Source organism: Photorhabdus stackebrandtii, assembly GCF_011189495.1.
GTDB classification, from domain to species: domain Bacteria; phylum Pseudomonadota; class Gammaproteobacteria; order Enterobacterales; family Enterobacteriaceae; genus Photorhabdus; species Photorhabdus khanii.
Genome location: NZ_PUJV01000014.1, coordinates 1 through 103,646, shown reverse-complemented (window position 1 = coordinate 103,646; position 103,646 = coordinate 1). Strand labels below are relative to the sequence as shown.

The 103,646-nt window shown below is 42.8% G+C and carries 76 protein-coding genes, 6 tRNA genes, 2 rRNA genes and 6 pseudogenes; 59 read left to right on the top strand and 31 right to left on the bottom strand.

Translation table 11 applies throughout. The annotated features are described in order from the left end of the window. From C5470_RS13450 to rtxH, 11 genes and pseudogenes are all read right to left on the bottom strand, one after another. On the bottom strand, positions 1-5,663 hold a 5,663-nt coding region (locus tag C5470_RS13450; RefSeq protein WP_166289868.1), incomplete at its 3' end, for a non-ribosomal peptide synthetase. A 1,730-nt stretch (positions 5,664-7,393) separates the two neighbouring features. Further along, positions 7,394-7,612: a PAAR domain-containing protein gene (locus C5470_RS13445; protein ID WP_422631075.1), complete on the bottom strand. Its 219-nt coding sequence runs from the start codon at positions 7,610-7,612 to the stop codon at positions 7,394-7,396. Continuing rightward, entirely contained in the window at positions 7,551-7,886 is a 336-nt protein-coding gene (locus C5470_RS23705; protein WP_422631076.1) for a hypothetical protein, read from the bottom strand. Before C5470_RS23705 ends, C5470_RS13445 begins: the two co-directional genes overlap by 62 nt. A 32-nt stretch (positions 7,887-7,918) precedes the next feature. After that, positions 7,919-8,173 (bottom strand): annotated as a pseudogene (locus C5470_RS23700) (contractile injection system protein, VgrG/Pvc8 family); the annotation flags it as partial. A 774-nt stretch (positions 8,174-8,947) separates the two neighbouring features. Next, positions 8,948-9,133: a hypothetical protein gene (locus tag C5470_RS13430; protein ID WP_036850553.1), complete on the bottom strand. Its 186-nt coding sequence runs from the start codon at positions 9,131-9,133 to the stop codon at positions 8,948-8,950. Next, positions 9,133-9,276: a hypothetical protein gene (locus C5470_RS13425; RefSeq protein WP_166289865.1), complete on the bottom strand. Its 144-nt coding sequence runs from the start codon at positions 9,274-9,276 to the stop codon at positions 9,133-9,135. Before C5470_RS13425 ends, C5470_RS13430 begins: the two co-directional genes overlap by 1 nt. Before the next feature lie 178 nt (positions 9,277-9,454). Further along, complete coding sequence (rtxA, locus tag C5470_RS13420) at positions 9,455-21,241, bottom strand: MARTX multifunctional-autoprocessing repeats-in-toxin holotoxin RtxA (protein ID WP_166289861.1); 11,787 nt, start codon at positions 21,239-21,241, stop codon at positions 9,455-9,457. A gap of 559 nt (positions 21,242-21,800) precedes the next feature. Further along, entirely contained in the window at positions 21,801-22,016 is a 216-nt protein-coding gene (locus tag C5470_RS22490; RefSeq protein WP_207626991.1) for a hypothetical protein, read from the bottom strand. Continuing rightward, positions 21,967-22,125: a hypothetical protein gene (locus C5470_RS13410; protein WP_166289858.1), complete on the bottom strand. Its 159-nt coding sequence runs from the start codon at positions 22,123-22,125 to the stop codon at positions 21,967-21,969. Before C5470_RS13410 ends, C5470_RS22490 begins: the two co-directional genes overlap by 50 nt. Positions 22,126-22,171: 46 nt before the next feature. Then, positions 22,172-22,633, bottom strand: a complete 462-nt coding sequence (gene rtxC / locus C5470_RS13405; RefSeq protein ID WP_166289855.1) for an RTX toxin-activating lysine-acyltransferase RtxC — start codon at positions 22,631-22,633, stop codon at positions 22,172-22,174. A gap of 21 nt (positions 22,634-22,654) precedes the next feature. Next, entirely contained in the window at positions 22,655-23,005 is a 351-nt protein-coding gene (rtxH, locus tag C5470_RS13400) for a protein RtxH (RefSeq protein ID WP_166289852.1), read from the bottom strand. Between the two features lie 343 nt (positions 23,006-23,348). On the opposite strand from rtxH, the gene C5470_RS13395 reads away from it, so the two are divergent. The 7 genes from C5470_RS13395 to fur all read left to right on the top strand — a co-directional run bounded on the left by C5470_RS13395 (position 23,349) and on the right by fur (position 32,055). After that, positions 23,349-25,454: a peptidase domain-containing ABC transporter gene (locus C5470_RS13395; protein WP_166289849.1), complete on the top strand. Its 2,106-nt coding sequence runs from the start codon at positions 23,349-23,351 to the stop codon at positions 25,452-25,454. Further along, on the top strand, positions 25,447-26,802 hold the full coding sequence (locus C5470_RS13390) for an HlyD family type I secretion periplasmic adaptor subunit (protein WP_166289846.1): 1,356 nt from the start codon (positions 25,447-25,449) through the stop codon (positions 26,800-26,802). Before C5470_RS13395 ends, C5470_RS13390 begins: the two co-directional genes overlap by 8 nt. Before the next feature lie 2 nt (positions 26,803-26,804). After that, the gene (locus C5470_RS13385) at positions 26,805-28,955 is read left to right on the top strand and encodes a type I secretion system permease/ATPase (RefSeq protein ID WP_166289843.1); all 2,151 of its coding nucleotides are present in this window, start codon (positions 26,805-26,807) and stop codon (positions 28,953-28,955) included. A 185-nt stretch (positions 28,956-29,140) separates the two neighbouring features. Beyond that, complete coding sequence (locus tag C5470_RS13380) at positions 29,141-30,109, top strand: GlxA family transcriptional regulator (RefSeq protein ID WP_166289839.1); 969 nt, start codon at positions 29,141-29,143, stop codon at positions 30,107-30,109. A gap of 139 nt (positions 30,110-30,248) precedes the next feature. After that, on the top strand, positions 30,249-30,536 hold the full coding sequence (gene ybfE / locus C5470_RS13375; RefSeq protein ID WP_036836823.1) for a LexA regulated protein: 288 nt from the start codon (positions 30,249-30,251) through the stop codon (positions 30,534-30,536). Between the two features lie 173 nt (positions 30,537-30,709). Next, on the top strand, positions 30,710-31,240 hold the full coding sequence (fldA, locus tag C5470_RS13370) for a flavodoxin FldA (RefSeq protein WP_166289836.1): 531 nt from the start codon (positions 30,710-30,712) through the stop codon (positions 31,238-31,240). Between the two features lie 368 nt (positions 31,241-31,608). After that, complete coding sequence (fur, locus tag C5470_RS13365) at positions 31,609-32,055, top strand: ferric iron uptake transcriptional regulator (RefSeq protein ID WP_166289833.1); 447 nt, start codon at positions 31,609-31,611, stop codon at positions 32,053-32,055. Between the two features lie 73 nt (positions 32,056-32,128). Here fur and C5470_RS13360 read toward each other — a convergent pair whose 3' ends face one another. Continuing rightward, complete coding sequence (locus C5470_RS13360; protein WP_166289830.1) at positions 32,129-34,804, bottom strand: beta-N-acetylhexosaminidase; 2,676 nt, start codon at positions 34,802-34,804, stop codon at positions 32,129-32,131. A gap of 986 nt (positions 34,805-35,790) precedes the next feature. Between C5470_RS13360 and C5470_RS13355 the strand changes: the two genes are divergently transcribed. Further along, the gene (locus tag C5470_RS13355; RefSeq protein ID WP_166289827.1) at positions 35,791-36,795 is read left to right on the top strand and encodes a TauD/TfdA family dioxygenase; all 1,005 of its coding nucleotides are present in this window, start codon (positions 35,791-35,793) and stop codon (positions 36,793-36,795) included. Between the two features lie 12 nt (positions 36,796-36,807). Beyond that, positions 36,808-37,725, top strand: coding sequence for an AEC family transporter (locus tag C5470_RS13350; RefSeq protein WP_166289824.1), 918 nt, complete (start codon positions 36,808-36,810; stop codon positions 37,723-37,725). Positions 37,726-37,863: 138 nt separating this feature from the next. Here C5470_RS13350 and C5470_RS13345 read toward each other — a convergent pair whose 3' ends face one another. The 12 genes and pseudogenes from C5470_RS13345 to nagE all read right to left on the bottom strand — a co-directional run. After that, positions 37,864-38,313 (bottom strand): cupin domain-containing protein, encoded by a 450-nt coding sequence (locus C5470_RS13345; protein WP_166289821.1) that lies wholly within the window; start codon positions 38,311-38,313, stop codon positions 37,864-37,866. Between the two features lie 76 nt (positions 38,314-38,389). Next, positions 38,390-38,578, bottom strand: a complete 189-nt coding sequence (locus C5470_RS13340; protein WP_166289818.1) for an aromatic-ring hydroxylase C-terminal domain-containing protein — start codon at positions 38,576-38,578, stop codon at positions 38,390-38,392. A gap of 134 nt (positions 38,579-38,712) precedes the next feature. Beyond that, positions 38,713-39,519: an iron-containing redox enzyme family protein gene (locus C5470_RS13335; RefSeq protein WP_166289815.1), complete on the bottom strand. Its 807-nt coding sequence runs from the start codon at positions 39,517-39,519 to the stop codon at positions 38,713-38,715. Positions 39,520-39,708: 189 nt separating this feature from the next. After that, positions 39,709-40,488: a 3-dehydroquinate synthase II domain-containing protein gene (locus tag C5470_RS13330; protein WP_166289812.1), complete on the bottom strand. Its 780-nt coding sequence runs from the start codon at positions 40,486-40,488 to the stop codon at positions 39,709-39,711. Positions 40,489-41,041: 553 nt separating this feature from the next. Beyond that, positions 41,042-42,709, bottom strand: a complete 1,668-nt coding sequence (gene glnS, locus C5470_RS13325) for a glutamine--tRNA ligase (protein WP_166289809.1) — start codon at positions 42,707-42,709, stop codon at positions 41,042-41,044. Between the two features lie 288 nt (positions 42,710-42,997). After that, positions 42,998-44,227 carry a DegT/DnrJ/EryC1/StrS family aminotransferase gene (locus C5470_RS13320; RefSeq protein WP_166289804.1) on the bottom strand — a complete coding sequence of 410 codons (1,230 nt, stop codon included), beginning with the start codon at positions 44,225-44,227 and terminating at the stop codon, positions 42,998-43,000. Positions 44,228-44,421: 194 nt separating this feature from the next. Then, complete coding sequence (locus C5470_RS13315; protein WP_207626990.1) at positions 44,422-45,549, bottom strand: MFS transporter; 1,128 nt, start codon at positions 45,547-45,549, stop codon at positions 44,422-44,424. An 81-nt stretch (positions 45,550-45,630) separates the two neighbouring features. Then, positions 45,631-46,284 (bottom strand): HAD-IA family hydrolase, encoded by a 654-nt coding sequence (locus tag C5470_RS13310; RefSeq protein WP_166289798.1) that lies wholly within the window; start codon positions 46,282-46,284, stop codon positions 45,631-45,633. Between the two features lie 204 nt (positions 46,285-46,488). After that, positions 46,489-47,244 carry a glycosyltransferase gene (locus C5470_RS13305; RefSeq protein ID WP_166289795.1) on the bottom strand — a complete coding sequence of 252 codons (756 nt, stop codon included), beginning with the start codon at positions 47,242-47,244 and terminating at the stop codon, positions 46,489-46,491. Positions 47,245-47,258: 14 nt separating this feature from the next. After that, positions 47,259-48,131, bottom strand: a complete 873-nt coding sequence (locus C5470_RS13300; protein ID WP_166289792.1) for a phytanoyl-CoA dioxygenase family protein — start codon at positions 48,129-48,131, stop codon at positions 47,259-47,261. Positions 48,132-48,701: 570 nt separating this feature from the next. Continuing rightward, a pseudogene (locus C5470_RS23695) lies at positions 48,702-49,151 on the bottom strand (glucose PTS transporter subunit IIA); the annotation flags it as partial. A 65-nt stretch (positions 49,152-49,216) separates the two neighbouring features. Further along, positions 49,217-50,726: pseudogene (gene nagE / locus C5470_RS13295) on the bottom strand (N-acetylglucosamine-specific PTS transporter subunit IIBC); the annotation flags it as partial. A gap of 348 nt (positions 50,727-51,074) precedes the next feature. Here nagE and nagB point away from each other — a divergent pair. The 9 genes from nagB (at position 51,075) to C5470_RS13250 (ending at position 55,126) form a co-directional block, all read left to right on the top strand. Next, positions 51,075-51,887: a glucosamine-6-phosphate deaminase gene (gene nagB / locus C5470_RS13290; protein ID WP_036850511.1), complete on the top strand. Its 813-nt coding sequence runs from the start codon at positions 51,075-51,077 to the stop codon at positions 51,885-51,887. An 83-nt stretch (positions 51,888-51,970) separates the two neighbouring features. After that, positions 51,971-53,131, top strand: a complete 1,161-nt coding sequence (gene nagA / locus C5470_RS13285) for an N-acetylglucosamine-6-phosphate deacetylase (protein WP_166289786.1) — start codon at positions 51,971-51,973, stop codon at positions 53,129-53,131. Between the two features lie 15 nt (positions 53,132-53,146). Next, entirely contained in the window at positions 53,147-54,370 is a 1,224-nt protein-coding gene (nagC, locus tag C5470_RS13280) for a DNA-binding transcriptional regulator NagC (RefSeq protein ID WP_036850506.1), read from the top strand. Between the two features lie 150 nt (positions 54,371-54,520). Then, positions 54,521-54,597, top strand: a tRNA-Met gene (locus C5470_RS13275). Between the two features lie 5 nt (positions 54,598-54,602). Then, positions 54,603-54,687, top strand: a tRNA-Leu gene (locus tag C5470_RS13270). 29 nt (positions 54,688-54,716) lie between these two features. Beyond that, a tRNA-Gln gene (locus tag C5470_RS13265) sits at positions 54,717-54,791 on the top strand. A 43-nt stretch (positions 54,792-54,834) separates the two neighbouring features. Continuing rightward, positions 54,835-54,909, top strand: a tRNA-Gln gene (locus C5470_RS13260). Positions 54,910-54,968: 59 nt separating this feature from the next. Further along, a tRNA-Met gene (locus C5470_RS13255) sits at positions 54,969-55,045 on the top strand. A 6-nt stretch (positions 55,046-55,051) separates the two neighbouring features. Further along, positions 55,052-55,126, top strand: a tRNA-Gln gene (locus C5470_RS13250). Between the two features lie 147 nt (positions 55,127-55,273). On the opposite strand, the gene ubiF is transcribed toward C5470_RS13250, so the two are convergent. Continuing rightward, positions 55,274-56,464 carry a 3-demethoxyubiquinol 3-hydroxylase gene (gene ubiF, locus C5470_RS13245; RefSeq protein ID WP_036850503.1) on the bottom strand — a complete coding sequence of 397 codons (1,191 nt, stop codon included), beginning with the start codon at positions 56,462-56,464 and terminating at the stop codon, positions 55,274-55,276. Positions 56,465-56,653: 189 nt separating this feature from the next. Here ubiF and miaB point away from each other — a divergent pair, with 189 nt between their 5' ends. The 24 genes from miaB (at position 56,654) to crcB (ending at position 80,329) form a co-directional block, all read left to right on the top strand. After that, a complete protein-coding gene (miaB, locus tag C5470_RS13240; RefSeq protein WP_166289783.1) occupies positions 56,654-58,084 on the top strand; it encodes a tRNA (N6-isopentenyl adenosine(37)-C2)-methylthiotransferase MiaB in 1,431 nt (476 codons plus the stop codon). An 87-nt stretch (positions 58,085-58,171) separates the two neighbouring features. Further along, positions 58,172-59,149 (top strand): PhoH family protein, encoded by a 978-nt coding sequence (locus C5470_RS13235; RefSeq protein WP_152964173.1) that lies wholly within the window; start codon positions 58,172-58,174, stop codon positions 59,147-59,149. Beyond that, positions 59,146-59,613 (top strand): rRNA maturation RNase YbeY, encoded by a 468-nt coding sequence (ybeY, locus tag C5470_RS13230; protein WP_036850498.1) that lies wholly within the window; start codon positions 59,146-59,148, stop codon positions 59,611-59,613. The genes C5470_RS13235 and ybeY overlap by 4 nt, the downstream gene beginning before the upstream one ends. Positions 59,614-59,685: 72 nt before the next feature. Then, positions 59,686-60,567, top strand: coding sequence for a CNNM family magnesium/cobalt transport protein CorC (corC, locus tag C5470_RS13225; protein WP_166289780.1), 882 nt, complete (start codon positions 59,686-59,688; stop codon positions 60,565-60,567). Between the two features lie 7 nt (positions 60,568-60,574). Then, entirely contained in the window at positions 60,575-62,104 is a 1,530-nt protein-coding gene (gene lnt / locus C5470_RS13220; protein WP_166289777.1) for an apolipoprotein N-acyltransferase, read from the top strand. A gap of 124 nt (positions 62,105-62,228) precedes the next feature. Further along, a complete protein-coding gene (locus tag C5470_RS13215) occupies positions 62,229-62,690 on the top strand; it encodes a carboxymuconolactone decarboxylase family protein (RefSeq protein ID WP_166289774.1) in 462 nt (153 codons plus the stop codon). Between the two features lie 451 nt (positions 62,691-63,141). Beyond that, positions 63,142-64,035: a glutamate/aspartate ABC transporter substrate-binding protein gene (locus C5470_RS13210; RefSeq protein ID WP_166289771.1), complete on the top strand. Its 894-nt coding sequence runs from the start codon at positions 63,142-63,144 to the stop codon at positions 64,033-64,035. A 133-nt stretch (positions 64,036-64,168) separates the two neighbouring features. Then, entirely contained in the window at positions 64,169-64,909 is a 741-nt protein-coding gene (locus C5470_RS13205; RefSeq protein ID WP_036850483.1) for an amino acid ABC transporter permease, read from the top strand. Next, positions 64,910-65,584 carry a glutamate/aspartate ABC transporter permease GltK gene (gltK, locus tag C5470_RS13200; protein ID WP_036850481.1) on the top strand — a complete coding sequence of 225 codons (675 nt, stop codon included), beginning with the start codon at positions 64,910-64,912 and terminating at the stop codon, positions 65,582-65,584. It begins immediately after the preceding gene. Then, entirely contained in the window at positions 65,584-66,309 is a 726-nt protein-coding gene (locus C5470_RS13195) for an amino acid ABC transporter ATP-binding protein (RefSeq protein ID WP_166289768.1), read from the top strand. Before gltK ends, C5470_RS13195 begins: the two co-directional genes overlap by 1 nt. Positions 66,310-66,471: 162 nt before the next feature. After that, positions 66,472-69,054, top strand: coding sequence for a leucine--tRNA ligase (leuS, locus tag C5470_RS13190; RefSeq protein ID WP_166289765.1), 2,583 nt, complete (start codon positions 66,472-66,474; stop codon positions 69,052-69,054). A gap of 14 nt (positions 69,055-69,068) precedes the next feature. Then, positions 69,069-69,617, top strand: a complete 549-nt coding sequence (lptE, locus tag C5470_RS13185; RefSeq protein WP_051477504.1) for an LPS assembly lipoprotein LptE — start codon at positions 69,069-69,071, stop codon at positions 69,615-69,617. Continuing rightward, positions 69,614-70,654: a DNA polymerase III subunit delta gene (gene holA / locus C5470_RS13180; protein ID WP_166289762.1), complete on the top strand. Its 1,041-nt coding sequence runs from the start codon at positions 69,614-69,616 to the stop codon at positions 70,652-70,654. Before lptE ends, holA begins: the two co-directional genes overlap by 4 nt. Beyond that, positions 70,638-71,315, top strand: coding sequence for a nicotinate-nucleotide adenylyltransferase (gene nadD, locus C5470_RS13175; protein WP_166289759.1), 678 nt, complete (start codon positions 70,638-70,640; stop codon positions 71,313-71,315). The genes holA and nadD overlap by 17 nt, the downstream gene beginning before the upstream one ends. A 99-nt stretch (positions 71,316-71,414) precedes the next feature. Then, entirely contained in the window at positions 71,415-71,741 is a 327-nt protein-coding gene (gene rsfS, locus C5470_RS13170; protein ID WP_081738292.1) for a ribosome silencing factor, read from the top strand. A 2-nt stretch (positions 71,742-71,743) separates the two neighbouring features. Continuing rightward, positions 71,744-72,214 carry a 23S rRNA (pseudouridine(1915)-N(3))-methyltransferase RlmH gene (gene rlmH, locus C5470_RS13165; protein ID WP_152964157.1) on the top strand — a complete coding sequence of 157 codons (471 nt, stop codon included), beginning with the start codon at positions 71,744-71,746 and terminating at the stop codon, positions 72,212-72,214. 38 nt (positions 72,215-72,252) lie between these two features. Continuing rightward, positions 72,253-74,148 carry a peptidoglycan DD-transpeptidase MrdA gene (gene mrdA, locus C5470_RS13160; RefSeq protein WP_166289755.1) on the top strand — a complete coding sequence of 632 codons (1,896 nt, stop codon included), beginning with the start codon at positions 72,253-72,255 and terminating at the stop codon, positions 74,146-74,148. 8 nt (positions 74,149-74,156) lie between these two features. Further along, positions 74,157-75,269 (top strand): peptidoglycan glycosyltransferase MrdB, encoded by a 1,113-nt coding sequence (gene mrdB, locus C5470_RS13155; protein ID WP_036850461.1) that lies wholly within the window; start codon positions 74,157-74,159, stop codon positions 75,267-75,269. A gap of 13 nt (positions 75,270-75,282) precedes the next feature. Continuing rightward, complete coding sequence (rlpA, locus tag C5470_RS13150) at positions 75,283-76,290, top strand: endolytic peptidoglycan transglycosylase RlpA (protein ID WP_036850458.1); 1,008 nt, start codon at positions 75,283-75,285, stop codon at positions 76,288-76,290. Positions 76,291-76,452: 162 nt separating this feature from the next. Beyond that, the gene (dacA, locus tag C5470_RS13145; RefSeq protein ID WP_166289752.1) at positions 76,453-77,664 is read left to right on the top strand and encodes a D-alanyl-D-alanine carboxypeptidase DacA; all 1,212 of its coding nucleotides are present in this window, start codon (positions 76,453-76,455) and stop codon (positions 77,662-77,664) included. A 162-nt stretch (positions 77,665-77,826) separates the two neighbouring features. Beyond that, on the top strand, positions 77,827-78,090 hold the full coding sequence (gene ybeD / locus C5470_RS13140) for a DUF493 family protein YbeD (RefSeq protein ID WP_011145617.1): 264 nt from the start codon (positions 77,827-77,829) through the stop codon (positions 78,088-78,090). A 131-nt stretch (positions 78,091-78,221) separates the two neighbouring features. After that, on the top strand, positions 78,222-78,863 hold the full coding sequence (lipB, locus tag C5470_RS13135; protein WP_166289749.1) for a lipoyl(octanoyl) transferase LipB: 642 nt from the start codon (positions 78,222-78,224) through the stop codon (positions 78,861-78,863). Between the two features lie 111 nt (positions 78,864-78,974). Then, entirely contained in the window at positions 78,975-79,940 is a 966-nt protein-coding gene (gene lipA / locus C5470_RS13130; RefSeq protein ID WP_036850452.1) for a lipoyl synthase, read from the top strand. Between the two features lie 14 nt (positions 79,941-79,954). Next, complete coding sequence (gene crcB, locus C5470_RS13125; protein WP_036850451.1) at positions 79,955-80,329, top strand: fluoride efflux transporter CrcB; 375 nt, start codon at positions 79,955-79,957, stop codon at positions 80,327-80,329. A gap of 78 nt (positions 80,330-80,407) precedes the next feature. On the opposite strand, the gene cspE is transcribed toward crcB, so the two are convergent. Both cspE and C5470_RS13115 read right to left on the bottom strand, forming a co-directional pair. Further along, positions 80,408-80,617, bottom strand: coding sequence for a transcription antiterminator/RNA stability regulator CspE (cspE, locus tag C5470_RS13120; RefSeq protein ID WP_021323071.1), 210 nt, complete (start codon positions 80,615-80,617; stop codon positions 80,408-80,410). Positions 80,618-80,836: 219 nt separating this feature from the next. Then, the gene (locus tag C5470_RS13115; RefSeq protein WP_036850449.1) at positions 80,837-81,298 is read right to left on the bottom strand and encodes a methylated-DNA--[protein]-cysteine S-methyltransferase; all 462 of its coding nucleotides are present in this window, start codon (positions 81,296-81,298) and stop codon (positions 80,837-80,839) included. A 334-nt stretch (positions 81,299-81,632) separates the two neighbouring features. On the opposite strand from C5470_RS13115, the gene nrdH reads away from it, so the two are divergent. The 13 genes from nrdH to emrB all read left to right on the top strand — a co-directional run bounded on the left by nrdH (position 81,633) and on the right by emrB (position 95,596). Beyond that, positions 81,633-81,863 carry a glutaredoxin-like protein NrdH gene (nrdH, locus tag C5470_RS13110; RefSeq protein ID WP_036850447.1) on the top strand — a complete coding sequence of 77 codons (231 nt, stop codon included), beginning with the start codon at positions 81,633-81,635 and terminating at the stop codon, positions 81,861-81,863. 13 nt (positions 81,864-81,876) lie between these two features. Next, on the top strand, positions 81,877-82,299 hold the full coding sequence (nrdI, locus tag C5470_RS13105; RefSeq protein WP_036850987.1) for a class Ib ribonucleoside-diphosphate reductase assembly flavoprotein NrdI: 423 nt from the start codon (positions 81,877-81,879) through the stop codon (positions 82,297-82,299). Further along, a complete protein-coding gene (gene nrdE, locus C5470_RS13100) occupies positions 82,296-84,425 on the top strand; it encodes a class 1b ribonucleoside-diphosphate reductase subunit alpha (protein WP_166289746.1) in 2,130 nt (709 codons plus the stop codon). The genes nrdI and nrdE overlap by 4 nt, the downstream gene beginning before the upstream one ends. 21 nt (positions 84,426-84,446) lie before the next feature. Beyond that, entirely contained in the window at positions 84,447-85,406 is a 960-nt protein-coding gene (nrdF, locus tag C5470_RS13095; protein ID WP_166289743.1) for a class 1b ribonucleoside-diphosphate reductase subunit beta, read from the top strand. A 597-nt stretch (positions 85,407-86,003) separates the two neighbouring features. Next, entirely contained in the window at positions 86,004-87,203 is a 1,200-nt protein-coding gene (gene proV / locus C5470_RS13090; protein ID WP_166289740.1) for a glycine betaine/L-proline ABC transporter ATP-binding protein ProV, read from the top strand. Next, positions 87,196-88,281: a glycine betaine/L-proline ABC transporter permease ProW gene (proW, locus tag C5470_RS13085; protein ID WP_166289737.1), complete on the top strand. Its 1,086-nt coding sequence runs from the start codon at positions 87,196-87,198 to the stop codon at positions 88,279-88,281. The genes proV and proW overlap by 8 nt, the downstream gene beginning before the upstream one ends. A gap of 72 nt (positions 88,282-88,353) precedes the next feature. After that, positions 88,354-89,352, top strand: a complete 999-nt coding sequence (gene proX / locus C5470_RS13080; protein ID WP_166289734.1) for a glycine betaine/L-proline ABC transporter substrate-binding protein ProX — start codon at positions 88,354-88,356, stop codon at positions 89,350-89,352. Positions 89,353-89,555: 203 nt separating this feature from the next. Continuing rightward, positions 89,556-90,746, top strand: a complete 1,191-nt coding sequence (locus tag C5470_RS13075; RefSeq protein WP_166289731.1) for an MFS transporter — start codon at positions 89,556-89,558, stop codon at positions 90,744-90,746. 125 nt (positions 90,747-90,871) lie between these two features. Next, positions 90,872-91,630, top strand: a complete 759-nt coding sequence (locus tag C5470_RS13070) for an AzlC family ABC transporter permease (RefSeq protein ID WP_166289728.1) — start codon at positions 90,872-90,874, stop codon at positions 91,628-91,630. Next, positions 91,630-91,965, top strand: coding sequence for an L-valine transporter subunit YgaH (gene ygaH / locus C5470_RS13065; protein WP_339916622.1), 336 nt, complete (start codon positions 91,630-91,632; stop codon positions 91,963-91,965). Before C5470_RS13070 ends, ygaH begins: the two co-directional genes overlap by 1 nt. A 129-nt stretch (positions 91,966-92,094) precedes the next feature. After that, a complete protein-coding gene (gene mprA / locus C5470_RS13060; RefSeq protein ID WP_021323081.1) occupies positions 92,095-92,622 on the top strand; it encodes a transcriptional repressor MprA in 528 nt (175 codons plus the stop codon). Positions 92,623-92,855: 233 nt separating this feature from the next. Then, positions 92,856-94,034, top strand: coding sequence for a multidrug efflux MFS transporter periplasmic adaptor subunit EmrA (gene emrA / locus C5470_RS13055; protein ID WP_166289722.1), 1,179 nt, complete (start codon positions 92,856-92,858; stop codon positions 94,032-94,034). 20 nt (positions 94,035-94,054) lie between these two features. Beyond that, positions 94,055-95,596 carry a multidrug efflux MFS transporter permease subunit EmrB gene (emrB, locus tag C5470_RS13050; RefSeq protein WP_166289719.1) on the top strand — a complete coding sequence of 514 codons (1,542 nt, stop codon included), beginning with the start codon at positions 94,055-94,057 and terminating at the stop codon, positions 95,594-95,596. A 46-nt stretch (positions 95,597-95,642) separates the two neighbouring features. On the opposite strand, the gene C5470_RS13045 is transcribed toward emrB, so the two are convergent. Beyond that, positions 95,643-96,659: a tRNA/rRNA methyltransferase gene (locus tag C5470_RS13045; protein ID WP_166289716.1), complete on the bottom strand. Its 1,017-nt coding sequence runs from the start codon at positions 96,657-96,659 to the stop codon at positions 95,643-95,645. 137 nt (positions 96,660-96,796) lie between these two features. On the opposite strand from C5470_RS13045, the pseudogene C5470_RS13040 reads away from it, so the two are divergent. The 4 genes and pseudogenes from C5470_RS13040 to C5470_RS13025 form a co-directional block, all read left to right on the top strand. Then, a pseudogene (locus tag C5470_RS13040) lies at positions 96,797-97,472 on the top strand (tRNA-uridine aminocarboxypropyltransferase). Positions 97,473-97,537: 65 nt separating this feature from the next. After that, positions 97,538-100,180, top strand: coding sequence for a bifunctional acetate--CoA ligase family protein/GNAT family N-acetyltransferase (locus C5470_RS13035; RefSeq protein WP_166289713.1), 2,643 nt, complete (start codon positions 97,538-97,540; stop codon positions 100,178-100,180). A 165-nt stretch (positions 100,181-100,345) separates the two neighbouring features. Then, the gene (gene pssA, locus C5470_RS13030; protein WP_166289710.1) at positions 100,346-101,701 is read left to right on the top strand and encodes a CDP-diacylglycerol--serine O-phosphatidyltransferase; all 1,356 of its coding nucleotides are present in this window, start codon (positions 100,346-100,348) and stop codon (positions 101,699-101,701) included. Between the two features lie 418 nt (positions 101,702-102,119). Beyond that, positions 102,120-102,404: pseudogene (locus C5470_RS13025) on the top strand (Exc2 family lipoprotein); the annotation flags it as partial. A 418-nt stretch (positions 102,405-102,822) separates the two neighbouring features. On the opposite strand, the pseudogene C5470_RS23690 reads toward C5470_RS13025, so the two are convergent. From C5470_RS23690 to C5470_RS13015, 3 genes and pseudogenes are all read right to left on the bottom strand, one after another. Then, positions 102,823-102,916 (bottom strand): annotated as a pseudogene (locus C5470_RS23690) (IS982 family transposase); the annotation flags it as partial. A 408-nt stretch (positions 102,917-103,324) separates the two neighbouring features. Continuing rightward, positions 103,325-103,440 (bottom strand): 5S ribosomal RNA (gene rrf, locus C5470_RS13020). A gap of 115 nt (positions 103,441-103,555) precedes the next feature. Beyond that, positions 103,556-103,646: ribosomal RNA gene (locus tag C5470_RS13015) — 23S ribosomal RNA — on the bottom strand; the annotation flags it as partial.

Genomic DNA, 103,646 nt, shown 5'->3' with positions numbered 1-103,646 from the left:
GGCTGTTCATTTAAGCAGGCAGAATAAAGTACGCCCAGTTCTGATTTCAAGATCTCTACAGACCAACCATCGGACACAATGTGATGCTGAGTCAGCAAGAAGACGTAATCCTCGTCGGCTCGTTGTACCAGAGCGCAACGAATTAAGGGACCACGGGCAAGATCAAACGGCGTTTCCGCCTCCTGTACGCACAGAAGCTTAAGTTGCTCATCGACTTCAAGCGCGTTACGCAGATCGTATTGTTTCACCGGCAGACCAAACTCCGCCGGTAACAGTTCAACCTGAGGCTGACCGTCAACCATGATAAAGACTGAACGCAGCGCTTCGTGGCGGGCAAACAGACGATTCAGCGCCTGTTGCCAGGCGGTAATATCAAGCTGACCACGCAAGTACAGTGCCAGCGGAATATGATAGGTATCACTGACGCCATCAAACTGCGCCAGAAACCACAGACGCTGTTGAGCGAATGACAGCGGTAAAGCACTCTCACGGGAGACGGGAATAATTTCAGACAATCTCCCCCCTTCCACATTGCGCTGGGCGCAGATCCTCTCCGCAAAGGCCGCAAGTGACGGTGACGTAAATAAGGCAACCAGCGGCAGTTCAACACCGAAAGCAGCGATACGATTCATGACCCGTACCGCCAACAGTGAATGCCCCCCCAGCGCAAAGAAGTTGTCATGCCGGCTGATCTGCTCAATGCCTAATAATTCACGCCAGATAGCCGCCAGTGCAGTTTCTGTCTCTCCTTGTGGTGCTTCGTAAACCTGACGGGCAAAAGCATCTTCACCCGGAGCCGGTAATGCCTGACGATCCCGCTTGCCATTCGGGGTCAGCGGGAAGGCGTCCAGACGCACAAAAGTCGCCGGCACCATATAATCAGGCAAAATAGCACTCAGATGTTCACGCAAACGGGCAGCTAATCCGTTAGCTTCTTCCGCCACGACATAAGCGACCAGACGTTTGTCCTGCCCGTCACCCAGCGCCAGCACCCACGCTTCGCGCACCGCAGGATATTCTGTCAACCGGGCTTCGATTTCACCCGGTTCAATCCGGAATCCACGGATTTTAACCTGCTGGTCATTACGGCCAACAAACACCAGATTGCCGTCCGGCAAATAACGAGCCAAATCCCCGCTGCGATACATCCGCGCATCAACGTCATCACTAAACGGATCAGTGAGAAAACGTTCGGCGGTCAGTTCAGGGCGATTGAGATAACCACGCGCCACACCGACACCGCTAATATACAACTCACCTACCGCTCCCCATGGCACTGGTTGACCATGTTTGTCCAGCAGATAAAGACGCTTATTGGCCGTCGGACTGCCGATGGGAACTAATCCCCCGGTATAGTCTGACGGGCAATTCCAGGTGGTGGCACAAACAGTGATTTCCGTCGGGCCATAGGCGTTGAATAGATTGGCTCGACCGCACAATGTCTGAAACAAAGCAGTCGCTGGCGCTTCTCCTGCGAATATTAGTGTGGGCTTTATCGTTATCGCCGGTAAACCGGCACCATCGTGGAACATGGCTGGTGTCAGGCAGGCGTGCGTTACCCGCCATTCTTCCAGGTGATGCCAGAGACGATACGGGTCTTGCCGGATTGTTTCAGTCGGAATAACCAACATAGCCCCACTGCTCAACGCCATCATGATTTCCCAGACGCTGGCATCAAAACCAAATGAGGCAAATTGCAACATCCGGCTGGTTATACCAACATCAAACTGGGCAATTTGTTCCAGCGTCAGGTTAACCACACTCTGATGTTCGATCATCACCCCTTTCGGTCTGCCGGTGGAGCCGGAAGTGTAGATCACATACGCCAGATGCCGTGAGGTGAGCTCAGGGACCTGCGGGTTGCCGTCCGGTTGATCCGGCAGGGTCTTTGGATCGAGTACGGTTAGCGTCGCCAGTGTTTCTTCACCCAATGCTGCCCGTCCAATATCATCTGCTAGTAAAATAGTTGGCGCGGCATCAGTGAGCAGATAAGTCAGACGTTCACCCGGATAAGCCGGATCTAATGGCACATAAGCCCCGCCTGCTTTCAACACCGCCAGTAATCCCACGACTCTTTCCAGTGATCGTGTTACACAAATGGCTACCGGTTGATCCGGTATTACACCTAATGCAATAAGCTGATGCGCCAGCCGGTTGGCTCGGGCATTCAGTTCAGCATAACTAAGCGTCTGATTTTCATAATTTACCGCTATGGCGTCCGGGGTCTTCTCCACCTGCTGTTCAACCAACTGATGAACACACAACTGTCCAGGATATGGCGCAGCGGTGGCATTCCAGGTTTCCAGCAATAACGCGCGTTCCGTTTCAGGTAGAATGTTCAGTGCCCGTACCGGCGTTTCTGGTGCCCGCTCCAGCGCTTCTGCCAGACTTACCAGCGCCTGTTGCATATAACCGCATACCCGGTCCGGCTCAAACGGCGCTACCACCTGGGCAGTCAGCCCCAGAGTTGTGCCACCATCCTCCACCGACAGCGCAAACGGATAGTTGGTCTGCTCCTGTTCGCCCAGGAATTCGATACCCGGTACAGCCTCATGAGAGATCAGCGGCTGCTCATTATGCCGGTAGTTCAACAGGGCACTAAACAGTGGCGTGCCGCCCGCTACCCCACTGCAACGCTGGGCCAGCGCCAGTGACGCATGTTCAAAATCCAGCAATCCGGCCAGCCGGGACTGTGCCAGCCGTACACTCTCGTGCACCGGCGTGTCATCCATATTCAACCGCAGCGGCAAGGTATTGATAAACAGCCCCATGCCGCTGTCAGCCCCTTCCCCCGCCGCCATGCGCCCAAACAGCACAGTGCCGAACACCACTTTCTTCTGCCCGCTGGTCCGTGACAGTACCTGCGCCCAGGCCAGATGACACAATGTTGCCACACTGACACCCAGACGTTTTGCCTGCTGACGAAGGCGATCATTTAGCTCCGACGGTAACATCCGGTGCGATTGTGTGACCTGCGAACCGTCACGATGCACCTCAATCAGGCCAAACGGCAACGTCGGCTCATCCACGTCAGCCAGCATGTCGGTAAAGAAGCGGGTATGCTCTGCCTGATTGACATCCAGCCGAACCTGCGCCACCAGATTGCGGAAAGGTGCCGGTACCGGCAAGTTGTCGCCCTGCCCGGCAAGACAGACCTGCACTTCGTGGTGCATCACTTCCATTGTTGTATGGTCGCCAATCAGGTGATGCTGCAATTGCAGCACATGCCAGCGGCCATCGGTTTCCTGCGCCACCACAAAGCACAACAATGGGGCCTGACTCAGATCAAAACGATACTGATGCGGGTTAAAACGGTGAGCCAATTGCTCGCCAACCGGCCCGTCAGCCGGGTCCAGGATCAGTTCAGTAACCGATAAAGACGCCTGACGCCTGACCACCTGCGCCGGTGCAGATAATCCCTGCCAGATAAATGCGGTCCGCAGGATATCATGGCGATCAACCACCTGTTGCATCGCCACCAGATAGCGGTCCAGCAGCGCCCGGTCAGCAAAAATCATCGGATAGGCCAGCAGATAGGGATCACCTTCCTCCGCCAGTAGATGATGGAACAAGATACCGTCCTGCAACGGTGATAGGGCGTAGATATCCTGAATATTGGCAATCCCGCCCGGCACCTGTTCAACAATGTAGTCAATCTCAGGCTGGGTCAGATCAATCAGTGGCAACATCTCTGGCGTCAACGCCGTGGTCGCTAATGTGATGATATTGGGCGGCACCACGACAACCTGATGTTGCTCCAATGTCTGGGCCAATTCTGACAGCACCGGGCACTGGAACAGGTTACGGGCGGCCAGTGTCAATCCCAGGCTGCGCAGGCGTTCAATCATCCTTACGCCGAGCAGAGAATGACCACCCAGTGCAAAAAAGCTGTCATGCCGGCTAATTCGCTCAATACCCAGTAATTCGCGCCAAAGGGTCGCCAGAACAATCTCCATCTCTCCTAGCGGCGCTGCATAGACCTGACAGGCGAAGGCGTCCTCCCCCGGTGCCGGCAACGCTCGGCGATCCAGTTTGCCATTTGGCGTCAATGGGAATTCATCCAGACGCACAAAAGCCACCGGTACCATATAATCTGGCAACCGTGCACTCAGGTGTTCACGCAAGCGGGTAGCCAATCCGTCATTCTCTTGGGTCAGCACATAGGCAACCAGTTGTTTGTCCTGCCCCTCTCCTAACGCCTGCACCACAGCTTCACGTATCGCCGGATATTCCACCAGCCGGGCCTCAATTTCCCCCGGTTCAATCCGGAAACCGCGGATTTTCACCTGCTGGTCGTTACGGCCCAGGAATTCCAGATTACCGTCCGGCAGATAGCGGGCCAAATCTCCGGTTCGGTACATCCGCGCATTCGGTTTATCGCTAAATGGATCTGTGAGAAAGCGTTCAGTGGTCAGTTCAGGGCGATTGAGATAACCGCAGGCCACTCCGTCGCCCCCAACATAAATCTCACCGGTCATCCCCAATGGTACCGGCTGGCCGTCGGCATCCAGCAAATAAATCCGGGTGTTGGCAATGGGTCGACCAATAGGAATAGAAGTCGTCCCCGACGTTAACACGTCAATACGGTAGGTCGTGGTCAACGTAGTTCCTTCACTCGGACCGTAGGCATTTAACAACTGTTGTGGCGGGTTCTTACGCAGCACTTGAGCAATAACATGCGGATCGAGGACATCTCCCCCAACCAGCAGCATTTTAAGTTGCGGCAACACCGGGGACAGCTCCGCCACCAGCCGGTTAAACAGCCCGACACTCAGCAACAGAACCGTAATACGATGCGCCTGTAACGCCCGGATAAAATCCAGCGGCGTCAGCAACGTAGTATGATCAATAACCACCAGCGCAGCACCGTTGAGCAACGGTGCCCAAACTTCGAAGGTGCTGGCATCGAAAGCCGGGTTAGCGGCGAAGGCAATCCGGTCATTGGGTTTGATGTCAGCATAGCCATTATTGATGACCATCCGGACAACAGCCCGATGAGGCACGATGACCCCTTTGGGTGTCCCCGTCGAACCGGAGGTGTACATGATATACGCCGGCCCGGTACTGGAACCCAATAAATCAAGATTGCAACGCTCTTCTTCCCGGATCGGTTCTGTCTCGGGGGTAAGACGGAGCCGCGGAACAACTAAGTCAGCCGGGGTTTCCGTCTGCATATCAGTAAGCAGTAATTTGGCAGCACAATCGTTTATCAGCCAGCTTTTCCGCTCATTCGGTACGTTGGGATCGACAGGGACATAAACCGCACCGGCCTTAAGGATAGCCAACTGAGCCACTACCAGTTCAACCGAACGTTCTAACAGAATCGCCACGTGGTCATCCGGGTACACACCCTGTTCAATCAGTTGACAGGCCAGCCGGTTAGCGCGGGCATTCAGTTCCGCATAACTCAGGATCTGATCCTTGGAGATTAACGCCGTGGCTGCTGGGGTTTTCTCTGCCTGTTGTTCAAACAACTGATGAATACATAAATGGTCAGGATACGGGGTTTCTGTGGCGTTCCAGGTTTCCAGCAACAATGTGCGTTCAGCCTCAGATAACCCATTAAACTTTCGCGCAAATATGCCATCACTCACCTTTTCTGACGACACACTCACTAACCCCGCTTGAAGGGTATTTTCCTTTCTGGTAATACTGTCTTTCATCTGCTTACTACCTCAACGAATCTATTGGATATTTGAAAACTGTTATTTCCAACAACCATCAAAAATGTTTTTCTTTTACTTTTCGGAAAAATAACAACGAGCACATCAGGCATCAAAAGATACTCCAGCAATACTTTCTCTCAGCTGTTGGATGTAATAGCCCGGTTAACATCCGCATAATTAACAATTTTGCGACGATAATTTTCCTGACAACGGAATAAATGGTTCATCAGATGAACCGAAATAAGGCATTCCATTTTTTCCTGTTTTTTAGATAAGCGCCTTTGATTTACGTCAATTTTTTATTGGCCGACGCTGAATTCCATAACTAAATAAAAATAGATCTATTGAATATATCTACTGGCACGAGCGCTAAGTCCTTGCTGTATTTTGTCCGTTTAGTATTAATATCTGATTGAAATTATTTCAGATAAAATTAGGTGTTTATAAATATCAATAGCCTCCAATAACCAAGAAACAAGAAACAAGAAACAAGAAACAAGAAACAAGAAACAAGATAAACCCAACAAAAATACTATTTATCATAATGTTACAATAAAGTTATGTATATTTTCCCATATAAAACATAAACCGGCTTTACTACATATTATTTTATAATAATCAAATTACACAACTAATGTAAAGTATAATTATATTTAACACCGATGGTAAATAATTTAAAATTAATACTAATTTTTTACATATATTGCTTCGTAATAATACGAAAATGTAATCAATATAAAAATCAATTACATATTAAAATTAAATTAGTTGATTATTATTTCAGAAAATAAAATCATATGATTAATTACTTATTCAAATGTATTTTTAAATTCTATATAGCATAAAAATGGATGGCGGTAATTTCGGTTTCCAACCAAAACGGTAAATGAATAACAAAGCGCTGGTCATAAGCGGGGGTAAAATGAGAATACCAATGGGAAAATCAAGCAGTTTATTCTCAAAGGAATAGACTTGAGGATCGGGAAAGGAGGAAGATACAGACGATAGTTAACTTTGTCACCTTATTAATCAATTTAAAACCTGTTTTTCATGATATTTTCTCTTCCTGTGTCAGTATAATATTGAATTTTTTACCCGCTTTAAAAAATCCTTAATCACTGCTTTTTATCTTTGTTGATTAAAGTTTTTATATCAAAGGAGGATTTAAATTAATAAAATTTCCAACAGGAGAGTTAACTACATTTAATCGAAAATCATTAACCATTAAAAGCGAGTTGAAAAGAAATCCGCATGGAGAAGAATATTACCCGAATAACCGGGGATTAAAACGCTTTCTCGCCGGTTATTTTATGAATAAAACCCTAAAAATAATGCAATGAAAAAGGGATAAAACGGTTAATCTGGCAGGATTTAAGCCCTGAAAAAGGAGGTGATTATCGGAAAAATAGAAAGGGGTATTTTTATATTATCAGGTTATTTATTTGCTGATTTATGAAGACAAAATAAAGGGGGGTGACTTATTAAAACTGCGGATAAAACAGCGTCAGTAAAGATAAAAAGTGGATATGATTAGCATTTGTTAAACGTAAAACACGATAGCTAATGATGATTAAACTTCACAAAAAGCAGGTGTTAAAAGCGGTAAAAACAACGGTGAAAATGTTATAGAGATTAAAACTATAAATTAAAACAATAGCTTTTAATCACAGTTTGAAACCTGCTCTGGTTTTATGGGTATTTCAATTAAGGGCCTTGGAATGTGATATTTATGACCGTACCTTTAATCGACAGGCTCCAGTCGAACAACCACAATTAACCCGGTGTCCCTCCAGTGCAACAGGTATTCCCTGTATATTGAATAAGCTGGAGCCTTCCGCAATCGCCCCGGTTTGTTTACAGGCGGGACAAAATACCGGGTCGCCTTTACAAGCAACCGATACACACCCACTTGCCGGTTTCACTGAACCAGCCCCCAAACTGAGCAAGGAGTTCACGGGTACTGTCGCGGATGTAATCTAACCCCTGCTCTGTCAGGCCAGCCACTTCCTGTCCGAGAATAACCCAGTCTTCATAGCTGGGTAAGAAAGACCACGGAGAGGTACTGACAAGCGGGGGATTTTTGGTCAGAAGTTGTGGAATAGTCCCCGGTACGCCCTCTTCGGGAGGAGGGGGAGCGGGTAAGGCATCATCAGGAGGTGAACCGGACGGCAAGGGGGCCAGCATGGGTAAAGGTACCGCCTCTTCTCTGATAGCAAACACCACTTCTGCTTTATAGGGCCATAAAAAGTTTGACGGCCATCAGTATTACCCTGTTCGACACCGGCTATCAAACCATTAATGGTACGTTCAGTAACGCCATTACGGATAATAGTCAGTGATGCACTGTTCCCCAGCTGGTCATTCAAGGGAATATCATCACGCGGACTCACTACGGTTAATGTCAGGTTATAAAGCTGTGACAGCTCTTCCTGCAAGGTAAATTGCGATACCTGAAAGGTTGTTTGGGACAGTGCGCCAATTTGGCAGGTGAAAACTAATCCATCCATATTTGAAACCTTACATAATTGAACCATCATTCTGAAACGGGGTAATGACGACAGCGGCCATTAAGCGAATAATCACGTTCTGTTTTTTTAATCGCGCAGCAAAACGCTTCTTCATATTACCGAGCCGGTGTTTCAATCTGATGGCGCTGAATACAAAGACAGTGCCAGCCTATTCCGTAGTAAAAAATGCAAGCGGAAAACACAAGTCACTTAATACGTGGCGTTTGGGAGAACAATAAACAACTTCCCGTTGAGTCGAGTGGGAATGAATAACAGAACATTTCGCCCTTTGTATTTTATGACCATAAGATCACGATATTTATCATATTAACATGATAAAAATGTGATACTCATCACATAAAATAGCTAATTAATCGCTATCAATGCATGGAATTAATAAAAATCTTCGTAAGTTTTTGCCTAATACGGGGGAAATCTAAAACCCCAGAAGTGTCAGGATATCAATCAGGTGTATTTGGGCTGACAATATATGCTTTGCGTGTTTCTATTTGAATTCGGTGACCGTCTTGACGTAATCTGCGTAAATTTTATTAACACTTTATTTAGTTATTCACAATAGATGATTTCTGTAATTTCAGCACGTAGACTGACTGGCTCAATAACGGAAAAAGCCGTATTCATTACTTCCTCACTGAGTCATCAATATCAACTCTTTGTTAATTACCCAGTGAAGAAAAATAGACAACCCATTGCAAAAGACAATTATTCATTCTATTTTGGAAGAAACATTTAGCAATATTATCTTTCACATCATCACCAGTTGCCGCTAATACTGTTAGTTCCACCAGTTCCGGCGCTCTTTGAACAATAACACCGTTTTTTTAGATACAAAACAGCATCAACTCGACCAATATCCACAACACCATGCAGGCCACCGTATCGATCAATTAACTCCTCTCTGATATAGCAAATCTCATCAAGAGAAATATGGAAAATCATCAGTCGCTCAATTCCCTAAGTTCAGCATCAAATTCGTCAAATATTGCCGTTACGTCCTGCTTTAATTTATTGGCCGCAAACTCACGATATTCAGCCTCCGAAATGAGTACCGCCTTACCAAATGACTTATGGCGAATGATCACTGGCTCACCGGCAAAAATAAACTGAATGCACTCAATGCAGACACGACAGTGACCAAGAACGGGAAATTCAATAGCATACTCAATAACAACTTATTTCTGTTGTTTCAACAAGATGATTGTTCCTTAAGTATGCTATTTACTTTTACAACAACTTTTTACTTACTTATTAGCAAATCAATCAGGCAAATTTTCCTTTTCCCATTGTGGTATCTGTCCACGCCGTTGTAATAGCCGCTTTCGCTTTACTGTCCAGGTTTTCAATAAAACCATTATCACCGACTGTCGGGGAAAAACTGCTCATGGCCTGGATCAAGGAATCAACCGCGTTGTCTGAAAGCGCAGTAAATTCACGCTCTCCTGATCCGTCTTTACGCCCCATCTGAGTCACCAATTTGGCACGATTGCCATTAAAGTAATCATTAAAGGTGACGGAACCCACTGACTCAAATATGCCCTGCTCAGTTCCATCCTGAGTATGACGATTCACTGATAACACCAAATCATATCCACTGCGCTGGAACCACAAGCTTTGCCAGTCAACATCGTTAAAGACAATCATATCTTCTGCGCTGATATCATTAATCTGACTCTCTATCACCTTACTACTGACCACAAAGCTGTCTACGCCCGCGCCCCCCAGGAAACTGTTTTGATACCCCCCCAGTACCAGCAAATCCAACCCCGTACCACCATCAAACTGGCTGAATTTCGAAATGGCGGACGCTATCAGGTGATCATCACCTTCTCCACCATTAATCACTGCATGGTAGCCCATCAGCTTAATCACATCGTTACCTGCGTTGCCATCAATGCGGTTGCCATTACCAAACACTCTGGCAAAGTCATTACCCTCAGCCAATTCAACCCGGTTGTTATTGCCGATGGTCACGGCGTAATCCTGATCTTCCCCAGTATCCACCCGGTTGTAGTTACCGGAAGTCACAACGTAGTCCCGGCCTTTACCAGCATCAATAAAGCCGCCTTCGCCAAAGACAAATGTCTGGTCATTACCCTCACCCATAAAGACATGGTTAATGCGTCCGGCCACCACCGCGGTGTCGTCACCATCACCACCAAACATCCAGTTTTCACGTCCCATCAGGACGCCCAGATCATTACCTTCGCCCCCCGTAAAGATGTTGGATGTACCAATTGAGTAATAAACGTCATCACCGCGGCCCCCCCAGAAGTTGTTGTTGTCTCCCAGATAAGCACCAAGATCTTTACCGTCACCGCCCCAGTTGAAGTTATAGTTCCCCAACGATACATGGATATCGCTATCCCCTTGCAAATGACCGCTATTACGCAGGAAATCAAATGTTTTCTGTTCCATATTGAGCAGATCTGCTGTCAGATTCTTTTTCAAGTTGGTGACTAACGATTTCATCTCTTCTTGTTTATGTTTACTGAATATTGTCGCAAACAAGTTAGGCAGGTTCAGCGAATTAAAGCCAAATGCACGCTCTGATTGGTCATCAACCTGTGTCTTCCCTCCGTTAATGACAATCGGCGATCTTTTTTCCTGATGTTCATCAGGCGCTTTCTTTTTCAGCCCATGACTCACAAAAAATAATTCCACACTGTCCGCATTCATATTGGCATGTTGTTTTAAACCATCACTTAATTTATCCGGATCAGTGAAGACCCGTAGTTGATCACCACTAAACTTCCCAATCACTTCCAGCATTTCCTGCAACATCGCCTTGCCATCAACACGCTTGCTGGTACGGGAAACAATCCGCCCCTCCGCAGTGTAATCCACACCAAAGATATCCGCTAAGGTGGTATCCGCATTGACACTTGCTAATCGGCCAAGCAGTTTGTTCCTAAGCTGGCGCGGTAAGTCCCGGAGATTATAGGTAAATGTTGTCCGCGCCATACCGGTTGTCGAGTATTGTTGCGTCATTAAACCAAACAGTGAGCCCAGGTTGGTATCCAGAATCGATTGTATATGGTCACCGAACATAAAGTTCCAGCTACCCGTTGTGACCTGAATATCCGCCCCCTGACCACCAACCGCAAAATTGAAGGCCAGCTTTTCATTAGCTTGACGGAATTTATCTGCACGGCTCATTTTGCCGGTATCAATATTGTTGCCGTGACGGCTTAACCATTGGTTGTATTTCTTGTTCAGTACAGCTTCCGTGTCACTTTTTAAGCCACGGCTACTGCGTTCATGTTGCGAATCCAAATCAACCAACGTTTCGTAGTCCACACTGCTGGTTTGATCCAGACCAGACATATCGCGCACAAATTTCTTTGCGCCAGACAGCGTCCACTGCCGATTCTGCGCCGCCAACCAATTCCGCTCTTCACCAGAATGAGCAATGGCTTTCAATACACCAGTAATACGGGCAGCACCATCAAATGGATTAACTAACGGTGGCGTTGGGATTGATTTATCCATCATCACTATCAGGTCATTACTGCGGCCCTGATTGAAGCTGATGTTGCGGTTACCGATAAACATCTGCGCCCCTTCAAACGCTTGATAGCCCCCGATATTGACGCTGTGCTTACTGTTACCATCACCGATGTGAACCATCACATTGTTGTCACCAAAGGCCAGTGATTTAAAACCACCGATCCCGACTTTGACACCCACATTTGAGGTTCCCCAGTTGATCACAGTAAATTCACCATCACCCACGTTCACCTGAATATTACCAGAGTAACTTAGCGGTCTATCTGACTGAGGGTTTGAGCTGACTTCAATCCTGTTTTTGTGCTTCCCCGGTGCAGTGAAAACATTAACATTATCCGCAATTGTCCCTCTACTCACGGCATCAGCGTCCTTGTACCCTACCCTGGAGAGGTTAATATCACTTTCAGCAATGCCACGACGCACTTTTTCTGTGCTGGTCGCCAGTTCACCCTGTTCATTCCAGCGCAATACCAGTTTGTTATCGTCCAGTTTGTTAACCCACTGATTATTTTTATCGCGGGTAAATTTACAGCCTGTCGCGTCAACCGCAACTTCACTGCGACGCGCAGAAACCTCACTGCGAATACCTTGTTCATTTAAGGCAGCAATAAAACGATAGGCAAAACCATCCCGTTTATCATCACTAATCAGTGAGCAACCTACTATACTAATTCGTTCAGGTTCACCCGCCTGGCGAAAGTTTTGTCTGAACTGTTTTAGTTTTATCGCCAGTTCGTCGGCACTGTAGCCACTCAGACGGGTGTTATTTTGAGCTGATTCTTCCCGGCCATGACCGACAATCTGCCAGCGCAATTTGCCTGATAATCTGGTCGGGTCGCCATAAACGACATGATACTTGCCGTCGGAATCAAGTTTAACAACGACGCTGGACTTCGGGTGTTTACCCGCCAGATTGATCACAGCTTTCGCGACAATCGGGTCATTTTCCATTTGAATAATGATATGACCATCAAAACGACTCCCACGGGCTTCACTCTTTTGCGCAAGGTTCTCTATCACATCATGATGTTTATTTTGAACACCAGAGAAAGTCGATACGATTCTGTCTGCATATTGACTCATCAAAGCACTGCTTTCTTCATGACCATAGAAAGTTTGTTCACCCGATACGTGGTAACCGGAAGAGGTCAGCCTCGCACGTAACTTTTCCCCCTCATGGCCCAAAACTTGACTGTCAGTCAACAACATGATTGGCGTATTGATCGGCAAACCTTTAAGGTTTTTTTCTACTGAAAACTGCCCATTCATCACTTTTGCCAATGCCCCTGTGATACCGCCAGGGTTTGGTATTTCATGCGCAGTTATGGCTTCGTCCACATTCGGCATCGGCCTGTCGAGTAACAAACCGGACACGGCTTGATCATTTTGTGCCGCATAGCGGGCAAGATCAGCCGCAACCGGCCCACCGATGGAATAGCCATGAATGATGATGTTACCCGGATCGATTCCGCGATCTGTCACCAAATACCGAAACATCGTCCGGGCATCTTGGTAGAGTCCTTTTTCACTTGGGCCCCCATCGCTGTCACCATAGCCACGCATATTGATGGCAAGCATATCAATACCTTGATTTTGGTAATGACTTTGGATAGCGCTGGCTTGCTCCTCAGCGGATAAACCTGAACCATGAATAAAAAGCACCACTTTTTTCGTTGCCGTTGTTGAAGGACTACCAGGTTTTACGTCACCCAAATGATAATATCCGGTTAAACGCCCCTGCCCGCCTTTTAGGGTGATTTTGCTTGATTTGCCATTATCAACAGCCGCCTTCAAGCCCGTCCGAGTCTCATCACTGATATGACGGCGATCTTCTTTAAGACCATAAAGTTCGTCGTTAAAGAACCGAGTCAGCGGATTTAAAGATTCATTATCGCGTGGTGGAGTATCATCATTCCTGATTACCACTGACTCTGAAACGTTATTTTTGCCAGATAACGCTTGTAACGTTTCCACAGGAGAACCACCCTGTTTTTTCTCCAAATCACATTGCCGATAGAGGTGCTGAGTTTTCTCAAAAGCACTATCTAATGCCTGACTTATCCATAGCCTCCCTTTATCTCCGGCGATATCCATCAGGTCCATATAACTGGCTGTGTAGTTTTGCAGTACCTGCCTGCGTTCATCACCCGTCGCCTGTAACGCTTTGTAAACGACCAGACTTTCATTAACTGAATGACCGCCATCAAACACCAGGAACACCAGTGTATTCAGATATCCCTGATCCACCGGGAAAGTCGGATCTTGACTGGCGATATATTTATTGAGATGAACCATGATATTGGTTGAACCAGAAGCCCCCGTCACTACGGAATGTCCTTGCGCCAACGCGTTACGTTCAAGCTCTGTTTCATGTCCGGGCGTCAGAATTCTGCCTGCTGCAACCTTTCTGCCAGACAGAAAGTCTTCGTACCGATCACCCGATGGCTGGTAAGGCAACGCAGTACCGTAATCATTGGTTTTCTGCTCCGTTATCTTCACCTTGTGTGTTACACCAGCCCATTTAGCTAACTGACTGCTGGTCGAACGGGTCTTGTAGATTTCTTCCCGATAGAAAATGTCCCCTTCCGCTTTCCATTGAGATGAACTCAACCCCATGCCATCCACGTTCGACATTTTTACCGCCAGAAACGGTATTTTGATCATTTCAAAGCCGTTATCCACCTTGGTCATCATGGTTTTAAAGTTATCAAAGGTCGGTTGTTGCAGGAATGTAGTCAATTCAGGCACCCGGCTGAACCAAGGGCGAATATCCTTTTGAATGACATTGGCAAAGGCTTGCATTCTGATAGCAATATCACGCACGGGCGCAACAGAAGTATCCCGCATCCATTGTTCAAACTCCTGCACCAGGAATTGACCTGTCCTCCTGGCTGCCGCTATCGCATCCGGTGACACGGTTTTCACCAACTCATGGGCCAACTCTGAATCAAAACGGCGGCCAAATAAGTTATCAATATATTGAGTGGTTGCCTTTTTTCTGTGGGCATCAATCTGTAATGAGCACACCAAAGCATGTAACTCTGGGTATGCCTGTAACTGGGGGGCGGCGTCATTAAATAACCTGATGGTTTTTTTGGATGTCACCTGCCCGGAGAGCCAGAGTTTCCTGGCCCGTTCAACCAAAGGCGTTGCTTCCGGGATATCTGCTTCTTCCAATCGGCTCATGAAAGCAATGAGGCTTTCACTTTCGGTTCTGGGTGCTTCCCGTTCTGCGGCTGAATTCTTTCGGGTCAACGGTGTCATTTGCCATTCAATAAGGCGATCAATTTCTTCTTGTGTTACACCACCCTCTTTCAGGCCCACAACACGTCCAATACCATCAAGTATTATCTGCGAATTAAGTCGTTCAACATGTTGAGGCGCCACCGTAATCCCAAGGATCCCAACTGATTCGGCCCTCTGAGCCTGCAAGTGCTCCATCATCCGACCCATCTTAAAGCGTACTAAGTCCACTTGACTGCTACGCTGGGTAAACTCTACTGGGTTACGCTGTTGCCAATAAGAAAGTGCCTGTTCAAACTGCAATACATGCTCTTCATCAAAATGGGGCATCATTTTTTTGTTGAAAATCTCACGTACGGCGATCAGCGACTTACTAAGCTGTCTTTTCCGGCCTAATGTTCCCTCATCGGAATTGATAAACAGCTTGTTTCCTTCCTTCAATAAATTAAATTTTAGCTTTTCAAATATAACCGAATTATGCTGCTCCCCCTGCATGTCATTCCCCAACGATGCCAAATCAACGCCTGAAATTTTTAGGACTCTTCTGACAAACTCACCTGAGCTGTTTAAGGTTGGAGTCACCATGTTGTCAGATTGTGCTTTAGCGAACGTTGAAGTATCCAAAACGCCTGTCTTTGCTGTGCGAACGCTTGCATTTATCTGTAGACGATTAATCGCTTGTTTAGCGCCAGCCAGCGCTTGTAGCGCTTCTTTAGTTAAGCTTTTGTAAAATTTGCCTTTAACTACCGGTATAGATTCAGGATCTATATGGCTACCGGTTTCCCCGTCCCCTGTTGATTCATAAGCTTTGCCAGATAAACCACTACCACCAACACCTGTACGAGCAGGTTTGGAATCGTTCTGCCTGGCCTGTTTGGCATCTGCTTGTGCTTGAACAACTTTACTTTCAGCCGCCGCAGTATCACGCGTCCCCCGATTTTTCGCGTTCTGATATGCAATATTAGCGTCAATTCCAGCTTTTCCGGCCCGCTGTTGCTGCGATAACGCCTCTTCTTTTCTTAATTCTGCTTTTTTCTTGGCGTCCGTAATATCTTGTTTCGCATTGGCACAATGCTGTTCACTTTTTGCTACACCTGTTTCTGACTTCGCAACCGATTTTTCTATTTGTTTTTGGTTATCAGTAACATACTGTTGAATAGTTGTTAATCTTCTCTGTGCAATAAATTTGGTGTAATTCAATTCACCTTGAACACTGTCCAAATATCCGCTAGCAAATTGATTGCGCCACGGGTCACCTGATTCACCATTGTAGTTCGCATAATCACCAAGCGCCTTCAGCCCTTGAGCCATAGAAATCAGTTCGTCAGTCTCCGCCTGTGCTTCTGCTTTTATCGCATCACGCTGCGTCAGCCCACTTCGGTTAAGCGCTTCCTGATCCGTTAATTCCAATTGGGATTGCGATTTCGCAATAGCGGCCAGTTGCTTATCTTTTTCCTGCTCCAGCAGTTGACGATCTTTTTCGGCTTTTTCTTTATCGTTTAACGCATTTTGCGCCGCTTTATCCTGTTTCGCCTGTTCGGTAACAACATCGGTTTGTTGTGAGTGTTTAAATTTCGCAACGACATTGTCTAAGATATAGCCTAATCCATCATCCTGGCCTGTACCCTTAAATTCAATTCGGTTAGTACCCGCTTTTGCCATTAAATCGAGTTTTTGGGTATGCCATATAGCTCGTTCCCCAGAAGCTGAGAATACAGGCTGACCATTCCATAGCACCGTTATTCCATTGTCACTAAGATCACGATTCGTTATATTTGAACGATTCGCAAAATCAAAACTCAGTGAAATCACTTCACCTTCAGACAGGTTTTGCAATTCCTGCGAAATAATGGTGTTTTTATCAACATCAAGCTCACTGACTCGTTCACCATAATCGGCATTATCAAGACCATAAGTACTCGCTGAACCGTATGCCTCAATACCATTGGTTGACTGCCAACCCAAACCACCTTGCTCAAAGTTACCATTAACGATCAGGTTTTCATTCTGGCTTGGCACCGATCTTGTTTTTTGACTCAAGGCGCTTTCTATTGAATCAATATCAGGCCTTTCTACTGCGGTTATAGAACCACTGAGACAACGGCTTAAATCTGAATCTACCGGCGAAATTTCATCCATCTGAAAACCATCGATAGCAGAAACTTCCACTAAGTTAATGGCACCTCTGCCTTTATGTGCCCCAGACGTGTTAGCTTCATCCCCCTGAACCAGATAGTTGATCGCCTGACTGCCTCCCACACCTAACGCAGTCTGTTTGATATTCTCAAAGAGGGAAGCGAGTTTGTTGCTTTCTGCAACAGAAAAACTGTAAAAATCACCGTTACCAATCTTAATCGCCACATTATTGCGGGCATAACAGGCGTTGATACCCAGACCATCACCAATATGAAGATTAGCGTTGCCTTTACCTTTCATGACCGCCACATTAAGACCGTTTCCGACTTTGGTGTTAGCGTTATATTCACCCCACACCACGTTAACTGAAACACCGTCACCCACTTTGGTATTCACATTCAGGTCGCCATGCGTGGCAGTCACATTTAAACCATTCCCCACCGTGGTCGTGATATTGGCTTCGCCTTTCGCAGCAGTCACCTGTATACCATCACCCACTTTGGTGACGACATTTCCTTTACTCCACAACGCATTAAAACTGTCACCCTGACCAATCTGAGTTACTATGTTTGCATCGGCTTTAGCCAGCACCACATTACGTCCATCGCCAACCCGGGTGATAACGTTAGCTTTACCCCAGGCTCCCGTGTAGTCATCACCGTTACCGATATGGGTGATAATATTGGCATCACCCTGAACGACCGTGACTTCCTGCTTATCCCCCACTTTAGCAATGATGTTCGCTTTACCTTTCGCAAAGTTGTAACGATCACCATCACCCACCTGAGTCAGGATATTGGCTTCACCCCAAACGGCGTTCACCCCAGTTCCGTTCCCCACTTTAGTGATGATATTGGCTTTACCTTTGGCGAAACCCACGGTTGTACCATCACCAATGTGCGTCATGACATTACCCACATCGGAAATAAGTAAGCCAACCGTCCTACCTTCTCCCACTTTGGTCAGCATATTGCCTTTGCCAAGCAGTACAGCCGCGGTTGTCGAGTTGCCGACATGAGTGATGACGTTAGCTTTCGCCGCAGCGACAACCCCCATAAAATCATCACCCACTTTGGTGACAATATTGGCCTCTCCCAGCGCCAAAACACCGGTTAATCCATTGCCGGCATGAGTCATGATATTAGCCCGGCCAAACATTGCCGCCAGCGTTGTACCATCACCGACCTTAGTCATGACATTCAGCTCACCAGCAAACAAGCCAATACTGGTGCCATCACCCACATGAGAGTAAATATTGGCTTTACCCACCATCAAGGCAGCCGTCAGATCATCACCAACTTTTGTCAACACATTAGCACCACCGATCATGGCAACAAAGGTATTGCCATCACCCACATGGGTAAAGATATTAGCCTTACCAATCATCGCTGACAGAGCCATGCCATTACCCACTTTGGTGGCGATATTGCCTTTTGCCAGCATCAAGGCAACGCTCATACCATCACCAATATGGGTAAACACATTGCCGGCAGCTATCATCAGTGCTAACGCGTTGCCATCACCCACTTTAGTAAAGATGTTTGCGACGCCACCTATCAACGCCCATGCGTCACCGTTGCCAATATGAGTAAAAATGTTCCCCGCACCAAGCATAGCCGCAATCGCAGTACCATCCCCAACTTTAGTGAAGATGTTGCCGGCGGCTCCCATGACACCCAATGTCTGATCGTCACCGACATGGGTAAACACGTTACCCACCCCAAGCATAGTACCGGTGGTATTGCCGTCGCCTACTTTGGTCAAGATATTGGCGCCCCCCAGCATAACCCCCGTCGTGTTGCCGTCACCAATGTGAGTCAGTACGTTTGTACCGCCACTCATTACCGCCAGTGTATTACCCGACCCTTTTTTGGTGAGGATATTGGCTCCACCCAGTGCTATCGCCGTGGTGTCTGATGTTTCAATTTCATCACTGAGATGAGTGATAATGTTAGCGCCGCCGAGCATACCGGCAACCAGATCACCAGCACCGAGTTTAGTCAGCACGTTAGCGCCACCCAAAAATACCGAGGAGATATCGCCTTTTCCTGCTTGGGTGATGACGTTAAAACCGCCCGCCCCTGACCAGTTCGCATTGCCATGACCTATTTGGGTATGAGTGTTATATCCCCCCAACATCAGTATTCGGCTGTCACCATTGCCTTTGTGGATCGAGATATTGCCATAAGCCAGAAGATGAGCCAGATATCGCCCATCACCAACCCGAACAAGAACATTTACCGCACCGCCAGCATAAACATCCATTTCTCCCCGCTGGCTTTGATGAACAAAGACATTTGCCAAACCTGCCCCACGAAATGTCAGATCGCCCTCTTCACCGCTTTTCACAATAACATTGGCGGCGCCAGCACCTTCAAAATGCGTATTACCGAATTTCGATCTGTGCAAAATAACGTTAGCCGCCCCCGCACCGCTGAAATTAACATCACCGTGCGTCACGCTGGAGGTAATAACATTTCCACCACCCGCACCGCTAAAATAAATATCACCAGAGCTATCACCACTGGTTATTGATGATTTGGTAACATCTTGCTCAGAATAAACTTCAAGACGAGCTAAACGATCAGGAGTACTGTGATCAACATTTAAATCATAGTGAAGATGACTTAATGTATAACCCGCTCCGATTGATCTATAGCCATGAGGATAGGAAAATATTTCATTCGCTAAATGACCAGTATGGTCACCCTTTTTATACCAAGCTTTTGCAATATATTTCAGTTTCCCTGTTTCATAATCATTTGCCAGTTTAATTTCAACCACTTTGGTATAGGGTTGCAAAAAGGCGGCATACACATAAGTATTCGGCAGAGTGTTTGATTTAACCGCGGATACATCAATTTTAGAATCATCCGAAGAGATTGCGTATCCTCCCATTTTGGCATCACCCAGTGTGACATTTTCCGCTTTAATATTGGTATCGTCAGAATAAATCTCCCATTTATTTGGCAATAGATCTTCCTCAATGCCATATATTGTGGTTGTTTGTCGATGTACAAGATTGATATTAGCAAGACTAATAGCGCCTTCATTTTCAATCGGCACAAATCCATTGCTTACGGAAATATTTTCCGCAGCGAGATTCTTAAGATGATCTCCTGTTTTATACCAGGCGGTCGCGTAATAACGGAGCTTACCAGTTTCAGGATTATTCTGAAGCCGCACGGTAATAACTTTGGTATTAACATCATTGGCAAATGCAAACAGATAAGTGTCAGGCTCTATAGTGGATTTAATCGCATTAACTTGCTGAGGCTGCTCAATCCAACGTCCCTCCATTGTTGCCGATGTCATGACAATATCTTTGGCTTGAGCAAACTCTATTTCATTTTCCGCCCCCGTCCGGGTAATTTTATTATAAGCCCCTGCACCAGAGAAATTAATATTACTATGGGCAATATCGGAATAGAGTTTGTTATAGCCACCGGCGCCTTCAAACGTGATATCACCGCGAGTCTGTTCATACACATCTTCACTGTGGCGTATACGCTCAATGCGGTTTGATGCTCCTGCGCCACGTAAGATAATGTTGCCTTCTCTGCCTTTCCGCACGATATGATTATCCGCGCCGGCACCATGGAAAGTGATATCACCACTTTCCATCCACGAGTTGATACTGTTTGCCGCACCCGCGCCATTAAATGTCACATCACCCTGAGTCCCCTGATAACGGTTAAACCAGGTACGATCAATATCATTAGCTGCCCCTGCTCCGATAAAATACAAATTGCCCCGGTCAGTTTCATGCCATAACTCATTATATCCACCAGCCCCCTTAAAACTGGTGTCACCAGACAAACCTTTACGAACCAGTTTGTTATAGCCAGCAGCCCCCGAATAATATAAATCCCCCGTTTCACCATTATGATCAATGAAAGCAGCGCCCGACGCACCGGCAAATGACAGACCACCATTTCCCGTTTTACAAATACCTGCATAACCTGATGCGCCTTTTACCGAAAGTTCACCCTCTGTATGGTATACATCAACCTTAAATGAACCAATGGTAACATTGTCATCCCCACCATAAGCATAAACGTCGCCACCAACACCAATAGCAGTAATATTATTACCATCATTATCGTCGTAGTATTTTCCAGTAAAAAAGTACTCAGTACTTCTATTTGATGATTTCCCCATAAATAATCCTTTAATTTATAGCTGAAGTTAAGCATAAAACCACGGCATTTGATGAATACAGCGGTTGCTTTGAATATTCAATTTCCCACAAAACAGTTAAAGTTTCCTAATATTTTAACAGAAAAAGTCTTAATGATAAAAATCAATTATATCCCTTATATAAAATACCTAATTCAAAGTTATTTCATCCATTATCCGACTTCATCCATGAAGAATTAAAAAAATAAAAAACATTTAACGTAAGTATCTTTTTCCACAAAGAAACTGAAATACAGTGAAGATAATAAAGTCATTTCTAAACTAAGATATAAATTCTTATTAGTTATAACCAATTATTTTACTCCATAACCATATAATCATTAAAAATTATAACGATTAAAGTCATATAAGTAAATTAGATAATAACATCTTACTTTTTAGCAAAAAATTTCATCATATAAATAACAATTAGTTAACGAGAAATCTATAATAACCACTCGTTATTCATACGTAAAAAAATGGCTCACCTATTCTGTGAGCCATTTTCATTATTCATTCTACTTTTAGTATAGAGAGTTAATTAAGCAAATTTTCCTTTCCCAATAGTAGTATCTGCCCACGCCGTCGTAATAGCAACTTTCGCTTTACTGTCTAAATTCTCAATAAAACCATTATCACCCACGATAGGTGTAAAACTACTCATTACCTGGATCAATGATAACGATTCAAAGACACCCTGAACAGTTTTATCCTGAGTATGGCGGTTCACTGACAATATCCCGGCCTTCTCTAGCATCAATCAAACCGCCTTCACCGAAGGCAAACGTCATGTTTTCACGTCCTATCAGGACACCCAGATCATGACCTTCACCTCCGGTGATATCTCCTTCGCCTTTTTGAGTCATATGGCTTTCCGATTAAATAATCCTTTAATTTATTATTATTTTGAGTTTAAACAGAAAACCACTGCACCTGACGGATACAACGGTTATTTTGAACATCTAGTTTCCCGCGGACAGTACAAGCCTTCTGGCCTTTCCACGGCAAAAAGACACGGCGGCGTAAATCCCTGGCAACTTCGCGGCCGTGTCCAAAAGGCGCAATCATTTCGGGAAAAAAGATATGTGGTCCTGAACGCCAGTCCGTATGGATAAGCTCCCTTTCTCCGGAAAGAATCTCTTCCCGATTTTGTTCAGATAAAAAAGCCCAATTACAAAAAGCAATTGGGCGCCCTTGTTCATCTGCATAGTAGCAAAACTGATTCAGTTCAAACGCAGGCAAGATACGCTGTTGCCACTCGGACACCAGGTATCTTCGATGCAGAGGAGAATACTGACTCAGCAGCATCACTCCTCCGATCATTGCCTGAATTTCTGCGGTATTCAGTTTCGCTGGTTGATGTATAATCGCCATGCGTTACTTAACCGCCAAGTGTTATTTTGTGTTTTTAGATGGGCGTTTCTTAGAATTAGCAGGTTCTTCCACCATAGATTCCGACGCTGTTTGCTCTTCTGTGACTTGCGGAGCAGGTAAAAACCCTGCCACGATCAATTTGTCAAACTCAGCCGCCATGCGTGGATCTTCCAACATATTTTTAACCATAGAAACCATATACATGAATCCCGATGCAGGCATATGGATGACTTGCTTTAATTCAAGTTCATTATCATTTTCTGCCATTATTCCATTCGCCATCCGGTTTTGTTCCTGACCAACGAAATAAAGAGAAAAAACGCCTTTGTTATAATTGACGCTAGAGATAGTTTGTACGAATTTTTCAGACATATTTTTATTTACCAAAAATAAACAATTTATTAATAAAGTTAAACAACATTTCCAACAAGTAAAATTTAATTCAGCAGTATCTTGAATTTATATATCCATAATGCTTGAAAGGTGAGTGAATCAATAAAATAATATAGAGCAAAAACTCAAAATCAATATTTTACACATAAAAAGTCTCTTTACCCCCCATATATAGTCCTATTTACCCACACGGTTACCGACAGCAAATATAAGATAATTAATCGACATTAAATTATAACATAACAAACAGGTAACATGATAATCTGTTTCTATTCATATTTTATGCAAATATTGCTTATACAAAGTCTAAAGATATTTATTCATGAATGAGATTGAGAAATTAACCCTATCATCATTAAAATTAATATTGATGATCTGTAATGGAAAGAACAATATCAGAGATATTGATAACTTAAAAAATTCTAATTGTTACCACACTTATATAAAGGATATAGAGAAAAAATTTAACTTATCTCTTGTAAATAAGCACTCTGTCAAAAAGAAATATCATGACATACCATTACCCGCAATCTTGTTTGATAATAATGGCCTGCCTTTTGTTTTAGCCAAATCGAACCAAGATAATTCACTCATTCAGAAAGTGAATGAAGAAACCCCAGAAGTGTGGTCTACAGAAAAACTAATGGAAGAGTGGAATGGGAAATGGATTAAAGTAAAACAAAAACAAACTAAATTTGACATTAGCTGGTTTATTCCAGAATTTCTGGCACAAAAGAAAAACCTATGTGAAGTATTGTTATTTTCTTTTGTACTGCAGATTCTTGCCCTAATTTCACCATTAGTTATTCAAGTGGTAATGGATAAAGTCTTAATCCATCAGGCATTATCAACCCTTGATGTATTGGTCTTTGGCTTAATTATCGCCGGCATAATAGAGGTGATTTTACGTGGGTTACGTGAATACCAATACGCTCATACCGCCAACCGTATCGACATCAAACTGGGATTAAAACTGGTCAGGCATCTGTTCGGTCTGCCTTTACTCTTTTTTAAATCCCGTCAGGTAGGCGCGATTGTCACGCGGGTTCGTGAATTGGATACCGTCAGGGAGTTTCTGACCGGTTCAATGTTCACTTTATCTGTTGATGTCCTGTTTATGTTTGTTTTTATCTATGTGATGAGCCTGTTATCCGGCACGCTTACCTGGGTTTTTATCGCCACCATCCCTTTTTATGCCATTCTGGCGTGGTGGCTGACTCCCCGTATGGAGAAGGCCGTTGAAAAGCAGTTCACTCATGCAGCGCTAAATACCTCTTTTCTGACTGAAACCGTTTCTGGTTCAGAAACCCTTAAAAGCCTGGCGGTAGAACCGAGATTCATTCGGCGCTGGGATAGCCAGACTGAGAAGATGGTCGATACCAGTTATGCAGTACAACAATTGAGTAATCGCTCAAACCATATTGTCATGCTACTGCAAAAAGTTACTAATGCCGCGATTCTCTGGTTAGGTGCGTCAGAGGTTTTATCACTGCAAATGACCATCGGTCAGTTAATCGCCTTCAATATGATGGTCAACCACACTTCCCAACCATTAGCCAGGCTGGTGGAGCTGTGGGGACAATTCATCAGAACCCGGGTAGCCGTAGATAAATTAGGAGATATGTTAAATCTACCCACCGAACAGCAATCTGGCCAGCAGCAGGTAACACTGCATGGTGCAGTTTCGTTTAACAATATTGTCTTTCGTTATCAACCTGATATTCCACCAACTATCAAAGGCCTGACCCTTAATATCAGAGCCGGAGAAACCATTGGTATCGTGGGTACTTCCGGTTCCGGGAAAAGCACGCTGGCACGCTTATTACTCCGTCTTTATACCCCGGAAACAGGCGCAATCACCATAGATGGTATTCCATTACAAAACATAGGTATCGAAACACTCAGACAACAAGTTGGTGTTGTTCTGCAAGAAAATTTCTTATTTAACAAAACAGTATATGAAAATATCGCTCAGTCGAAACCCGATGCCAGCCTGGAATCGGTGATTAAAGTCGCCAAACTGGCAGGCGCACATGAATTTATTCTCAGGCTGCCGATGGGATATGACACAACCATTGCAGAAGGCGGGCAATCTTTGTCTGGTGGTCAGCGTCAGCGGCTTGCTATTGCCCGGACGCTCCTTGCTGACCCCAAAATCCTCATTCTTGATGAAGCAACCAGCGCGCTTGATGACGAGTCACAATCACGCATTCAATCAAATATGGCAGAAATTGCCCAAGACAGAACCGTTATCACTATCGCACACCGGCTTTCAACCGTGCGTCATTGTGATCGCATCATTGTGCTTAATCAGGGGGAAATTATCGAACAAGGCTCTCACAATCAGTTGCTTAACCACGGCAAACAGTACCGGAAACTCTGGCAATTACAACAGGAATTAAAACAGGAGGTGCCTTGCCATGATTAAGGCGTTTAAGGATAAAATTAAATCACGGTTGCGCTGTCGCCCACAGCACTATGACTTTTTACCGACACATTTAGCATTGTCACAACGACCACCGTCACCTTTCGCCCGCTACACCGCAATAACGCTCAGTATCGGCATTATCATAGCTTTGCTCTGGGCTTATCTGGGTAAGTTGGATGTTCAGGCAACCGCAACCGGTCGCCTGATTGTCTCTGGCCGTTCTCAGATAATTCAAGCATACGAACAGAGCCGGGTGACTGCTATCCATGTTCAGAATGGGCAGCGGGTAGAGAAAGACGCCCCACTTCTGACACTCAATACACTCGGTGTTAACCAGGATATCACCCGGTTATTAAAGCAGATCGAATATCAAACCCACGAAAAAATTCGTTATCAGGCTTTGACAGAAGAACAGGAACCGACAGAACAGGAACTGTTTCAGGCTTTACCGGCATCTCAACAAACACAAGTTGCTGAAAACTATTCCCGGGAGAAAAGAGAATACGACGCTATTATAACCAATCTAAAAGCAGAGATGAACGTAAATCTCTCTTCTCAACAATCACGAAAAAGCGATATCAATGCGCTCACTAAGCTCCGGCAAAATATCAATCAGCGTTTAAAAGCACGTCAAACCTTAAGTCAAAAACAAGTGATCAGTAAAGTTGAATATCTTGAACAGGAAAAAGAGTTTCTGGAAACAGAACGCCTGATTGCCCAACAAAATGCGGAGCTTCATGTTCTGCAATCGCAATATATTAGCCTGGAAGAGCGCTTAAACAGCCTGAAAACACAAAAAGAGCGCGAATGGTTTGATAAAAGAAAACAGGCCGAAGTTCAATTGGTCGTTTTAGAGCAAGAGCTTGCAAAAGCGCAGGTACGGGAACAACTTGAAATCATTCGCTCCCCCGTCACAGGAACAGTTCAACAACTCAGCGTCCATACATTAGGTGCGGTACTGCAACCAGCACAAAACTTGATGGTAATCGTTCCTGATGACAATGTGCAGTTAGCGGAGGTGCAAATTTTAAACAAAGATGCCGGCTTTGTTTATTCGGGGCAACAAGTCACCATTAAGGTCGATGCCTTCCCATACACGCGTTATGGCACTATCGACGGTGAACTGTTGAGCATATCCAGAGACTCAACCACAGATGAACAGTTAGGATTGGTCTTTCCTGCTCAAGTCAGTCTTAAACGTAATAGTATTACCATAGACAATACCCAGGTTGAAATTACCCCAGGTATGTCAATTGTCGCCGAAATAAAAACTGATCAGCGCCGCGTTATCGATTATCTTCTGAGCCCTATCAGAGAGTATCAATCTGAAGCATTGAGGGAGAAATAATCGTGAACCTATTACCTTCTTCTGCTACTGATTCCAGTAACCACACTCATAATCAGGCACTGAATTGCATCGTCTATGTGGGGAAACAATTTCATAAGTCAGCCACTGTCAATCAACTTCAGCATAGCCTGGGTTTTGACTCCTTATATCTGAGTGAGTTACAGCTGCGTGAAGCCGCCAACGCTATTGGGCTACACAGTAAAATTGATCGGTTAACCACCAATACAACGCCGACGCTGCCCTTACCGGCATTGATCGAACTGGAACAACAGTGGTGGGTGCTCATTGAAGCCGATAATGACAATATTACCGTTCTCGATCCAGTGACTGAACAAACGCAATCGCTTTCCTTATCTACATCTACTGGTAATAAAGAGAATGTATATAAGATTCTTTTAATCGCAGATCAGGAATTAACTAAGAAGCATGTCAAATTCGGCTTGAGCTGGTTTTATCCCTCAATTTTCCGGCAGAAAAGTCAGATAAGAGATCTGTTTTTGTTTGCCATAGTTCTCCAGTTATTTGCACTGGTCAGCCCGATACTGTTTGAAAACATCATCGACAAGGTCTTGGTAGGCCGAAGTTTATCCAGCCTGCATGTATTAGGTATAGCGATGCTGGCCATCGCCCTTGCCGAGCCTTTGTATAGTTTTATGCGCAATACCGTATTTGGGCACATGGCAAGCCAGATAAATTCTGAGCTCTCCGGGCGACTGTATCGTCATTTGGCAGGATTGCCACTGCAATATTTTAAGCAACGGCAAACAGGGCAGATCATTGCCAGAGTCAGAGAGATGTCTCAAATCCGCCAGTTTCTGACCGGTTCTACCCTGATGCTGTTGCTGGATTTAATTTTCGTCATCATGTTTATTGGCATCATGTTTTATTATGCCTGGATACTCACCTGGATTGTTATTGGTTCACTTTTTGTTTACTTCGTATTCTGGGTAGTCGCCGGGCCGATTATTCGCCGCAAAGTAGAAGCAGAATATGAAACCGATGCAAATGCAACAAGCTTTCTGACTGAAGCCGTCACCGGGATTGAAACCATCAAAACCACCGCTACTGAAAACCGTTTCTTACATCAGTGGCAACGCATTCTCAGCCAGCAGTTGACTAAAAGCTTCGCGGCACAGAAAAGCGGTTTAATCGCAGGACAGGGAATCGATTTTGTCCAGAAATTTACCGCCGCGATCCTCCTATGGTGGGGAGTGACAGAAGTCTTACGCGGTGAACTGACTCCGGGGCAACTTATCGCTTTCAATATGCTGGCCGGACACGTCACGCAACCTATCCTCCGGCTTGCACAGGTTTGGCAGGATTTTCAGCATACGTTAATCGCCTTGAAACGTGTGGGGGATATTCTTGATGAGCCAATGGAAAACAGTAAACAGGGATTGGCTTCTATACCTGAGCTGGAAGGCCAGATTGAATTCAAAAATATTCGCTTCCGCTACCATGACGACACGCCGGAAGTTCTGGCGAACCTGTCGTTATTGATAAAATCGGGGCAATTTATTGGTATAACTGGACCGTCCGGTTCAGGTAAAAGTACTCTCACCCGTTTACTACAAAGGCTGTACGTACCTCAACATGGACAAGTTTTGATTGATGGCATGGATTTGGCTATTGCTGATCCCGTCTCTTTACGCCGCAATATGAGTGTTGTGCTCCAGGAAAGTATCCTGTTTTCTGGCAGCATCACCGATAACATTCGGCTGTGTAAGCCCAACGCAACAGATGCAGAAGTCTATCGAGCCGCTGAGTTAGCCGGGGCCATTGAATTTATTCAATCCCTTCCTCACGGTTTTGCGCATCCAGTTGGGGAAAAAGGGGCAAATCTTTCAGGTGGTCAAAGACAGAGAATCGCATTAGCCAGAGCGCTCCTGGTCAATCCAACTATTTTGATCCTTGATGAAGCCACCTCAGCATTGGACTATGAGTCCGAAGCGGCAATCATGGCAAATATGGACGAAATATGCCGTAACAGAACAGTTATCAGCATTGCTCACAGGCTCAATACAATTCGCCACACGGATAAAATCTGTGTGTTAGATCAGGGGCAAATTGTCGAATTTGACTCGCATGACCAATTGCTCCAGCAAGACGGCTTATACGCACATTTGTGGCATCAACAAGTTGGCGAAAACTAAATGACAATTCAGCCAACTCTTAAAAAAGACGGAATAAGTTTTGGCTGAAATTATTTTTTATTTTACTTATTTGTTCAAAAAATAACTCAATGTAATTAAATTATTTAAATTGTTACAATAAGTTATTAAGATGTTAGACAATGAAATATCTTGATACATCTTAATTTTTAAGTTGGAGAATTCTTATGGACAGGAATCCAGTTTCTTTAAGCGTGTTAGTATTTTCAGGAGGATCTCTGACTTCTATTACTGGCCCAATAGAAATTTTAACCACTGCCGCCCGTTTAGCCGGAGCGCCAGAGCCAGAAATCAATATTGTCACACAGGATAATCAGGATGCTGTCGGGATGGGTGGTGTTCGGCTAAAACCCAACAAACTCATAGGAGAAATAAAACAAACAGATATTGTCCTGGTGGGTTCAATTGGGGCCCCTTATTGCGATTTCGATCTTTGTACTCAAGAAACCTTAGATTGGCTCCAGATGATGGAAGAAAAAAACATTCCTATCGTCTCCGTTTGTACAGGTTCTTTTGTACTGGCTAAAGCTAATTTACTCAATAACCGCAAAGCCACCACACACAGGCTATTTACCAACTTATTCAAGGATATGTTTCCGCAAGTACAGTTACATTCAGAAATAAAAGTCACCAGCGATAACAATATTTTTTGTACTTCCAGCACCTATGAATACAATGATGTGATGATGCATATTATTGAACAGATATATGGTCAAAATACCAGAGAAGCCTGTAGCCAACTGATATTTGGTGACATAGAAGGCATCCCCCCACATACGCTGGCAAGCTTTGTACCATATCGCCAGCACTCAGATACATTAATCCACAAACTACAGGATTGGATGCATTCAGCCCCATCAGACAGATTATCAGTCGGCGATCTGGCAGATAAAATTCATTTGTGTGAAAGGCAGATGAAGCGACGCTTTAAAACAGCGACCGGCCAGACACCGATTCAATATATCCAGCAAATTCGATTATCCCTGGCAAAATACTGTTTAGAAAAATCGAACAAGACCATAGAAGAAATCAGCCATGAAGTTGGCTATGAAGATACTCGCTACTTCAGAGAATTATTTAAGAAACTGAATGGGTTAACACCAATAGAGTACCGCAGAAAATACCAGTACCGTTAAAGTCGAAACGCAATGGACATCCTTTACGAATAAACAGTGACACGGCTTTTTATCTTTGTCTGGCAGTAGCGATACACGGGAAGCTGGGGTATCATGGCGTGCTATATTTTATGGTATACGCCCTTTAGTAGTTGAATTTATGGCAAAAGAACAAATGGATCGCACCACTCTGGATTTGTTCGCAAATGAACGCAGACCGGGGCGCCCAAAAACCAACCCACTTTCCAGGGATGAACAGCTCAGAGTCAATAAACGTAACCAGCTTCGCCGTGATAAGGTGCGTGGTCTGCGTCGTGTGGAATTGAAAATAAATGCCGACGCAGTCGATGCGCTGAACTTTCTTGCACAACAACGCAATATCAGCCGCAGTGAACTCATTGAGCAAATTTTGCTGGCCCAGTTAGCAGAAAGTGACATCACTGCTTGATAGCATTGAAGGCAAGGAAATCACACAAATTTGACAGAATTGTCCTTGCTGTTTGGTCAGAATAGGATTTTGTTTTTTTATTAATACAACCAGAATCTTTCTGCTGATTTTGACATTTTATACGTATATCTCAAACAGAAATACACAAATAAAACAAGAGGTTATATCATTTTATGGCAATTATAGGTATATTCTTTGGCAGCGATACCGGCAACACAGAAAATATTGCCAAAAAAATCCAGAAAATTCTGGGTTCCGACGTTGCAGAAGTCCACGATATTGCCAAGAGCAGTAAAGAAGATATCGAACAGTTCGATATTCTGCTGCTCGGCATCCCCACCTGGTACTACGGTGAAGCTCAGTGTGACTGGGATGATTTCTTCCCTACTCTGGAAGAGATCGATTTTGAAGGGAAGTTGGTTGCCCTTTTTGGTTGTGGCGATCAGGAAGATTACGCGGAATATTTCTGTGATGCGATGGGAACTATCCGTGACATTATTGAACCCCGTGGAGCAATTATTGTTGGTCACTGGCCAACGGCGGGTTATCACTTTGAAGAATCAAAAGGTCTGGCTGATGATGACCATTTTATTGGGCTGGCTATTGATGAAGATCGCCAACCAGAATTAACCGAAGAACGCGTTAATTCCTGGACTAAACAGATCTACGAAGAGATGAGTCTGGCGGAAATTATTGCTGGATAGGGACTTACCCCAATAGCCGTATATTGGTGCAGGCCATTTCTTATCAATAGTGAATACGCGGTAGGTGAGTAGCCATTCGCTTTGCTCACCCTGTGGGATCACGTTCAAAAGCTATCGCTTTTGTCAACACACTGCTCATATCCGCTCTTTTATTACGAAGAATGGCAAAAAAATAGCCTAAACATGATAAACAGTAAGGTTATTCCTGCGTTTTACAAATGATTATTCTGGCAAAATGTGTAATGATAGTTAAGGTTAACGTGGTTTTCATTTTCATTAGCCATGCCTATAATCATAACCTGATAACTAACTGGTACTTTTTGAAGTATCGCTAAGTTCACTTTACTGAGTAACAGGACTGAATCCGCATGACCGACAACAATAAGGCATTAAAAGATGCTGGACTTAAAGTAACACTTCCTCGATTGAAAATACTGGAAGTGTTACAGGATCCTGAATACCACCACGTCAGTGCGGAAGATCTCTACAAGAAACTGATTGATAACGGTGAAGAGATTGGCCTCGCGACTGTCTACCGCGTGTTGAATCAGTTTGATGATGCCGGCATTGTCACCCGTCATAATTTTGAAGGTGGCAAATCGGTTTTTGAACTCACTCAACAACACCACCACGACCATTTAATCTGCCTGGACTGCGGTAAGGTCATTGAATTCAGTGACAAACATATCGAAAAACGCCAGAAGAATATTGCTGAACGTTATGGGATTAAACTCTCAAACCACAGCCTTTATTTATATGGTCATTGCTCCGCAGGTAATTGCCGCGAAGACAGTAGTGCACATGACGAAAAGTAATTCATTCCTGAACCGATAATTTTTTATCTATAGAAAGGAACCTATCCGAGGTTCCTTTCTTGATGAAACAAAATCATGCCTTTACATTATCAATCCGGCTGTAACGTTTGCCATCCGGGCTGACAGAACGGATCAACACATTTCCTTTTACCTTCAGACGCTTGTGATTGTCATAAATCTTCCAGCTATTACCGCCATCAGTTGAGTACTGAATAATCAGCCCCGGCAAAGCAATATTGGCCTTCAAAACACCGCGTTTTACCTTAGCCCCAGGTACCGGTAAACGGTAAGCAATCCCGGCCCTATCCAGTTTGACAAGTTCACGTTGCCCTATCAGGTTAGCGAACCGTGTCCAATCACGATCCAATGCATCAATATCAACATTATGCGTTTCCCCTCCTTTATACTCCTGGCCTGGAACATAATCCTGTTCCCAACCAGCCCGATGCCATGCCCGCTCTGCCAGCGGTAATAAGCGAGGATAAATCATATATTCCATCTGCTCATCAGTGCGGACCGTTTCACTCCATACTTGCCCTGACAGCCCATAAGCGCCCGGCCACGGTTTGTCACTTTTCGCACGAAATACATTACCATCACGGTCAACGGATGTTTCAGCATTTTGCGGCATATTATTTGGCGCAAAACTAAAGATCTTGGCTTCATCATTAAAACGGGTCGCCCAATAATATCCACGCTCCTGTGGATGAACTTCATACGGCATATCCAGATAAACATAATCCGGATTGGATATAATCACTTCATAGCCCTTGTTCGCCCAATCATTGACTGAATCAAAGCCCCCCCAGTAGAGCGCATCCCAGAAATTCACACCAACGCGTTTGGTCGCAAAATCTTTAGCGCTGTCAGCATGTTTTAGGCCATCCTGCCATGCCTGCATCTTCTCAATACCATTAGCATTCACAATTTTGCTCACTTCAATTGCGAAGTAGCTGGCAAGGTGCTCAATATCTTTCACAACCCCCTGCTCTACCAACTTCTGGCAAGCCTGAGATTTAGCCCATGGCTTATCTTCTATACTTTTATCAATGATGCCCTTACCCGGTACTATCGGACCATTCTTATCCTGGAACCCTTCTCCCAAACGAATATTCTTCGCTTCATCACCACCAAAATGCCAGGTCTCCAATGGCAAGCCAGCTTCTTTATGCATAACGGCAATTTCACCAATGACTTTCTCAACAAATCGTTTTGAAGAATCCATACACGGGTTCAAATAACTGCGACGATCATAGAGCTGAACAGAGGTTGCTCTGGTGGTATCGGTTGGGTCCAGCAAACGGTATTCATTCGCCCCTTTCACATCATCGCGAGCGATTAACTTCTTGTAGCGGGCCTCCATAGAAACAACCGCAGCCCGGGCATGAGCCGGCATATCAATTTCAGGAATAACGTCAATATAACGGGCTTTGGCATATTTCAGAATGTCGATGTAGTCCTGACGGCTGAAGGATCCACTGCCCATATTGTTGTTATCAGGGCCGGAACCCAGTTGTGGTAACAAACACTTGGTTTCACTCAAATCATGACAACGCTGGCTGCCAACTTCCGTCAGCTCAGGTAATCCAGGAATTTCCAGACGCCAACCTTCATCATCACTCAGGTGGAAATGGAATTTATTCAGTTTGTAACTTGCCATTTGGTCAAGCAAACGCAGGACCGCTTGTTTACTATGGAAATTGCGCCCTACATCAAGGAGAGCCCCACGATACTCAAAACGTGGAGCATCTTTTACCGTCAGAGTAGCAATCTTCGCACTGCCATCAACAGGAATTAATGACAACAGAGACTGAAGACCATAAAACACTCCAGATTGGTCAAAAGCAACAATTTGAGCACCATTCTGGGTAATACTCAGGCGGTAAGCCCCTTTAACCTTCCATTCACCGGTAAAATCTGAAGAGACAATCTGAGTCGCAACCAGATAGCCACTATTCTCTAATTTAATGCCTTGATCGGTAAAACGTTTTCTGACAAGAATAACCGCCTCGTCATTCAAACCACCAAATTCCAGTCTTACACCACCAGATAAATCAGCATCCTCTGAATAAATCTGAATTTCTTTTGGTGTCGGAATTATTTGCCCACGTAATTTTTCTGACTCGATTTTTTTAACCTGCAAATTCTTCGCATAACGATTTTCAGACGTCATCAGAATGTTGTTATCCGCGGTTGTGCGTTTCCATTGATCACCGGTGAAAACAGATAAAAATTGACTCAGATCTTCTGTATCCGTATTCACAAGGACTTTAGGTTTCGCATCACCTGACGTTGCATACCAGCGCGGCAAAAAGTCAGTGCTGTAAATCTGCCAATACTCTCCGGTAATAGGCAATTTTACCTGTTGATTCGCTTTAATACCGGTGAATTTCTCAGTTGGCTCCAGTTTATGTAAATCACCCGTAATACGCGTAATTTTAAACTGCTCATTATCTACGCTCAGGACTTGCCGGATGCTGTGGAAATAAATCGCCCAATCAGATGAATCAATAGCCTGATTACCATTGGTTAACGTAATATCTACCCGATTACAAGTGGCCCAGTCCGCTCCCAGTACAGCACAGTTAACGCCATGATCTCCCGCCTGATTATCAATAACCTTATAATTAACTTTTAATTGACTCAGTGAATCAACCAATTGTTGTGCTGTATTATTAGCATAGGCAGAACTCATCAAACCAACAGTTGTCATCAGCGCCACTAATGTGCGCAATTTAAATTTCTTCATTGTTACCTCTTTCAAACACAAATGTTATGTAAGGTAAACCACTGCCCAGAAACATAAGGACAGCGGCAACAAGCCATTAGAAAACAATAAATGGCATGATGATGTTGAACTTAATCTCTTTTTCATCCCAGAAAAATTCCAGGCAGATCATTGAAAACGCACACTTTGATCATAGATTGGATTAATGCTGACTTTTGTACTACGTGTAACCATAAAATTAATGACTTTTTGATTAGAATAAATCACAGCCCAAAATATAAATCTATACGTAAAATAAAAATTTCAATTGAAAAAGAAAATTAAAATAACCTAATCAACATATATACAGATTATTTTTCATGCCACGAATTATCAATGGTAGAAAAGGAATTTTTTACAAAACATGACAAAGAACACATTACAAGAAAAATATAAAAATAGTTATACACCACATTAATATTAAGATAAAAAATAATACAACCATAAAAACTTAACAATATAAAACACAGATAATTTCGTATAGTTAGATTTATTTTTTATTATTAGACAGAATAAAAAAATAGCTTTGATTCAGTTGTGAAATATAAAAATCCATCTCAATAGGAATTATCTATAGTAGAGTATCATCCATAACTCATCTCTGATTAATTTTTGGTAAAATGGAACCTTTTATTATACGAAATTGTGATGATGTTTTTATAAAAGGAATCCAAGAACTCAATTTAACAAAATTGTTAACGTATAACAGTAACTCAGACACAACTGTCCGCCAGATATCAATCTATTTAAATTGATTTTTAAACGTTCTAGTTACCGAAACCATTCTCTATTGTAAATATGATTTCTATTGCACCCTAATAGTTCAAAAAACAACCAAATACAATCCGTTATTTAAGGTGATTAACATCACACTATCTGTTAATTTTAGTTTTAAAACCGAATAATAAATGTAACATACTCTTGTTTTTGCGGTTATTAACATTATTATTTTTTAAAGAGAATGATAAATGGATTATCAGAATTTATTTCAATTAACTACGCAAGAAAAACATGACCTCTTTTTAGCATTAAATAAAATCGATTATGACCCTACTGGGGGTGATTTATATATTAACGCAGTAAGATCTGCAATGATGTATTTTTTACCGGTAAGAATAACATCAGCCCTAAATAAACAGCGGGCATCTATAAACCCCAGACCATACATAATTTTAAAGAATACACCAATAGACTGTGAAATATTTTTCTCTCCATCACCAAACCAATATACCCCCTCAGCAAGATCAGGAAATATTAGCGAAAATCTTTTAACAGGCATAGCGTCACTCATCGGTGAACCCTATTCGATGCTTTTTGAAGGTAAGGAATTAATTAATAATCTTATTCCAATTCATGAATCGAAAAGTGAATATACGGGTTTAGGATTTGATGTTGAACTTGACTTTCATATTGAAAACGCAGCTTTAAAACATTTAGAGCGATATAATGTTTCTCCCCTGGGTTTACTGCTTACAGGAATCAGAAGCGATCCTAATGGCCCTCTGACACGAATATCCGATTCACGTTTATCCATTGCTCAATTAAAGAAAGAAGACATAGAAACATTAGCAGCCCCCTTGTACAACATTAAATTACCTTACCGCTGGAGACAATCCACATTGATTAAGAAAGAAGAGACCCATCTTGTCCCGCTGATATCAGAAAATCATATACTACCCGACATCAGCGCTGTATTTTATCCCGGTATGATCACAGCAAGTACAACTAAAGCTAAAATTGCGCTGGAAAAGTTCTATAATTTGATTAAAGAAAATGCAGTAGCAATACATATTAACCCTGGAGACTTAATATACATAGACAACAGGTTCACTTTACATTCAAGAGATAAATTCACACCAACATTCGATAATATAGGAACACCATTACGTTGGTTGCAACGTGTATTTATTTCACCAAGCCTTTGGAATCATAGGTATTTAAACCAAATCGAAAATAGAGTTTTCTCTATTTAGAAGGATCTTAAGATGTTAAATGTTTTCTTTTCAATTCTGCCTATATTCCTATTAATTATTCTTGGTTTCTTATCCAAAAAATATATAAAAGATGTCTCTAATTTCTGGAACTTCTCAGATAAATTTGTTTACTATCTATTTTTTCCTGCTCTATTAGTCTTAGATATTAGTGAAGCCAATTTTTCTGGCGCTGACAACTTCTACCCAATAATATCAACAATAAGCTCCACGATAATAATCGCTATTATTATTTTATCCGGTAGATTTTTATTTAATACTACACCTGCTCTATTTACCTCTATTTTTCAAGGTGGAGTTAGATATAACTCATATGTTTTTATAGCCCTTTCACAATCACTATTCGGAAGTGAAGGAGTTGCACTATCTGGATTTTTTGTAGCCTATATGATAATTATCACTAATATTATGAGCGTATTGGTGATGAATCATTATGGTAGTGGAAGCAAAAAAAGTCTCAGTAGTGCTATTCTTGCTTTAGCTAAAAACCCTCTGATCATTGGCGCAATCATTGGGGTATTACTAAACTTCTTTAACATTCATATTACTGGCTCAATTAAACAACTTTTTATCTATCTTTCTAATGCAGCTACACCATTAAGCTTAATGTCTGTAGGCGCTGGATTGATCATTAGTATGAATATAAAAAAGCTACTTTCGATCTCCTACGCAACTATACTCAAGTTGGTTGTCATGCCACTTATCACCATCTTGATAATTAAATATTTAGGTGCATCAGGCGTTCCTGCCAATATTGCTATTCTATATTCCGCAGTACCTTGTGCTGGCAATGCTTATATATTAGCCAGACAAATGGGAGGTGACCATGAAGCAATGGCATCTATTATCACATGGACTACGTTATTATCCATCATTACTGTAACTTTAATTCTTGGTAGTATGGAATTATAGAAATAAGAATAAAGTTAAATAATATTAAAAACGTATTACTCAGAACAAATGTAATACGTTTTTTTATTACTATATCTCTATAGATACATTAAGTAATTCAATACATTGGACAAGGGTTTACGGCTATTTTTGCTAAATTCAAAGTTCTTCACGAACTGCCAGCCCCAAGTTTTGCAACATTGGCGCATTTTCACATGCAATATAGAATGCTTCATCAGTGGTACTGCTATTTATATGTTGATGCCATGCCCATACAGGCACATATATTGCATCACCCGCTTTCCATGAAACATGTTTTTCACCAATGAGTGAATACCCCTCACCATTGACGATATATATTATGGTTTCATAACTATGCCTGTGTTTACGCGTGGATTGCCCAGGTTGTAATCCACCCAGAGTCATACTGAGAACTTTACTGGGTAAATTAACCATAGCGACCTTATGGCGCCTTTCATTTGAGAAATTTACATCTTGACTGACTTCAGAATTCAATACATTCTCATGAATTAATTGAGTCGGTTTATCTTCAATTAACTCGCCTGGAACTCTACCGAAATCGCCAGATGAAAAGAAAGTCTTTTTCATTATAATCACCTCTAATATCACATCTTATTTTACAAATTACATTCTTTAACTATTTTAAAATGACATTCAAGATATTTTATCTTAAAAATATTTTAATCATCGTTTCCGCCAAAAGTTTTTCATGTTCTTTATTATCCCGACAATACCACGCTATATGCCCGTCAGGTCTGACGAGAATTTTACCAGTGGACTGAAAGTGAGTGGGTGGGATCAATTTTTGTTTTATAGCTTCAACAGCAGGACTTTCATAATAAACTTTGCTCACAATACTTCCCCTTCTTTATAGTTAACTCTAATTAATCGATATATCGTTAACGATTTTCAAAATTCCATTTGGGAGTTGTTTATTTTTTTCATATTCCTCAAAAATTTTAGGAGAAATATCTCTTAATCTGCGTTTCAACACTTTACCTGTTGCATGTCATCATTACGCAAAATATCTGTATCACCCTCAAATAACAGTGCCGGTATATTCGGATTTATCCTGGTATTACTTTGATATAGCTCATTTAGCATCGCCATGCGAAAACGCACCATCTCTTCACCAACAGCAATAACATCTACCCTTCGATGAGGGTTTTCTTCAATCATTCGATCAATAATTTTCCTCATCACTATTGCATGATCTTCGTCCTCCTCAACATGGATTTTGAAGAAATATAATGCGTCGTCAGAAGCCTTTATTGATCGCAATGCATCTAAAATGGGACCATAAACCAAAGGTACAATTGCTTCAGCACCTAAACATAAAGCCGCCAGCCCTCTTAGGGAATCATCACTCCGGCAGTGGCGAAACATAGCGTCAATCAGTTGCTGAGTACTTTTAAGAATTGCGTCACTTTTAGGAACAGCATTGAGAGCAGCCATTGCCTTTTTATATAACTCTGCATGAGATATTTTTGCAGCATCAGTTCCTGTTAGCTCTTCCAGCAAATTATGAGAAAGTGACACAAAATCTTTTTGATCAGCTAAACCTCCCATTAATGAACACAAATATCGGGTAAAATATTGTGAATAATAATGGTGCTGAATCATAAACTTTTTTAGTAAGCTCTGGTTGGCCTGCCCAGAACGACAAGCCACCAGAAATATATTCGAATTAAGTTCTTCCAATAACTCTTTAGAAAAAACGTCTTTCCACAACGGGGATAAGCAATAACCGGTTTCTTGTTTAGGCTCGTTTTGAGTGTCGATAGCGAGTTCCATGATAAACCCTTTTAGTAACATTCAACTGATGAGATCTATGATATACAGGCTTTTATCACGCCAAAGATATTAGCTCTGCGTTTATGCACTCATATAAATTTTTCAACAAAGATTGCGGATTTTGAAAAACATTTCTGCCAACATATAATCCGCTAGCCCCAGATGAAATAGCAATTTTCGTATTATCAATCAGTATCTTTTCCGAAGTTGTGCCAAAATAGCACTAACAAATGTGGATGCATCAATGTAAGCTCGATACCCCATACTGAGAGGACGGCTTTCTGTAATTACTCCTACTTGTAGTTGCAGTGATTCTTTTCTGTTATATGATAAACGATCGATAAAGTCGCTCATGGCATCATGTGTATTAGGTAAAAATATAATACCTTCAGTGCCATATTCCATAACACCATAAGATACAATTGCATCATCGACATCATTGGGATCTCTGATTTCTTTTGACAAAATAGTCCCGGTAGATTGTAACGATGCAATGACCAGTGCGAGGGGAATATTGGTTGGGTCACGAAAAAGAATCCAAATAAAATTGAATTCTATTCCTTCATTGATTGTCTTAAGTAAACTTTCTTGATCATCAACATAGCTTTCATAGCAAGTAGCGAAATGTTCGCTTTCCCGGAATTTAATCAACTCCTCAGATGTTTTAACCCTCAGAATTATTTGCATTCTTTTGGGTATTGCATCAATGAAAGTTGATATATTATTTGAATACAAAATTATACCACTATAAAAAGAATTTATTACCCTGATGAAAATGCTGTCATCTGGCCTTTGATCTGACAGCTTTTCCGTATCAAACCAAATCACCGGCCCATGTTTGGAACGCTTATTTTTACTTGGGTTGTGTAATTTTACAGATGTTCTCCTGGCAACTCTTTCAGCTGTTTCAAAATTGTCGGATGGGATAGTGATTGCTTCCTTTTGCACGCTAATTATATTTTTTCTCATATTCATAATCCCCTACAAAATAAAGAATAATTTTCCAATTGGTAATTTTTCTTAATTAATATCAACTTATTATTATCATATCCTCTTTTTTTCGTATCTATAAAATATCCAGATTGTAATTTTTTATTTCATAGCCTCAAGAATCAGTATAGTGATATTTCACAGAATACATTGTTTATTATTTTTCTAAAATGAATAAATGTGTAAAAAAACCACAACCTGCTCACAAATACAATAGATAATAGTAATATTTCTCCTGATAGTGAAATAAAACTCTATGAATTAACATATAATCAATATTCAATGGTTATGTAATTAATGTCAATTCTTCGAGTTTGATTGCCAATCCTTTTCATGCTATCGAAGAATTGTTATCTATATTATTAATATGATTAGTGAATGGAAAAGCCATTACTTTGAATCTATTGTTTTTATTTGCTTTCTCTGTGGGATTTTACTTTCCCCAACAAAACAAACACTAAGGTGAGCAAAAAAAACTGCACCTCAACTGTTGGCTCATATCCAACTTGTGGGGTACAGTTCATTATCTCAATTAATCCTGAGAAATTTTTGCCCAGGTATCACGCAAACCAACAGTACGGTTAAATACCAGGCTTTCTGCACTGGAATAACAGCTATCAGCACAAAAATAACCTTCACGCTCAAACTGATACGTTTTTTCTGACTTAGCATTCGCTAAACTTGGCTCAACAAAGCCCTGACGGACCACCAGTGATTCTGGGTTAATTGTCGCCAGAAAATCATCCTCTGCACCGGGATTTGGTATGCTGAATAGACGATCATACAGACGGAATTCAGCAGGAACAGCATGGGATGCGCTGATCCAATGAATAACACCTTTCACTTTACGACCATCTATCGGATCTTTATTCAGCGTTTGCTCATCATAGCTGCAATAGATTGTCGTGATATTGCCGTCAGCATCTTTTTCAACACGCTCTGCTTTGATGATATAAGCGTTACGCAGACGAACTTCTTTACCCAAGACCAAGCGTTTATATTGACGGTTAGCTTCTTCACGGAAGTCTGCCCGATCAATATAGATCTCACGGCTAAATGGCACGTCACGGCTGCCCATCTCCGGTTTATTCGGATGATTAGGCATACTCAGCATTTGCACCCCTTCCGGTCTGTTTTCGATCACCAGCCTGACTGGATCGAGAACAGCCATTGCGCGAGGGGCATTTTCGTTTAGATCATCACGGATACAAGACTCCAATGCAGCCATTTCCACATTATTGTCCTGCTTAGTCACACCAATACGACGACAGAATTCACGAATGGAAGCGGCGGTATAACCACGACGACGCAAACCTGAGATAGTCGGCATCCGAGGATCATCCCAACCTTCAACAATCTTGTCGGTCACCAATAGGTTCAGCTTACGCTTGGACATCACCGTGTATTCAAGATTCAGACGCGAGAATTCATACTGACGCGGATGGCAATCAATGGTGATGTTATCCAGCACCCAGTCGTACAAACGACGATTATCCTGGAATTCCAATGTACACAGCGAATGTGTAATACCTTCCAGCGCATCAGAAATACAGTGAGTAAAATCGTACATCGGGTAGATGCACCATTTGTTACCAGACTGATGATGTTCTGCAAATTTAATACGGTACAAAACCGGATCGCGCATCACAATAAAAGGTGATGCCATATCAATTTTAGCTCGCAGGCAAGCTTTACCCTCGCCAAATTCACCGGCACGCATTTTTTCAAACAATACCAAGTTTTCATCAATACTACGGTCACGATACGGGCTGTTTTTACCTGGCTCTTTCAATGTACCACGATATTCACGGATCTCTTCCGGACTCAATTCATCAACATAAGCCAGGCCTTTATTGATCAATTCAATAGCATACTGATACAGCGTATCAAAATAATTGGAAGAGTAACGAATATCACCACTCCACCCAAAACCTAACCACTGAACATCATTTTTAATAGAATCAACGTACTCAACATCTTCCTTAACCGGATTGGTATCGTCAAAACGCAAATTGCACTGACCCTGATAGTCCTCTGCAATCCCAAAGTTCAAGCAGATAGATTTTGCATGACCAATATGCAGATAACCATTGGGTTCAGGCGGGAAGCGGGTATGTACGGATGTATGTTTACCCATTGCCAAATCTTCATCAATTATTTGACGAATAAAGTTTGTCGGGCGGGCATCTGCCTCACTCATTGTTTTATACCTCAATAATGCCAAAAGCGCGTCACATAACCGCCTATAATCCAACAAGCAGTGCCGAGAAACAACCGTTTGTTCATGAAAAATAGCGACTCAGGGCAAAGTTGAAGCGAAAAACGGGAAGAGTAACAATCTTCCCGTTACAAATTAGTAGCAGATCACTATCTCTTCCTTGGAAAATTATTCCTTTTTACCTTTGTTCTCTTCCTACCAGAATTATGCGATTTCTCGTATCATATAATTGCCACTTATTCCATCCCCCCAATAGGTTTATATTTATATTCAGCCAATACGGTGGTTATTCAGTACATTGATTAGTTGATTTGCACAGTAATGAATATGTTCTTCATGCCAGGTTGGGTGGAGATAAAGGCTGATGGTTCTCGTTAGCAAAGAACGTGCCGTTTCACAAACTACATCTCGATAGTTTACTGACTCTGGAGAGGTATATTCCTTAGAAAGGAAAGGAAAATTAGCAGAGCCAAAACCACGCAGTTCCTGAAAAACTTTTTCCCCATATGCTTCAGGCCATTGGATTTTAAATGCTGGTACGCCGATTTCTTTTAGATCTTTCAGGATAATTTCAGCGGTACAGTCCAATTTAGCAAGATCAAAAACAATAGGATACAACCAATATGCATTGCTACGGTCTTCATTATTTAATGGCAAACTATAAATTGCATCAACGTTTGAAAATATTTCGTCATAAATCTTTGCATATTTTATGCGATTTTTCATATTCCATTCGTCAAATCGTTCCAGTTCGTTAATACCGATGATAGATTGAATTTCCGTCATACGATAATTATAGCCAACCCGGTTATGTACATGCCATGAAGTTTCTTCAAGGGCAAGGAGATCAAATTTTCTTTTCACATCAAAGCCATGATCGCGGAATGCACGACATTCCCAACCGACATCAATATTATTAGTCACCACCATGCCACCTTCTCCGCCAGTGGTAAAATGCTTTGATTGGCAAAAACTAAAAGTTCCTAAGTCGCCGATAGTACCCACAGACTTACCTTTATATTTACCTCCCAGACATTGAGCGCTATCTTCTATCACTTTAAGACCATGTTTGCGTGCAATTTCCATAATAAAGTCCATATCGCACACAATACCATAAAGGTGAACAACTATTATCGCCTTAGTTCGCGGTGTGATGAGCGCTTCTATTTTAGTGGGGTCGATAGTGTGTTCTTCCGTAGTATCACAGAAAACAGGAATTGCACCACATTGCAAAACAGCAAATGAAGTTGCAATGAAAGTATAAGATGGGACGATGACTTCATCACCGGCACCAATATTCAGAGCACCAACAGCAATATTAACAGCCGAAGTTCCCGAATTGCAGGATATAGCCATTTCAGCACCAATCCAATTAGCAAATTTATTTTCAAACTCCATGCCTTTCTTTCCGGTCCAATAATTGACTTCGCCAGATAGAAGAGGTTGTTGAATATCTGTAAGTGTTTTTTCTACAAAACCAGGCCATTGGGGAAAATTCATAAATATCTACCTTACAATTATGGGTTAAAGGAATACTCAAATATGACTTACTGCCGATCCCATCATAGCTACTCTATTTGACATTCTTTGCAGTCAAAAAACAAACCTGAGCAATGCTCAACTGTCTACAACAATAACGTCTATTGGGATAAGCTTTTCAATGACACTATTATTATAAAATTCTATTAATAACTTTATTTAGGTAAATCTTTCACTACTGTCATGTTTGCCATCATAATTAATGCCCCAACCGCTAAGGCGGTAAATGCGGTCTCCAAACTTGTATACTGTGCGACGAACCCTATTAACGCTGGCCCAGCCATAATCCCTGAATAGCCAAAGGTCACGATAGCAGCCACCGCATGACTTGGCGGCATAATCTTTTGACTGCCAGAAATAGAACATAAGATAGGAACAATATTGGAAGCACCAAGCCCAATAAGGGCAAAACCTACCATAGATATGGCAAACTCGTCCCAACTAACAATCAAAAAGAATCCTATTGCAATGGTGGCCGTACCAATGAAGAATACTTTCCTCCCCCCTATTCTAGATATCAGGCGGTCTCCCATAAATCGTCCGATAGTCATTGTTGCAGCAAATGCGGCATAGCCAAGACCACTAAGTGATGTGGATATACCCCGTTCACCAGACAAAAATATCGCACTCCAATCAATCACTGATCCTTCAATAATTCCCATCATGAGACAAAGCAAGCATGCCACAATAACTATCCCCCTTGGAAAAGCTATCTTTTTATCGGCTTTATAATTTAGATTAGTCTCATGAATAAGCCCTGAATAGGCTAATGAAAACAATACTATCAACATCAGCGATACAATTAAACATGTAGCTATTGCCGCATAATTAAAATAAAGTAACGCTGAAACCCCGGAAGCACCAAAAATTCCACCAAGGCTGAAAAAGCCATGAAAGCCTGACATCAGAGAACGTTTAGCATTTTTCTCAACCACCACAGCTTGGATATTCATAGAGACATCTACAGTCCCAATAGATGCACCAAATAGAAACAGTGCTAATCCAAGTTGAGTAGGATTGGAAACCATAACCAAAAACGGCAGCATTATAATGGTACAAATTCCTGATAAAGTAATCACTCTCCGGCAACCAAACCGCGCTGAAAGTAATCCAGTAACAGGCATAGAAATAATCGATCCTAATCCAAGGAAAAATAACAACAATCCCAATGTATCTGCTTCAATATTTAAATTGTTTTTTACCAATGGGATTAAAGGTGCCCACGCAGAAATACCAACACCAGCCGCAAAGAAAACTATCCTAGTTGCACGAATTTGATTCATCATTCCTCTATAAATATATTTTATATCAGTAAATTATGTGCACATATGATAAATTCACTTCCAAGTAACCTATGTGAAAATTTAATTTAATTCTGTAAAAGAAATTTTCACAATATCAGCATCTACACCAGAAACCTTAACTTGCTCCCAGTTCTGGATCACTACCTCAACCTCATCAAATAACTTATCTATACCGCCAACCTGCACCACCCGACATCCCGAAGCCAGAGCACTCTGAATACCAGCAGGGGCATCTTCAAAAACCAAACAGTCCTTGGTAGCAATACCTAAACGTTCTGCTGCCAATAGATAAGGTTCAGGATGTGGTTTACCATTAACGACATCATCAGAACCAATGACCAATTTTGGTAATTTGAGACCACATGCTTCCATTCTTAGATATGCCACTCGCTGGCTAGCAGAAGTCACCACCGCCCAAGAATAAGGAGCCAAGGCATTTAGAAAATGCCCAGCCCCAGCCACCGCTTTTCCTGCTTTAGAATATTCAATTTCCAAATTATTCAATAATTCGACTTGCTCTTCTATGTCCAGAAAAGGAGCAACCTCTAGAATAACATCCCGAGACCGAACCCCATGGCAAATATCTAATACACTCTGTATTGGGATATTATTCATTTCACACCATTTAGCCCAAACAATTTCAACCTCAGAAGTTGACTGGACCAAAGTACCATCCATATCAAGCAGAATTGCTTTTGCGTTAATGATCTTCATTACATCTCCATAATGCGATTAAAGGATTCAACATCAATACGTCACAAAGTATATTGTAAACCTCTGTAACAATTTATTATATAAAGTACTGCTTGAATAAATATTTTTATAATGTAGCTAACAAAGAGAGTATGAAAAATTGAATACTCTCTTTACATCTTATGTCATATGATATCATATCATTAAATAAAACATAAATTATTTTCACCCTTGGGTCAGTTTAGAACTATTAAAAAACCAGTAAATCCTAATAGATAGAAGATCAAAAAACATAACAGAATAATTCATAAATGTTTTTACCAAATTCCAATTTTCCCGAGTATCCTCCCAAATAACGGGGAATTGATACAACGACTTTGAAAGACGATTTGCGATATAAATTACTTCTGCATCAAATGCATAACCTTTTATCTTCTGTTTAGAAAAAATCTCCTTTGCTAAATCTGACTTTAGCATTTTAAATGGACATTGTGAGTCAGATATTTTGCTATTAAACAGAAAATTGTAAATTTTCAAAAAAAATTTGCCTGATATTATACGATATGAATTAGCTCTGGCTCTGTTTTTTGAATATCGTTCCCCAATAATAAAATCAATGTTGGATGTCTGAATCTTCTGGTATGTGGCAAAGAAATCATCTTCACTGATAGGGAAATCTATGTCCGTATAGAAAACATAAATTCCTCTTGCCAAATCCACCCCTCGACGAATACTGTAGCCTTTGCCATAATTACCTCCATTGGATATAACAAGAACATCAGGATAATCCTTTTTTATCCTTTTTATTTCTTCATCATGATACCCATTTTTATCTGAATCATTAACTATGATGATTTGTACCATCAATTTTTCTTGAATTTTTCTGATACGTTTAATAGTTCTATCAATGATAAAATAGTTCTCATTATATCGAGGAAGAATAATTGAAACATCAATTACCTCATCTATATAATACACCATATTTTTCTCCGCTGTTACGGCATCATACTATCAGCCTCATACCCTAATAATAGCTGACCAAGAGGTGTAAGATTAATATTTAATGTATCCTGCCGTTTACCCTGCACAACAGGAAATGGTTTTCCTGTAATAGATGTAGTCGGCAATCCTTGTTTATAGGCCGAGATCCTCTCCACAATTTGCTGTTTAGTAATATCAGTACGCGGGAAACAGCTAAAATATTGGGCCAATCTGGGTTTATCAGAAATATTAGGTCGATTTCCGTGTGGCAGTGCACCATGAAATATAACATAATCGCCTGCTTTCAATGGAACAGACTTAATTTCCATATCGGTAGTGTCAGGGAATCGAGTATTATATCCATCTGGTTGTTTTTCTAACCACTGGTAAATAATTTTATGAAACCCTGGGACACACTGAAATCCTCCAGAATTACCATCATCATCAGTTAAACTCAGCAGCCCTTGTATCTTTCTTTCTAGAGGGCGTTTTGAAACATCAATATCCCAATGTATAAAGCCCTCATATTCCCAGTTTTCAGTAATTGGTGGATTCATATTGACCCGATCAATACTCACTAATAGATTACTAGTACCAAATATTTTCTCATAAACTGTATATATCAGCGGATTTTGACGATTATCCCAAAGGGATTGGTGATGATAAAAAGGAATACGCCCCATTTTATCAATACCAGACCGTAAACGAATACTTTTATCATAGAGCTCCTGACTATTTTCTGGATTCATTTCTAAAAATTCAAATATTGCATTTATCGTTTTTTTGACTTGTTCCTTACTCACCGCAGATTCAATAACAACATAGCCATTATCATCCCAACTCTTTAAATACTGATTTATTTTTTCTTCCTCAATATGTCCTGACATTTTCGCCTCTTTAATATTTTATAGACATAAAAACAACAAGAAACTCATTAAAAAAATTTAATTTAACAACTCAAAATAAATCAACAATATTTATGTTATAACACTTTATTAACATAAGTAATTATTAATTTTAAAAATATTGATACTCATCACAAAAAATACAACTTAAATAAATAACATCACTAAACAGAATTATTAATTAACTCTATAAATATCTATATATGTATAAGTTATAAAAAAGAAAAATGATGTTCAGAAACACCAGGGAAAAATAAAGAGTTAGACAATCAGAGACTAATAACAACAGTAAAAATTCTCAAATAAAAACCAATAAGAATCATAATTATCGTTATACTCAGATTTAAAAATTATTTGAGAGACAAGATTATAATGTCACTGAATATTTTTTATATGTTATTAAATTCTCCGGGCGATATTTCATTATTGCCCTAGAGAATTTAATCCTAAAAAATAACAAGGCTTATCAACAATCTTAACGGGAAGAGCAATATTCTTCCCATCATTCATTTTATTGAAAATTTTTTAAACGCTTAAAAGCCTGTTTGTTGTTTATCTCAGTACATCAAACAACTTTGTCTGCCCTGCTTCTACCTGACCTTTTGCCAAAATATTAACGCCGATATAATCATCAATGTTGCTGATGATAACCGGACTAATCATAGATTTAGCATTAGCATTCAGGTAATCAAGATCCAGATTCAGTATAGGTTGCCCAACTTTCACTATTGCGCCTTCATCCACCAACCGCTTAAAACCTTTACCGTTAAGAGAAACCGTATCAATACCTAAATGTACAATCAATTCGACGCCTTCCTCCGTTTCAATACAGAAAGCATGATTGGTGTCGAAAATTTTCACGATCGTACCAGACACTGGCGCAAGCACAGTATTTGATGTTGGTTTAATAGCAACACCATCACCAACAACTTTACCGGAGAAGGCTTCATCAGGTACGTCTGCCAAATCAATTAACTTACCACTGACCGGAGCAATCAAAGTCAGCAGGATTTTATGTTCACTTTCAGACTTCGCTTTCTGTGCTATCTCAGGTTGATAGCTTGCAGTCGCAGCAGCAACCGGACCTTTTGCCAGAATATCACGTATAGCACTGGCAATCAGTTCTGCACGAGTGCCAACAATAACCTGCACACTTTGTTTATTCAGGCGGATAATACCGGAAGCACCCAAGCGTTTAACCAAATTGTCATTGACCTGATCAACATCTTTTACAGATAGACGCAAACGAGTAATACAAGCATCAATACCAACCAAGTTATCTGAACCACCAATCGCTGAGACATATTGGTGAGCTTCATCGTGGATGCTATTAGCTGTTGCTTTACCATTTTTGTCCACATCAACATCATAACCATCAATTTCACCATCAGCAGCCAATTCACGCCCTGGAGTCATCAGGTTGAATTTTTTGATAGTAAAACTAAACACGAAATAATACAGACCGAAGAATACCAGACCTTGTGGGATTAACATGTACCAATGTGTCGCCAATGGGTTACGGGAAGAGAGTACCATATCCACCAAACCAGCACTGAAACCAAAACCAGCAATCCACTGCATTGTCGCTGCGATAAACACTGAAATACCAGTCAAAATCGCGTGCAGCACATAAAGCACTGGCGCAACAAACATGAAAGCAAACTCCAGAGGCTCAGTAATACCGGTGAAAAATGCAGCGAATGAACCCGCAAGCATGATACCAGCAATTTTGGCCTTATTTTCGGGACGGGCGCAACGATACATCGCTAATGCCGCCCCCGGTAAACCAAACATCATAATAGGGAAGAAACCCGCCTGATAACGGCCGGTAATACCAACTATTGCGCTACCATCTACTATGGATTTCTGACCACCGAGGAAATTAGGAATATCGTTGATACCGGCAACATCAAACCAGAATACAGAGTTCAGTGCATGATGCAGACCAACAGGGATAAGCAGACGGTTAAAGAAGGCATAAATACCGGCACCTGTAGCACCAAGATCTTTAATACTTTCACCAAAAGTGACCAGTGCATTATAAACCACCGGCCATACATACATCAGAATGAAAGCAACCAGAATCATCAGGAAAGAGATCAGGATGGGGACCAAACGACGACCGCTGAAAAATGACAACGCTTTCGGCAGTTCAACACCACTAAAGCGGTTATACAGTTCAGCAGACACAACACCAACTAAAATACCAACAAATTGGTTATCAATTTTACTAAAGGCTTTTGGTACATCGTCAACCGAAATACCCTGGATCATAGATACCGCTGCCGGAGAACAAAGTGTCGTTACGACTAAAAAACCAACAAAACCTGTCAGTGCTGCCGCACCATCCTTATCTTTAGACATGCCATAAGCCACACCAATAGCAAACAACATTGGCATGTTCTTAATAATGGCTTCACCAGATTTAATCAACAAAGCTGCCAGTGCATTATCAGCTCCCCAGCCTACCGGGTCGATCCAGTAACCTATCCCCATTAGTATTGCAGCAGCAGGCAGTGTGGCTACCGGTACCATTAATGCTCGTCCCACTCTTTGCAAATAACTCAGAATATTCACCTTGCTCCCCCTTAATATCCTCAATTACCGGAGTCTCTTACTACTTATGACTACATTATGAAAATAAGCAATAAGAACATTTATTCTACAATTTTCAGTGTAGGAAATTTATTTTTCGTCGCAAATTAATTCATCGATATATGTGATTAATATCACCATGATCACCAATTATTTGGTCAAAATGCTAGCTAACACACAAATCTTATTTTATCATTAAAAATATCATACCGCGCAGAGTGTTTCTGCCAATGAAAATGTTTTAGTATTCAGGCTATAGACGATTAATTAAGAGAATAATGTATAACTCTAATATTTAATCATGATAATTTCTTGTTTTAAGAGGTAATTATGAGACTGATCCCCCTAACAAATGCAAGTGATGTCGGTAAATGGTCTGCACACTATATCGTTAGTAAAATCAATGCATTTAATCCAACCACTGAGCGCCCTTTTGTTTTGGGGATGCCAACTGGCAGCACTCCACTGGCAACTTACAAGGAATTGATTGCTCTGTACAAAGCAGGGAAAATCAGTTTTAAACATGTCGTTACATTCAATATGGATGAATATGTCGGTATCCCCGAAAATCATCCACAAAGTTACCATAGTTTTATGCACCACAACTTCTTTGATCATATTGATATACAAAGGGAAAATATCAATCTACTCAATGGTAATACTGCTGATATTGATGCAGAATGCCAACGTTATGAAGACAAAATTAAGTCTTATGGTCAGATTCATCTGTTTATGGGTGGAGTGGGTAATGACGGCCATATTGCGTTCAATGAACCAGCATCATCCCTGACTTCCCGTACCCGCATAAAGACGCTGACTGTAGAAACCCGTACTGCCAACTCCCGCTTCTTCGATAATGATATTAATCAGGTGCCCAAATACGCCTTGACTGTAGGTGTAGGCACTTTGATGGATGCAGAAGAAGTTATGATCCTGGCTACCGGTCTGAATAAAGCCCAGGCCATCCAGGCCGCTATTGAAGGTAATATCAACCATATGTGGACAGTAAGCTGCCTGCAAATGCACCCGAAATCCATCATTGTCTGTGACGAACCAGCAACAATGGAATTGAAAGTAAAAACAGTTAAGTACTTCCATCAACTGGAAGCAGACATTATCGACATATTTGCCAGCAAAAAATAAGAATCCAGACAGTCTGAGCTTATCTCAGACTGATTATCGTCATTATTCTCAATCATCATCTCCAGACCCCATAGGAGGCTAAGATGTATGCTTTAACCAACTGCATTATATATACTGGTCATGACAGACTGGATAATCATGCTGTTATCATTGCTGGCGGCTTAATTAAACGAGTTTGCCCAACACAAGAGTTACCCGAACAGATTGAAAAACGTGATCTGAATGGTGCAATTCTTTCCCCCGGCTTTATCGACCTGCAAGTTAACGGTTGTGGTGGTGTTCAATTTAATGAACGGCTGGAAGATATTTCAGAAAAAACGCTGGATATTATGCAAAAAGCCAATGAACGCTCAGGCTGTACCAGCTATTTACCGACCCTGATCACCAGTACAGATGAATTGATGATAGCCTCTGTTGAGGTGATGCGTACTTATCTGAAGCATAATAAATTTCAAGCTTTGGGCCTGCATCTGGAAGGGCCTTACCTCAATCCGGTAAAGAAAGGCACTCATAATCCAGAATGTATCCGCAAGCCTACACCTGAAATGATAAATTTCCTGTGCGATAACGCTGATGTCATCATCAAGCTGACTCTCGCGCCGGAAATGGTGGAACAGAAATACATTCACCAGTTGATTGAATCAGGGATTGTGGTTTCTGCCGGTCACTCCAATGCCAGTTATGAAGAAGCCCGGCAGGGATTTCAGAATGGCATAACCCTCTCAACCCATCTCTATAATGCGATGCCATACATTTCTGGTCGCCAGCCTGGTTTGATTGGCGCTATCTTTGATACACCAGAAGTTTACGCGGGTATTATTTCCGATGGTTTTCATGTTTCATGGCCAAACATTCGTCATGCGAAACGTCTGAAAAAAGATAAGTTGATTCTGGTAACAGATGCCATACTTCCCGCCGGGATGGATACTTCTATCAATAAAATGGAGCATTTCACCTTTGCCGGTAAAACCATATACTATCGAGATGGATTGTGTGTCGATGAAAACGGCACTTTAAGCGGCTCTTCTATCACTATGATAGACGCCGTTAAAAATAGCGTTGAACACGTTGGTATTGCTCTGGATGAAACACTGAGGATGGCAGCACTCTACCCAGCCCGCGCGATTGGTGTTGATCAATATCTCGGCACTATTGAAGCCGGTAAAATTGCTAACCTCACCGTTCTCAGTCACGACTTTAAAATCTGCAAGACCATTGTTAACGGAAAAGAAACTGACCTTTGAGGAACAAAATAACCGATGAGTTATAGCAGCACACAAAAGCAAATTGGTAATATTGACCTTGTAAAGCAACTTAACGGCGCTGTGGTATACCGGTTAATTGATCAACAAGGGCCAATATCCCGGATTCAAATTGCAGAGCAAAGTCAACTTGCACCCGCCAGCGTGACTAAAATTACTCGTCAGTTACTTGAACGCGGCCTGATTAAAGAAGTCGATCAACAAGCCTCTACCGGAGGTCGCCGCGCAATTTCAATCGTTACAGAAAATCGTCATTTCCATACTATCGGTGTCCGCCTTGGCCGCCATGATGCCACTCTCGCTCTTTATGACATGAGTGGCAAGGCATTGGTTGAAGAGCATTATCCACTGCCTGAATCCACCCAGCAAAAAGTCGAAAACTTGCTTATCAGCGCAATAGAAAACTTTATTCAACAAAATCAGCGTAGGATCCGTGAATTAATCGCCATTTCAGTTATCCTGCCCGGATTGGTTGATCCAAATACCGGCATTGTCCGTTATATGCCTCATATTAAAGTGACTAACTGGACTCTGGTCGATAACCTGAAAAAACATTTCAATATGACCTGTTTCGTTGGTCATGATATCCGTAGTTTAGCGCTGGCTGAACGCTATTTTGGCGCCACCCGTGATTGTGAAGACTCGATATTGGTACGTATCCATCGAGGTGCCGGTGCTGGGGTGATTATAAACAGCCAGATATTCCTCAATAATAGAGGGAACTTAGGTGAAATTGGCCATATTCAAATTGATCCCCTCGGTGAACGTTGTCATTGCGGCAATTTTGGTTGTCTGGAAACTATTGCCTCTAATTCAGCAATTGAAGCGCGGGTTCAGCATCAATTAAAACAAGGTTTTCCAAGTCAACTAACATTGAATAACTGCAATATCAGAGCCATCTGTCAGGCCGCAAATCAGCATGATCCATTAGCATCTGAGGTTATAAAAAATGTCGGCCATTATCTTGGTAGGGCCATCTCTATCGCCATCAATTTATTTAACCCACAGAAAGTTGTTCTGGCGGGGGAAATTACTGAAGCTCAACAAGTGCTCTTACCCGCTATTCAAAGTTGTATCAATACTCAGGTTTTAAAAGAATTTCGTGAAGACCTGCCAATCGTTGTGTCTGAATTAGTTCACTGTTCCGCTATTGGCGCCTTCGCTCTGACTAAACGTGCTATGCTTAATGGGGTATTGTTACAACACTTACTCGAAGGGTAATATTCATTTTTGTTGGTTTTGTCATCAAAATGCTTATAAGCCAAACAAACAAGCGACCTTAAGCAAATTTCAATAAAAAAGCAGTTGACGCATTTAGCTGATATACGCATAATGCGCCCCGCAACGCCGATGAAGGTAATGCAAAAAGATGGCTACGTAGCTCAGCTGGTTAGAGCACAGCACTCATAATGCTGGGGTCACAGGTTCGATTCCCGTCGTAGCTACCATCTTTGCGGGAGTGGCGAAATTGGTAGACGCACCAGATTTAGGTTCTGGCGCCGCAAGGTGTGCGAGTTCAAGTCTCGCCTCCCGCACCATTTCTTTCATCAAGTTGTCATCATGTAGATGGGGTATCGCCAAGCGGTAAGGCACCAGGTTTTGATCCTGGCATACCCAGGTTCGAATCCTGGTACCCCAGCCACCATTTTGATGACGCAACACGTTGAGCAGTGACTACTTTCAGTTGGGGTATCGCCAAGCGGTAAGGCACCAGGTTTTGATCCTGGCATACCCAGGTTCGAATCCTGGTACCCCAGCCATTAGCTGAATGTCCTCCACTGTTATTTTGCGATAAAATCTCTTGCGTCGTAAATAAAATGGCTACGTAGCTCAGCTGGTTAGAGCACAGCACTCATAATGCTGGGGTCACAGGTTCGATTCCCGTCGTAGCCACCATTTTCTTGGGGTATCGCCAAGCGGTAAGGCACCGGATTCTGATTCCGGCATTCCCAGGTTCAAATCCTGGTACCCCAGCCAAATTCTGAAAACCTGCTTTCGAGCAGGTTTTTGCTTTCCAAGTCCCCTACACTCCCCTTGCTTATACATGGAAATATATAAAAAAAGAGTAAAATGTCTACACCATAAATAGATTTACGACGTGTTTATGATCTGCTGATCTATAAGTTACAATCCCAACGCATACTTAAGCGCCGCTTTTTTCATTACTCCAGCTCGTTGGGCTGCCATCAATGCCAGATTACGTGCAACTTTCAGCCCCGGTAACTCATTACTGAACACGGTGTAAAACAGATCCATTCCAACCTGCATCATCAAGTTATCCGGCATTCTGTAACGCTGATAACGCATAAGCACTTCCAGTGAATCCCATTTTTCTATTAATTCTCTGGCCTTCACCAAAACATTAAGCAACGTATCCACATCCCGATAACCAAGATTTACCCCCTGCCCTGCCAGCGGATTAATGGTATGAGCCGCATCACCCAACAAGACTAATCCTTCACGCACATAACTGTTAGCGTGATGACGAGCCAAAGGAAATGAGCCGGCGGCAACAGGAGTCACTTGACCTAACCGCACAGGAAAGGCCTGAAAAATCTCCTGCTCAAGTTGAGCCATTGGCATTGCCTGTAACTGCCGTATACGTGCCGGTTTGTCATACCACACCAACGAAGCCCATTGATCAAATAGCGGAAGGAATGCTCTTGGGCCAGAAGGAAAAAACTGCTGCCAGGTAATATCCTGCTGTGGCTGCTCTGTTTTTACTGTAATCAACATACAAGACTGTCTGTACTGCCAGCCATGGCTGCCAATCCCAGCCATTTGCCGAACCTGAGAACGAGCACCATCAGCCCCAACAATCAGACGGGTATTAATTTCAATGCCATTATCCAGAGTGACCAACCAGCCCGCTTTCTGCCGCTGCATTGATTGCAGTTCCGCCGGACACAGCAAAGTCAAATTGGGATATTTTTCAAACTGCCGCCACAGCGCCAGCTGCAAAATACGGTTTTCAACCATATAGCCCAGTTCAGGCAGACCCAGACTGTGTGCATCAAACACCAAATTGGAATCATTCTGCTCCCAGGTCTCCAATTTACGATACGGCGCACTGCGCATCTGTAATACCGCATCCCATGCACCAAGTTGTTTGAGCAAATCTACAGAAGCACAACTGATTGCCGATACGCGCACATCTGGGCAACTCTGTGCATCATAAGATTGTGGTGGCTGATGATCCAACAAAGCAACTGTCCAGCCTTCCTGCGCCAGCCCCAATGCTATTGCAGCACCAATCATGCCAGCACCGACCACCACTACATCAAAAATCTGTTGTGAATTATTCATATCAGTCATGCTATTAACTCATTGATTGGCACAGTGTACCGGATTTTTAATCCTTCGGTAGAGAATATCCTGTTTAACAGTCTGGTCACTGCTCCCTCAAATGACTACAATATCCGGCAACTTTATGCCTAATACACAACTGCTTTTGCAGTGCAATAATCTCCTTAAGCACTGTAGAAAGCCCGGACGCACAAGAAAATGTCGACGATAAAAAAACTGTATATTAAAACTTGGGGCTGTCAGATGAATGAATATGATTCATCTAAAATGGCCGACCTGCTCGAAAGTACTCACGGTTATCAGTTAACCGATGTCGCCGAAGAAGCAGACATTTTACTATTGAATACCTGTTCAATCCGTGAAAAAGCACAAGAAAAAGTTTTCCATCAATTAGGCCGCTGGAAAAATTTGAAAGACACCAACCCAGATATCATTATTGGCGTCGGTGGCTGCGTAGCTTCTCAGGAAGGCGATTTCATCCGTCAGCGCGCCCAGTGTGTAGATATTATTTTTGGGCCACAGACACTGCACCGTTTACCTGAAATGATCAACCAGGTGAAAGGCACCCGCAGTCCGGTTGTTGATATCAGCTTCCCGGAAATTGAGAAATTTGACCGTCTGCCTGAACCACGTGCTGAAGGTCCATCTGCATTCGTTTCTATTATGGAGGGTTGCAACAAATACTGTACTTTCTGTGTCGTACCTTATACCCGTGGTGAAGAAGTCAGCCGCCCGAGTGATGATGTTTTGTTTGAAATCGCTCAGCTTGCCGCACAGGGTGTACGTGAAGTTAATCTTCTAGGGCAGAACGTGAATGCTTATCGTGGTGCAACTTATGATGGCGATATCTGCTCTTTCGCTGAGTTAATCCGTTTGGTCGCAGCTATAGATGGTATTGATCGTATTCGTTTTACCACCAGCCACCCAATTGAATTTACAGACGATATTATTGCTGTTTATGAAGATACACCAGAATTGGTTAGCTTCCTGCATTTGCCGGTACAAAGTGGTTCTGATCGTATTCTGACTCTGATGAAACGTGCACACACGGCCCTTGAATATAAAAGTATTATCCGCAAACTGCGTAAAGCACGGCCAGAGATCCTAATAAGCTCTGACTTTATCATCGGCTTCCCCGGTGAAACCCAAGATGACTTTGAGAAAACAATGAAACTGATCGCTGATGTCAATTTCGATATGAGCTACAGCTTCATCTATTCTGCCCGTCCGGGAACGCCAGCAGCGGATCTGCCTGATGATGTCAGCGAAGAAGAGAAAAAACAGCGTCTTTATCTACTGCAACAACGCATCAATCAACAAGCTATGGGCTACAGCCGTGCTATGTTGGGTAGTGTACAACGTATTCTGGTTGAAGGAACTTCCCGTAAAAATGTGATGGAACTTTCCGGCCGTACTGAAAACAATCGAGTCGTCAACTTTGAAGGCCAACCTGACATGATTGGTAAATTCGTTGATGTTGAAATTGTTGATGTCTACGCCAACTCACTGCGCGGTAAAGTCATCGGTACAGAAGATCAGATGGATCTTCGTATACACGAATCACCTGAGTCCGTTATAGCCCGTACCCGCAAAGAAGATGAGATCGGGGTCGGCAGTTATCAGCCTTAAATATAGAGATAATTAGTGATTCAACAAACTCATTCACAAGTCGCAACCCAGGAAATTTTCCTCGAACCGGCCGACAATCAACGCCTGATGAGCCTATGCGGCCCGTTTGATGACAATTTGAAGCAGCTTGAGCGCCGGCTGGGCATTGAAATCAGCCGTCGTGACAACCGTTTTAAATTGATGGGCAAACCGTTAAGCGTTAGTGCTGCCACCAATATCCTACGCCATTTATATGTGCAAACGGCCTCTGTCCGTGGTGTTATCCCTGATATCAAACCAGAGCAAATTCATCTGGCGATTACCGAGAGCCGGGTTCTGGAACAAACTGCCGAAAGCATACCTGAGTACGGCAAATCCGTTAATATTCGAACCAAACGTGGCATGGTGAAACCACGCACACCTAATCAGGCACAGTATATTACCAATATTCTTAGCCATGATATTACGTTCGGAGTTGGCCCTGCCGGCACAGGAAAAACTTATTTAGCTGTTGCCGCTGCCGTTGATGCGCTAGAACGTCAGGAAATTCGCCGTATCCTGCTAACCCGCCCGGCAGTAGAGGCGGGCGAAAAGCTGGGTTTCCTGCCTGGCGACCTGAGCCAGAAAGTTGATCCATATTTGCGCCCGCTCTACGACGCCTTGTTTGAAATGCTGGGTTTTGAAAAAGTTGAGAAGCTGATCGAACGAAACGTTATTGAAGTTGCCCCATTAGCTTATATGCGTGGACGAACTCTTAATGACGCGTTTATTATTCTGGATGAGAGCCAGAACACAACCATAGAGCAGATGAAGATGTTCCTGACCCGTATCGGCTTCAACTCCAAAGCGGTTGTCACAGGCGACGTTACACAGATTGACCTGCCTCGTGGACAGAAATCCGGCCTGCACCACGCGATTGAGGTTCTGTCAGGGGTCAGTGAATTGAGTTTTAACTTTTTCCACAGTGATGATGTTGTCCGTCACCCGGTTGTTGCCAAAGTGGTCATCGCTTATGAAGAGTGGGAAGCAACGGAGCAAAAACGTAAGCAGACACTCAGTGAACAACGCAAACAGGAAGCACAATGAGTTCAGTCATACTTGATTTACAAATTGCCTGTGAGAGCTCACAAAGTCTTCCTGAAGAAACCCTGTTCCAGCAATGGCTGGATGGGGTTTTACCCCAATTTCAATCTGAAAGTGAAGTAACAATCCGCATTGTTGATGAGGCAGAAAGCCAAGACTTAAATCTGACTTATCGCGGTAAAGATAAGCCAACAAATGTGTTATCTTTTCCATTTGAAGCACCACCAGAGGTTGATTTACCCCTGCTTGGCGATCTAATTATCTGTCGTCAGGTCGTTGAAAAAGAAGCGGAGGAGCAACAAAAAACCGTAGAAGAGCATTGGGCACATATGGTTGTGCACGGCTGCCTGCATCTGCTGGGCTATGACCATATCGAAGATGATGAAGCAGAAGAAATGGAATCTCTGGAAACAGAAATTATGCAAAAGCTAGGTTATGCTGATCCCTATCTTGCAGAAAAAGAGTAACCACTCTCACCATTTTTATGCTAAAAAATACCGACAACAACTTATTTAATGGGAAATTTTCATTAAAACGCCATGAGCGACGACCATTCTTCAAGTAACGATAACCCTGGCCCTAAGAAAGGTTTTTTTACTCTTCTTCTTAACCAGCTCTTTCACGGTGAGCCAAAAAGCCGTGATGAACTGGTGGAACTGATCCGTGACTCTGAACAAAACGATCTGATTGATCCTGATACCCGCGATATGCTCGAAGGGGTAATGGATATTTCTGATCAACGTGTCCGCGATATCATGATCCCCCGTTCCCAAATCGTTACCTTAAAACGTAATCAAACCCTGGACGAATGTCTGGATGTGATTATCGATTCGGCTCATTCACGTTTCCCTGTGATCAGTGAAGACAAAGATCACATTGAAGGGATTTTAATGGCAAAAGACTTGTTGCCATTTATGCGCACCGATGCCCCACCATTCAGCATAGATAAAGTTCTGCGTCAGGCTGTCGTTGTACCTGAAAGTAAGCGGGTTGACCGCATGCTAAAAGAGTTCCGTTCTCTGCGTTATCATATGGCAATCGTCATTGATGAATTTGGTGGTGTATCGGGTCTGGTCACTATCGAAGATATTCTTGAACTGATCGTCGGTGAAATTGAAGACGAATACGATGAAGAAGAAGATGTCGATATTCGGGCTCTGAGCCGTCATACCTATACGGTGCGAGCGCTCACTCAGATTGAAGACTTTAATGAAGCCTTTGGTACCCAATTCAGCGACGAGGAAGTGGATACTATTGGTGGTCTGGTTATGCAGGCATTCGGTCACTTACCAGCCAGAGGGGAATCTGTTGATATCAACGGTTATCTCTTTAAAGTTGCGATGTCCGATAGCCGGAGAATCATTCAGGTTCATGTTACGATACCGGACGATGCGCCAATGCCTAACCTCGAAGAAGAATAGGATCGGGATGAACAAAGTCTCATTATTAAATTGCCAGCGACTTCGTGCTTTGCTGGCACTATCTTTCGGAGCCAGTGGAACACTGGCTTTTTCACCTTTTGGCTTCTGGCCCGCCGCCATTATCTCCTTATTTGGGCTGCAACTGCTGACTTTAAACAGAACAGTCCGGCAAGCAGCATTTATTGCTTTTTTCTGGGGAATTGGCCTGTTTGGCACGGGTATAAACTGGGTATATGTCAGTATTGCCAATTTTGGTGGCATGCCAACCGCTGTTAATATTCTGCTGGTCATTTTACTTGCTGCCTATCTTTCACTCTATCCTGCTTTATTTGCTGGCTTACTCAACCGTTTTTTCGCAAAAACGAACTGGTTGAGACTCGCAGTGGCAGCACCTGCATTATGGCAACTCACCGAATTCTTGCGTGGCTGGGTTTTGACTGGTTTTCCCTGGTTACAGTTCGGCTACAGCCAATTAGATGGCCCGATGGAAGCCATCGCACCTATCTTAGGTGTTGAAGCCATCACTTTCCTGTTAATGGCTGTCAGCGGGTTATTAGTTCTGGCTGTCACGCACCGAAAAATTGTCGCTGGTATCATCGCTACCGCCATTCTGCTATTACCGTGGCCAATGCGCCATTATCAGTGGTACAACCTACTGCCTGAAAAAGCCGTCAATGTGGCACTGGTTCAAGGGAATATCCCACAATCCCTGAAATGGGACCCAAAAATGCTCAGTGAAACTCTGGACATCTATATGGGTAACAGCCTGCCGTACATCGGCAAAATACCGATAATCATCTGGCCGGAATCTGCAATCCCTTCACTGGAAAGTTACCAACGTAATTTTCTGGCAAAATTGGATATGCTATTACGCAATCAGCACACCAGCCTTATTACCGGTATTGTTGATGAAAGAGCAGTTGACAGCAGCTATAAGACCTATAACAGTTTAATTGTTCTGGGTGATAAAATACCTTATCAATATCCCGCGGCTACCCGCTACGATAAATATCATCTGGTGCCGTTCGGTGAGTTTGTTCCTCTGGAGTCTCTGCTCCGGCCTCTGGCGCCATTCTTCAATTTGCCAATGTCTTCATTCAGCCGTGGTAACTACACTCAACCACAACTTTCTGTTGCCGGATATAATCTGACCGCCGCCATTTGTTATGAAATTATACTTGGTGAGCAAGTTCGTGCTAATTTCAAACCAGATACCGAATTCTTGCTGACTGTTTCCAATGATGCCTGGTTTGGTCGTTCAATCGGCCCCTGGCAGCATTTACAAATGGCACGTATGCGTTCCCTCGAATTAGGGCGCCCATTGTTGCGTGGTACAAATAACGGTATTACAGCAATTATTGGTCCGGATGGGAAAGTGCAGGCAGCACTCCCACAATTTACCCGCAATGTTTTAGAAGCTAAGGTGACCCCCACAACCGGGATGACACCGTATGCACGCTGGGGTAACTGGCCCGTATGGGGAACCACGATATTGTTTACCCTATTTGCACTGATCTATAACCGTCGGCAATATTGATTCAAATACCCATACAAATAAAAGGGAGCGAAATTGAATGGCTCCCTTATATCATGCAAAAACAAATTAACTTTCAATCCATTTTTTCATTCAATTGATAGAAAAAGCACAGGAGTAACAAGTTATGCAAGCAAACCGTCCGCGGCCAGCGGAAGTTTCACCAGAACTTTATAGCGCAGTAGCCAAGGTCGATGAATTAACTTACAAATCAACCCTCGGTAAAGAGCTTATCGAACTCGTCAAGGTAAGAGCCTCCCAAATCAATGGCTGTGCCTTTTGCCTTAATATGCATTCCAAAGCTGCCCGTAAAGCAGGAAGCAACGAGCAAAAACTCTATCTCCTGAGCGCCTGGAAAGAAGCCACTATTTTTACATCACGGGAACGTGCCGCTTTAGGCTGGACAGATGTTTTATCCCGGATTGCCGAAACTGAGGCGAATGACGAACATTACACCCCATTATTGGCTGAATTCGATGAAAAAGAGATTGTCGATTTGACGTTATTAATTGGCCTTATCAATCTCTGGAATCGTCTGGCAATTGGTATGAAATATACTTTGCCCAATCCCACCATTGATCCCTCCTGATACAACCTGGCATGGTTATTCTGTGATAACGCCAAACAACCGTCACTGATAGTTAACCATGCCAATCCTCAATGACTGATGTTACACAAATAACCTGATTAAATGATTTATTGGCATTAATTTTAGCCCTCCTTATTACTTTGGCACGTTAATTGCCCTTATCTCTATGAATGAAAAGGGAAATACCTGTTTCACTAATGAAAACGGGAAAGTGCACTAAAAAAGTGATAATCACACACCTTGATTGTGCAAAATAAGTAGGATTGTTCATTTATAGTGCGAGACAGCTCCCGAAATGGAAATAATTCATTTTCATTCCCTAACCATTTTGTACTATTTTTTAACACTATATATACATATAACAGCAAATGATCCTTGATTAAAAACAAATCACAGAGAGACTTTTGCAAACATAACATCGCAAACGATAACCACATCAAAGGAGTTGTATATGCGAATGCGTAACCTAGTATTAACCATGATGTTACTTGGCGCGGCAGGTGCTGCTCAAGCCGAAGAATTAACAGGGACACTGAAAAAGATAAAAGATGATGGCGTGATCATTGTGGGACACCGTGAATCCTCCGTGCCTTTTTCTTACTACGATAATCAACAAAAAGTCGTCGGCTACTCACAGGATTATTCCAATCTGATTGTTGAAGCCGTGAAGAAGAAACTGGGCATGCCAAATCTGCAAATAAAATTGATACCCGTGACCTCTCAAAATCGTATCCCTCTACTTCAAAATGGGACTTATGATTTCGAATGCGGTTCCACCAGCAATAACCTTGAGCGCCAGAAACAAGCCACTTTCTCTAACAGCATCTTTGTTGTTAATACTCGTTTGCTGACTAAAAAAGATTCCGGCGTAAAAGATTTCCCAGATTTGGTTGGTAAAAACGTCGTTGTCACCTCCGGTACGACTTCTGAAATATTGCTGAATAAACTCAACGATGAGAAAAACATGAAAATGCGCATCATCAGCGCAAAAGATCATGGTGACGCATTCCGTACTTTAGAATCCGGCCGCGCAATAGCCTTTATGATGGATGATGCTCTATTAGCTGGTGAACGCGCAAAAGCGAAAAAACCTAACCAATGGGAGATCGTGGGTAAAGCTCAATCTAAAGAAGCTCACGGTTGTATATTACGCAAAGACGATCTTGAGTTTAAAAAACTGATCGATGAAACCATTATTCAGGCACAAGCCTCCGGCGTGGCAGAGAAATCATTTGATCGCTGGTTCAAACACCCGATTCCTCCCAAGAATCTGAACTTGAACTTTTCTTTGTCTGATGAAATGAAAGCACTATTTAAATCGCCGAATGATAAGGCACTTAACTAAAAATATAATTAAAAAAATGACAATTTGATTGGCACTACTGGGTGCGAGGTGGTCGTTCCCTACCTCGCTTTTTTTTCCCGGCCAATCAAGTGTTTTCAAGGGATCAAGCCATACCCTTGCAGGGAGTATTATTATGTCAATCAATTGGAACTGGGACATCTTTTTGCAAGCTGCCCCTTTCGGCAATACCACTTATCTCGGCTGGTTGATAGCCGGATTTCAAGTCACAATTGCCTTGTCTATCTGCGCCTGGATTATCGCCTTCGTTGTCGGTTCGCTCTTCGGCATCCTACGTACTGTTCCCAATAAAATATTGTCTGGGATAGGTACCTGTTATGTTGAGCTTTTTCGTAACGTACCACTGATTGTTCAGTTTTTCACCTGGTATCTGGTTATGCCTGAGCTGTTGCCGGAAAAAATCAGTATATGGTTTAAAATTGAACTGGATCCTAACATCCAGTTTTTCATTTCTTCCACTATCTGTTTAGGTCTTTTCACCGCTGCTCGTGTATGTGAGCAGGTTCGGGCCGCCATACAATCATTACCACGCGGTCAGAAAGCAGCGGGGTTGGCAATGGGATTAACCCTGCCACAAACCTATCGCTACGTCCTGCTGCCAAATGCTTACCGGGTCATCATTCCACCCATGACATCAGAAATGATGAATCTGGTAAAAAATTCCGCTATCGCCTCCACTATTGGCCTCGTGGATATGGCGGCACAGGCAGGTAAATTACTCGACTATTCAGCACATGCTTATGAATCATTTACTGCGATCACACTGGCCTATGTCGGAATCAATCTGGCGATTATGCTTGCCATGCACTTGCTTGAGAAGAAAGTGCGTTTACCGGGTAATATTGGAGGTCGATAAATGTACGAGTTTGACTGGAGTTCTATTATCCCCAGTATCCCTTTTCTGTTGCAAGGCTTAGTCATTACAGCAAAAATCACCATTATTGCTGTTGTTATCGGTATCCTCTGGGGAACGGCACTGGCCGTCATGCGCCTCTCTTCTGTAAAAGCCCTGAGCTGGTTTGCAACTTTATATGTCAATCTGTTCCGTTCTGTGCCATTGGTTATGGTACTGTTATGGTTCTATCTGATTGTGCCTAGCCTATTGCAGGATGTTCTCGGTATTTCACCCAAAACGGATATTCGTTTAATTTCAGCCATGGTCGCGTTTGCATTTTTCGAAGCGGCTTACTATTCAGAAATTATCCGTGCAGGCATTCAGAGTATTTCCCGCGGGCAATCTTCGGCAGCACTGGCATTGGGGATGACGTCAATGCAAAGCATGAGAATGGTGATTCTGCCTCAGGCATTCCGTGCGATGACCCCGCTGTTACTGACACAGGGTATCGTGCTGTTTCAAGACACCTCACTGGTGTATGTACTCAGTCTGGCGGACTTTTTCCGTACCGCAGCGAATATCGGTGAGCGTGATGGCACTCAGGTTGAAATGATCCTGTTTGCTGGTTTTATTTATTTTATTATTAGTTTTGCCGCATCTATGCTGGTTAACTATTTGAAGAAAAGGACTGTTTGATGATCTCCCTGAAAAATGTATCCAAATGGTATGGCCAATTTCAGGTGCTTGCTAACTGCTCAACTGAAGTTAAAAAAGGTGAAGTCGTTGTGGTCTGTGGCCCATCTGGCTCCGGTAAATCCACCCTGATAAAGACGGTCAATGGTCTGGAATCCATCCAACAGGGTGAAATTCTGGTTAATGACATTAAAGTCAATGACAAAAACACCAATCTGGCGCAGTTACGTTCAAAAGTCGGCATGGTGTTCCAGCACTTTGAGCTGTTCCCACACCTCTCCATCATTGAGAATCTTACTCTGGCTCAAGTTAAAGTGCTTAACCGTGATAAAAAAGCGGCGGAAGAAAAAGGGCTGAAACTACTTAAACGTGTCGGGCTTGCCAGTCAAGCTAACAAATTCCCGTCACAACTTTCTGGAGGTCAGCAACAACGCGTGGCAATCGCCCGTGCACTTTGTATGGACCCTATTGCCATGCTATTCGACGAACCCACTTCCGCACTCGACCCTGAAATGATCAATGAAGTGCTCGACGTCATGGTTAAGCTGGCGGATGAAGGTATGACCATGATGGTTGTTACCCACGAGATGGGTTTTGCCCGTAAAGTAGCCAATCGGGTTATCTTTATGGATGAAGGCAAAATTGTTGAGGACAGCAAGAAAGAAGATTTCTTTGCCAATCCAAAATCAGATCGCGCCAAAGAGTTTTTGGCTAAAATTCTTCACTAGTATTATCTCATTTCCGGTGGTGGCGCCCGTCGCCACCGGATTTTCCCTCAGAACCCCTGTTGCTTGCGTATCAAATCAGATATGCTATGCCAACCTCATATTTCACCAACTAAATGATTGCTACAAGCGTAGCTTTTTACTCACCATAGGATCATCGGTGTCATGCAAGAACAATACCGTCCAGAAGATATAGAGCCGCAAGTTCAGCTTCACTGGCAAGAGAAGCAAACTTTTAAAGTGACAGAAGACAACAGCAAAGAAAAATATTACTGCCTGTCCATGCTACCTTACCCTTCTGGCCGACTACACATGGGTCACGTACGTAACTACACTATTGGTGATGTTATCTCTCGTTACCAGCGTATGCTTGGCAAAAATGTCCTGCAACCTATTGGCTGGGATGCATTCGGCCTGCCCGCAGAAGGCGCGGCGGTAAAAAATAATACCGCACCGGCTCCATGGACTTATGCCAACATTGAATATATGAAAGGCCAGTTGAAAATGCTGGGTTTTGGTTACGATTGGGATCGTGAAGTCACTACCTGTACGCCTGAATATTACCGTTGGGAACAGTGGTTTTTCACCAAACTGTATGAAAAGGGCCTGGTTTATAAAAAAACCTCCGCTGTTAACTGGTGCCCCCACGATCTGACTGTTCTGGCCAATGAACAAGTGGTTGACGGATGCTGCTGGCGTTGTGACACCAAAGTTGAACGTAAAGAGATTCCACAGTGGTTTATCAAAATCACTGATTATGCCGAAGAGTTGCTAAACGATTTGGATACGCTGGAAGAGTGGCCTGAGCAAGTCAAAACCATGCAACGCAACTGGATTGGACGTTCTGAAGGTGTAGAAATTACTTTCGATGTGGCTGACAGTCAGGAGAAACTGACCGTCTATACCACCCGTCCTGATACATTCCTGGGTGCCACTTATGTCGCGATTGCCGCAGGTCATCCTCTGGCAAAACAAGCAATAAAAAATAACCCTGAACTGACTACTTTCATTGATGAATGCCGTAACACCAAAGTTGCTGAAGCCGATATGGCAACAATGGAGAAAAAAGGCATGGCAACCGGCATGTTTGCTATTCATCCATTAACCAAAGAGAAAGTGGCAATCTGGGTTGCAAACTTCGTTTTGATGGAATACGGCACCGGAGCTGTCATGGCAGTTCCTGGTCACGACCAACGCGACTGGGAATTTGCGACAAAATATAACCTGCCAATCAAAGCCGTTATTCTGGACAGTGAAGGCAACGAACCGAATGTTCATGAAGCACCCGTGACAGACAAAAATGTTCTGTTCAACTCTGGAGAATTCAGCGGCCTGAACCACGAAGCTGGTTTCAACGCTATTGCTGATAAATTGGTCAAAATGGGTGTAGGTAAACGTAAAGTCAACTATCGTCTGCGTGACTGGGGAGTTTCCCGTCAGCGTTACTGGGGTGCCCCAATTCCAATGGCAACGCTGGAAGATGGTACCGTTGTTCCGGTTCCAGAAGATCAACTGCCGGTTATTCTGCCGGAAGATGTCACAATGAATGGTATCACCAGCCCGATTAAAGCGGATCCTGAGTGGGCGAAAACCACTATCAACGGTCAGCCAGCGCTGCGTGAGACAGATACCTTCGACACCTTTATGGAATCCTCCTGGTACTACGCTCGTTACACCTGTCCAGAATATGACAAAGGTATGCTTGATCCGGCTGCGGCTAATTACTGGCTGCCAGTTGATCAATATATCGGTGGTATCGAACACGCTATCATGCACCTGATGTATTTCCGTTTCTTCCACAAACTAATGCGTGACGCTGGTATGGTCAATTCTAATGAGCCAGCAAAACGTCTGCTGTGTCAGGGAATGGTTCTGGCCGATGCTTTCTATCATATCGGCAAAAATGGCGAAAAAGTTTGGGTTTCCCCAGTTGATGCCCTTGTTGAACGTGATGATAAAGGTCGTATCATCAAAGCGACAGACAAAGAAGGCCATAAGCTGGTTTATACCGGCATGAGCAAAATGTCTAAATCCAAAAACAACGGTATTGATCCACAATTGATGGTGGAAAAATACGGTGCCGATACCGTCCGACTGTTTATGATGTTTGCTGCTCCACCAGAATTGACTCTGGAATGGCAAGAGTCCAGTGTTGAAGGCGCAAATCGCTTCCTGAAACGTGTATGGCGCCTGGTTTATGAACATAGCAGTAAAGGAGTAACTCAACCGCTGGAGATCACAAATCTGACCGCAGAACAGAAAGATCTGTTCCGTGATCTGCACAAAACCATCGCTAAAGTTACCGATGATGTCGGTCGCCGTCAGGCATTCAACACAGCCATCGCTGCCGTGATGGAATTAATGAATAAACTGACTCGTGCACCACAGGAAACGGAGCAGGATCGCGCTCTGATGCAGGAAGCGCTGTTGGCGGTTGTCCGTATGTTGTCACCCATCACGCCTCACGCTTGTTTTACTATGTGGCAAGCTCTGGGCGGTGAAGGTGATATCGATACGGCTGACTGGCCGCAAGCTGATGAGCAGGCAATGGTTGATGACACCAAACTGGTAGTCATTCAAGTTAACGGTAAAGTACGTGGTCGTGTTACCGTACCGACAGATTCTACTAAAGAATATGTTCATGATATGGCAGCAAAAGAATATGGAGTGGCGAGATACCTTGAAGGCGTCACTATTCGTAAGGTCATCTATGTACCAGGCAAACTGCTGAATCTGGTCGTCGGATAATAAAAGGAGGCAATGTGCGGCATCGTATTTTAACGTTGTTGCTGGGGTTAGCGGTGCTGGTCACCGCTGGCTGCGGTTTTCATCTGCGCGGTACCACTCAGGTACCACCGGAACTCAAAAAGCTGCAATTAACGAGCAGTGATCCATATGGGCCTCTGACCCGTTCTGTTCGCCAACAACTTCGTCTGAATAACGTCACTATCCTTGAAAATGGTAGCGCCGAAATCCCTATTCTGAGGCTAATCGGTTCTTCAGAAAATAAAGATACCGTTTCCGTTTTCCAGGATGGTAAGGCTGCTGAGCGCCAATTGACACTGTATGTCGATGCACAGGTTATTATGCCAAACGGTAGCATCTACCCGCTTCAATCCAGAGTTGACCGCTCTTTCTTCGACAACCCGTTAGAAGCATTGGCAAAAGATGCTGAAAACGAGATGATCAATCAAGAAATGCGCGAACAGGCAGCACGTCAGTTAGTTCGCCAGTTACTGACTGTTCACAGTGCAGAAAAACAGAAAACCAGAGAAAAACAAGCGGAACAGCAAGCTACGCGGGCACAATGATCAAACTCTATCCCGAACAACTGATTTCGCAGCTCAATGAAGGGCTGCGAAACTGTTATCTGATATGGGGCAATGAACCCCTGCTATTACAGGAAAGCCAGGATCATATTCGCAAAACGGCTGAACAACACTCTTTCACTGAACACTTCACTTATACTCTGGATAATCATACCGAATGGGATGAAGTATTTAGTGTTTGCCAGTCATTAAGCCTGTTTGCCAGTCGTCAAACTCTCACTTTATTGCTACCAGAAAATGGCCCTAGCGCAGTAATGGCTGAACAACTGGTAAAACTGGCGGAATTACTTCATCCGGATATGCTGCTGATATTGCGCGGTTTGAAATTGACTAAAGCTCAGGAGAACAGTAGCTGGTTTAAAACATTAGGGAAAAATGGTGTTTACATCAGTTGTCAAACGCCTGAATTGAACCGTCTGCCTCAATGGGTCGCGCAACGGGCCAAAGTCATGAAACTGACTCTGGAAGCGCAAGCCAATCAACTGCTGTGTTACTGCTATGAAGGGAACTTATTAGCGCTGACTCAGGCTCTTGAGCGGCTCTCCCTGCTATATCCAGATGGTAAACTGACCTTACACCGTATTGAAAATGCGGTGAATGACGCGGCTCACTTTACACCTTATCACTGGGTAGACTCTCTATTATCAGGTAAGGCAAAACGAGCCTGGCATATTCTGAAACAGTTACAACAGGAAGATTGTGAGGCCGTTATTCTGTTGCGTACCATACAGCGTGAGCTGCTACTACTACTTACACTGAAACGCCAGAGCACCACAACTCCCATAAAAACGCTGTTAGATCAACATCGGATATGGCAAAACCGCCGCCCGCTACTGACAAATGCATTGCAACGCTTAACTCAGCATGATTTACAGCTAGCAGTCCATTTACTTGTACAGATAGAACTCCGGATTAAACAGGATTATGGGCAATCCGTCTGGTCAGATTTAGAAACAATTTCCATGTTGTTATGTGGGAAAACATTACCTGAGAGCTTTATTAATGCCTCACGCCATTGATTCTATTTGTCCAACACATCCCGTTGTTCAGGCATTATTTGGTGGAACATTTGATCCAATTCATTATGGGCACCTGCATTCGGTTGAAGCTCTGGCACACCAAACTGGCCTAAAGCAAGTGATTCTACTGCCAAATCACGTTCCCCCCCACCGCCCACAGCCAGAAGCCACCGCACAACAACGGCTGGAAATGGTTCGGCTGGCGGTACAGGGCAATCCACTATTCACTGTCGATACCCGTGAACTGGAGCGTACCACCCCGTCGTACACAATAGATACGTTGGAATCATTCCGTCAGGAGTTTGGTGAAAATCAACCACTGGCATTTATAATCGGCCAGGACTCTTTGTTATCACTGCATACTTGGCATCGCTGGCAAGAACTGCTGAATATTTGCCATTTGCTGGTTTGTGCTCGTCCCAGTTATCAAACCCAGCTTTCTACAATCGAAATGCAGCAATGGCTTACGCAACATCAAATCGACAATCCCACTCTACTTAGTAACAAACCTAACGGTTATATCTATCTGGCTAATACACCGCTGTTACGCATCTCAGCAACAGATATCCGGCAACGCCACCAGCAAGGGCTAAGTTGTGATGATTTGCTATCCCCTTCAGTACAAAAGTATATAGATTCACAGGGGTTATATCGCCAATAGCGAAATCTGCCCCGATTAGTCACTTAGTTGGCCTTACCCTTGAGTGACCTGGCATGCTATTATTCCGCACTATTTGATCAATTTTGATAAAAAATAAGGATGAGCCTTTTGCAAGGTAAAGAACTCCAACAGTTTGTTATTGATAAACTTGAAGACTCCAAAGCACAGGATATTATTTCTCTGGATGTTCACGGAAAATCCAGCATTACCGATTGCATGATTATCTGCACAGGAACTTCCAACCGCCATCTGATGTCCGTCGCAGATAATCTGGTTGATGACTGTCGTGCGAACGGTTTGGCTCCACTTGGTGTTGAGGGACAGGGCATATCTGACTGGATTGTCGTAGACCTCGGTGAAGTTATTGTACATGTCATGCAGGAAGAGAGTCGCCGCATGTATGAACTTGAAAAGCTTTGGAGCTGAGTTTGAAGCTGCAATTAGTCGCTGTAGGTACAAAAATGCCGGACTGGATACAGGCCGGCTTTATAGATTATTTGCGCCGTTTTCCAAAAGACATGCCATTTGATCTGATAGAAATTCCGGCGGGGAAGCGAGGTAAAAACGCGGATATTAAACGCATTCTGGAAAAAGAAGGCGAACAAATGCTGGCCGCCGTCGGCAAAGGCAACCGTATTGTTACTCTGGATATTCCTGGTTCGCGTTGGGAAACACCTCAACTAGCGCAACAGCTTGAACATTGGAAACAGGATGGCAGAGATGTCAGTTTGCTGATAGGCGGACCAGAAGGTCTTGCGCCAGCATGTAAAGCCGCCGCAGAACAAAGCTGGTCACTGTCGCCACTGACCTTGCCCCATCCTTTAGTCCGGGTTTTAGTTGCAGAAAGCCTGTACCGGGCATGGAGTATTACCACCAATCATCCCTATCATCGGGAATAATTTGGTTACCAACGGATAAAGCGAATTCTGGCAATGGGATGAAAAATAAACGTACCCCTTTTCGTGATTACACGGCTGAATCAGCCCTGTTTGCCCGCCGCGCATTGGTGGCGTTTATTGTTATCCTGGTACTGACTGGTGTCTTGGTTGCCAATCTTTATCATTTACAAATCACCCGCCACGAAGACTACCAAACCCGCTCAAACGAAAACCGCATTAAACTGGTTCCAATCGCGCCAAGCCGGGGTATTATTTATGACCGTAAAGGCACACCATTGGCGCTTAACCGAACAATTTACCAGTTGGAAATCGTACCTGAAAAGGTAGAAAAACTTGAACAAACGCTCAATGATTTACGGGATGTTATCGATCTGACTGACGAAGACATTGCCAACTTTGAAAAAGAACGTAAGCGTTCACGCCGCTTTACCTCTATTCCACTGAAAGCGTCGCTTGATCATATTCAAGTGGCACGTTTTGCTGTTAACCAGTATCGTTTCCCCGGCCTTGAAATAAAGGGCTACCAACGCCGTTTCTACCCTTATGGTTCAGCGTTGACTCATATCATTGGCTATGTCGCCAAAATTAATGATAAAGATGTAGAACGGTTGGATAAGGAAGGGATTTTACCCAATTATGCAGCTACCCATGATATCGGTAAGCTAGGTATTGAACGCTATTATGAGTCTGTTTTACACGGCAGAACTGGTTATGAAGAAGTCGAAGTCAATAATCGTGGCCGTGTGATACGTCAATTACATGAACAACCGCCACAGGCTGGACAGGATATTTACCTGACTATCGATTTTGAATTGCAGATCTATATTGAGAAACTTCTCACAACCAGCCGTGCCGCAGTCGTTGTCAGTGATCCACGTAACGGGGAAATTCTGGCCTTAGTATCTAACCCAAGTTATGACCCAAACCTGTTCGTAAACGGTATCTCCAATAAGAACTATCAGGAATTATTAAACAACCCTGACCGACCGCTTATTAATCGTGCGACTCAAGGGATCTATCCTCCTGCTTCAACGGTTAAACCTTTCATTACCGTTGCAGCACTCAGCACAAGCGTTATCAATAAAAATACAACTGTTTTTGATCCGGGCTGGTGGCAATTGCCAGGTTCAGAAAAACGCTATCGTGACTGGAAACGCTGGGGACATGGTAGTCTCAATGCATATAGAGCCATTGTGGAATCTGCGGATACTTTCTTCTATCAAGTTGCCTATGATATGGGCATTGATCGTCTGTCTGAGTGGATGACCAAATTTGGTTATGGCGAATACACCGGAATCGACCTGGCTGAAGAACGCTCAGGGATCATGCCGACCCGCGAATGGAAGCAAAAAAAATATAAAAAACCTTGGTATCAAGGAGATACTATTCCTGTAGGTATCGGCCAGGGATACTGGACAGCAACCCCCATTCAAATGGTCAAGGCGCTGACAACCTTAATTAATGACGGTAATGTGAAAACGCCGCATCTGTTACTGGGTAAAAAGTTGAAAGGTGAGATGATCCCTTATCAACAAACAGAAAATGTTCAGATAGGTGATATCCATTCAGGGTACTGGGAACTGGCGAAAAGTGGCATGTATGGTGTTGCTAACCTGCCAAATGGTACCGGTCACAAGAGTTTTACCGGCACACCGTATAAAGCTGCCGCCAAATCAGGAACAGCACAGGTCTATAGTTATGAAACTTACAATGCCAGTAAAATTGCTGAACATTTACGGGATCACAAACTTATGATTGCTTTCGCCCCTTATGAGAATCCGACAGTAGCCCTTTCCATTATTTTAGAGAATGGTGGTGCAGGTCCAACAGTGGGAACCCTTGTCCGCCAAATCCTCGACCATGTACTGTTAGGGGATAACAATACAATATTACCGGATGCTGCCCCTGCACCACCCGGAACAGAAAGTGACTGAATAACACCATGACAGAAAACCAGAAAAAGGTTCCTCTCTGGACCAGATTACATATCGACCCGCCATTGCTGCTGTGCATTCTGGCACTACTGGTATACAGCGCTTTTGTTATGTGGAGCGCCAGCGGTCAAGATATGGGGATGATGGAACGCAGAATCGGCCAAATTGGTGCCGGATTTGTTGTCATGATCATTATGGCGCAGATCCCACCAAGAGTTTATGAGAGCTGGGCACCTTATCTCTATATTGTTTGTGTCATTTTACTGATTTTTGTCGATGCTTTCGGACAGATCAGTAAAGGAGCACAACGTTGGCTCGATCTGGGGATCATCCGTTTCCAGCCTTCTGAAATTGCCAAAATTGCAGTACCACTGATGATTGCCCGTTTTATGAACCGCGATTTATGTCCGCCATCGCTGAAAAATACCACTATCGCTTTAATGCTGATTTTTCTACCCACTTTACTGGTCGCCGCCCAACCAGACTTGGGTACTTCAATTCTGGTCGCGGCTTCCGGTCTATTTGTCCTGTTCCTTGCAGGAATGAGCTGGCGGCTGATTGGTATTGCGGCTCTACTATTAGCCTGCTTTATCCCTATTTTGTGGTTCTTTCTGATGCATGGATACCAGCGTGATCGCGTAATGATGTTACTTGATCCAGAAACTGATCCATTGGGTAAGGGTTACCATATCATTCAATCGAAAATCGCTATTGGCTCCGGTGGCTTATCAGGTAAAGGCTGGTTGTTCGGGACACAATCTCAGTTGGAATTTCTTCCAGAACGCCATACTGACTTCATATTTGCCGTGCTATCGGAAGAGCTTGGTTTGATTGGCGTACTACTGTTATTAACATTATATTTGTTATTAATTATGCGCGGGCTGGTTATCGCAACCAGAGCACAGAATACTTTTGGCCGGGTCATGGTTGGCGGCCTAATGCTAATCTTGTTTGTTTATATCTTCGTAAATATCGGCATGGTGAGCGGTATTCTGCCTGTGGTAGGGGTTCCTTTGCCATTTGTCAGTTATGGCGGTTCAGCATTGATCGTCTTAATGGCCGGTTTCGGCATTATAATGTCGATTCACACACACCGAAAATTATTGTCTAAAAGTTTATAAAGAAGAGGTTTCAATGCGTCAACACTGGCTTATACTCGGCATGATTGTGGCTTCATTATCCGGCTGTACCACTCCTGACGAGCAAAAATCTTCCCCGTTACCAGCAGTACCAACACAGGATGTTTTGGGTGCTGAACCTCATTATGAGCCTTATCACCCCAGCGCTAATAATGATTATCAGATGAATGGACATACTTATCATATTGTTCAAGACCCATCTCAATTCAGTGAAACGGGTTATGCCAGTTGGTATGGCGCAGAATCCAATGGCAAAATGACAGCGATTGGTGAACGTTTCAATCCTTATGCTCTGACAGCAGCCCACCCCACCCTACCAATTCCAAGCTATGTCCGCGTGACCAACTTGAGTAATGGCCGTATGATGGTTGTCAGAATCAATGACCGTGGTCCTTATAAACAGGGGAGGATTATCGATCTGTCAAAAGCTTCTGCTGAACGCCTGAACCTGACTCAAAGTACCAAAGTTAAGATTGATTTTATTCAAGTTGCCCAAGATGGCTCTTTATCTGGTCCCGGTACTGTCGGCAGCAAGATAGTTAAGCAGAGTTATGCGCTACCCAGCAGGCCTGTTCTAACAACAGGGCCACTAGGAACACCCACAATGGAGCATGTTCCGGATCAAACGGGCAACCAGCCCTTGGCAAATCAATCGGTGGAGCAAACGCAACCGTTGACTGTACAGTCGGAAGTCACTGGGCAACTACCCGCAATGAAGTTACAACCGCCTAAACCTGTGACAAATAGTACGTCAACAACCGCTGCCCCAACCTCTACGAAAAATGGTTTTATGGTTCAGGTTGGTGCTGTTAGCAGTGAACAACGGGCAAAAGAGTGGCAACATACCCTGGAACAACGCTTTAATGTTCAAGGACGAATAACCCAATATAGCAACGTTTATCGTGTACAATTGGGGCCATTCAACAATCGCCAGCAAGCTACCGATTTACAACAGAAGCTGGCTGATCAAATACAGCAATCCTCCTTTATCGTCAGCCCTTAATTGTTCGCTTGCTGATATCTGGCTTTAACGCAGATATCAGCAAGCGAGGTAAAAAAATGTAAACCTGCTGCCTGTTAAAATTTGCCAATGTCAGTATTTTTTTTCATTTGCTATGATGTGGCTCGATATCAACCTTTTCTCACGGATGTTGTCCAACCGATCATGAAATATACAACCACTTCTCGTTTTATAAAAAGTGTCACCCTGGGTATTGCGCTGGCAATCAGTGCTTCTGCCTTTGCCGATGGGAACGATGTAAACCTGAAAACGATGATCCCAGGCGTGCCTCAGATTGATGCTGAAGCTTATATTCTTATCGACTATAACTCAGGCAAAGTTCTGGCTGAAATGAATGCAGATGCACATCGTGACCCTGCCAGCTTGACAAAAATGATGACCAGTTACGTTATTGGCCAGACAATCAAATCAGGCAAAATCGGCCCAAATGATATGGTCACTGTTGGCACTGATGCATGGGCAACAGGTAATCCGGTATTTAAAGGCTCCTCCCTGATGTTCCTCAAACCAGGAGATCAGGTCTCGGTTTCTATGTTATCTCGCGGTATAAACCTGCAATCCGGTAACGATGCCTGTGTTGCAATGGCGGATTATGTTGCCGGCAGTCAAGAGTCTTTCGTTAATCTAATGAACGGCTATGTAAAATCCCTTGGCTTACAGAATACACATTTTAAAACTGTTCATGGTCTGGATGCGGAAGGCCAATACAGCTCTGCCCGTGATATGGCGTTAATTGGTCAGGCCCTGATCCGCGATGTTCCTGAAGAGTATGCTATCTATAAAGAGAAAGAATTTACCTATAATAATATCCGTCAAACAAACCGAAACGGCTTATTGTGGGATAAGAGCCTGAATGTAGATGGTATAAAAACCGGACACACGAATGCCGCAGGCTATAATCTGGTCGCATCTGCAACGGAAGGCGATATGCGTCTGATTTCTGCGGTATTAGGCGGCCATACTTATAAGGGCCGTGAAACGGAGAGCAAGAAACTGCTGACTTGGGGGTTCCGTTTTTTTGAAACCGTCGCGCCATTAAAAGCCGGCAAAGAATTCGCTTCTGAGCCGGTTTGGTTCGGAGACAACGATAGGGTTCAGCTAGGCGTTGATAAAGATGTTTATCTGACTATTCCCCGTGGACGTCTGAAAGATTTGAAAGCCAGCTATGTCATGAATAATACTGAATTACACGCACCGTTAGCGAAAAGTCAGGTCGTCGGCACCATCAATTTTCAACTTGATGGCAAGACTGTCGAACAGCGCTCATTAGTCGTCATGAACGAAGTGAAAGAAGGCAGCATCTTCAGCCGCTTTATCGATTATATCAAGCTGCTATTTCATCATTGGTTTGGCTAATCCCTGAGATAGTTAAACTACAAAAAAACATAACCCACTAAAGCGAGCCGGCTACACAGCCTGACCGCAATAAAAATCCCCGCGATTTAAGGCGGGGAAGATATCTAATTTTACAGAAGAAAACTAACCGTACATATTGCGGAAAACAAAACAGGAGCGCCCATGAAAACGAAATTAAATGAACTGCTTGAGTTCCCTTGTTCATTCACTTACAAAGTGATGGGCCTGGCTGAGCCTGAGTTAGTCAATCAGGTCGTTGAAGTGGTTCAGCGCCATGCGCCGGGCGATTACTCTCCACAAGTGAAGCCAAGCAGCAAAGGCAACTACCACTCAGTATCCATTACTATTAATGCAACTCATATTGAACAGGTAGAAACTCTGTATGAAGAGTTAGGTAACCTTGAACTGGTACGGGTAGTGTTGTAATACAAACCAGAAAAATCCCCTGTAATTTCACGGGGGATCCTTTATCTATCAGAAACACCACAGTTTCAAGTGGACTAAACTGGTGAGAATCTCTTCTGAGGGTTATACTGACCAAATCTTATAGCTATCAAATGATGTTTCAATTGCAACATAAAACGATCTTCTTACGCCAATTAGGAATACAACCCTACGAGCCGATTTCTGATGCAATGCACTTGTTTACTGAGCAGCGAGATACTGATACATCCGATGAAATCTGGCTGGTACAACATACAAAAGTATTTACTCAGGGGCAGGCAGGTAAGTCTGAACATCTGCTATCTCTCGGTGATATCCCGGTTATTCAATCCGATCGCGGTGGACAAGTCACTTATCATGGTCCCGGCCAGCAGGTCATGTATATCATGATTGACATCAAACGCGCCAAAATTGGTGTACGGCAACTGGTTACAGCAATAGAGGATACCGTGGTTAAAACACTCGCTCACTTTGATGTACAAGCTTATGCCCGTCCGGATGCTCCAGGTGTTTATGTCGAGGAAGCTAAAATCTGCTCTCTAGGATTACGAATACGTAAAGGCTGCTCTTTCCATGGGCTGGCACTTAATATCGCCATGGATTTAGAACCATTTCTGCGTATTAATCCCTGTGGCTATGCCGGTATGAGAATGATTCAACTCAGTGATTTAGTTCCCGGAATTACTGTTGAGCAGGTACAACCTATTTTGGTAGAAGAATTCTGCCAACAGTTAGGATTTAAACTGAATAGTTAAAGATGTTATAATTTTTTAATATTTTTCAAAAATTTTTTAATGGATTTATCATGCAATAGGCTGAATGATAAGTCTCAACCTGATGAATTTAACACTGGAACCAGCACGATTATGAGTAAACCAATTCAGATGGAACGCGGAGTTAAGTACCGTGACGCAGACAAAATGGCGCTGATCCCTGTCAAAACAGTGATTACCGAACGTACAGAAATCTTGCGTAAACCTGAGTGGATGAAAATCAAACTTCCTGCGGATTCCAGCCGCATTCAGGGTATCAAATCGGCCATGCGCAAAAATGGTCTGCATTCCGTCTGTGAAGAAGCTTCCTGCCCTAACCTGGCTGAATGTTTTAACCACGGTACAGCAACTTTTATGATCCTTGGCGCAATCTGTACCCGCCGTTGTCCTTTTTGTGATGTAGCCCACGGCCGCCCAATGGCGCCCGATACCAACGAACCGGTAAAACTGGCACAAACCATCAAAGATATGGCACTGCGCTATGTCGTCATCACCTCCGTTGACCGTGATGACCTGCGTGACGGCGGCGCTCAACACTTTGCTGACTGCATTTCTGCTATTCGTGAAAAAAATCCATCCATTAAAATTGAAACTTTGGTTCCTGATTTTCGTGGACGTATGGATCGTGCACTTGAAATATTGACAGCGACACCCCCTGACGTATTTAACCATAACTTGGAAAACGTACCACGGGTTTACCGTCAGGTACGCCCTGGCGCAAATTATGAATGGTCACTGAAATTGCTCGAAAAGTTCAAAGAAGCCCATCCCGATATTCCGACCAAATCTGGCCTGATGGTAGGTCTTGGTGAGACCAACGAAGAAATTCTTGATGTTATGCGTGATTTACGCCGCCATGGTGTCACCATGCTAACTCTGGGCCAATATTTACAACCCAGCCGCCATCATTTACCGGTACAACGCTACGTTAGCCCACAGGAATTTGATGAAATGAAAGAAGAAGCTCTGGCTATGGGATTCACCCACGCTGCCTGTGGACCATTTGTTCGTTCTTCTTATCACGCTGATTTGCAAGCCAGAGGTGAAGAAGTCAAATAATCATGAGATTTACTATGATTAATATTATGTTGGCTGTATTTATTGGTGGTGGCTTAGGCAGTGTATTACGCTGGTTTATCAGCCTCCACCTTAATAGTATTTCTACTAACATCGCGGTTGGTACCCTTACCGTTAACTGTATCGGTGCATTGATCATCGGGCTAGGGTTAGCCTATTTTAATAAATCCATCCATCTTGATCCGGTCTGGAAACTCATGCTAACCACCGGTTTTTGCGGAGGTTTAACAACCTTTTCCACGTTTTCTGTAGAAGTCGCCTATTTGTTACTGGATGGAAAACTAGGATGGGCATTGGGAACAGTTTTGCTTAATCTTTTCGGCTCACTACTGATGACAATTTTAGCTTTCGCATTGATGAACGAGCTTTAAATTTAAAATTACACACACATCACAAAAATCAAAAAAAACCCGTTGTATCAACGGGTTTTTCAAAATACGGAGTTAAAATCAGATAGCGACAACGTTTACAGCAGATGGACCTTTAGCGCCGTCAGTGATTTCAAACTCTACCTTTTGACCTTCTGCCAGAGTTTTAAATCCGTTGCTCTGAATAGCAGAGAAATGCACAAATACGTCTTTGCTACCATCTTCTGGAGTGATAAACCCGAATCCTTTGGATTCATTAAACCACTTAACGTTACCTTTAATTTTTGACATCAAACTTACCTTTAACGTGAAAATAAGACACAAAACCTGTGTCATATACAGTACAGCAAATAAATTGGTTGATTGTCTATAACCAAGATCACGAAAAGCATAATAAAATACAATAGATCTTATCTTTTATTTAGTTTTGCTGCCAAATAATGCACATATGTAAATATTCTATCACCTTCCCTGGTCTTTTATCAGGCAATTTATTAAACAAACAAACTATTATGCTTTTTCATGTTCCAGTAACCAGCTTTTAATATTCAGGCCACCAGTATATCCCACCAATTTACCATCATGTCCAATAACACGATGGCAAGGTACAATTAATGAGATAGGATTACGAGAATTAGCCATTCCTACAGCACGACAATAATTGACTGAACCTAGTGCCAATGATAGCTGCTTATAACTCCGCACTTCGCCAAACGGGATCTTACATAACTGCGACCATACACGCTGCTGGAATTCAGTTCCTGCCGGATTGAGTGGAACAGCAAACCCGGTACGTTTACCCGTGAAATACCCCCGTAGCTCCTTCACGCACTGTTTAGTGATATCATTTTTCACTTCAAGCGCTGTTTTTTCATCAACAAAATACAGACTGGTTACTCCCTTATCATCCGCAGCGATATGAACATACGGTTTCGGGAATCCTTTAGGTGTATCAAAATACTGATGATACATAGCCACCTCCTCCATTGAAAAAATATCAATTATTATAGGGATTAGAGTAAATCGTCTTTTTAATAAATTGCAATGATGAATTCAGTTGCTCCCTTACCACCGACTAGAAAACTTAAATTTCCCCAATAGGGGAAAAGTCTCCCGGACAATAGAGAATAAACAACACCGTAATTTTGATGACAGTCACTCAATGTAAAATTAACACTATATATAGTATGGTTGAAATAAGATTTCACCACATATAGTATAAATCAAGTTGTAGCCTTTCGGGAAACGGTTACCTGTGAACCAAATTTCGTCATTACACACCCACAAACTGAATAAGGAGTCATTAATGAGCATTACTATTTATAGCAAACCTGACTGCGTACAATGCGACGCAACCTATCAGGCTCTAAACCAAAGAAATATTCCTTATCAGATTATTGATTTAACCGAAAACCAACAAGCTTTAGCGGCTGTCCACACTATGGGTTACCAGCAAGTTCCCGTCGTAGTCGCAGGTACACAGCATTGGTCAGGGTTCCGCCCTGATAAAATCAATACGTTATCTGAGAATTTGTAGGTTTATTATGAACATGAATCCGCTGGTCTACTTCTCCAGTTCATCCGGAAATAGCTACAGATTTGTCCAGAAGCTAAAGATGCCAGCTCTTCGTATTCCGATAAACCAATCAGGTAATCTGCTCAATGTAACTTCACCTTACATTTTACTAATACCAAGTTATGGTGGTGGAAGTGCTAAAGGCGCGGTTCCACCACAAGTGATCCAGTTTCTAAATGTTGCCAAAAACCGGGCGCTGATTCGGGGAGTCATCGCCGCCGGGAATACAAACTTTGGCGAAGCTTACGGTATCGCCGGACGGATAATTTCAGAAAAATGTCGGATACCACTCCTATACCGTTTTGAACTATTGGGTACTGAAGAAGATGTACATCAAGTACGCCAGGGTATCCAAAGATTCTGGCAACATTATTCACCAGAGAATATGCAACCATGACTTTCCAAATTAACGAGCGGCAGGATTATCATGCTCTCAATGCCATGCTCAATCTGTACGATAATGAAGGACATATTCAGTTTGATAAAGACAAACTGGCCATTCATCGCTATTTCCACCAACATGTAAATCAGAACACGGTCTTTTTTCATGATCTGAAAGAAAAACTCGATTTCCTTCAGCAAAAGGGATATTACGAAACTGAAGTACTAAAACAATACGATTTTACTTTTGTTAAAAAGCTTTTTCAGCAAGCTTATAGCAAAAAATTCCGCTTTCAAACTTTTTTGGGCGCATTTAAATATTACACCAGCTATACACTGAAAACCTTCGATAATAAACGCTACCTGGAACGCTATGAAGATCGGGTATGCATGGTAGCACTGACCTTAGCTCAAGGCGATCAGGTATTGGCTGACCGTTTGGTCGATGAAATTATCAGTGGCCGTTTTCAACCAGCAACACCAACTTTCCTTAATTGTGGTAAGAAGCAGCGTGGAGAACTGGTTTCCTGTTTCCTGCTGCGAATTGAGGATAATATGGAATCCATCGGGCGTTCAATCAATTCAGCATTACAGCTTTCAAAACGTGGCGGCGGTGTCGCCTGCTTACTAAGTAATCTGCGGGAAACCGGTGCACCAATAAAAATGATTGAAAATCAGTCATCAGGTGTCGTTCCAGTAATGAAAATGCTGGAAGATGCATTTTCATATGCCAATCAACTCGGTGCACGCCAGGGTGCAGGTGCCGTTTATCTCCATGCCCATCACCCTGATATTCTTCATTTTCTGGATACAAAACGGGAAAATGCCGACGAAAAGATCCGTATAAAAACACTCTCCATTGGCGTCGTCATTCCTGATATCACTTTTAAATTGGCTAAACACAATGAAGAAATGTATCTATTCTCACCTTATGATATTCAGCGGGTTTATGGCGTGCCAATGTCTGAAATTAGCATTACAGAAAAATATGCTGAGATGGTAAATAACAAAAAAATTCGCAAATCAAAAATCAATGCCCGTGAATTCTTCCTGACATTAGCTGAGATCCAATTCGAATCCGGTTATCCTTATATTATGTATGAAGACACCGTGAATCATGCAAACCCAATTAAAGGTCGGATCAATATGAGTAATTTATGTTCCGAAATTTTACAGGTTAACAGTGCCAGTGAATATGAAGATGATTTAAATTACCTCCACATCGGGAAAGATATTAGTTGTAATCTGGGATCGATGAACATCGCTCATACAATGGATTCACCTGATTTTGCCCTTTCTATTGAAACAGCTGTTCGCGCCTTAACTGCCGTATCAGATATGAGCCATATCGGTTCAGTTCCTTCTATCGAGAAAGGAAATCAGGATTCTCATGCAATTGGTTTAGGTCAAATGAATCTTCACGGCTATTTGGCAAGGGAAAGCATTCATTATGGTTCTGAAGAGGGAATTGATTTCACAAACATCTATTTTTATATCGTCACTTATCATGCTTTGCGTACTTCAAATCAGATTGCAATTGAGCGAAATAGCTACTTTAAAAGTTTTAAAAATTCCCGTTATGCCAGTGGTGAATTTTTCAATAAATATACGGAAAGATCATGGCAACCTCAGACAAAAAAAGTCCGTCAACTATTTGAACAAGCAGGAATAACTATTCCCAGACAACAAGACTGGCTTGAATTAAAAACCTCAGTGATGGCTCATGGTATTTACAATCAGAATCTTCAGGCTGTTCCTCCCACTGGTTCTATTTCATATATCAACAATTCAACCTCAAGTATTCACCCGATTGTATCCCGTATTGAGATCCGTAAAGATGGCAAAACAGGAAGAGTATATTACCCTGCTCCATTTATGACCAATAATAATCTTGAATATTACAAAGATGCTTATGAAATAGGGCCGGAAAAGATTATTGATACTTATGCCGCAGCGACTCAACATGTTGATCAAGGATTATCACTGACACTTTTCTTTAAAGATGATGCCACTACCCGTGACATTAACAAAGCCCAAATTTATGCCTGGCGTAAAGGGATCAAAACACTTTATTACATTCGTCTGAGACAAACCGCTTTAGAAGGTACAGAAATACAAGGCTGTGTTTCATGTTCACTGTAAAATTAATGCTGGAAATTTATTATGATTAGTCATCCTATATGTGCAATTAACTGGAACCGAATTGAAGACGACAAAGATCTGGAAGTATGGAACCGGCTGACAACTAACTTTTGGCTACCGGAAAAAATTCCGTTATCTAATGATATTCCTTCATGGAATACACTGACAGCAGAAGAGAAAAAACTGACTATCCGGGTATTTACCGGGTTGACCCTATTGGATACCATCCAGAACACAGTCGGCGCTCCGGCATTGATGAAAGATGCACTGACACCTCACGAAGAAGCGGTTATGTCCAATATTAGTTTTATGGAAGCCGTTCACGCACGCTCTTACAGTTCCATCTTTTCAACATTATGCCTAACTACTGATGTAGATGACGCCTATCACTGGAGTGAAAAGAGTTTTTTATTACAGAATAAAGCTAAAATTATCTTAAATTATTATTGTGATAATCATCCATTAAAGAAAAAGGTCGCCAGTGTTTTTCTGGAATCATTTTTATTTTATTCAGGCTTCTATTTACCGATGTATTGGTCAAGTCGGGGAAAATTAACAAATACAGCCGATTTAATCCGACTTATTATCCGGGATGAAGCTATTCACGGTTATTATATTGGATATAAATTCCAAAAATCATTGGATAAATACGCTGAACCAGAGAAAAAAGAAATTAAAAACTTTGCCTTTTCATTATTATTAGATTTATACGAAAATGAAGTGAAATATACAGAAGAACTTTATGGTATTATTGGCTGGACTGAAGATGTCAAAAAATTCTTACATTATAATGCCAATAAAGCATTAATGAATCTCGGATATGAAGCCCTATTTCCCTCAGAAACGACGAATGTCAGCCCGGCAATACTCTCCGCGTTATCACCTGGAGCAAATGAAAACCATGATTTCTTTTCTGGTTCAGGCTCATCGTATGTTATTGGTAAAGTAATTAACACAGAGGATGAAGATTGGGATTTCTGAAGAAAATGATTTTATTTTATATAGAATATTTCGAACGTCAGATAACCATAGTACGATAATATTCAAAAACAATATCATTAAGCCTATTTTTTAAACGATAAAATGCCATAAAATCCTTATATTCTTTATGGTATTTTTACAGTTGCAACGATTCCTGTGAACATTTTTTGCCAGAAACAACCATTCCCCTCATCTCAAACGACAAAAAACATTAATAAGTCTAATTAATTGTAAATTAAATTTTATTCTAATCAGATATAATCAACATTATAAATTAATAACCAATTCCATGTAAAATACAATTGCCGAATTATTACTTATACGTTGCAAAAATATATTAATAACAATAACATAGAAATAAATTATCCTTTCAGCAATAGAAGCAATTCATAGAAAATAATTTGCTAATAATAACGAAATAACGCCAAATATATTTACTCCAATCAATTTAATATCACTATTTTTTACATTAATTAACATTAACATAGGGTTGTCAGGCTCTCTCAGTATGTTAGGGTATATATCTTCAAAGAATCATGCAGAGATGAATAATGCATAAAACCATTAAATAACCATTGAAAGGAAAGTAACTATTTCATGGCAATTAAACTCGAAGTTAAAAACCTCTATAAAATATTTGGCAACCATCCAGAGTATGCATTCAAATTACTGAATTCTGGCTTGAATAAAGATCAGATATTTGAAAAGACAGGTCTGACTGTTGGTATACAAAATGCCAATCTGGCCATTGAAGAAGGCGAAATATTTGTCATCATGGGATTATCAGGCTCCGGAAAATCCACCATGGTACGCCTTCTCAATCGTCTGATAAAACCGACTCGCGGTCAGGTATTAATTGATGGTGAAGATATTTCTGAGATTTCAGAAACAGCATTAAGAGAAGTTCGCCGTAACAAAATCAGCATGGTTTTCCAATCATTCGCCCTAATGCCGCATTTGAACGTGATGGAAAATACGGCTTTTGGCATGGAACTTGCCGGGATACCCAAACCAGAACGCCATAAAAAAGCGTTGGATGCACTGAAACAGGTAAATCTGGAAAATTATGCACAATCCTACCCTGATGAACTTTCAGGCGGGATGCGCCAACGTATCGGGCTTGCCAGGGCACTAGCTAATAACCCGGATATTTTGCTGATGGATGAAGCATTTTCTGCCCTTGACCCGTTAATTCGTACAGAAATGCAGGACGAGTTACTCAGTCTGCAAGGTAATCAACCACGAACTATTGTCTTTATCTCTCATGACTTGGATGAGGCAATGCGTATCGGGGATCGAATTGCCATTATGCAAGGCGGTGTTGTTGTACAAGTCGGGACACCTGATGAAATCCTGAACAATCCGGCAAATGACTATGTGAAAACCTTTTTCCGCGGCGTAGATATCAGCCATGTATTCAGTGCCAAAGATGTCGCTCGCCGCCGCCCAGACTCTCTTCTTCATGTTGCGCCAGGTTTTGGTCCTCTTTCCGCATTGAAGGTCCTGGATGATGAGAACAGGAATTATGGTTATCTGATCGAACGTGGACAAAAGTTTGCTGGTGTGGTTTCCGTAAATTCATTGGAAAAAACATTACGGGAAAAAAAACCGATCGAACACGCCATACTGACAGAGCCAACCGCTGTTGCCGCGGATATGCCTCTCAATGAACTGATTTCTGTTGTAGCACAATCACCTTGTGCGGTTCCGGTTGTTGGGGATAACGACAAATACATCGGCGTTATTTCCAAAGGGATGCTGTTACAGGCTTTAGATAAGGAGGCGCCAAATGGGTAATCAAAACAAACATCAAACTCACTCTGCACAGGATACGAGGGATCTCCATCCCTCCTCGGCTGAGAGCATAGACCCCTGGAGTAGCGAAGCCAGTGTTGATAATTCAGCTGGTTCTGACTGGCTGGATGCACCAACAACAACCGTACAGCCTGAACATTTCAATATCATGGATCCATTCCAACACCCCCTTATACCCTTAGACTCATGGGTCACCCATGCTATTGACTGGGTTGTACTGAATTTTCGCCCGGCATTTCAGGGAATGCGTGTCCCAATTGATTTTGTTCTCAGCAATTTTGAGCAATTTCTAACCTCAATGCCCGCCCCCGTTGCAATCCTGTTTTTTGCTCTGATTGCCTGGCAGTTATCAGGCCTTGGTATGGGGATTGCCTCACTTGTTTCACTGACAATTATTGGTACAATCGGGGCATGGTCTGAAGCTATGGTCACTCTGGCATTGGCTCTGACATCTCTGCTGTTTTGTATCATCATTGGCTTACCACTGGGTATCTGGTTGGCACGCAGTGGAAGGGCCGCCAAAATCATCCGGCCTCTGCTTGATGCTATGCAAACCACGCCGGCGTTTGTCTATCTGGTGCCGATAGTCATGCTATTTGGTATCGGTAACGTACCTGGAGTTATCGTCACCATTATCTTCGCCTTACCCCCAATTGTCCGTCTGACAATTTTGGGTATCAAACAGGTTCCGCCAGATCTGATAGAAGCAGCCGAATCTTTTGGTGCCAGCCCTCGCCAAATGCTGTTTAAAGTTCAGTTACCGCTGGCTATGCCGACAATTATGGCCGGTATAAACCAAACTCTGATGCTCGCGCTGTCAATGGTTGTTATCGCCTCAATGATTGCCGTCGGTGGTTTAGGTCAAATGGTTCTGCGGGGTATTGGTCGTCTTGATATGGGCCTTGCCGCGGTAGGTGGAGTCGGGATCGTTATTCTCGCGATTCTCCTTGACCGTCTGACACAATCTCTTGGCCGCGACAGCCGTACCAAAGGAGGAAATCATTGGTATACCTCCGGGCCAATTGGGTTAGTTACCCATTTATTCAGCAAAAAAGCATAGCCTTGCAAAGGCATATATCAAACCGCAAATTTTTAATAAAAAATTATGATGACGACTACAGGAGGAAAAACTATGCGCAAAATAGTTATCTGGGCTATAACCTTGTCATCACTGATAAGCTCTCAATCATTCGCTGTCGAGTTACCGGGTAAAGGTATCAGTGTACAGCCAGTACAAAGCACCATTACCGAAGAAACATTTCAGACTCTTATCGTTAATAAGGCACTGGAAAAACTTGGCTATGATGTCAAACCAATCAAGGAAGTAGACTACAATGTTGCCTACTCCTCTATCGCTTCCGGTGATGCAACCTTTATGGCGGTAAGCTGGGAACCGCTGCACAATACCCAATATCAAGCAGCAGGGGGGGATGCCAAATTTTACCGTGTTGGTAATTACGTAGAAAATGCAGCTCAAGGTTATTTGATCGACAAAAAAACAGCGGAAAAATACCACATCACGAATATTGCCCAACTGAAAGATCCGAAAATAGCCAAATTATTTGATACCAACGGTAATGGTAAAGCTGATCTTACCGGCTGTAACCCAGGATGGGGCTGTGAAGCCGCGATTAACCATCACCTTAAAGCTTATGACTTGAACAATAGTGTTGAACATAATCAAGGAAATTATGCCGCCATGATGGCGGATACCATTACTCGCTATAAAGAAGGTAAACCCATCTTATATTACACATGGACACCTTACTGGATCAGTGATGTGCTGAAACCAGGCAGAGATGTTGTCTGGCTACAAGTGCCTTTCTCGGCTATGCCTGACGGTGAAAAAATAGATACCAAACTACCAAACGGCGCTAATTACGGTTTCCCGCCAAGTATTATGCATATTGCCGCCAATAGAGAATGGGCAGAAGATAACCCAGCAGCAGCTAAGTTGTTTTCTATTATGAAAATACCGCTTGCTGATATTAACGCCCAAAACCTGCGGATGCATAATGGTGAAGCATCGCAAGCAGATATCAAACGCCACGCAAACAATTGGCTCAAAGCTCACCAAAAATTATTTGATAACTGGATTGAAACTGCCGCGAAAACCGCCAGAAATAATTAACATTCTGAATACCACAGTGAATTGGCCTATACCAATTCACTATTTTTTATGTCTATTTTCCCTTACACCAAATTGGACTATTTAATCAATGTTTGCAGGTTTATTTCTACCAGCCACTCGTAAAAACTCACTACAATGCACTCAGTTTTAGTGAGTTGTCCACGCCTTCTAACCTGCCGTTCGAGCATCAAGGAAACACATTTATGGAAGAAAATATTTCCCGTACACCGTTAAGCCCTGGGTTGATTGCTTTGATAGCAATTGCCACAGGTTTGGTTGTTGCCAGTAACTACTATGCACAACCGTTGCTTGATACTATCGCGTTACAATTTAACCTGACTGTCAGCGAAGCGGGCTTTATTGTGACCACAGCTCAGTTGAGCTACGCCGTTGGCCTGATATTCCTTGTACCATTAGGTGATATGTTTGAACGACGCAGCCTGATTGTCTCAATGACCATGTTAGCCGCTGTTGGATTGCTGATTACCGCTATGTCGCAGAATATCTGGCAAATGTTGCTGGGAACTGCACTAACAGGTTTATTTTCAGTTGTTGCCCAAGTACTGGTCCCTCTGGCGGCAACACTCGCTCTTCCCCATCAACGAGGAAAAGCCGTTGGTATAATTATGGGTGGATTGCTACTTGGAATATTACTGGCAAGGACCCTCTCTGGAGCAATGACTACGCTTGGTGGCTGGCGAACTATTTTTTGGGTTGCCAGCGTCTCACTGGTGATTCTCTCCCTGACATTATGGCGCTGTCTACCTTGTTACAGACAAGTAACCACTCTCAATTACGTCCAATTACTTGGCTCTATCGTAAAACTCATCGCCACAACACCCCTTCTAAGAGTACGTGCCATATTGGGGGCACTGACATTTGCCAATTTCAGCCTTCTATGGACATCAATGGCATTCCTGCTCTCAGCACCTCCTTTTAACTACTCCGAAGGGGTAATCGGTTTATTTGGGTTAGTCGGCGCCGCAGGAGCACTGATGGCAACTAAAACCGGGCAACTAGTTGATAAAGGAAAAGGTTCTCTGACCACCAGCATTTCTCTGGTGCTACTACTTATTTCATGGATACCGATTGGCTTCGCCAAAGAATCATTAATCGGCTTTCTGATTGGTATTCTGCTCCTCGATACTGCGGTTCAGGGTGTTCACGTTACCAATCAAAGTACGATCTACCGTATCATGCCAGAAGCCAGAAACCGACTCACCTCTGCTTACATGACCAGCTATTTTATTGGTGGCGCTCTTGGCTCTCTCGTCTCAAGTTATGCTTATAAACATTCGGGTTGGTATGGCGTTGCCGCCGCCGGAATGACCATTTGTATAATCAGCCTGATCGTATGGTTTTTAGGCAAAAAGCATGAGCCAAAAACGTTGTAAGAAACCAGTTATGGTAAAAGGATATCTAAATAAAAACATTTATGAAACATTTAGTAAGGATAATATTTTCTATTTGATTCCCTTTTGTTAATGTTACACAACATTTATATAACCGGATATATTGTATGCCTGTTCCTGACGCATCAACGTCTTCATCCAGTAAAAAATCCTCCTTTACTGAAGGAATAATGGATAGTTTACCCATCGTTATCGGGTACATTCCCGTTGCTTTTGCTTTTGGTCTTAGCGCGGTCAAACTTGGCTTCAACCCAATAGAAGCCATTTTCTTTTCATGCATCATTTACGCCGGTGCAAGCCAATTCGTTATCACGGCTTTACTGAGCGCGGGCATGTCATTATGGATTTCTGCCCTGACAGTACTGGCAATGGATATTCGCCATATCCTTTATGGTCCCTCTTTAAGACATCGTATCAAAGATAAACTAACGGGGAAAAAAACCCTTATCTGGGCTTTTGGCCTGACAGATGAAGTTTTTGCCGCAGCCACCGCAAAACTGATTAAGAACCAACGTAGTTGGAGTGAAAACTGGATGGTTACTATTGCGAGTTGTTCCTGGCTTGCCTGGGTTTTTGGCACAGCAGCCGGCGCATTTCTTGGCAACGGTTATCTGGAATCCTACCCTGCGATAGAAGCTGCCATGACTTTCATGTTACCGGCATTATTTCTCAGTTTTCTGCTTGCATCTTGCAGAAAACAAAACAGTTATTGTGTTGCAGCAGCACTGATTGGGGCACTGTTGGGAATTACTCTTTTCTCAATCCCTGTTGCCATTCTGGCAGGTATTGTCGGTGGTTGTATCGCAGCATTGTTACAACCACGAAACAGTTGCAATGACACTTATGAACAAAAGGAAACACAATGATTGACAGTAGAATTTTGCTCATCGGGCTATTTGTTGGGTTAGCTAACTTTTTGTTCCGCTATCTGCCACTGCGTTTTGGTAAAGCGCGTCAGTCTGGCGGCAGACAAGGCGGAAAAACAGGCATTATTCTTGACAGCATTGGCATTGCATCTATCTGCGCTTTACTCATCGTATCAGGTATACCTGATGTAATGAGAGACAGTAAAAAGCTATTTCCTACCCTGGTGGGCTTTTTAACTATCTGCTTGGTTTTCTACAAAACACAGAAAATTATACTCGCAACTCTATTCGGTGCGCTGCTTTTTGGGCTAACATTCAAAATATTTATGAATTAGGTATCAATATCAAAAGAAATATGATGATAATAAATAACTACAATTGCTAAATTTATCTTTTAATATACCATTTGGATGTTTGATAACAAAAGTTATCTTACCAGTTGAAACTAATAAGGTATCTAAATAATGGAAAGTTCGTTTACGCCTACCGAAGAATTACTGAATATTCGTGCAGCACAGCAAGCCAAATTAAATAAAGATATCCCTTATCAAGAGATCCTGTTGACTAGGTTATCAATGCACGTCCAAAGCAAATTGCTTGAAAACCGTAATAATATGCTGAAAGCTCAAGGAATCAATGAAACTTTGTTCATGGCCCTAATGATCCTTGATACTAAAGAAAGCCACAGCATCCAACCATCAGAATTAAGTGCCGCACTAGGTTCTTCCCGTACTAATGCCACGCGTATTGCTGATGAATTAGAAAAGCAAGAATGGATTGAAAGAAAGGAAAGTCATAACGATCGTCGCTGTCTTCACCTTCACCTGACAGATCAAGGTACAAAATTTTTAAATAGTTTACTTCCACCTCAGCATGATTGCTTGAGAAGACTTTGGTCATGCCTTGACCAGGAGGAGCAAAAACAGTTAGAGAAGTTAATGAGAAAATTACTGGTCAGACTTGATACTATGGGCGATTGTATCAAAAAATAACTTATTGTTTGATCGAGCAATTTTCATCCAAACAATAATTTTCTGGTTAAATTGTTCGAAAAAAATTTCCTTGTTAGCCAAGATGATCTTTTCTGCCAAAAGCTAACTATTATTCTTCGATAACATTGGATCCTGTGTAATTCACCTTTCCAGTAGTGATGATATACCACTACTGGAAAGTGAGCCGAAAGATGATAGTGGCCAAAAGATAGATAACAAGTATGGAGATTACTATGAGCACGAATGAGGAAATTGAAGTACCAGCACCACAAAATCCAACCGATGACAAAAAAAGACAACGCAGTCGTGCCTTAGTATTACTGACTCTTGTATTTACTCTGCTCGGTATTGCCTACTCTTTTTATTGGTTTTTCATTTTACGCCACCATCAAGAAACAGATAACGCCTACGTTACAGGCAATCAAGTTCAGATTATGTCGCAAGTTACCGGCAGTGTAATTACAGTTAACTTCGATAATACTGACTTTGTGAAAAGCGGCAGTGTATTAGTACAACTCGACCCCCGTGATGCCGAGTTAGCATTGGAAAAAGCAAAAACAGCCCTGGCAAACAGTGTTCGTCAGACTCATCAGCAGATAGTTAGCAGTAAACAATATCAGGCTAATATCGCTCTGCGCCGCTCCGAATTGACCAAAGTTCAAAATGATCTCAGCCGTCGTGAAATACTTAGCGTTCAGAAAGTGATTGGTAAAGAAGAGTTGCAACATGCACAGGAAGCCGTTGCCAGTGCCCGAGCCGCACTGGATATCGCTATTGAGCAATATAACGCTAATCAGGCAATTATTCGTGATACTCCACTAGAGAAGCAACCTGCCGTTGAACAAGCAGCAACGGAAGTCCGTAATGCCTGGCTGGCGCTACAACGCACTAAAATAGTCAGCCCAATTGATGGCTATGTCTCACGCCGCAGTGTACAGGTTGGCGCACAAGTCAATAAAAATACACCTCTAATGGCGATAGTTTCAGCAAACGATATGTGGATAGAAGCTAACTTCAAGGAGACTCAAATTGCCGATATGCGTATTGGCCAACCCGTAGAAATCACCAGCGATTTCTACGGTGGAAGTAAAATATTTAGTGGCAAAATCACTGGCCTTGATATGGGTACAGGCAGCGCCTTCTCTTTATTGCCTGCTCAGAATGCTAGTGGTAATTGGATTAAAGTTGTTCAACGCTTACCCGTCCGCATTACACTGGATCCTGGGCAATTAGAGAAATACCCATTACGCATCGGTCTCTCGACTAAAGTCAGGGTAGATACCACCAGCTCTGATGGTCCTGTTCTGTCTGACAGAACACGCACTAAATCGGCTTATCACACCTCTGCACTCGCAATAGATATGTCTCCGGCAAATAAAATAGTTAGCGACATAATCAATAATAACTCTTAAAAACAATATCGGAGGCAATAGTGACAAGACAGCCGCTTACAGGCGCCAAACTTGCCTGGATGACCATTGCGTTATCTTTAGCGACCTTCATGCAAGTTTTGGATTCCACAATTGCTAATGTAGCGATACCCACTATCGCAGGTAATTTGGGGTCATCAAACACTCAAGGACTCTGGGTAATTACCTCTTTCGGTGTCGCTAATGCGATATCAATCCCGATTACCGGATGGCTGGCAAAACGCCTTGGTGAAGTTAAGCTATTCATCTGGTCAACAGCCCTATTTGCTATAGCTTCCTGGTTATGCGGAATTTCCAACAGTCTTGGCATGCTAATCTTCTTCCGGGTTATTCAGGGATTAGTTGCTGGTCCTCTTATTCCTCTTTCGCAAAGCCTGCTACTAAACAACTATCCACCCGCCAAAGCAAATATGGCGCTGGCTCTATGGTCACTCACTATTATTGTCGCACCGATTTTTGGCCCTATTCTGGGTGGCTACATCAGTGATAACTATCATTGGGGATGGATTTTCTTTATCAACGTTCCTGTTGGCATAGCGATTATTCTGATTGCTATGCAAACACTGAAAGGGCGTGAAACCCAAACAGAGATCAAGCCTATCGACACAATAGGACTCATGTTACTAGTCATTGGGGTAGGTTGTTTGCAAATTATGCTGGATCAGGGTAAAGAACTGGACTGGTTTAATTCTACAGAAATTATCATATTAACTGTTATAGCCGTAATAGCATTGATATGTCTGACAATATGGGAATTGACCGATGACAACCCAATTATTGATTTGTCGCTGTTCAAAGAACGCAATTTTACTATTGGTTGCCTCTGCCTGAGTTTAGCTTATCTACTCTACTTCGGCACGATTGTTTTATTACCTCAGTTATTACAGGAAGTATTTAGCTATACAGCAACCTGGGCAGGGCTTGCATTAGCGCCGGTAGGATTGTTGCCATTGATAATATCACCACTGATTGGTAAGTACGGTAATAGCGTAGATATGCGTTACATAGTGACATTCAGCTTTGTTATATACGCTGTCTGTTATTACTGGCGGGCATATACATTCGAACCAGGAATGGATTTTGCCGCTTCGGCGTGGCCTCAGTTTATTCAAGGGCTTGCTATCGCCTGTTTCTTTATGCCGCTAACAACCATTACCCTTTCTGGCTTACGGCCAGAACGGATGGCATCTGCATCCAGTCTGTCTAACTTTATCCGAACATTGGCAGGTTCAATAGGAACATCACTCACAGCAACAATGTGGACTCAACGCGAAGCAATACATCACTCTCATTTTACTGAATACATCAATCCTTATAACCCCGAGACTCAACAGATTTATCAGCAATTATCGGCATTGGGAATGAATAACCAGCAAATTTCTGCTTATCTGGCAAAAAAAATTACCCATCAGGGACTCATAATTTCAGCAAATGAAATTTTCTGGCTCTCCGCCGGCGTATTCCTGATTTTGATTATACTCGTCTGGTTAGCAAAACCCCCATTCACACAAGGAAGTAAAGATAATGTTAGCGGAGCCCACTGAATCTTAAATAGCAAAACGGGAGCACCCACGGCTCCCGCTTTTTCCATCAGGCTCTATTCTGTCGCCACCACTCTGCCAGCATAACGCCAGTTGCAACAGAAACGTTCAGGCTTTCAATCAAACCTGTGCCGCCGACGAACAGACTCATATCGCCATGTTCCCAAGCACTGTCACTCAAGCCATCATGTTCCTGACCAAGTACCAGAACCATTTTTTCGGGTAATTTAGCTTTAGCTAAATTGGTGCTGCCTTTATGGCTGGATGTTGTCACAATGGTGTAACCAGCTTCACGAAATTTATTCAGTGTGGTGGTAAAGCCATCAGCATCAATACCTTTAATATGTTCAGCGCCACCTTCTGCTGTACGAATAGCCGCACCAGATTCCAGCAAAGCCACATCCTGCAAAATCACACCCTGCACACCAAAATGCGCACAGCTTCGCATAATGGCACCAAGGTTATGTGGATTACCCACATCTTCAAGAGCCAGAACACAGTCTTTTGCCGGAGCACTTTTCAGATAGGTCTGCGCATTCAAACCACTGCGTTTTTTAATCAGAAAACAAACACCGCCATGATGTTCAGTACCTGACACTTTCGCCAGTTCAGCTTCATCCACAACATGATAAGCTTTGCGATTAGCAGCCATCCATTTTAGAGCATTACGGAAGCGTGGTGTCACTGACTCAACAAACCAGGCACGAACTATCGCTTCAGAACGGTTCTTAAACATCGCCTGACAAGCATTTTCACCATAAATCCGGGTTTCTTCCATTCGCTGACGACGAAGCTGCTCTGGATCAATCTGACTTTTCCCACTGATACCGCCATGCTCTGGCGTTAAAGAATCACTCTCAGGGCGAGAAACTGTTTTCCAAGGCGATCTTTCACGCTCAGTAACACGCGGAGAACGGGATGATCGCTCATTGTCCCGACGACGCTGACCTTGATCGCGTCCTTTGCCCGACGGACGTTTGTTATTGCTGCGGCTGTCATTACTGCCCTCACTACGGACATACATCACTTTGACTTTGCCATTTTTACCACTGTATGAATCGTTCATTCGTCTCTCCAACTACTTTATGGCGCGAAGATTACCTGATGTGTGCATGGTAAGCTACCTCTGACACCTACAATCCATTAAAATATGCCTTTAATTTTTTTCCTACCTTTTACCTGAAGGACCCAGGTTCCTGATTTATGAATGATAATACCGTCTTCCAACTGCGCCAGCAGCGCCTCGCTCGCTCTACTCGTCCCTTTCGTGCCCGTGGTTGCCGTTATAGAACGTTGCTCTTACTGTCTACTGCCACAAAAAAGTTGTCTGTGCGATACAATCGAACCGGCGAATGCCACCAGCCGATTTTGTCTTATCATGTTTGATACCGAGCCAATGAAACCCAGTAATACAGGTAAATTGATTGCTGACATTCTTCCTGATACACAAGCTTTTCTTTGGTCAAGAACCGCTCCTGACCCACAAATGCTGACCGCAATCCAAGATCCATCCCGTCAGCCCTATCTGATATTTCCAGAAAACTATGCTCAACCTCTACGTAAGGTTTATCAACATATCCCTTCCGACAGTAAGCCACCGTTATTTATTATGCTGGATGGCACATGGACAGAAACCAGGAAAATTTTCCGTAAAAGCCCTTACCTAGATGATATTCCATTGTTATCAATCAACAGTGCAGCAAAAGCAGATTATTTACTGCGGATGTCCGCCAGAGAAGAACAACATTGTACCGCAGAAGTAGCTGCTACCATCCTGGAACAGGCTGGCGACTTAGTTGCTTCTCAGCGGCTGCTTACTCATTTTAGCTATTTTCATCAACAATATCTGGCAGGTAAACCTCATCACCCGGTAACGTAAATCACAGCAATTACCAACAAAATCCGTTACAGTGACCACATTAATCGCTAACAAGGAGCCTCCTGATGAGCCAGCGCGGACTTGAAGCTTTATTACGCCCTAAATCCATTGCTGTAATTGGCGCCTCAGAAAAACCAGAACGAGCAGGTTCAGTTATGATGCGCAACCTGCTTGCAGGAGGATTTGCCGGGCCAATACTGCCGATAACACCCAATAGCGGTTCCGTTCAAGGGGTTTTAGCCTATCCTTCAATAGATAAATTACCGATCACACCAGATTTGGCTGTCATCTGCACTCATCATAGTCGCAATTTGCAATGTCTGGAACAACTGGGACAACTTGGTTGCAAAACAGTTATTATTCTTTCCTCACCAGGGCCCCAATTTACTGAACTAAAACAGTGTTGCCAACACTATAGTATCCGGTTACTTGGACCAAACAGCTTGGGATTATTAGCCCCCTGGCAAGGATTAAACGCCAGTTTTTCTCCAGTTCCAATACTCAAAGGAAAACTAGCCTTTATTTCTCAATCCGCGGCGGTATCAAATACGATTCTTGACTGGGCTCAACACCGAGGAGTCGGATTTTCCTACTTTATTGCATTAGGCGACAGTGTTGATATTGATATTGATCATCTGCTTGATTTTCTGGCTCGTGACAGTAAAACCAGTGCTATCCTGCTCTATCTGGAACATATTCATGACGCCCGTCGCTTTCTTTCAGCATCCAGAAGCGCTTCCCGCAATAAACCTATTCTAGTGGTTAAAAGCGGGCGTACCAAACAGGCCCAGAAATTACTTGGTGAACAACAAAATTTGGATGCTGCCTATGACGCAGCAATTCAGCGAGCCGGATTATTACGGGTACAAGATACGCATGAAATGTTTTCTGCGGTAGAAACATTAAGTCATATGTCACCTTTACGAGGAGAGCGACTATTTATCGTTAGTAATGGTGCTGCTCCAGCAGCAATGGCGCTGGATGAATTATTCCGTCGTAACGGTAAGTTAGCAACGTTAGGTGAAGAAACAACAAAGGCATTGAAAACACACCTGCCAGAAACCATCTCCCTACACAATCCACTGGATTTAAGAGATGACTCCACAGTGGAACGTTACATCACTGCGCTAGAACCTTTGCTAGACAGCCATGACCATGATGCTCTATTACTTATTCATTCTCCTAGCGCAATTGCGCCCGGCGTTCAGACCGCCACAAAAGTCATTGAAACAATCCGTAAACATCCTCGGGGAAAATGGCTGACTATTTTCACCAACTGGTGTGGAGAATATTCTTCACAAGAAGCCCGCCGTCTGTTCAGTGAAGCCGGCATTCCAACTTACCGAACCCCGGAAGGCGCTGTTACTGCTTTTATGCATATGGTGGAATATCGCCGCAATCAGAAACAATTAACAGAAACGCCAGTACTATCAGCAAACATCACAGCCAATACGGCCCGCGCCCATCAGTGCATACAACAAGCTCTGGAGCAGGGGAATTCTCGTCTGGATACCCATGAAGTTCAACCTATTCTGGAAGCCTATGGCCTCAATACACTTCCAACCTGGATTGCACATAACAGTGATGAAGCCGTCAGTATTGCTCAACAGATCGGTTATCCTGTCGCTCTGAAATTACGTTCGCCAGATATCCCGCATAAATCAGACGTTCAGGGGGTTATGCTCTATTTGCGAAACGCAAATGAAGTTAGAGCTTCTGCTCAAGCGATTATCGAACGAGTCAATCAAAATTTCCCTCAGGCAAAGGTTCAAGGACTGTTAGTTCAAAGCATGGCAAACCGTGCCGGAGCACAAGAGTTGCGCATTGCAGTAGAACAAGACGAGGTATTTGGCCCACTGATTATGCTGGGAGAAGGTGGTATTGAATGGTCACAGGAGACACAAGCAGCCGTAGCATTGCCACCGCTTAATATGGCATTAGCGCGATACCTAGTTATTCAAGCCATTAAAAGTAGAAAAATTAAACTCAGAGGCTCCCCTCAATCACTAGATGTGCTGGCACTCAGCCGACTTTTGGTTCAAGTATCTAACCTGTTACTTGATTGCCCGCAAATTGTACGACTAGACATTCATCCATTACTGGCTTCCGGCGATGAATTCACACTACTGGATGTTTCAATGGAATTATCTTCGATAGAAGGTGATCCACGGACCAGATTGGCTATCCGCCCATATCCAAGCGAACTGGAAGAAACCATAAAACTTAAAGATGGCGCAGAATGCCTTCTACGTCCGATTCTGCCAGAAGATGAACCACTGCTGAAAGATTTTATCGGTCAGGTTACCAAAGAAGATCTTTATTATCGCTACTTCAGTGAAATCAGCGAATTCACCCACGATGATTTAGCAAATATGACTCAGATTGATTACGACCGTGAAATGGCATTTGTTGCTGTGCGTCATCCTAAGACTACCCCGGAAATTATCGGTGTCACCCGAGCCATAGCTGATCCAGATAATGTTGAAGCAGAATTCGCTGTGCTGGTACGCTCTGATTTAAAAGGAATTACCCTTGGGCATCAGCTTATGATTAAGCTGATTAATTATACACGGGAACATGGCATAAACCGCCTCAACGCCATCACCATGCCAGAAAACCGTACTATGATAAAACTGGCAAAAAAACTTGGATTTACCATAGATATTCAATTTGAGGATGGTATTGTAAACTTAGCCCTCGAACTTTAAATCAACTACGTGATGAATCGCACAGACTTGAATCATTAGGTAGCAAAGCGTTAAATCATGCTCACAATTAGCCAAACTAATGGTATTATCGCCAGATCATTTGATTCATTACTTTTATATAATCGTATTTTCAGCCATCCAACATAAGAGAAAAAACGCACTGTGATGTTGTCTAAATTCAAACAAGCTAAACACCAACAGCACCTTGCACAACTGCCTAAGCTACCTCAGTCAGTTGCTGATGTTAAAACACTTTATCAACCCGAAGTGTTCCGCAGCACCCTGCTGGAAAAAATTGCTAACGCTGAAAAACATATTTATATCATCTCCCTCTATCTGGAAAACGATGATGCAGGGAGAGATATCCTTAATGCACTTTATGCGGCTAAACAACAACGCCCGAACCTGGACATTAAAGTTCTTGTTGACTGGCATCGGGCACAACGTGGACGAATTGGTGCTGTTGCAATGGCAACTAATGCCGATTGGTATTGTTCCATGGCAGAAACATATTCTGATGTAAAAATCCCAGTATTAGGTGTACCAGTAAATACCCGTGAAGCACTAGGGGTTTTACATTTAAAAGGTTTTATCTTTGACGATACAGTGATTTATAGCGGAGCGAGCATTAATAATGTTTATCTTCACCAACATGATAAATATCGTTATGATCGCTACCACTTGCTTCACAATGCAAAACTTGCAGAAGCAATGAAGCACTTTATTGATAATTACATTATCGCTACAGGTGCTGTACAAAAACTGAATTGTAAGAATCGCCCTCGTAGCCCTGAAATTAAAACTCTGATCCGTCAATTTCGTTTTTCTCTGCGACACACGACTTATCAGATAAATAATCAGGCAACGAACGATGAATTGTCTGTCATTCCACTTGCCGGTCTGGGGAAGAAAAACCTTCTAAATAAAACCATCAGCCATCTTATTGCCAGCACAGAACAAAAGCTGGTTATTTGTACTCCGTATTTTAACCTTCCAGCTATTATTGCCCGACTGATTGTTCATCTGCTTCGTCAAGGTAAACAAGTAGAAATTATTGTTGGCGATAAAACTGCCAACGATTTTTATATTCCACCGGAAGAACCCTTTAAAATTATCGGTGCATTGCCATATCTATATGAAATCAACCTACGCCGTTTTATCAGCAGGCTACAGCGCTATGTGGACAACGATCAACTCACTATACGGCTATGGAAAGATGGTGATAATAGCTACCATCTTAAAGGTGTGTGGGTAGATAACCACTGGCAGTTAATTACAGGCAATAATCTTAATCCTCGTGCTTGGGGGCTGGATTTAGAAAATGCAATTCTTATCCACGATCCTAATAAAGAAATGCAGGAACAACGTACAAAAGAACTAAATTGTATCCGTACTCATACTACGATTGTCAGTCATTATCAGGAACTGGACAGTATCCAGCTTTATCCAGTCAAAGTACGTAAACTTATCCGTCGCTTACGCCGTATCCGGGTAGACAGGCTGATTAATCGTATTCTGTAATTGAATCGATAAAGCTGATTATCATTTAAATCCCTTGTAGCGCATGTAATCTCAGGGGATTCTTATTTCATTGAATTTCGGTTTAGGAGTTTTGAACCTCATCGTCATTTTCTAAAGAAGAGAACAATATAGCTATGGAAAATAATAATATTGAAAATTTTCAGGATATTATTGGTAATATCCAGTGCAATAGATATGTTAATCAAACAGATACTTTGAAATTAATTTCTAGCAATTTCTCTTCATTATCAATTTATTTAATTGACTATTAGTATTGTAGAGGATTTTTTATGCGCTCTTTATATTTTTTACCTGTTCTCTTATTTTTATCCGCTTGTTCAGTAAACCTCCCTCCGTATGAACGGGAAGCCAGGCATTATGTTTATCGTTCTAATGATGATTTTGACCCTACTTTAAAACACATGTGAATAATTCTATTAAACTTCTAACGCCTTTCTTTGAACAATTTTATAGAGAGGGAGTTAAGAATAGAATGGACAATATCAGCTCACAGGAATTTGAGCAAAGAATTAGTTATTTTAATAGTGATAATTTCATTCAAGAAATCGACATGTCAGAAACATTCATTTCACCAAAAGTACATATAGAAAAAATTGACAATAGTCAGATTTCAGATAAGAAGATAAAAGCATTAATTAAAGGAGTCATCAATTCTTACGAGGCTGGTTACTATGGAAAATAAAAATATTCGCCATAAACTTATTAGTAAATTCTTATCCAAATCAGGGATTCTATTTGGATTAAAATTAAACAAGCTATCTTTTGATGATAAAGGAGCTATTTCATCAAAATAGCTATTAATCAATAAGATTACCGTTAGTTATAGTTTAAGTTGCTCACAGAATCCTCAGGTACGAATAATTTAGACGAAATTTATTGTGAAATCGACGATTTTTGCCAAACATTTCTTCCCTTAGGCAGCAACGGTTACTCGACAACAGTGAAAGTCAGCAGCATCGTCATTCAACACTTTCCTATGATGAGGTCATGACTCTCCTTATTCTGTTCCACATGTTTCGTTTTCGTGATTTTAAATATTTATATAATCAATACGTTAAGATCTGCTTGCGGACCGAGTTCCCTAAACTTGTTAGCTAACGTCAACTTCGTTTAAGAATAGCGATATCAGAATCCCATAAATTCAAGCTCGGTTTTTTTAGGTTGGAATGTATAAGCGATTAGGCCTGCGGCGACCCCAATAAAATCTATGGCGACAAAGGGGATATCTCACAGTCTCTGAATAATGAACTGGCTCCAAGAGATCATCCTGGTGATAAATACGCGTAATAATATGAAACTTAAAGATATTTCTCTATGGAACCGAATTATGCTAAGAAAATAGTATTGGATAGAAATGCTCTTTGATCAGTTAAAAAACATCTCACACATAGAGCATACACGGCACCGAAACCCTCTAAACCTACTTCTTGAGGTCATAGCTGGGTTGCTCCCCTATACTTTCGAACCCAAAAAACTGAGTCTTAACCTACCCCCTCTGAGGTGGGCTATCTTATGCAAATCTAAGGTTAAATCAGTAAATCAAATCATCCAAAAAAACGCAAACACCCCCAGCTGACGCTGAGGGTGTTCACTCGATTTAAAGCCTGGCAGTTCCCTACTCTCACATGGGGAGACCCCACACTACCATCGGCGCTACGGCGTTTCACTGCTGAGTTCGGCATGGGGTCAGGTGGGTCCGCCGCGCTATCGCCGCCAGGCAAATTCAGTTCATTCCGACCGTGATGTGCCTGCTCAACACACCACCATCCGAACCAATCTGGCAAACAAGCTGAAACTCTCTCATCTCTCACACCAAAACCCCTTCGGTGTTGTAAGGTTAAGCCGCTCGGTTCATTAGTACTGGTCAGCTCAATGCATCGCTGCACTTACACACCCAGCCTATCCACGTCTTCGTCTTAAACGT

Bases quoted from the DNA above. Each gene is read 5' to 3' on its own strand.
- C5470_RS13345 (WP_166289821.1), bottom strand. From the start codon at position 38,313: ATGAAAAAGACTTTCTTTTCATCTGGCGATTTCGGTAGAGTTCCAGGC.
- rtxA (WP_166289861.1), bottom strand. From the start codon at position 21,241: ATGGGGAAATCATCAAATAGAAGTACTGAGTACTTTTTTACTGGAAAA.
- pssA (WP_166289710.1), top strand. From the start codon at position 100,346: ATGTTGTCTAAATTCAAACAAGCTAAACACCAACAGCACCTTGCACAA.
- lnt (WP_166289777.1), top strand. From the start codon at position 60,575: ATGAACAAAGTCTCATTATTAAATTGCCAGCGACTTCGTGCTTTGCTG.
- ybeD (WP_011145617.1), top strand. From the start codon at position 77,827: ATGAAAACGAAATTAAATGAACTGCTTGAGTTCCCTTGTTCATTCACT.
- emrA (WP_166289722.1), top strand. From the start codon at position 92,856: ATGAGCACGAATGAGGAAATTGAAGTACCAGCACCACAAAATCCAACC.
- holA (WP_166289762.1), top strand. From the start codon at position 69,614: ATGATCAAACTCTATCCCGAACAACTGATTTCGCAGCTCAATGAAGGG.
- C5470_RS13070 (WP_166289728.1), top strand. From the start codon at position 90,872: ATGCCTGTTCCTGACGCATCAACGTCTTCATCCAGTAAAAAATCCTCC.
- C5470_RS13315 (WP_207626990.1), bottom strand. From the start codon at position 45,549: ATGAATCAAATTCGTGCAACTAGGATAGTTTTCTTTGCGGCTGGTGTT.
- C5470_RS13350 (WP_166289824.1), top strand. From the start codon at position 36,808: ATGTTAAATGTTTTCTTTTCAATTCTGCCTATATTCCTATTAATTATT.
- leuS (WP_166289765.1), top strand. From the start codon at position 66,472: ATGCAAGAACAATACCGTCCAGAAGATATAGAGCCGCAAGTTCAGCTT.
- C5470_RS13310 (WP_166289798.1), bottom strand. From the start codon at position 46,284: ATGAAGATCATTAACGCAAAAGCAATTCTGCTTGATATGGATGGTACT.
- proX (WP_166289734.1), top strand. From the start codon at position 88,354: ATGCGCAAAATAGTTATCTGGGCTATAACCTTGTCATCACTGATAAGC.
- C5470_RS13355 (WP_166289827.1), top strand. From the start codon at position 35,791: ATGGATTATCAGAATTTATTTCAATTAACTACGCAAGAAAAACATGAC.
- gltK (WP_036850481.1), top strand. From the start codon at position 64,910: ATGTACGAGTTTGACTGGAGTTCTATTATCCCCAGTATCCCTTTTCTG.
- C5470_RS13410 (WP_166289858.1), bottom strand. From the start codon at position 22,125: ATGACTCAAAAAGGCGAAGGAGATATCACCGGAGGTGAAGGTCATGAT.
- C5470_RS13430 (WP_036850553.1), bottom strand. From the start codon at position 9,133: ATGATTTTCCATATTTCTCTTGATGAGATTTGCTATATCAGAGAGGAG.
- mrdA (WP_166289755.1), top strand. From the start codon at position 72,253: ATGAAAAATAAACGTACCCCTTTTCGTGATTACACGGCTGAATCAGCC.
- C5470_RS13035 (WP_166289713.1), top strand. From the start codon at position 97,538: ATGAGCCAGCGCGGACTTGAAGCTTTATTACGCCCTAAATCCATTGCT.
- C5470_RS13335 (WP_166289815.1), bottom strand. From the start codon at position 39,519: ATGGAACTCGCTATCGACACTCAAAACGAGCCTAAACAAGAAACCGGT.
- nrdI (WP_036850987.1), top strand. From the start codon at position 81,877: ATGAATCCGCTGGTCTACTTCTCCAGTTCATCCGGAAATAGCTACAGA.
- rtxC (WP_166289855.1), bottom strand. From the start codon at position 22,633: ATGGCGATTATACATCAACCAGCGAAACTGAATACCGCAGAAATTCAG.
- ybfE (WP_036836823.1), top strand. From the start codon at position 30,249: ATGGCAAAAGAACAAATGGATCGCACCACTCTGGATTTGTTCGCAAAT.
- nadD (WP_166289759.1), top strand. From the start codon at position 70,638: ATGCCTCACGCCATTGATTCTATTTGTCCAACACATCCCGTTGTTCAG.
- corC (WP_166289780.1), top strand. From the start codon at position 59,686: ATGAGCGACGACCATTCTTCAAGTAACGATAACCCTGGCCCTAAGAAA.
- C5470_RS13205 (WP_036850483.1), top strand. From the start codon at position 64,169: ATGTCAATCAATTGGAACTGGGACATCTTTTTGCAAGCTGCCCCTTTC.
- nrdF (WP_166289743.1), top strand. From the start codon at position 84,447: ATGATTAGTCATCCTATATGTGCAATTAACTGGAACCGAATTGAAGAC.
- miaB (WP_166289783.1), top strand. From the start codon at position 56,654: ATGTCGACGATAAAAAAACTGTATATTAAAACTTGGGGCTGTCAGATG.
- lipB (WP_166289749.1), top strand. From the start codon at position 78,222: ATGATGTTTCAATTGCAACATAAAACGATCTTCTTACGCCAATTAGGA.
- nagC (WP_036850506.1), top strand. From the start codon at position 53,147: ATGAGTTATAGCAGCACACAAAAGCAAATTGGTAATATTGACCTTGTA.
- C5470_RS13075 (WP_166289731.1), top strand. From the start codon at position 89,556: ATGGAAGAAAATATTTCCCGTACACCGTTAAGCCCTGGGTTGATTGCT.
- crcB (WP_036850451.1), top strand. From the start codon at position 79,955: ATGATTAATATTATGTTGGCTGTATTTATTGGTGGTGGCTTAGGCAGT.
- lipA (WP_036850452.1), top strand. From the start codon at position 78,975: ATGAGTAAACCAATTCAGATGGAACGCGGAGTTAAGTACCGTGACGCA.
- mrdB (WP_036850461.1), top strand. From the start codon at position 74,157: ATGACAGAAAACCAGAAAAAGGTTCCTCTCTGGACCAGATTACATATC.
- nrdH (WP_036850447.1), top strand. From the start codon at position 81,633: ATGAGCATTACTATTTATAGCAAACCTGACTGCGTACAATGCGACGCA.
- C5470_RS13195 (WP_166289768.1), top strand. From the start codon at position 65,584: ATGATCTCCCTGAAAAATGTATCCAAATGGTATGGCCAATTTCAGGTG.
- C5470_RS13115 (WP_036850449.1), bottom strand. From the start codon at position 81,298: ATGTATCATCAGTATTTTGATACACCTAAAGGATTCCCGAAACCGTAT.
- C5470_RS13300 (WP_166289792.1), bottom strand. From the start codon at position 48,131: ATGTCAGGACATATTGAGGAAGAAAAAATAAATCAGTATTTAAAGAGT.
- cspE (WP_021323071.1), bottom strand. From the start codon at position 80,617: ATGTCAAAAATTAAAGGTAACGTTAAGTGGTTTAATGAATCCAAAGGA.
- proW (WP_166289737.1), top strand. From the start codon at position 87,196: ATGGGTAATCAAAACAAACATCAAACTCACTCTGCACAGGATACGAGG.
- mprA (WP_021323081.1), top strand. From the start codon at position 92,095: ATGGAAAGTTCGTTTACGCCTACCGAAGAATTACTGAATATTCGTGCA.
- C5470_RS13320 (WP_166289804.1), bottom strand. From the start codon at position 44,227: ATGAATTTTCCCCAATGGCCTGGTTTTGTAGAAAAAACACTTACAGAT.
- C5470_RS13380 (WP_166289839.1), top strand. From the start codon at position 29,141: ATGGACAGGAATCCAGTTTCTTTAAGCGTGTTAGTATTTTCAGGAGGA.
- C5470_RS13395 (WP_166289849.1), top strand. From the start codon at position 23,349: ATGAATGAGATTGAGAAATTAACCCTATCATCATTAAAATTAATATTG.
- nagB (WP_036850511.1), top strand. From the start codon at position 51,075: ATGAGACTGATCCCCCTAACAAATGCAAGTGATGTCGGTAAATGGTCT.
- ubiF (WP_036850503.1), bottom strand. From the start codon at position 56,464: ATGACTGATATGAATAATTCACAACAGATTTTTGATGTAGTGGTGGTC.
- fldA (WP_166289836.1), top strand. From the start codon at position 30,710: ATGGCAATTATAGGTATATTCTTTGGCAGCGATACCGGCAACACAGAA.
- glnS (WP_166289809.1), bottom strand. From the start codon at position 42,709: ATGAGTGAGGCAGATGCCCGCCCGACAAACTTTATTCGTCAAATAATT.
- proV (WP_166289740.1), top strand. From the start codon at position 86,004: ATGGCAATTAAACTCGAAGTTAAAAACCTCTATAAAATATTTGGCAAC.
- ybeY (WP_036850498.1), top strand. From the start codon at position 59,146: ATGAGTTCAGTCATACTTGATTTACAAATTGCCTGTGAGAGCTCACAA.
- dacA (WP_166289752.1), top strand. From the start codon at position 76,453: ATGAAATATACAACCACTTCTCGTTTTATAAAAAGTGTCACCCTGGGT.
- nagA (WP_166289786.1), top strand. From the start codon at position 51,971: ATGTATGCTTTAACCAACTGCATTATATATACTGGTCATGACAGACTG.
- rlpA (WP_036850458.1), top strand. From the start codon at position 75,283: ATGCGTCAACACTGGCTTATACTCGGCATGATTGTGGCTTCATTATCC.
- C5470_RS13235 (WP_152964173.1), top strand. From the start codon at position 58,172: ATGAGCCTATGCGGCCCGTTTGATGACAATTTGAAGCAGCTTGAGCGC.
- C5470_RS22490 (WP_207626991.1), bottom strand. From the start codon at position 22,016: ATGCTAGAGAAGGCCGGGATATTGTCAGTGAACCGCCATACTCAGGAT.
- C5470_RS13305 (WP_166289795.1), bottom strand. From the start codon at position 47,244: ATGGTGTATTATATAGATGAGGTAATTGATGTTTCAATTATTCTTCCT.
- C5470_RS13045 (WP_166289716.1), bottom strand. From the start codon at position 96,659: ATGAACGATTCATACAGTGGTAAAAATGGCAAAGTCAAAGTGATGTAT.
- fur (WP_166289833.1), top strand. From the start codon at position 31,609: ATGACCGACAACAATAAGGCATTAAAAGATGCTGGACTTAAAGTAACA.
- C5470_RS13215 (WP_166289774.1), top strand. From the start codon at position 62,229: ATGCAAGCAAACCGTCCGCGGCCAGCGGAAGTTTCACCAGAACTTTAT.
- rtxH (WP_166289852.1), bottom strand. From the start codon at position 23,005: ATGTCTGAAAAATTCGTACAAACTATCTCTAGCGTCAATTATAACAAA.
- nrdE (WP_166289746.1), top strand. From the start codon at position 82,296: ATGACTTTCCAAATTAACGAGCGGCAGGATTATCATGCTCTCAATGCC.
- C5470_RS13390 (WP_166289846.1), top strand. From the start codon at position 25,447: ATGATTAAGGCGTTTAAGGATAAAATTAAATCACGGTTGCGCTGTCGC.
- C5470_RS13210 (WP_166289771.1), top strand. From the start codon at position 63,142: ATGCGAATGCGTAACCTAGTATTAACCATGATGTTACTTGGCGCGGCA.
- C5470_RS13360 (WP_166289830.1), bottom strand. From the start codon at position 34,804: ATGAAGAAATTTAAATTGCGCACATTAGTGGCGCTGATGACAACTGTT.
- rsfS (WP_081738292.1), top strand. From the start codon at position 71,415: ATGAGCCTTTTGCAAGGTAAAGAACTCCAACAGTTTGTTATTGATAAA.
- C5470_RS13330 (WP_166289812.1), bottom strand. From the start codon at position 40,488: ATGAGAAAAAATATAATTAGCGTGCAAAAGGAAGCAATCACTATCCCA.